The 115343-nt window shown below is 43.4% G+C and carries 103 protein-coding genes and 2 riboswitches (1 of these 105 running past the window's edge); of the genes, 87 read left to right on the plus strand and 16 right to left on the minus strand.

All coding sequences use genetic code 11. The features are described 5' to 3' along the window. Positions 1-127: 127 nt before the first annotated feature. From RYL27_RS00005 to RYL27_RS00050, 10 genes are all read left to right on the plus strand, one after another. Positions 128-1051: a molybdenum cofactor synthesis domain-containing protein gene (locus tag RYL27_RS00005; RefSeq protein WP_314964167.1), complete on the plus strand. Its 924-nt coding sequence runs from the start codon at positions 128-130 to the stop codon at positions 1049-1051. Between the two features lie 165 nt (positions 1052-1216). Next, positions 1217-2143 carry a molybdate ABC transporter substrate-binding protein gene (gene modA / locus RYL27_RS00010; RefSeq protein ID WP_314964170.1) on the plus strand — a complete coding sequence of 309 codons (927 nt, stop codon included), beginning with the start codon at positions 1217-1219 and terminating at the stop codon, positions 2141-2143. Between the two features lie 2 nt (positions 2144-2145). Then, positions 2146-2832 (plus strand): molybdate ABC transporter permease subunit, encoded by a 687-nt coding sequence (gene modB / locus RYL27_RS00015; protein ID WP_304073701.1) that lies wholly within the window; start codon positions 2146-2148, stop codon positions 2830-2832. A 21-nt stretch (positions 2833-2853) separates the two neighbouring features. Then, positions 2854-4017: a sulfate/molybdate ABC transporter ATP-binding protein gene (locus RYL27_RS00020; protein ID WP_314964173.1), complete on the plus strand. Its 1164-nt coding sequence runs from the start codon at positions 2854-2856 to the stop codon at positions 4015-4017. Between the two features lie 93 nt (positions 4018-4110). Beyond that, entirely contained in the window at positions 4111-4599 is a 489-nt protein-coding gene (gene moaC / locus RYL27_RS00025; RefSeq protein ID WP_007157502.1) for a cyclic pyranopterin monophosphate synthase MoaC, read from the plus strand. Further along, a complete protein-coding gene (locus RYL27_RS00030) occupies positions 4596-5795 on the plus strand; it encodes a cysteine desulfurase family protein (RefSeq protein WP_314964176.1) in 1200 nt (399 codons plus the stop codon). Before moaC ends, RYL27_RS00030 begins: the two co-directional genes overlap by 4 nt. A gap of 196 nt (positions 5796-5991) precedes the next feature. Further along, positions 5992-6324 carry an ArsR/SmtB family transcription factor gene (locus RYL27_RS00035; protein ID WP_304072585.1) on the plus strand — a complete coding sequence of 111 codons (333 nt, stop codon included), beginning with the start codon at positions 5992-5994 and terminating at the stop codon, positions 6322-6324. Between the two features lie 103 nt (positions 6325-6427). After that, positions 6428-6646, plus strand: a complete 219-nt coding sequence (locus RYL27_RS00040) for a heavy metal-associated domain-containing protein (protein WP_304072586.1) — start codon at positions 6428-6430, stop codon at positions 6644-6646. Positions 6647-6810: 164 nt separating this feature from the next. After that, positions 6811-8847 (plus strand): heavy metal translocating P-type ATPase, encoded by a 2037-nt coding sequence (locus tag RYL27_RS00045; protein WP_314964179.1) that lies wholly within the window; start codon positions 6811-6813, stop codon positions 8845-8847. Positions 8848-8871: 24 nt separating this feature from the next. Further along, complete coding sequence (locus tag RYL27_RS00050; protein ID WP_314964182.1) at positions 8872-9495, plus strand: hypothetical protein; 624 nt, start codon at positions 8872-8874, stop codon at positions 9493-9495. 287 nt (positions 9496-9782) lie between these two features. Here RYL27_RS00050 and RYL27_RS00055 read toward each other — a convergent pair whose 3' ends face one another. Beyond that, positions 9783-10667: a LysR family transcriptional regulator gene (locus tag RYL27_RS00055; protein WP_314833262.1), complete on the minus strand. Its 885-nt coding sequence runs from the start codon at positions 10665-10667 to the stop codon at positions 9783-9785. 466 nt (positions 10668-11133) lie between these two features. On the opposite strand from RYL27_RS00055, the gene RYL27_RS00060 reads away from it, so the two are divergent. Then, positions 11134-12543, plus strand: coding sequence for a uracil-xanthine permease family protein (locus RYL27_RS00060; protein ID WP_314964185.1), 1410 nt, complete (start codon positions 11134-11136; stop codon positions 12541-12543). Positions 12544-12967: 424 nt separating this feature from the next. Here RYL27_RS00060 and RYL27_RS00065 read toward each other — a convergent pair whose 3' ends face one another. Beyond that, positions 12968-13621 carry a helix-turn-helix transcriptional regulator gene (locus RYL27_RS00065; protein WP_314964188.1) on the minus strand — a complete coding sequence of 218 codons (654 nt, stop codon included), beginning with the start codon at positions 13619-13621 and terminating at the stop codon, positions 12968-12970. Positions 13622-14232: 611 nt separating this feature from the next. On the opposite strand from RYL27_RS00065, the gene RYL27_RS00070 reads away from it, so the two are divergent. Together RYL27_RS00070 and RYL27_RS00075 are read left to right on the plus strand one after the other, a co-directional pair. Beyond that, positions 14233-15915: a tryptophanase gene (locus RYL27_RS00070; protein ID WP_314964191.1), complete on the plus strand. Its 1683-nt coding sequence runs from the start codon at positions 14233-14235 to the stop codon at positions 15913-15915. Between the two features lie 126 nt (positions 15916-16041). Next, on the plus strand, positions 16042-17388 hold the full coding sequence (locus RYL27_RS00075) for a sodium-dependent transporter (protein ID WP_314964194.1): 1347 nt from the start codon (positions 16042-16044) through the stop codon (positions 17386-17388). Positions 17389-17496: 108 nt separating this feature from the next. Here the strand turns inward: RYL27_RS00075 and RYL27_RS00080 are convergent, their stop codons facing one another. Both RYL27_RS00080 and RYL27_RS00085 read right to left on the minus strand, forming a co-directional pair. Continuing rightward, on the minus strand, positions 17497-18141 hold the full coding sequence (locus RYL27_RS00080) for an NAD(P)-binding protein (RefSeq protein ID WP_314964197.1): 645 nt from the start codon (positions 18139-18141) through the stop codon (positions 17497-17499). Beyond that, positions 18138-18380: a hypothetical protein gene (locus tag RYL27_RS00085; RefSeq protein ID WP_007157491.1), complete on the minus strand. Its 243-nt coding sequence runs from the start codon at positions 18378-18380 to the stop codon at positions 18138-18140. Before RYL27_RS00085 ends, RYL27_RS00080 begins: the two co-directional genes overlap by 4 nt. Positions 18381-18664: 284 nt before the next feature. Between RYL27_RS00085 and RYL27_RS00090 the strand changes: the two genes are divergently transcribed. From RYL27_RS00090 to RYL27_RS00150, 13 genes are all read left to right on the plus strand, one after another. Beyond that, entirely contained in the window at positions 18665-19387 is a 723-nt protein-coding gene (locus tag RYL27_RS00090) for a Maf family protein (RefSeq protein ID WP_314964202.1), read from the plus strand. Between the two features lie 207 nt (positions 19388-19594). Next, positions 19595-20971: a sodium-dependent transporter gene (locus tag RYL27_RS00095; RefSeq protein WP_314964205.1), complete on the plus strand. Its 1377-nt coding sequence runs from the start codon at positions 19595-19597 to the stop codon at positions 20969-20971. A gap of 63 nt (positions 20972-21034) precedes the next feature. Continuing rightward, a riboswitch (FMN riboswitch) is annotated at positions 21035-21152 on the plus strand. Between the two features lie 177 nt (positions 21153-21329). Then, entirely contained in the window at positions 21330-21962 is a 633-nt protein-coding gene (locus tag RYL27_RS00100) for a Gx transporter family protein (RefSeq protein WP_243155924.1), read from the plus strand. Positions 21963-22120: 158 nt separating this feature from the next. Further along, complete coding sequence (locus RYL27_RS00105; RefSeq protein ID WP_314964208.1) at positions 22121-23137, plus strand: extracellular solute-binding protein; 1017 nt, start codon at positions 22121-22123, stop codon at positions 23135-23137. A gap of 2 nt (positions 23138-23139) precedes the next feature. Next, positions 23140-24666, plus strand: a complete 1527-nt coding sequence (locus RYL27_RS00110; protein WP_314964211.1) for an ABC transporter permease — start codon at positions 23140-23142, stop codon at positions 24664-24666. Then, positions 24663-25268, plus strand: coding sequence for an ATP-binding cassette domain-containing protein (locus RYL27_RS00115; RefSeq protein ID WP_314964214.1), 606 nt, complete (start codon positions 24663-24665; stop codon positions 25266-25268). Before RYL27_RS00110 ends, RYL27_RS00115 begins: the two co-directional genes overlap by 4 nt. Continuing rightward, the gene (locus RYL27_RS00120; RefSeq protein ID WP_314964216.1) at positions 25265-26302 is read left to right on the plus strand and encodes a ligand-binding sensor domain-containing protein; all 1038 of its coding nucleotides are present in this window, start codon (positions 25265-25267) and stop codon (positions 26300-26302) included. The genes RYL27_RS00115 and RYL27_RS00120 overlap by 4 nt, the downstream gene beginning before the upstream one ends. Positions 26303-26311: 9 nt before the next feature. Continuing rightward, the gene (locus tag RYL27_RS00125; protein ID WP_314964219.1) at positions 26312-29677 is read left to right on the plus strand and encodes a hypothetical protein; all 3366 of its coding nucleotides are present in this window, start codon (positions 26312-26314) and stop codon (positions 29675-29677) included. A 6-nt stretch (positions 29678-29683) separates the two neighbouring features. Continuing rightward, complete coding sequence (locus RYL27_RS00130; protein ID WP_314344457.1) at positions 29684-30193, plus strand: hypothetical protein; 510 nt, start codon at positions 29684-29686, stop codon at positions 30191-30193. Between the two features lie 76 nt (positions 30194-30269). After that, positions 30270-30785, plus strand: coding sequence for a hypothetical protein (locus RYL27_RS00135; RefSeq protein ID WP_314964222.1), 516 nt, complete (start codon positions 30270-30272; stop codon positions 30783-30785). 77 nt (positions 30786-30862) lie between these two features. Further along, positions 30863-31366, plus strand: a complete 504-nt coding sequence (locus RYL27_RS00140) for a hypothetical protein (RefSeq protein ID WP_314964225.1) — start codon at positions 30863-30865, stop codon at positions 31364-31366. A 118-nt stretch (positions 31367-31484) separates the two neighbouring features. Further along, complete coding sequence (locus tag RYL27_RS00145; protein ID WP_314964227.1) at positions 31485-33014, plus strand: polysaccharide deacetylase family protein; 1530 nt, start codon at positions 31485-31487, stop codon at positions 33012-33014. Positions 33015-33037: 23 nt separating this feature from the next. Next, complete coding sequence (locus tag RYL27_RS00150; RefSeq protein ID WP_007157484.1) at positions 33038-33340, plus strand: YerC/YecD family TrpR-related protein; 303 nt, start codon at positions 33038-33040, stop codon at positions 33338-33340. A gap of 194 nt (positions 33341-33534) precedes the next feature. Here RYL27_RS00150 and RYL27_RS00155 read toward each other — a convergent pair whose 3' ends face one another. Further along, entirely contained in the window at positions 33535-34206 is a 672-nt protein-coding gene (locus RYL27_RS00155; protein ID WP_314964408.1) for a DUF1836 domain-containing protein, read from the minus strand. On the opposite strand from RYL27_RS00155, the gene RYL27_RS00160 reads away from it, so the two are divergent. Further along, positions 34205-36625, plus strand: a complete 2421-nt coding sequence (locus RYL27_RS00160) for an ATP-dependent helicase (RefSeq protein ID WP_314964230.1) — start codon at positions 34205-34207, stop codon at positions 36623-36625. The genes RYL27_RS00155 and RYL27_RS00160 overlap by 2 nt on opposite strands. 163 nt (positions 36626-36788) lie before the next feature. On the opposite strand, the gene RYL27_RS00165 is transcribed toward RYL27_RS00160, so the two are convergent. Then, the gene (locus RYL27_RS00165; RefSeq protein WP_314964233.1) at positions 36789-37298 is read right to left on the minus strand and encodes a GNAT family N-acetyltransferase; all 510 of its coding nucleotides are present in this window, start codon (positions 37296-37298) and stop codon (positions 36789-36791) included. A gap of 174 nt (positions 37299-37472) precedes the next feature. On the opposite strand from RYL27_RS00165, the gene RYL27_RS00170 reads away from it, so the two are divergent. The 26 genes from RYL27_RS00170 to RYL27_RS00295 all read left to right on the plus strand — a co-directional run bounded on the left by RYL27_RS00170 (position 37473) and on the right by RYL27_RS00295 (position 68260). Continuing rightward, on the plus strand, positions 37473-39269 hold the full coding sequence (locus tag RYL27_RS00170; protein WP_314964234.1) for an N-acetylmuramoyl-L-alanine amidase family protein: 1797 nt from the start codon (positions 37473-37475) through the stop codon (positions 39267-39269). 330 nt (positions 39270-39599) lie between these two features. Next, on the plus strand, positions 39600-40472 hold the full coding sequence (locus RYL27_RS00175; protein ID WP_314964236.1) for a PfkB family carbohydrate kinase: 873 nt from the start codon (positions 39600-39602) through the stop codon (positions 40470-40472). A 16-nt stretch (positions 40473-40488) separates the two neighbouring features. After that, on the plus strand, positions 40489-41463 hold the full coding sequence (locus tag RYL27_RS00180; protein WP_314964239.1) for a ComEC/Rec2 family competence protein: 975 nt from the start codon (positions 40489-40491) through the stop codon (positions 41461-41463). A 105-nt stretch (positions 41464-41568) separates the two neighbouring features. Continuing rightward, positions 41569-42537: a tripartite tricarboxylate transporter substrate binding protein gene (locus RYL27_RS00185; protein WP_314964241.1), complete on the plus strand. Its 969-nt coding sequence runs from the start codon at positions 41569-41571 to the stop codon at positions 42535-42537. A 15-nt stretch (positions 42538-42552) separates the two neighbouring features. Further along, a complete protein-coding gene (locus RYL27_RS00190; RefSeq protein ID WP_314964245.1) occupies positions 42553-43032 on the plus strand; it encodes a tripartite tricarboxylate transporter TctB family protein in 480 nt (159 codons plus the stop codon). Positions 43033-43044: 12 nt separating this feature from the next. After that, a complete protein-coding gene (locus RYL27_RS00195) occupies positions 43045-44550 on the plus strand; it encodes a tripartite tricarboxylate transporter permease (RefSeq protein ID WP_314964249.1) in 1506 nt (501 codons plus the stop codon). Next, complete coding sequence (locus tag RYL27_RS00200) at positions 44537-45550, plus strand: Vps62-related protein (RefSeq protein ID WP_314964252.1); 1014 nt, start codon at positions 44537-44539, stop codon at positions 45548-45550. Before RYL27_RS00195 ends, RYL27_RS00200 begins: the two co-directional genes overlap by 14 nt. A 131-nt stretch (positions 45551-45681) precedes the next feature. Continuing rightward, positions 45682-47088 carry a cation:proton antiporter gene (locus RYL27_RS00205; protein ID WP_314964255.1) on the plus strand — a complete coding sequence of 469 codons (1407 nt, stop codon included), beginning with the start codon at positions 45682-45684 and terminating at the stop codon, positions 47086-47088. Positions 47089-47155: 67 nt separating this feature from the next. Continuing rightward, positions 47156-48184, plus strand: coding sequence for a DNA-binding protein (locus RYL27_RS00210; RefSeq protein ID WP_304070830.1), 1029 nt, complete (start codon positions 47156-47158; stop codon positions 48182-48184). Next, a complete protein-coding gene (locus RYL27_RS00215; protein ID WP_304070829.1) occupies positions 48184-48639 on the plus strand; it encodes a type II toxin-antitoxin system death-on-curing family toxin in 456 nt (151 codons plus the stop codon). Before RYL27_RS00210 ends, RYL27_RS00215 begins: the two co-directional genes overlap by 1 nt. Before the next feature lie 32 nt (positions 48640-48671). Further along, positions 48672-49397: an MgtC/SapB family protein gene (locus tag RYL27_RS00220; protein ID WP_314964259.1), complete on the plus strand. Its 726-nt coding sequence runs from the start codon at positions 48672-48674 to the stop codon at positions 49395-49397. 80 nt (positions 49398-49477) lie between these two features. Beyond that, positions 49478-50857 (plus strand): ATP-binding protein, encoded by a 1380-nt coding sequence (locus RYL27_RS00225; RefSeq protein WP_314964262.1) that lies wholly within the window; start codon positions 49478-49480, stop codon positions 50855-50857. A 123-nt stretch (positions 50858-50980) separates the two neighbouring features. Next, a complete protein-coding gene (locus RYL27_RS00230) occupies positions 50981-51631 on the plus strand; it encodes a GntR family transcriptional regulator (RefSeq protein WP_314964264.1) in 651 nt (216 codons plus the stop codon). A 102-nt stretch (positions 51632-51733) separates the two neighbouring features. Further along, entirely contained in the window at positions 51734-53494 is a 1761-nt protein-coding gene (locus RYL27_RS00235) for a glycerophosphodiester phosphodiesterase (protein ID WP_314964266.1), read from the plus strand. An 859-nt stretch (positions 53495-54353) separates the two neighbouring features. Next, the gene (locus RYL27_RS00240) at positions 54354-55652 is read left to right on the plus strand and encodes an L-cysteine desulfidase family protein (protein WP_314964411.1); all 1299 of its coding nucleotides are present in this window, start codon (positions 54354-54356) and stop codon (positions 55650-55652) included. 206 nt (positions 55653-55858) lie between these two features. After that, entirely contained in the window at positions 55859-57079 is a 1221-nt protein-coding gene (locus RYL27_RS00245) for a dicarboxylate/amino acid:cation symporter (protein ID WP_314964268.1), read from the plus strand. A gap of 384 nt (positions 57080-57463) precedes the next feature. Next, positions 57464-58678, plus strand: coding sequence for an ATP-binding protein (locus tag RYL27_RS00250; protein WP_314964270.1), 1215 nt, complete (start codon positions 57464-57466; stop codon positions 58676-58678). Between the two features lie 111 nt (positions 58679-58789). After that, positions 58790-60253, plus strand: a complete 1464-nt coding sequence (gene guaB / locus RYL27_RS00255; protein WP_314964273.1) for an IMP dehydrogenase — start codon at positions 58790-58792, stop codon at positions 60251-60253. A gap of 322 nt (positions 60254-60575) precedes the next feature. Then, entirely contained in the window at positions 60576-61073 is a 498-nt protein-coding gene (locus RYL27_RS00260) for a QueT transporter family protein (RefSeq protein ID WP_314330439.1), read from the plus strand. A 124-nt stretch (positions 61074-61197) separates the two neighbouring features. Further along, the gene (gene murC / locus RYL27_RS00265; protein ID WP_314964277.1) at positions 61198-62598 is read left to right on the plus strand and encodes a UDP-N-acetylmuramate--L-alanine ligase; all 1401 of its coding nucleotides are present in this window, start codon (positions 61198-61200) and stop codon (positions 62596-62598) included. Positions 62599-62696: 98 nt separating this feature from the next. Then, positions 62697-62879, plus strand: a complete 183-nt coding sequence (locus tag RYL27_RS00270; protein ID WP_314667722.1) for a hypothetical protein — start codon at positions 62697-62699, stop codon at positions 62877-62879. 82 nt (positions 62880-62961) lie between these two features. Further along, the gene (locus RYL27_RS00275) at positions 62962-63807 is read left to right on the plus strand and encodes a DnaD domain-containing protein (protein ID WP_314964281.1); all 846 of its coding nucleotides are present in this window, start codon (positions 62962-62964) and stop codon (positions 63805-63807) included. 14 nt (positions 63808-63821) lie between these two features. Next, positions 63822-64778, plus strand: coding sequence for an ATP-binding protein (locus tag RYL27_RS00280; RefSeq protein WP_314964284.1), 957 nt, complete (start codon positions 63822-63824; stop codon positions 64776-64778). 327 nt (positions 64779-65105) lie between these two features. Continuing rightward, positions 65106-66332 carry a ribose-phosphate pyrophosphokinase gene (locus RYL27_RS00285; RefSeq protein WP_314834009.1) on the plus strand — a complete coding sequence of 409 codons (1227 nt, stop codon included), beginning with the start codon at positions 65106-65108 and terminating at the stop codon, positions 66330-66332. After that, positions 66322-67422 (plus strand): acyltransferase family protein, encoded by a 1101-nt coding sequence (locus RYL27_RS00290; protein ID WP_314964286.1) that lies wholly within the window; start codon positions 66322-66324, stop codon positions 67420-67422. The genes RYL27_RS00285 and RYL27_RS00290 overlap by 11 nt, the downstream gene beginning before the upstream one ends. Before the next feature lie 157 nt (positions 67423-67579). Next, positions 67580-67674, plus strand: a riboswitch (TPP riboswitch). A gap of 34 nt (positions 67675-67708) precedes the next feature. Then, the gene (locus RYL27_RS00295) at positions 67709-68260 is read left to right on the plus strand and encodes an energy-coupled thiamine transporter ThiT (protein ID WP_183684733.1); all 552 of its coding nucleotides are present in this window, start codon (positions 67709-67711) and stop codon (positions 68258-68260) included. Positions 68261-68494: 234 nt separating this feature from the next. Here RYL27_RS00295 and RYL27_RS00300 read toward each other — a convergent pair whose 3' ends face one another. Both RYL27_RS00300 and RYL27_RS00305 read right to left on the minus strand, forming a co-directional pair. After that, complete coding sequence (locus RYL27_RS00300; RefSeq protein WP_314964289.1) at positions 68495-69712, minus strand: cell wall-binding protein; 1218 nt, start codon at positions 69710-69712, stop codon at positions 68495-68497. Between the two features lie 138 nt (positions 69713-69850). Beyond that, positions 69851-70774 carry a class I SAM-dependent methyltransferase gene (locus tag RYL27_RS00305; protein ID WP_314964292.1) on the minus strand — a complete coding sequence of 308 codons (924 nt, stop codon included), beginning with the start codon at positions 70772-70774 and terminating at the stop codon, positions 69851-69853. A gap of 173 nt (positions 70775-70947) precedes the next feature. On the opposite strand from RYL27_RS00305, the gene RYL27_RS00310 reads away from it, so the two are divergent. The 8 genes from RYL27_RS00310 to RYL27_RS00345 all read left to right on the plus strand — a co-directional run bounded on the left by RYL27_RS00310 (position 70948) and on the right by RYL27_RS00345 (position 81756). Further along, positions 70948-71568, plus strand: coding sequence for an RluA family pseudouridine synthase (locus tag RYL27_RS00310; RefSeq protein ID WP_314964295.1), 621 nt, complete (start codon positions 70948-70950; stop codon positions 71566-71568). A gap of 171 nt (positions 71569-71739) precedes the next feature. Then, a complete protein-coding gene (locus tag RYL27_RS00315; RefSeq protein WP_314964297.1) occupies positions 71740-72267 on the plus strand; it encodes an RNHCP domain-containing protein in 528 nt (175 codons plus the stop codon). A 189-nt stretch (positions 72268-72456) separates the two neighbouring features. Next, positions 72457-73923 carry a 6-phosphofructokinase gene (locus RYL27_RS00320; protein WP_314964300.1) on the plus strand — a complete coding sequence of 489 codons (1467 nt, stop codon included), beginning with the start codon at positions 72457-72459 and terminating at the stop codon, positions 73921-73923. A gap of 20 nt (positions 73924-73943) precedes the next feature. Then, the gene (locus tag RYL27_RS00325; RefSeq protein ID WP_314964304.1) at positions 73944-74951 is read left to right on the plus strand and encodes an aldo/keto reductase; all 1008 of its coding nucleotides are present in this window, start codon (positions 73944-73946) and stop codon (positions 74949-74951) included. A 193-nt stretch (positions 74952-75144) separates the two neighbouring features. Then, a complete protein-coding gene (gene cls, locus RYL27_RS00330) occupies positions 75145-76701 on the plus strand; it encodes a cardiolipin synthase (RefSeq protein WP_314964306.1) in 1557 nt (518 codons plus the stop codon). Between the two features lie 124 nt (positions 76702-76825). Next, the gene (locus tag RYL27_RS00335) at positions 76826-78547 is read left to right on the plus strand and encodes a zinc ribbon domain-containing protein (protein ID WP_314964309.1); all 1722 of its coding nucleotides are present in this window, start codon (positions 76826-76828) and stop codon (positions 78545-78547) included. After that, a complete protein-coding gene (locus RYL27_RS00340; RefSeq protein WP_314964312.1) occupies positions 78544-79176 on the plus strand; it encodes an ABC transporter ATP-binding protein in 633 nt (210 codons plus the stop codon). Before RYL27_RS00335 ends, RYL27_RS00340 begins: the two co-directional genes overlap by 4 nt. Positions 79177-79287: 111 nt before the next feature. Further along, complete coding sequence (locus tag RYL27_RS00345) at positions 79288-81756, plus strand: ABC transporter permease (protein WP_314964314.1); 2469 nt, start codon at positions 79288-79290, stop codon at positions 81754-81756. Between the two features lie 261 nt (positions 81757-82017). Here the strand turns inward: RYL27_RS00345 and RYL27_RS00350 are convergent, their stop codons facing one another. Both RYL27_RS00350 and RYL27_RS00355 read right to left on the minus strand, forming a co-directional pair. Next, complete coding sequence (locus RYL27_RS00350) at positions 82018-82791, minus strand: type III pantothenate kinase (protein ID WP_314964317.1); 774 nt, start codon at positions 82789-82791, stop codon at positions 82018-82020. Between the two features lie 9 nt (positions 82792-82800). Beyond that, positions 82801-83406 carry an ECF transporter S component gene (locus tag RYL27_RS00355; protein WP_314964321.1) on the minus strand — a complete coding sequence of 202 codons (606 nt, stop codon included), beginning with the start codon at positions 83404-83406 and terminating at the stop codon, positions 82801-82803. Positions 83407-83782: 376 nt separating this feature from the next. Between RYL27_RS00355 and RYL27_RS00360 the strand changes: the two genes are divergently transcribed. The 9 genes from RYL27_RS00360 (at position 83783) to RYL27_RS00400 (ending at position 94364) form a co-directional block, all read left to right on the plus strand. Then, a complete protein-coding gene (locus tag RYL27_RS00360) occupies positions 83783-84100 on the plus strand; it encodes a hypothetical protein (protein WP_314329617.1) in 318 nt (105 codons plus the stop codon). Then, positions 84100-85725 (plus strand): response regulator, encoded by a 1626-nt coding sequence (locus tag RYL27_RS00365; protein ID WP_314667686.1) that lies wholly within the window; start codon positions 84100-84102, stop codon positions 85723-85725. The genes RYL27_RS00360 and RYL27_RS00365 overlap by 1 nt, the downstream gene beginning before the upstream one ends. A gap of 32 nt (positions 85726-85757) precedes the next feature. Beyond that, positions 85758-87704 (plus strand): sensor histidine kinase, encoded by a 1947-nt coding sequence (locus RYL27_RS00370; protein ID WP_314964326.1) that lies wholly within the window; start codon positions 85758-85760, stop codon positions 87702-87704. Then, positions 87701-88672: a substrate-binding domain-containing protein gene (locus RYL27_RS00375; protein ID WP_314964329.1), complete on the plus strand. Its 972-nt coding sequence runs from the start codon at positions 87701-87703 to the stop codon at positions 88670-88672. Before RYL27_RS00370 ends, RYL27_RS00375 begins: the two co-directional genes overlap by 4 nt. A gap of 131 nt (positions 88673-88803) precedes the next feature. After that, positions 88804-90153, plus strand: coding sequence for a galactose ABC transporter substrate-binding protein (locus RYL27_RS00380; protein ID WP_314964332.1), 1350 nt, complete (start codon positions 88804-88806; stop codon positions 90151-90153). Then, positions 90154-91857: a BCCT family transporter gene (locus RYL27_RS00385; protein ID WP_314964335.1), complete on the plus strand. Its 1704-nt coding sequence runs from the start codon at positions 90154-90156 to the stop codon at positions 91855-91857. It abuts the gene before it with no gap. Then, a complete protein-coding gene (locus RYL27_RS00390) occupies positions 91858-92577 on the plus strand; it encodes a YesL family protein (RefSeq protein WP_308579821.1) in 720 nt (239 codons plus the stop codon). Positions 92578-92789: 212 nt separating this feature from the next. After that, entirely contained in the window at positions 92790-93629 is an 840-nt protein-coding gene (locus RYL27_RS00395; RefSeq protein WP_314964337.1) for a DUF6553 family protein, read from the plus strand. A gap of 75 nt (positions 93630-93704) precedes the next feature. Then, the gene (locus RYL27_RS00400; protein WP_314667670.1) at positions 93705-94364 is read left to right on the plus strand and encodes an HAD family hydrolase; all 660 of its coding nucleotides are present in this window, start codon (positions 93705-93707) and stop codon (positions 94362-94364) included. A 60-nt stretch (positions 94365-94424) separates the two neighbouring features. Here RYL27_RS00400 and RYL27_RS00405 read toward each other — a convergent pair whose 3' ends face one another. The 3 genes from RYL27_RS00405 to RYL27_RS00415 all read right to left on the minus strand — a co-directional run bounded on the left by RYL27_RS00405 (position 94425) and on the right by RYL27_RS00415 (position 98315). Beyond that, positions 94425-95201 carry a phosphate ABC transporter ATP-binding protein gene (locus tag RYL27_RS00405; protein WP_314345808.1) on the minus strand — a complete coding sequence of 259 codons (777 nt, stop codon included), beginning with the start codon at positions 95199-95201 and terminating at the stop codon, positions 94425-94427. Between the two features lie 88 nt (positions 95202-95289). After that, on the minus strand, positions 95290-97176 hold the full coding sequence (pstC, locus tag RYL27_RS00410) for a phosphate ABC transporter permease subunit PstC (protein ID WP_314964341.1): 1887 nt from the start codon (positions 97174-97176) through the stop codon (positions 95290-95292). A 134-nt stretch (positions 97177-97310) separates the two neighbouring features. Further along, positions 97311-98315 carry a phosphate ABC transporter substrate-binding protein gene (locus tag RYL27_RS00415; protein WP_314964414.1) on the minus strand — a complete coding sequence of 335 codons (1005 nt, stop codon included), beginning with the start codon at positions 98313-98315 and terminating at the stop codon, positions 97311-97313. Positions 98316-98584: 269 nt separating this feature from the next. Between RYL27_RS00415 and RYL27_RS00420 the strand changes: the two genes are divergently transcribed. From RYL27_RS00420 to rpiB, 9 genes are all read left to right on the plus strand, one after another. Further along, complete coding sequence (locus tag RYL27_RS00420; protein WP_314964344.1) at positions 98585-99442, plus strand: KilA-N domain-containing protein; 858 nt, start codon at positions 98585-98587, stop codon at positions 99440-99442. A gap of 228 nt (positions 99443-99670) precedes the next feature. After that, complete coding sequence (locus RYL27_RS00425) at positions 99671-100864, plus strand: TlpA family protein disulfide reductase (RefSeq protein ID WP_007157421.1); 1194 nt, start codon at positions 99671-99673, stop codon at positions 100862-100864. Positions 100865-100953: 89 nt separating this feature from the next. Further along, positions 100954-101106 (plus strand): CD1871A family CXXC motif-containing protein, encoded by a 153-nt coding sequence (locus tag RYL27_RS00430; RefSeq protein ID WP_304073219.1) that lies wholly within the window; start codon positions 100954-100956, stop codon positions 101104-101106. After that, positions 101099-102022, plus strand: coding sequence for a 4Fe-4S binding protein (locus RYL27_RS00435; RefSeq protein WP_314964352.1), 924 nt, complete (start codon positions 101099-101101; stop codon positions 102020-102022). The genes RYL27_RS00430 and RYL27_RS00435 overlap by 8 nt, the downstream gene beginning before the upstream one ends. A 16-nt stretch (positions 102023-102038) precedes the next feature. Beyond that, the gene (locus RYL27_RS00440; RefSeq protein WP_314964355.1) at positions 102039-102176 is read left to right on the plus strand and encodes a hypothetical protein; all 138 of its coding nucleotides are present in this window, start codon (positions 102039-102041) and stop codon (positions 102174-102176) included. A gap of 37 nt (positions 102177-102213) precedes the next feature. Beyond that, positions 102214-102759, plus strand: a complete 546-nt coding sequence (locus RYL27_RS00445) for a hypothetical protein (RefSeq protein ID WP_314964358.1) — start codon at positions 102214-102216, stop codon at positions 102757-102759. Positions 102760-103030: 271 nt separating this feature from the next. After that, the gene (locus RYL27_RS00450; protein WP_314964361.1) at positions 103031-104323 is read left to right on the plus strand and encodes a UDP-N-acetylglucosamine 1-carboxyvinyltransferase; all 1293 of its coding nucleotides are present in this window, start codon (positions 103031-103033) and stop codon (positions 104321-104323) included. 207 nt (positions 104324-104530) lie between these two features. Beyond that, positions 104531-105757 carry a glycoside hydrolase family 10 protein gene (locus tag RYL27_RS00455; protein ID WP_314964364.1) on the plus strand — a complete coding sequence of 409 codons (1227 nt, stop codon included), beginning with the start codon at positions 104531-104533 and terminating at the stop codon, positions 105755-105757. 100 nt (positions 105758-105857) lie between these two features. Next, entirely contained in the window at positions 105858-106322 is a 465-nt protein-coding gene (rpiB, locus tag RYL27_RS00460; protein ID WP_314964367.1) for a ribose 5-phosphate isomerase B, read from the plus strand. A 286-nt stretch (positions 106323-106608) separates the two neighbouring features. On the opposite strand, the gene RYL27_RS00465 is transcribed toward rpiB, so the two are convergent. The 3 genes from RYL27_RS00465 to RYL27_RS00475 form a co-directional block, all read right to left on the minus strand. Continuing rightward, positions 106609-107142, minus strand: coding sequence for a hypothetical protein (locus RYL27_RS00465; RefSeq protein ID WP_314964370.1), 534 nt, complete (start codon positions 107140-107142; stop codon positions 106609-106611). A gap of 98 nt (positions 107143-107240) precedes the next feature. After that, positions 107241-108038, minus strand: coding sequence for a phosphatase (locus RYL27_RS00470; RefSeq protein WP_314964372.1), 798 nt, complete (start codon positions 108036-108038; stop codon positions 107241-107243). Between the two features lie 24 nt (positions 108039-108062). Beyond that, positions 108063-108821 (minus strand): exodeoxyribonuclease III, encoded by a 759-nt coding sequence (locus tag RYL27_RS00475; protein WP_314964375.1) that lies wholly within the window; start codon positions 108819-108821, stop codon positions 108063-108065. A 251-nt stretch (positions 108822-109072) separates the two neighbouring features. Between RYL27_RS00475 and RYL27_RS00480 the strand changes: the two genes are divergently transcribed. The 8 genes from RYL27_RS00480 to atpA all read left to right on the plus strand — a co-directional run. After that, the gene (locus RYL27_RS00480) at positions 109073-109300 is read left to right on the plus strand and encodes a hypothetical protein (RefSeq protein WP_243155918.1); all 228 of its coding nucleotides are present in this window, start codon (positions 109073-109075) and stop codon (positions 109298-109300) included. Positions 109301-109305: 5 nt separating this feature from the next. Next, a complete protein-coding gene (gene lepB / locus RYL27_RS00485; RefSeq protein ID WP_314329651.1) occupies positions 109306-109878 on the plus strand; it encodes a signal peptidase I in 573 nt (190 codons plus the stop codon). A gap of 383 nt (positions 109879-110261) precedes the next feature. Beyond that, positions 110262-110447: a hypothetical protein gene (locus tag RYL27_RS00490; protein ID WP_007157407.1), complete on the plus strand. Its 186-nt coding sequence runs from the start codon at positions 110262-110264 to the stop codon at positions 110445-110447. A gap of 266 nt (positions 110448-110713) precedes the next feature. Continuing rightward, positions 110714-112057 (plus strand): SH3 domain-containing protein, encoded by a 1344-nt coding sequence (locus tag RYL27_RS00495; protein WP_314964380.1) that lies wholly within the window; start codon positions 110714-110716, stop codon positions 112055-112057. A gap of 381 nt (positions 112058-112438) precedes the next feature. After that, positions 112439-113125, plus strand: coding sequence for a F0F1 ATP synthase subunit A (locus RYL27_RS00500; RefSeq protein WP_040648864.1), 687 nt, complete (start codon positions 112439-112441; stop codon positions 113123-113125). A gap of 60 nt (positions 113126-113185) precedes the next feature. Beyond that, complete coding sequence (gene atpE / locus RYL27_RS00505) at positions 113186-113401, plus strand: ATP synthase F0 subunit C (protein WP_007157401.1); 216 nt, start codon at positions 113186-113188, stop codon at positions 113399-113401. 34 nt (positions 113402-113435) lie between these two features. Next, entirely contained in the window at positions 113436-113924 is a 489-nt protein-coding gene (locus tag RYL27_RS00510; protein ID WP_007157400.1) for an ATP synthase F0 subunit B, read from the plus strand. A gap of 5 nt (positions 113925-113929) precedes the next feature. Further along, positions 113930-115343 carry the 5' portion of a F0F1 ATP synthase subunit alpha gene (atpA, locus tag RYL27_RS00515; protein ID WP_183684649.1) on the plus strand. It continues 608 nt past the right edge of the window, so only the first 1414 of its 2022 coding nucleotides appear in the window; it begins with the start codon at positions 113930-113932; the stop codon falls past the right edge of the window.

Raw genomic sequence — 115343 nt, forward strand, 5'->3', positions numbered from 1 at the left:
GAGATTTTACTGGAAAAGATTCAGGAAAGTATCTGGGCAAAGCCGGAAAGCCATTGCTTTGAAAAGCTTTCCGAGGTGACGGAAAAGCGGGAAATGGGAAGAATCGGCGGCTAGAATCGAGGAGTTTATGGGAAAAGTATTAGCCATTTGCTTGAGCGAGCAAAAGGGAACGGAAAAATCAGAGGTAGAGGAAGCTCTTCTGGTGGAGGACTTCGGCCTTCAGGGGGATGCCCATGCCGGAAAATGGCATAGACAGGTGAGCCTTTTGGCCTTTGAGAAAATAGATGATTTTCGGAAGAAGGGAGCCCAGGTGGACTTTGGAGCCTTCGGAGAAAATCTGGTGATAGAGGGATTTGACCTGTCCAAGTATCCGGTGGGCAGTGAAATTCATATAGGAGACTGCATTTTAGAGCTTAGCCAAATCGGAAAGGCCTGTCACAGCCACTGCGCCATCTTTCACCGTATGGGAGACTGTATTATGCCAAGAGAAGGCATTTTCTCCGTGGTGAAAAAGGGAGGAAAAATCCGGGTGGGGGATCCGGTGGAAATTCTCCCCGGGAAAAAGGACAGACCCTTTACTGCGGCGGTGATTACCCTGTCGGACAGAGCCTCTCAAGGGGTATATGAGGATCAGTCCGGCCCCGTAATTGCAGAATTTTTGAAACATCAGGGCATGATTGTGGAGGAACAGCTTCTTCTTCCCGACGGAAGACCGGAGCTGGAGAAAGAAATCAAGAGACTGGCGGATCAGCGACAGATTTCTTTGATTCTGACCACCGGGGGCACCGGATTTTCCGAAAGGGACTGTACTCCGGAAGCTACCAAGGCGGTATGTGAAAGAGAAGTACCGGGGATTCCGGAAGCTTTACGCGCTTATAGCCTGTCCATCACCAAGAAGGCTATGTTCAGTCGTCAGACTGCAGGCATTCGGAAGAAATCTCTGGTGATTAATCTTCCCGGCAGTCCCAAGGCCTGCAAGGAGAATCTGGACTACCTTTTCCCGGATTTATTCCACGGTTTGGGAATCCTTCGGGGAACGGATACGGATTAAGTACGCTACTTTTCCTGAAATTTTCTGAGAGTGGGTATAGATTAGGCCTGTTGCTTTCTTGAAGTTCTCTGAGAATGGATATAGATGAAGCTCACTACTTTTCCTGAAGTCTCCGGAGTAAGACCGGAGGGATTGGGGAGAGAAAACATAAAAAAGGAGAAAAGTATGAAGAAAAAAGTATTATTTGCTTTGGCCCTTGCAGCAGCATTGGCTATGACAGCCTGCGGAGGAGCAAAGAAGACTGAAACTACCGCTGCGGCAACAACAGAGAAGGCCTCTGAGAAAGCCAGTGAAAAGGCTTCCGAAAAGGCTACCGAGGCTGCAAAAGAGGATGGAGAGAAGACCGAAGTACAGGTTTTCGTAGCAGCTTCTTTAAAGAATGTGATGGAAGACCTGGGGCAGCAGTACGAGAAGGAGCATCCCGAGGTGAAGCTGGTATTTAACGCGGATTCCTCCGGAAAGCTTTTAAGCCAGATTCAGGAAGGCTATGCCTGCGACATTTTCTTCTCCGCTGCACAGAAGCAGATGGATACTTTGGAGGGAGAAGGAAACCTTGTAGAGGGAAGCAGAAAAAATGTAGTCAACAACCAGCTTTGCGTAGTTACTTTAAAGGACAGCGGAACCAAGGTTACCGGTTTAGAGAATTTGAAGGATGCGAAGTCCATCGCCTTGGCAGACGGTACCGTTCCTGTAGGAAAGTACACAAGACAGGCTCTTGTTGCTTTAAAAATTCTTCCCGAGACGGAGGATGTGTCCAAGATTAGTACTCAGGAAGTATCTGAAGCTTTAGGCGGTGTAGAAATTTCTGAGCAGTCCAACGTTTCCAAGGTTTTGGCGGCAGTGGTAGAGGGATCCTCCGAAGTAGGAACCACCTATTATTCCGATACCTACGGTTATGAGGACAAGCTTCAGATTCTGGAGAAGGTGCCTTACGATTTGACCGGAAATGTCATCTATCCTATTGCGCAGATTAAGAATGAAGAAGCAAGTCAGGAAGAGCAGGATGCAGCAAAAGATTTCATTGCTTTCGTCACTTCCGACAATGCAAAGACCACCTTCCAGAAGTATTATTTCGATACTGACGTAAAATAATGATGAATGAATTATTAGCAGGACTCCGGTCGTTAGACTGGAGTCCCTTATGGATATCCCTAAAGACAGCCTGCATCACTACAGTGATTTGCTTCTTTCTGGGGATTTTTTTAGCCCAAAAGGTAGGAAAATGGAAGGAGCCCTGGCAATCCATTGTAGACAGTGTTCTGACTCTTCCCATGGTCTTGCCCCCTACGGTGGCAGGCTATTTTTTGCTTTTGCTTTTCAGCAAAAGACGGCCGGTGGGCATTTTTTTATTTTCTCACTTCGGCATTAAAGTGGTTCAGTCCTTTTTGGGCTGTGTTCTTGCGGCTACGGTAATTTCTCTGCCTTTAATGTATAGGAATGCCAAAGCAAGCTTTGCCTTGGTTCCCAAGGATTTGGTGCAGGCGGGAAGAACCTTGGGACTGTCGGAAACGAAGATTTTTTGGAAGATTATTCTGCCCCTTTCCGGTCCGGGAATCCTATCGGGCGCGGTGTTAAGCTTTGCCAGAGCTCTGGGAGAGTATGGCGCCACATCCATGCTGGCGGGAAACATCCCCGGAAAAACCGCCACCATTTCCCAAAGAATTGCCCTTGTGATGCAGGACCAGGACTATGTGACTGCGGGAGTATGGGTAGGGGTGGTGATGCTGATTTCGTTGTTTTGCATGACGGCGTTACAGCTACTAAGCAAAAGCCGAAAATAGAAAGTTTTGAAAGGAGTTGTAATGGAGAAAGCAGAACAATCGTCTTTTTGTAAGCTGTCCTTTCAGCTTCCTTTGGATAGCTTTCTTTTGGATATTCATTTTTCTTCTAATAAAAAGCGGATTGGAATTTTGGGGGCTTCGGGTTCGGGTAAGAGTATGTGCTTAAAGAGCATTGCCGGGATTGTGACTCCCAAGCAGGGGGAGATTCTGCTAGGGGATTCCTGCCTTTTTTCTTCTTCGAAAAAAATCAATCTGCCACCTCAAAAGAGAAGAATCGGTTATCTTTTTCAGTCCTATGCCCTTTTTCCCCATTTGACGGTGTGGGAAAATATTGCCATCGCCATGGAAGGACAGGATAAGGAAAATCTTCTATCAAACTTTTGGAAGAGGGGAAAGAGCGGAGATAGAGAGATTTCGGCAAATTCTTCGGCGCTTAGGGAGCAAAGGGAGAGCAGGTCGGAGCGGATTTTCCGTCTGCTTCAGAAAATGGAGCTTTCAGGACTGGAAAAGCGTTTTCCCGCAGAGCTTTCCGGAGGGCAGCAACAAAGGGTGGCCTTAGCCCGCATCTTTGCCAATGAGCCGGAAATGATTCTTCTGGATGAGCCCTTTTCTGCGCTGGATTTATATTTGCGGGATAAGATGCAGGAAGAGCTGATGCTGCATCTGGAGGATTTTCCGGGGCAGGCCATCATGGTTTCCCACTCCCGGGATGAGATTTATCGTTTTGCAGAGGAAGTGATTATGCTGCAAGGGGGGAAGGTAATCGGGCAGGGAGAGACCAAGGAAGTTTTTAGACAGCCCAAGAATCGTCAGGCGGCTATCTTGACCGGCTGTAAAAATATTGCTAAAGCAAAAAAGATAGGAAAGCATAGCATTTTCATAGAAGACTGGGGGCTGGAGCTTACGATGAAGCGGGAAATTCCGGAAAAGCTTTCTGCCGTTGGCTATCGTGCTCATGATTTTATTCCGCTTTTTTCCGGGGGAGAGGAGAATTCTGTGTCGGTGAAACTGCTTTCCAAGGCGGAGCTTCCCTTTGAGCAAAACTTTTATTTTAAGCCGGAAAAGGGTGAGGGCGAAATTTGCTTTTTGGTGCAAAGAGACGGCCCCTATGGTAAAATGCAGGAGATTCCCAAGGCTTTACAGCTTCGGGAAGAGAAAGTACTTTTCTTGACGGAGGAAAACTAAGGTATAGAAAACTTGCTTTTTTAGCAGAGTAAACGAATTCAAGAAATGTACGAATTTGCAAAAAGCGAAGATATGCAATAGATTGGGAGAAGTATGGGAGAGTTTAGTCATTTTGACGATCAGGGAAATGCCAGAATGGTGGATGTTTCCGGAAAAGCGGATACAGAAAGAACCGCAGTGGCCAGGGGAAGCATTTTCCTCAGTAAAGAAGCCATGGAGGCGGTACTGGGAAGAAAGGTCAAAAAGGGAGATGTGTTCACCGTGGCCCAGGTAGCCGGAATCATGGGGGCAAAAAAATGCTCGGAGCTGATTCCCCTTTGCCATATTTTGCCCTTACAATCCGCAAAGATTTCTTTTCAGGTTTCGGAGGAAGAGGGAAGGATTACGGTGGAGTGTCTTTGTAAAACTGCCGGAAAAACAGGGGTGGAAATGGAGGCTCTCACCGGTGTTTCCGTGACCTTGCTAACGATTTACGATATGTGTAAGGCCATTGACAAAAGGATGCATATGGAGGGGATTCACCTTGTGGAAAAGCAGGGGGGAAAGAGCGGTGCCTTCTATTACGAAGAGGAGAAAGAATGATTTATCTGGATCATGCAGCCACAACAGCGGTATCAAAGAGTGTCAGGGAAGCTATGCTTCCCTATTTTTCTGAGGATTACGGAAATCCCTCCTCCCTCTACCTTTTTGCCCAGAAGGCGAAAAAGGCGGTGGAGGACAGCAGGAGAAGTCTTGCCGGTCTTTTGGGCATTAATCCAAGGGAAATCTACTTTACCTCCGGAGGGACGGAAAGCGATAACTGGGCGATTCTTTCAGCCTTTTATTCCGCCATGGAAAAAAAGAGCGGTCTATCCGACTCCGATGCAGCAGGTCAGAAGCAAAGACAGCCTCACATTATTTGCTCGGCAATAGAGCATCATGCTGTTTTGGAAAGCTGCAAGTTTGCGGAAAGTCTGGGAGCAAGAGTCAGCCGTATTCCGGTGGATCGGGAGGGATTTTTGGATCTGGAAGCCTTGGAGCAGGCGATTACAGAGGATACGGTTTTGATTTCCGTCATGGCGGCCAACAATGAAATGGGAACGATTCAGGATTTGCGGGCTATCGGAGAAATTGCGAAAAAGCATGGGGTGCTCTTTCATACGGATGCGGTGCAGGCCTTTGGGCAGATTCCATTGTCCTTTTCGGAAATGGGGATAGACCTGCTTTCCGCCAGTGCCCACAAGCTTCATGGCCCCAAGGGGATTGGACTTTTGGTGATTCGAAAGGGCGTTCGTCTTCCGGCCTTCCTTCATGGGGGAGCTCAGGAGCGGGGCTTTCGTGCCGGCACGGAAAATGTTCCCGCTATCGTAGGCTTTGCCAGAGCGGCAGAGGAGGCCTTTGCCGGCATGGGGGAAAGAGAGAAAAGAAAACGGGAGCTTCAGAAGCTGTTCTTTAGAAGGCTTTTGGAAGAGGTACCCGGAATGCAGATAACCGGGGTGAATCCACTGGAAGCATCCGAGGAAAATAGACTTTCCGGCAATGTGCACATTTGCATAGAGGGAATAGAGGCGGAGAGTCTCTTGCTGCTTTTGGATCAAAAGGGTATTTGTGCCAGTGCCGGTTCTGCCTGTGCCAGCGGTTCCGTGGAGCCAAGCCATGTACTTTTGGCTATGGGAAAAAGCCATGTGGAGGCCTATTCCGGACTGCGTTTAAGCTTTGAAGAGGACTTAAAGGAAGAGGAACTGGAGTTTACCGTGGAGGCGATTCGAGAAGGGGTAGAGCGCTTAAGACGGGAATAAAAAAAGAGAAAAAATTTCTTGACAACAGATTTATATATGATAATATATTCACATGTAAATCTATTGTTGCTTTTTGAATGGTTTTTTACAGTTGCCATTCATTATGCAAGAGAAGAGGGACTTTACAAAAATTTTTACCATAAAGCTCGTAAAGCTCGTAAAGCTCGTAAAGCCCGTAATCTCAGAAAGGAGAGGAATGAGTCAAGTGATTGCCTTGGAACATCAAAGAGCAGATAGTCATGCAACGATTTCCGAGGATAGCTTATGTGATTTAGCGGAAGTGTTTAAGGTCTTTGGAGATTCCACCAGAATCAAGATTCTCTACGATTTGTTTGAAGGAGAGAAAAATGTTACGGAGATTTGTCAGGACTTGGAAATGAATCAGTCCGCCATTTCTCATCAGTTAAAGATTCTTCGTACCGCCCGCTTGGTTAGCGGAAAAAGAGTGGGGAAAAGCATTCTCTACTCCTTGGCGGATGAGCATGTCAAGACCATCATTGCCATGGGCATTGAGCATATCGAAGAATAAAAGAAGTGATGAGAAATCAATGAGAAATCAATGAGAAATCATAAGAACAGAAACTATTTACTATAGGAAACAATAAAAATCAATATAGAAAAGAGGAGAAAAAATGAAGAAGAAGTTTGAATGTGAAATTGATTGTGCAAATTGTGCGGCTAAGATACAGGAAGCTATCGGAAAGATTCCGGGAGTACAGTCTGTAAAGCTAAACTTCATGATGCAGAAGTTTACCTTGGAGGCGGAGGATGATCGCTTTGAGGAGATTTTGCAGGAAGCCATCCGTATAGGAAAGACCATTGAGCCGGACTTCACCGTGAAGGGCGTGTAGGAGAATAAAGTCCAAAGCTTGCAGTACTATGAGTAGAGTATTGAAGCGGATTATCAGAGTAAGTACCGGAAAAGCAATAGTTTAGAGTAAAGTATAGAGTAGAAAAAATATAGTAAAGAAGAGCAAAGCATAGAGTAGAAAAAATATAGTAAAGGGGAAATACCATGTCAGAGAAACTTATTCGGGAAAGAAACAAGCTTCTTCTTTCCGTCATCTTATTCTTAATCTTATTGATTGTGGAAAAGACGGGGATTCTTCCCTTCCTTCCGGAGCATTCTCTTTGGTATCTTCCGCTTTATCTTATTCCTTATTTTCTCAGCGGTCTTTCCGTGGTAAAGGAATGTTTTCTGGGAATCAAAAACAGGCGTCCCTTTGATGAAGCCTTATTGATGACTGTGGCCACCTTAGGCGCCTTCCTTTCCGGAGAATTTGCGGAAGCGGTGGCGGTAATGGTCTTCTATCAGATGGGAGAGCTTTTCCAAAGCTATGCGGTAGGAAAAAGCAGAAAGTCCATTAAGGAGCTGATGGATATTGTACCGGAGCTGGCCCACATTGAAAGGGAAGACGGCACCGTAGATACCGTGGATCCGGATGAGGTAGAAGTAGGGGATATGCTTTTGGTAAAGCCGGGAGAAAGAGTGCCGGTGGACGGCATTGTCCGTCAAGGAGAAAGCATGGTAAATACGGCAGCCCTTACCGGAGAGTCCGTCCCCAGAGAGGTATTCCCCGGAGAAAAGATTATTTCCGGCTGTATCAATGGAGAGGGCATGCTTCGTGTAGAGGCTTTGAAGGCCTTTGAGGATTCCACTGTTTCCAAGATTTTGGAGCTGGTGGAGGAGGCCTCCGAGAAGAAATCCAAGGCGGAGAACTTTATCACAAAGTTTGCCCGGATTTATACCCCGATCGTAGTATATTCGGCATTGGCATTGGCTATACTGCCAAGCCTTGGCCTGTTCTTGGGAACAAAAATAGGCCTGGTGTCTCCGGAGTTTTTCGCAGCCCATCCTCCCCTTACCTGGTTATATCGTGCCTGTACCTTTTTAGTAGTGTCCTGTCCCTGCGCCTTGGTGATTTCCGTGCCCCTGTCCTTCTTCGGAGGAATCGGTGCGGCTTCCCGAGAGGGTGTACTGGTAAAGGGCTCCAACTATCTGGAGCTGGTATCCAAATTAAAGGTTGTAGTGTCCGATAAAACAGGAACCCTAACCAAGGGGAATTTCGCCGTGCAGGAGATTGAGCCTTGGGAGGGAATTTCCAAGGATGAGCTTCTTCGCACTGCCGCTATGGCGGAAAATGGTTCCACCCACCCCATCGGGCTTTCCATTCTCAGCGCCTACAAAAAATGGATGGAAGATTCTTCGAAGGCTAATGCTTCTCCGGAAGATGTCGTAGTAGAAAATGATCCGATGAAGCATTCTTCCGGAAAGGAAAGCAACAGTCTTCCTTTCCCGGAAAATACGGAAAATCGCAGCGGTGCAGGCTTGATTTCCATTGTGGAAGGGTGCAAAATTTTAGTGGGAAAGGCCAAGCTTTTAGAGGAAGAAGGCATTTCCGTACCACAGCAGGATGAGGGAGCTGCCACCATTTGCCTGGTAGCAAAGGACGGTCAGTATCTTGGAAGAATCTTGATTGCGGATGAGGTGAAGGAAAGCAGTAAGGAAGCAGTTTCGAAAATGAAGCAGCAGGGCATTGAAAGTGTGGTTATGCTTACCGGAGACAGTACTCCTGTAGCGGAGGCGGTAGGCCGGGAGCTGAATTTGGACAGCGTTTACGGAGAGCTGCTTCCCGCCCAGAAGGTGGAGAAGGTGGAGGAAATCCTTAGTTCTTTAAGTGGAGAGGGAGAGAAGCGCAGTGGCTACCTTGCCTTTATCGGAGACGGTATCAATGATGCACCGGTGCTTTCCCGGGCGGATGTGGGCATTGCCATGGGCGCTATGGGATCGGATGCAGCCATTGAAGCGGCGGATGTAGTCATTATGGATGACGACTTAAGTAGAATTCCCACCCTCATTGCCATCGGAAAGAAGACCATGACGATTGCCATGCAAAACATTGTTTTTGCCCTTGCAGTAAAGTTTTTGGTGCTGATTTTAAGTGCCGTAGGAATTGCCAATATGTGGGCGGCAGTGTTTGGCGATGTGGGGGTAACCGTCATTTGCATCATCAACGCCATGCGCTTGATGCAAAACCCGAAATCTATATAAAAGGGAAGGAGAAGTCCTGAGAAAATGGAGAAGAAACTGGATTTTTTTTATATCGGTGAGTCCTATGGGGGAAACCAGGATTGGTGTTTTGACCATATGATGCAGCTGGGGGGCTGTGGCGCCATTACCGCCTGTGACAGTTCGATTTATCTTGCCCTGCACCATGGAAAAAAATCTTTATATTCCGGAAATTTGGAAAAATTAGATCAGGACGAGTACCTTTATTTTACCGAAGAAATGAAGAAATACCTGCATCCCCGTTGGTCCGGCATTGATAAGCCGGAATTATATGTGGAGGGATACCAAAATTTCCTTAAGGATCATCAGGAGGAAAATCTGATGATGACCATAGTTTCCGGAGAGGAAAATGTAGCGAAGGCGAAAGATTGTATTGTGGAGCAGATTGATAAGAATCTTCCCGTGCCGATTTTGGTCTTAAACCATCAGAATCAGGACTTGGATGATTATATCTGGCACTGGTTTTTACTGATTGGCTACCGATATCAGGGGGAAGACCCGCTGGCAGAGGGAAATGATTTTCAGGTACAGACCGTCACCTACTCGGAGGCGGCATGGGTTTCTCTGGAGGCGCTTTGGGATACGGGCTATAAGACCAAAGGCGGTTTGATAAAGTACCACTTACTATAAAACAAATGGGGCTGGAAAAATAGAGAAAGCCTTCCTTTCAGTATAGGGTTAAAATTCGGGCACGCTCCCGCTAACTTCGCCTACGTATATGAGTTAACCGTAGCTGATATTTTTCAAAAATTGGCTTTGATACTGGATTATATGCATAAATATAAACCACCCTACATCTTTGATTTACAAATCTGTAGGGCGGTTCATTCTTTTTTAGAAGTGAATGGAAAAAATAGTAAAGCGAATCTTCCTGTCAGGAAGAGCTTACTGTTTTATATTCGCTTCTTTTTCTTCTTTTATAGCATCGATAATTCACCCAAAGCGATGAAGTTCTTCATTTCCTCCGTAATCCACTTGTCCTTATGGTAGAAGAGCTGACGATACATCTGCATCTCAAAGTCCTGCACCTTCAGAAGCCGTAGGCTTCCGTTGTTCAGACTTTCCTCCACGGCATATCTGGGGAGGAAGGAAAGTGCCTGGTTTTCTTTAATCAGCTCGATAATCACATCCGGATTTCTGGTTTCAAAGAAGGGGCGTATACCCAAATGTCGGGAGGCCAATTCCTGCTCCAATGCATAACGGTAATTGGAATCCTTCTCCGTGAGGAAGAAGGGCTGGTTTAAAAGCTCAGCCAAAAGATATTCTTCCTTTTCCGGAAGTTTGGCGTCTTTGGAAGCCACAAAAACTACAGCCTCCGGTTCCTCTAAAGTCTTCTCCCAGTTTTGTCCGTAAACCTTCTGGTCGATGTAATAGGCCAGATCAATCTGGTTATGATCCAGCATCTCGTTCAGCTCCTTCGGTGTTCCGGAGCGGATTTCCAAAGCCACGGTAGGGTAGTGTTTATAGAAATAACTGACTACCTTCGGCAGTTTAAAACTGAGCAGGGATTCCAAGGTGCCGATACGCAACCTATGATCCTTTACTACGGCATTTCCCAACATCGCATGGACATCATCCACTTTTCGAAGGATTTCATTGGCATACATCAGAAACTTCCTTCCGGGAGGGGTTAATTCAACGTGCCTTCCCACCCGGTCAAAAAAGCGGGTGTTGAATTCCAGCTCCAGTTGGCGAATCTGAATAGTTACTGCCGCCTGGGTGTAGCCCAGGGCTTCTGCCGCCTTGGAAAAGCTTTGTAATTCAACGATTTTTATAAAAGAATGCAGCTGTCTTATTTCCATGATGTCTATCCTCCACGCATTATCTTCTCAGTATATAACCAATATTCAATTTTTTGTTGAAAACGACCTATAAAATTTATTTCCGTTTCTTGCAAAATATCTTATAATAAAAAATTTTCCTATTGACTTATGTTTATTTTATCACAAAAGGAAGAAGGGGGAAAGGAACGCTTTTCTGAAGATTCTGAAAATTCTACGCATTTTCAAGACGTATTCCATCACGGCATCTCGAGAGCAGACGAAACAAAGCCGAAAACCTGCCGGAAACAAGAAGGAAAATAAGTAGGAAAATAAGTAGAAAAATAAGTAGAAAAATAAGTAGGGAAAGAATAGTCTTCCTTCGAAATGTACGGGAAAATAATTTTGACATAGTCCGAGTCTGAGAGTATGATAGGGAACGGCGTAAATGTACGAAGAAAATTGAATAGACTGAGATTCCCTGAGAATAGCTACAAAGGAGGCTAATGTGGAGAAAATCAAAAATATCGGAGAAGAAGCTATTTACGATGCCAGAGTCTTGGGAAAAGGAAGGTTTGTGGTCTTGGGATTACAACATCTTTTTGCCATGTTCGGAGCAACGGTGCTGGTACCCCTATTGACGGGCTTGTCCATTTCCACCACCCTGCTTTTTGCAGGACTGGGTACACTCTTGTTTCACTTCCTTTCAAAGAATAAGGTGCCCGCGTTCCTAGGCTCTTCCTTCGCCTTTCTGGCGGGGTATATGAGTATAGCACCCAACAAGGAGCCGGAGCTTCTGCTCTACGCCTGCTTCGGAGTAGCCTGCGCAGGACTGATGTATCTGGTGCTGGCCTTCCTCTTTCAGGCCTTTGGAGCCAACCGGGTTATGCGATATTTTCCGCCGGTGGTCACGGGACCGATTATCATAGCCATCGGATTAAACCTGTCCAAGTCTGCAGTGGAAAACTGCTCCACCAACTGGGGACTGGCTCTTCTGGCTATCTGCGTAGTCATCTTTTGCAACATTTTCGGAAAAGGAATGGTGAAAATCATTCCCATCCTGCTGGGGGTTCTGATATCCTACAGCTTTGCGGCAGTTTTAGGCTTTGTGCCCTTTGACAGTATTAATGAAGCGCCGATTTTCGGCTTTCCGATAGACTATCACAGAACGGTTTTCTCCCTATTTACAGAGGGTAAGCTGGATCCGGCTCTACTTCTGAGCAGCAGCTTGACCATTATCCCCATTTCCTTTGCAACAATGATGGAGCATATCGGCGATATCTCCGCCATTTCCTCTACGGTAGGCATTAACTATCTGGAGGATCCGGGCTTACACAGAACCCTTTTGGGAGATGGCTTGGCCACAACGCTTGCTTCCCTCTTCGGTGCTCCTGCCAATACAACCTACGGAGAAAATACCGGTGTGCTGAGCTTAACCAAGGTGTATGACCCCAGAGTCATTCGTCTGGCTGCCTGCTTTGCGGTACTCCTTAGCTTCTGCCCGAAGTTTTCCGCGGTGATTGAAGCAATGCCTCAGGCGATTATCGGCGGAATTTCCCTGGTGCTATACGGCATGATTTCTGCGGTGGGTGTTCGAAATGTGGTGGAGACCAAGGTGGATTTTTCCAAGAGTAGAAATATCATCGTGGCGGCTATGATTCTGGTATTGTCCATCGGAATCAACTACTCCTCCGAGGGAGCTCTGCATTTTCAGCTCTTCGGTATCCAGATTGCCTTTTCCGGCATTGCTACAGGCTCTTTGGTGGGAATTTTGTTAAATGCCATTCTTCCGGATAAGGACTATGAATTCGCAGAGAACAAGCCCAACGATACAGGTGTGGATTTACAGATATCACAGGGTAAAAGCTTACTGTTTGAGATTGCGACAAAATACGGTGACAAGGAAAAGAAGGATTAAAGACTAAAAAGGACTGTGAAAAAATCAAAATGATAAAGAAATTTTTGGCAATATAGGTCTGGATACGGGGTAGTCTGAGCCCGATATTTGCGAAATCCGGTGAATTGAAGAACTGTAAAAATCAATAAATGAAGCGAATAATGCAGTATAGGTCTGTAAGAGGGGTAATCTGAGCCCGCCGGTACTTACTGAAAGCGAGCAAAGCGAAGCTTGAAGTTAGTACCGCTGCGAAGGCGAGGTTAGCGAGAGCGTGCCCCGATTACAGACCTATACTGCATTAGAGCGCATCTTTATAAAGTTTTTCGATACATAGAATTAAGCTAGCGAGAGCATGCTCCGTTTCAGGCCTATATTGCTTAGAAAGTTATTTTGATTTTTTTACAGTCCCTTTTTGTATTTATGCTAATCTTAAAAACATATCAAATTATTTTTCCTTTTTTACAAGTTCCAAATACCGATACATACTGGCGGGGGAGCAGGATAGCCTGTTCCCTACAGTTTTTACAGAGCCCTTCATAGAGAAGATGCCTTTTTGATAAAGCTGTCGTATGATATCAAGCTTTTCTGAATGACTTAGATAACTGAAAGGAAGGGACTTGTTTATTCTATTCAATATTTCGTCTATAGTATTTGAAATATTTTCCGAAAAGATTGTTTGCTCATCATTTCCCTTTATTTCTATGGAAATATTTTTGGATACATAATTATCCGGATGACATAGAGAAAAAATTAGATTTGATAGTTCTTTGTATCGATTATCATCGAAGTTTATGTTTAGCCCACCTACGACTTTGCAGCTTTCATCTTTTATAAAAAAAGAAGAGGATCTCAAAATCTTGCCATTGGAGGAAAGCGCTCTATAATTTGATAGCCATGTTTCCTTGGCGGACTCTTCTCTTTGTAAAATACTTTTCATAGTTGGACTGAGCAGATCTCCACTTTTTCTGCCGCTGATATTTCCGTTAAGGATATATAGGATTTGCTTTAGATCATATACTATAATTTCGTAATCAGGTCCCAGTACTGTACCTAAAAAATCAGAAAGATCAATATATTTTTTTATATCCAATTCATTCATAATCGCTCCAAATTCTATTTGTATGCTTTCAGCACACAAAAAATTTTATAAAAACAGTTCTTATTTATTATAGCAAAACTTCATGCTCCTAAAATCGGTTTTTAAGCAAAATCACCAAAATGACAAATTTGGGGTATAGAGATAGATGGAAAAGAAATGAGAAAAAATTCTCAACAAAATTCTCAAATATTATTTGATGCAAAGACATATAGGAAAACAAAGGCTTTTTTTTATACATTTACGCAGAAACCTAGCGTAAAGGCAAAGAAAAATCCCACAAAATTTATCAAATCACTATTTTGTTATTTCTGAAGTTTTGTTTCAAAAGCTGATATTTGTACAAAATAAACATAAATGCACTAAAATATCACTAAAAATAGCCTTTAATTAAACAATATTGACAAGTGGTTAAAAGGGTGATAAATTATTCTCATATCAATATGCTTATAATAATATATTTGAATATATAAATTTTGGTTATTAAGCACATAGCGGCATATTGGCTAAAGCAGTATTTCTATCTTGCTTCAAGGGATTGTAATACCGTCCGCCAGTCGTTTCTTACGATGACCGGGGTATCAAAATATATTTTTATATATGGAGGTATTAAAATGGAGTACGAGAAAATGTTAGGTGTAGAGGCACCAAAGTCATGGACACACGTAGTGAGAGAAGTTCCTACAGTTACCCAGGAGCAGAGAAGAAAAGCTCTGGAAATGACGCATTACAATGAGTTTGCTTTTCCGGCAGGTCTTTTATACATTGACTGTCTTTCCGATTCGGGTACTACATCCATGACAGACACACAGTGGTCAGCGATGTTCCTTGCAGATGAATCTTACGGAAGAAACAAAGGATATTATGTTCTTTTGGATGCATTTAGAGATGTATGGGAAAGAGGAGACGATCAGAAGAGACTCATCAATTACATCAAAGAAGGTGTAGACAAGGATGATGTTGAAAAAATGATGAATGAAGTGTATCTGGTGGACTATGAGGGCGGATTTATCAATGGTGGTAAGTACCAGCTGTCAAGACCTAATACATTTATCGTTCCTCAGGGACGTTGTGCAGAGGCACTTTTGTTTGATGTATTAAAACCATTATTTGCAAAGAGATGGCCGGGTAAAGTTTTCACCATTCCTTCCAATGCTCACTTTGATACCACAGAAGGTAATATCAAGCAAATGGGCAATGTACCCAGAAACCTTTTCCATAAGGAAATCTTATTTGAGGTACCAAAGAGCGGAAAATATGAGAAGAATCCTTTTAAGGGAGATATGGACATTGATAAGCTCAACCAGCTTATTGAGGCTGTAGGCGTAGAGAATGTTCCGCTGATTTATTCTACAGTGACCAATAACTCTGTATGCGGACAGGCTGTTTCCATGAAGAATATCAGAGAGGTTTCCAAGATTGCACACAAGTACAATATTCCATTTGTTATGGACGGTGCAAGATGGGCAGAGAACTGTTACTTCATTAAGATGAATGAAGAGGGCTATGGGGACAAGTCTATCTGTGAAATTGCAAAAGAGATGTTCTCCTACTTTGATGTGGTTTCCGCATCCCTTAAGAAAAACGGACATGCCAATATGGGTGGTGTTTTGGCCTTCCGTGACAAGGGACTTTTCTGGCAGAAGTTCTCAGAGTTCAATGAGGACGGCAGCGTAAAGACAGATATCGGACACCTTTTGAAGGTTCGCCAGATTTCCGCTTATGGAAATGATTCTTATGGCGGAATGTCCGGACATGATATTATGGCGCTTTGCCAGGGTATGTATGAAGAGGCAAGATTTGACTATCAGGACGAAAGAGTAAGACAGTGTCAGTATCTGGCAGACGGTCTTACAGCAAACGGTGTTCCTGTAGTACAGCCTGCAGGAGGACACGGAATTTATATTGATGTTGATAAGTTCTTTAACTATAAGAGAGGTCATGAGAGCTTTGCAGGACAGGCACTTTCTCTGGAGATGATTCACCGTTACGGTATCCGTTGTTCAGAGCTTGGAGATTTCTCTATGGAATATGATCTGAAAACTCCTGAGCAACAGAAGGAAGTATGTAATGTTGTCCGTCTGGCGATTAACAGAAGTCAGTTTAGCAAGCAGCACATGGACTATATTATTGCAGCACTGACACAACTTTATAAAGACAGAGATACAGTTCCCAATCTAAAGATTACCTTTGGTCATACATTACCAATGAGACATTTCCATGCATGGGCAGAGCCCTACGCTCCATCTAAGGAAGAAATGTGTGATGAAGGAAATTACAAATATTGGGAAAAATAAATGAGATATCGTAGGATATGCCGGCGATACTCGTAAAAAAATAAAATATCTTGGCGTCCGGTCTTGTAGAGACCGGACTGCTATCCACAAGAGAGACTTACATTTTTATCAAGATGGAGGAAGCTTATGGGTTCAGATAATACCGCTGTAAAGCAGGATGGATTTAACTCACAAATAGGTTTTATTATAGCCTGTGTAGGTTCAGCCGTTGGTATGGGAAACCTGTGGAGATTTCCGGTGCTTGTGTCAGCCTGGGGAGGCATGACTTTTTTGATTCCCTACTTCTTATTTGTTATCTTGATCGGTAGCACGGGAGTGGTGGAGGAAATCGCCTTAGGAAGGAGCACAGGGAAAGGTCCTATAGGTGCATTCGGCGCTGCTATGGCACATGCCGGAAAAAGCAGAAAACTTGGTGAGAGTATAGGAATTATACCGACAATAGGTTCTTTGGCTCTTGCTATAGGCTATTCCTGTGTAGTAGGCTGGATTTTTAAATATGTTGTCATGGCATTTACAGGTAAGCTCTTTGGAATGGGCACCAATATGGATGTCATAGGAGGAACTTTTGGATCCACCGCTACGGCTTTCGGAAATAATATGTGGATCATTATAGCGCTTATTGTAAATTTCGCCATTATGGCATTTGGAGTTGCGGATGGTATAGAAAAAGCAAACAAGTTTATGATGCCGCTGCTTTTCGTAATGATGGTTGGACTGGCTATTTACATAGGAATTCAACCGGGGGCAGTAAACGGATACAAGTATATCTTTACTGTAAATCCGGAGGGATTAAAGGATGTAAGACTTTGGATATTTGCATTCGGACAGGCGTTTTTTTCCCTTTCTATTGCAGGTAACGGCACAGTGATTTACGGCTCCTATCTCAGTAAGAAAGAAGATGTACCTTTCTCTGCAATGAATATCGCCATATTTGATACTCTTGCAGCACTTCTTGCAGCATTGGTGATTATCCCTGCTATGGCCACATCCGGTGCAGAGCTTAGTGAAGGTGGCCCGGGACTCATGTTCATTTACCTTGTAAATATCATGAATCAGATGCCCGGTGGTATGCTTGTAGGAATTATATTCTTCGTATGTGTTACCTTTGCAGGACTCAGTTCCCTTGTGAATCTGTATGAGGCGCCTGTAGCTACATTGCAGCAGCAGTTTAGACTGAGTAGAATACAGTCAGTAGGAATAATTGGTGTACTCGGCGTCGTTGTTGCAGTATTGATACAGGGAATTGTAGGAAGTTGGATGGATGCGGTGTCTATCTATATTTGCCCTATTGGTGCGGTACTTGCTTCAGTAATGTTGTTCTTCATATTTGGAAAGCAGTATACAATGGAAGCGGTAAATACAGGTGCAAAGAAGCCTAAAGGAGATACCTGGTTCTTTTTGGGTAAGTATGTTTATACAGGACTTGCATTGCTTGCACTTATAGCAGGTGCATTTTACGGTGGAATCGGATAATCAAGCTATAATAGAAAAAGCATGAAAGTATTTTCATAACAAAAAAGGGGCTGTAAAAATCAAAATAGTTTTCTATTTCTTATTTTGATTTTTTTACAGCCCCTTGTTTTAAAATCCCTGTTTATGCTTTTCTTTTAAAAGCATTTCTCCTACCATTCTACCCACAGCTCCACCGGATTGCACTGCTTCGGCAATGCTTTGGGAGGGGGCAAGACTTTGTCCTGTCAGGAAAAGTCGGGGAGAGGCTGTTTTCTTTTCTTCTTCTTTTATAAGAGCGGAAACAGCGGCATTTTCCTCCGGACTAAGTGCTCCTACAGCCAAAACTAAGGCTTTACCGATAAAGAAGCAAGAGCCTTCTTTTGTTTTAGCCTTTAAGAGATAGCGGTAAGCAGAAGCTTCGTCTTGGGAATGCACTATCGAAAGAGCCTCCCTTGAAAGAACATAAATTTCCTCTACTTCCACACCCTCTTGATGAGCGACTCCATAATTTTCCAGAAAAAGAGAAAAATGCGCTAGAAGCTCTTTAGGCTGAACGGTCTTTGTAAAGAGCCCGCTTATCTCTTCCGTGCTTTTTCCTAAACGCCCTCCAAGGCTTTCTTCTTTTTCCAATAAAAGACTGTTTTCAATCCCAAGATCCGCTGCGGCGGAGATTGCGGCTAAGCCGGAACAGCCTCCTCCCACCACCAGTAAATCAGAAAAAAAAGACTCTTCCGGCTTGGGAAGAGTCAAGTTTTTGGAAGAGCAGAGAATCAATTGTGAGCATCTCCCATCATGAATTCAACAACCTTCTTCATGTCCTCCGGCTCATGGACAATCAGTTCCAGCTCTTTAATGTAAGCCTTGTCCAACATCTGGGACATCATCAGCATTTGGGAGAGCTTGGACTTTAAGTTGATACGGTCTCCTTCCGGAGAAACCAATTCTACCTTTCCGTGTAAGTCATTCAATAGCTTAAATAAGCCCTCTACGTTGTTTACGTTTTCGATTTTCATAGAATTCCCTTTCTCTAAGACATGTACTGCGCGTAGTGCGATGAGTTCACCTTAGTATAAAGCGGAGGAAAATGCAAGAAGAAATCTTTTGGAGAAAAGAGGAAATTTCTTTGCTGTTTTCTCCGCTTATTTTCCCGGAAAACATCGTATTTCACAAAAAAGAGAAAGAAAATCATTTTTATGGCAAATTGTAAAAAAATTACTGTGAAAACAGAAAAAAATCGTTAAAATAGAAAGGCGACTGCAAAAACAGAGGGGCAATTGCAAAAAAGAAAGGAAGAAAAATGGGAGACGCTACAAATAAAGACGAGGACTTCTTGGAAAAGCTGGGGCTTTCCAAAGAAGAGGTAGACCTTTTGGAACATAAATTAAAAGAGCGGGAGGAAAGAAGGAAGGAAGCAGAAAAAAAGGAAAAGCCCATCACGGTGCTATTTCCCAAGGTGGTTTTGGCTTCCGCATCTCCAAGAAGACAGGAGCTGATTCAGCTTCTGGGACTTAAGGCGGAGATTCATCCCAGCGGAATAGCGGAGGATGTAACGGAGGAGGATCCCAGTCTTTTGGTGCAGAAGCTGGCCTTTCAGAAGGCGGAGGACGTGGCAAAGCAGTATCCGAAGGACTATCTTGTGATTGGGGCGGACACAGTGGTATTTTTCGAGGATCGGATTTTGGGAAAACCGAAAAGTGAGGAGGATGCCTACAGGATGCTTTCCGCCCTTTCCGGAAGAGCCCATCAGGTCTATACCGGGGTCAGCCTTCATTTTCAGGGGAAGAAAATGGGTTTTTACGAAAAGACCGAGGTGCAGTTCGCAAGACTTACGGAGCGGGAAATTTGGGATTATATCGAAAGCAAAGAGCCTATGGATAAGGCGGGAGCTTACGGGATTCAGGGGCGTTTTGCCCCCTTTGTAAAGGGCATTGCAGGGGACTATTACAATGTGATGGGCCTGCCCCTTGCCAGACTCTATCAGGCCTTGAAGTTTTTGGGAGCGGAAGGAGAGGCATTGTAAGGAAAAATTTTGCTGTAGCTTCTGAGTGGAGCTTCTGTGTGTGGGAGTTGCCCCCTCTTACTTATCGCTTTTGTGAACAGGGGCATGGTCCTTGCCTGGTGTGGCATGGAAAATTGTTTTGAAAAAATGTGATTTTTCCAGAAGTTATGGAGAAGGCTTCTAAGAAAATAGAAAAGAAATGTTATAGCAGTAGAAAGGATCTAGAAAATGAGTAGTGAAAAGCAAAAACGAAGTAAGTTCAGCTCCCGCCTGGGCTTTGTCTTATCCGCTGCAGGCTCTGCGGTGGGCTTGGGAAATATTTGGAGATTCCCTTATTTGGCGGCGAAATACGGAGGGGGAATCTTCCTTTTGGTTTACCTTCTTCTGATGCTTACCTTTGGTTACACCATGATAATTGCGGAAAGTGCCATTGGTAGAATGACCAGAAAGAGCCCCGTGGGAGCCTATGCCCACTTTGGAAAGGACTGGATGTTCAAGGCAGGAGGCTGGATTAATGCCATTATCCCCATCCTGATTGTACCCTATTATTCCGTCATCGGCGGTTGGGTATGCAAATATCTCTTCGGCTATATCCAGGGAGAAACGGAAGCCATGGCCACGGCCGAGTACTTTACGGCATTTATCGGAAATGGGGTAAAGACGGAGTTTTGGTTTTTGATTTTCACCTTGCTGGTACTTTGGGTTATCTTTATGGGAGTGGAAAATGGCATCGAAAAGGTGTCCACCTTTATGATGCCGATTCTGGTGATTCTGGCAATTCTGCTTTCTATTTATGCCATAACCAGAAAGGGCGCCTTTGCCGGAGTAAAATACTTCTTAGTTCCCAATATCAAGAACTTTTCCTGGATGACGGTGGTTTCCGCCATGGGACAGATGTTCTACTCTCTCTCCATTGCCATGGGAATCCTGATTACCTTCGGCTCCTATATGAAATCTGACCTTTCTATTGAAGAATCCACCAGCCATGTGGAGATTTTTGACACGGCCATTGCGGTTTTGGCAGGAATGATGATTATTCCTGCGGTTTTCGCCTTTTCCAACGGAGACCCCTCCGTATTAAAGGCAGGCCCTTCCCTGATGTTTATTACTATGCCGAAAATCTTTGCCAGCATGGGCTTTGGCCGAGTAGTGGGGATTCTCTTTTTTGCCTTAGTTTTCTTTGCGGCACTGACCTCCGCTATCGCTTTAGCGGAAAGTGCGGTTTCCACCTTCCAGGATGAACTGAAGTGGAGTAGAAGAAGATCCACAGTGGTTTTACTGCTGATTATGGTGGCTTTAGGAACCCTCAGTGCTTTAAGCTATGGGCCTTTATCTTTTGTAACCATTTTGAAAAATATGCCCTTCCTGGATTTCTTTGACTTCCTGACCAACTCCGTGATGATGCCCATCGCGGCTATGGCTACCTGTCTTTTGGTGGTCAGAGTAATCGGTGTAGAGGGCATTGCGGCGGAAGTTATGCGAAAGGATGCTCCCTTTAAAAGAAAGGCGGTATTTAATTTTATGATCAAATACCTTTGCCCCTTCTTTGTGGCGATTATTCTGTTCAGTTCCGTAGCCGGTGTACTGGGATGGATTAAGTTCTAAAAGCGTAAAAAATATTCCTTGCAAAGTTTTAGGCAGAGGAGTATTCTTAGTATCGTAAAAATGAATGTTCTTCAGGGCGGGGTGTAAGTCCCCACTGGCGGTACAGTCCGCGACCTGCGAAAGCAGTTGAACCGGTGAAACTCCGGTACCAACAGTATAGTCTGGATGGAAGAAGACGAGCGTTGTGCTTTCTGCCCTGTACTTTTTGTACAGGGCTTTTTCTATTTTCAAAGGTGCTTTCCAAGAGGATTCCTTTGAAAATACAAAAAAGAAGGAAAATGCCCGGTCCTAAAGCCTTTCGAAAAGAACCACCGGAAGAATGCAGTTTGCAGAAAATGCAAAGAAAGAGAGGACAGCAATGAAAGCAGAAAGTCAGGGAAGAATGGTGAGCAGTGTGAAGAAGAGTAGTGTAGGATTTTTGGCGGTAACAGGAATATTATCCGCGATAGCGTATATTTTGATGTGGATTGAGTTTCCTATTCCTTTTTTAATGCCTCCCTTTATCAAGTTTGATTTTTCGGATTTTCCTGCCTTAATTGCAGCCTTTGCTCTAGGCCCTGTTTCCGGCATTTTGGTGGAGCTTATCAAAAATATTCTTCACAGCTTTAGCTCCGGGTCCTTCGGCGTGGGAGAACTTTCCAACTTTATCCTTGGGGCAAGCTTTGCAGGTACCGCAGGATTTATTTATCAGAGAAATAAGACGAAGAAGGGTGCAATTATTGCCTCCGTTGTTGGTGCAGTGGTTATGGCGGCTATTTCCTACCCCTCCAACCTTTTGGTGGTTTATCCCTTCTACTACAACTTTATGCCGAAAGAGGTAGTGCTTTCTGCTTATGAGTTGATTCTTCCCTCCATCGGCAGCATTGAAAAGGCTTTGCTTATCTTTAACGTGCCCTTTACCTTTGTGAAAGGCATGATTGATGTAGTTCTTTGCCTTCTACTGTATAAAGGAGTATCTCCTTTCCTGCATAAGTTAAATGGAGAGGGATAATACATAAGACTTTCTTTCTTTGGAACTTCATACAACTTGACAGTTTTGAATATATGAAATAATCTATTTTTACTTAATTAGTGATATAAAAGCTCACTTTTTAAAGAAATGTTAGAAAATGCATTCAAACTGTCAAGTGATAGAAAAAGGAGTTTCAAATGATTTGGAAGAAAAGCTTTATTTTAATTTCAATTTCAATCTTTTTGGCGAGTTTAACTGCCTGTGGGGCAGCACAAACTAAATCAAAAGAGGTGGTTGTCTATACAGCAATCGATCAGGTGTTTAGTGAAAAAATCATAAATGATTTTGAAAAAGAAACAGGAATTAAAGTCAAGGTAGTTTATGATACAGAAGCAAATAAAACAACCGGATTAGTGAATAGGATTATTGCTGAAAAGCATAATCCTATTTGTGATGTTTTTTGGAATAATGAATTTGTTCAAACTATTACCCTGGAAAATCAAGGCGTGCTTGATGCGTATACCTCCCCCTCGGCAGCAGACATTCCACAGTATTATAAATCCAGCAGTTCTATGTGGACTGCGGTTGGAGGAAGAGCCAGAGTCTTTTTAGTAAATAATGATTTGCTTTCTAAAGAGGATTTTCCTACTTCGATTGAAGATTTTACTAGTGGAAAATATTCAGGAAAGCAGCTAGCGATTGCTTATCCGATGTTTGGAACAACGAAAACTATGGCGGCAGCCTTGTATGCACAATGGGGAAACGAAAAAGCAAAAAAATTTTTTACAGATATTATTAATTTAGGCGTGAATGTGGTTGATGGAAATTCAGTGACAAAAGATATGGCGGCGAAAGGTCAGGTTGCTATTGGTTTTACAGATTCAGATGATGCCAGAGAAGCTATAGAAGATGGTGCTCATGTATCTATGATTTATCCTGATCAAGGAGATAACCAAATGGGAACCCTTGTAACACCAAGTACAGTTGCATTGATAAAAGGAGCACCCAACAAAGAAAATGCAAAAATATTTATTGATTACATTTTAAAAGAAAAAACAGAAAGAAAATTAGTGGAAGACGGTTTTTATGACCTGTCCATCAGAGATGCAAAAGAGAATGGCATAAAAGGGATGACATTAAGCTTGGAGGAAATATATCATTCTATGGAAGTCTCTGCTAAAGATATGGAAGAACTCTTTGCTACAGCAAAATAAGTATGAAAAATCCATTTACCAATAAAGAAAAGTATATAGGTTTGCTGATATATATCATATTTATTGTTTTGCCAATTATTGGAACTTTAGCTCAAGAGATAGGTCTATTCGACTTTTCGTTTGGAACGCGACAATTTTTACTCTTAAAAAATAGTCTGAAGTTAGCTGTCGCAGTGACTATCATTAATTTAGTACTTGGGTTTCTTGCGGCATTGTATATTAGCAATTCAAAGCATTTAAAGGGATGGAATCGTTATTTCTTTGTGATAACGATTCCCATACCCTTTTATATTTATGCTTTGAGTTGGATTTATATTCTTCAGATTCTTAGCATATTCCAACCCAGTATAATACAATACTCCATTAGCGGATTTTGGGCATGCGTCTTTGTTGAGGTGATGGCGTATCTTCCTATTACTGTACTGTTTTTATTACTTGGCATAGAAAATCTGGATACGGATAAACTTAGAATGGCTGTTATTTACAGAAATGATAATTTCGCTGTCTGGAAAGTAATCTTACAGTCTCTTTGCCCATATGGGCTTGCGGTAGCCGGACTGATATGTACCTTTTCAATGACAGAGTTTTCTGTTCCTTCTATGTTTCAATATAATACATATGTTTTGGATATTTTTTCTGTGTATAGTAGAACAGGAAGTGCTATAAAGGCATATGCACAATGCATTCCTTTGTTTATAGTACTGGTCGTCCCGGTTCATTGGCTGGTTAGCAATTTAAGAAGTTTTAGCAGCAAAAAAAATATTAGGACAAAGTACTGCTTGAAAATTACCGGTTGGACTAAATTATTAAGTTTTTGTGCGTTTTTTATACTTGTTATACAAGTGGCCTTTCCAATCATAACTTTAGGGACTACAATGGGAGGGATTAATAACTTTTTTGCATCGTTTGCTTTAATTACTGAAGAATTTAAGACATCTTTTTGGATGTCTGTTTTTAGCGCTGTAATATGTGTCTTGATTTCCTATTATCCTGCGAAATTTTTAAGCGAAGAGCGTTTCGGTTTGGCAGGTTTTATTTTTTATGCCATAGCAATCCCGGGTACAATCCAGGCTATGGGATTATTAAAGCTAGTAAATTCTTTTGGATGGACAGGACTTGAACATAGTACTTTAATGACGTCTCTTGGCTGTGCCTTAAAGTCTGCACCTATTATAGTTTTATTACTATATGCTTCTATGCTAAGGGTGGACAAAAAAGCCTTAGAAATAGCGGAAATTTTATCCATACGGTACATAGATTACTTTAGAATAAAGTTTGATATGTTATTGTCAAGTATACTTTTGGGTATGGTGTTATCTTTTTTCTTTGCTTTTGCAGAGGAAGGCATCCCATTAATTTTAATGGCACCGGGTAAAGAGACGGTTACGGTGAAAATTTACAATTATTTACACTATGGTGCATCAGAATATGTATCCGCATTTTCCATAATTGTGGTATTATTTATTATAGCCATAGAAATAATATTATTTTGTTTTGTTAAAATATTTAAGAGGAGTAGAATAAAATGATAGAAGTACAGGAAATACAAAAAGAATTTAATGGTATTAAAGTCTTAGAGGGTATTTCCTTTCGTGTGGATGATAATAATGGCTTATTTATTATTGGGAGCAGTGGGTGCGGAAAATCAACTTTGCTAAGAATAATAGCTGGATTTGATTATGAATACAGTGGTGAAATTAGTATTAACGGAAAGAAAATTGACAAAAAGCTCAGTCCTAATCAAAGAGATATCGGAATAGTTTTTCAAGATCCTACTTTATGGAACCACATGACAGTGAAACAAAATGTGTCATATGGAATGATGGAGAAAAGAGAGGAAAGAATATTAGAAGTTGTTAACGGACTTCAAATAGAACATTTACTGCATAAGTATCCTGAGGAAATATCAGGTGGACAAGCTATGAGAGTTTCTTTAGCAAGAGCATTATTGTCTGATAAGGGAAATTTATTATTGGATGAACCATTATCCAATGTAGATGTTCAAACCAAGCAAATCATAATGGACTATTTAAGGAAGAATTACTGTAATTGTAAATGTATCATATATGTTACGCATGATCGTGGTGAAGTTAAAGAATTGCCATTTAGACTATTAGATATCGGAAAATGAAAAAACTTAACATAATTGTAAATATCATATTTGCCTTAATGGTAGCAAGTATCCTGAGTTATGGCATAAAAAAAGAAAAAAAGAGAGAATATAAAGCTTCTTCCTATCATTTCCAAATTCTGGAGGATAAATCAGAGATATCAGCTCTTTATAGTGATGGGATACATGTTTATGTTGGAACGAATGAGGGTCTAAAGGTCTATGATCCCATTACAAAAACAATAGTATCAGAAATTAAAAGCATCAAGATGATTTATACAGCCAGTATTGTAGGTGATGGGGAAGGAGGAGTTTGGATTGGGCATGAAGAGGGATTAACACATCTTCAAAGCAATGGTAGTAAAACTAACTTTCAATATCCACAGATTCCTAAGGGAAGAGTGAATACAATAGCGTTGAAAAATCATGAAATATACTGTGGGACATACAATGGTGCTGCTAAATTGGTGGAGAGGAGGGGAAATTGGGAGGTAGAAGATGTTCTAAATAAGAAAAGCGGATTACTTTCTGATTCAGTAAATGTTATTTTGCCAACGGAACAGGGTATTCTTTTTGGCTCATATTTAGATTCACAGGGAGGAATAACATATATTTCTGATGATGGTGATATCAGTTATTTGGGAAAAAATACCGGACTTACCCATCCGTATGTTACTTCCATAGTAAAAGACACAGATGGAAAGATTTGGATTGGAACAGGGTATATGAAAGAAGGTGGTCTTGTCCAAGTAACTTTGAATGATGAGAAGCCTCAAATTATAAATAAGTATTCAGTTGAAGATGGATTACCGGGAGAAAAAGTTCGATATCTCTTCGTAGATGATTATTCTTTATGGGTGACAACTGAATATGATGGAGTGCTTATTAAAAGAAGAAATTATAATTTTGATTGGATGGATAGTAAGAATATATATTTATCCAAGGAAACAGGTCTTTCTGATAATGAAATTAAATGCATTATTAAAGTGAATAAAGAATATTGGTTGGGTGGCAAGTACGGATTAACAATTGTTCCGGAAGACATAATGAAGTAGGTGGTAAAAATGAGAGGGAAAAGACCTGTAATTTTACATACAATGTCTCTAAATGAATATATTATGGTTTTTAAGTATATTATGGCGGAGACTAAGCATATACGTAGCATGGGATTTGTAAATACCCCTTTGTTGTTTGAAACTCTGGATAATACTCGACTAGAGTCTTTAACACGTGAGGCATTAGAACATAAAACATTGATTAATACGGAAAAAGGTATAGCAATCAATGATATCGTCATTACATTTATTCAGAACTGGATAAAAAGCAAGGATATTATTGCCTTGAAAAAGCCGTCTTTTGCAGAAAGTAAGGGGATATTCTTTACAAATGTTGAGGGCGTATATTTGGCAATCAAGCAAGACGCTGAAAAAGATGAAGCACTGTTGATTGCAGATTCCAATATTAAAACAGTTTATAATCAGTTGAGAGAGGAAATTGAAAAACGTGATTTAGGAACGTTAAATAAATTAACTTTTTCAGATAAAGTTTCGGATAAATATAGTGGAGAGGTTCCTCTTAAAGTGACTCCTGTTTCAAGGGTCTTTTTGCAGTGTTTTGACAATAATTCCGGAAAAAAATATGAAGTTGATGAACTGATTCATATCGGAAAAAAACAGTTAGAAATTATACAGGTAGATGATGCTCATAAAGTTCTCGATTTTAGAAGAGGACGAAATAAAACGCTTGGCAAGACTATTATTAAATATATTGAGAAAAATTGCTGTTCTGATTTAGATAATTATGCTAGAGCTAAAGACTTGGAAAAAGAGGATCCGGAGTACTATACCAGACTTAGTTTTAAAAGATTAACACAAGATCAAAAATTCCCCAAGGAGCTTTTTGGATTTATAAAATTAATAATATTAAATATTATTAAAGGCTTTATGAATTGGAAAAACCTCTTAAAAACACTTGCAATCACAGCATTTATGTCTTTAGCAGTTTTTCTCTGGAATATATTTGCGCTCTGCTATTTAAATGATACTTTTTATATAAAGATACAATCAATTTTTGGGAAATCGACCCCTTATTTATTGGCCGGGAGAGCGGATGCCTCTGGGGTAATTGGGCTTCCTAGGTTTGTAGATACGATAAATACAGTAACGATTACTGCCGTTCTTTATTACCTTCTAGCTATTGCAGTTCGGACATTTATTGCTGATATAGTATCCGGAAAGCTGAAGTCTAATTTCTCTTATTTCTTATCTTTTAGGAGAGACATTAAAAGGTGTGAGAAGGCTACCAGTAATAAGATAGACTTTTACATATGGCAAGAGCTGGCTCTCGCTGTTCTGTTAAATTTATTTATTTTTAATCCCTATGCGGTCTTTTTGCTGTCTGTGATGCTTCTCATTTCATGTATGAAGTATGAAAATGGGGGAATAGCCCCCTTGTTGATGATGCTTAATGCCAGCTTTCGCTATCAAAAAGTAGCTCAAGGGCAGCAGAAGCCTCCTATATTTGGAGGGTTTCAATTAAGGCTTTTAGGATTAAGTATTGGTTTATTCCTATGTTCTGCTCTAAACCTTTGTTTGTGGTTTACTGTAGATTTTAATTTTGAAATCAGGCTGATACTATCTGCGATTCTTATTATCTTATCATTTATTAAGATTGGTATTATAAAAGTTAATAAGTCGATTACCACTGTAGTTTTAGTTTGCTGTACTGCTTTTATCATTATTGCCGTACTGGCAAGGTATGGAGAAATATCTGTACTTGCGGACGACGGCGGATGGACTGAATCAGGATCGTCTATTATAGGACTTATACAAAATCTTGGTTGGCCTACAGTGGTGGCATATTCCCTTGTTTTAGCAGTGGCTGTAGGCATTGGGTGCGCAACCGCTGGATTAGGAACAGCAGCTATAGCGGTGGCATCCGGAACGATGTTTGGCATCTCAGCTCTCTACACGACATTTTCAGAAGAAGGAAGAGAAGAAGCTTATGATTTTATCTGGGGAGGATTTAGCCCTTATGGTGGAGATAATAAGAATGCGGGATATTTAAGATTTACGTTGTCTTTCGTACCGGGGCTGGGTACTGCACTTAATTATACAACCGGAGTAAGAGATAGTCTTTATGCGGCAGAGATGGGGGACTGGGAAACTTTTTTATTTGGCTTGGTTACTCTTGTCCCAAGATTGGGAGAAGTAGAAAGTGATGCACCAATGGAGCAATATCCGGATTATGTTTATAATGCGGAAGACTATCATTATGTGGATGAGTTTCAAAATCTATTGGATAGCGATTTAGATAAAATTGTAGATTCTGTCGGAGAAGATAAGCTGAGTGAAGATTATTTAATGACTATAAATCAGTCTATTAAGGATTTAAGCCAAAGAAATGTCTTTACAGCTGATGACGAAGCATCTAATGCTCTGCTAGAAGTAGGAGAGAATGCAGGCTATTCCAGAGGGGTAATAGAAAAGTATATTGAAAAGTTAGAAGTTGATATAGATTATGAAAAGACTGAGAGGGCAAGAAAGATGTGGGGAGATGGCTGGGATACCTTATCTCCTGAGAATCAAGACGTTCTAAAAGATGTTTGTACAAATAGGATGAATGCGGCAGAAAGTCTAGTAAAGAAAAAGTTAAATGGAATCAAGACTATCGTTGAATTTAAGAATAGATATGATAATGGTATATTTGATTCTACCTATAGTTTAGATGATATCTTAAAATTAAAAATGGAAAAGGCTGCTAGCCCAAAGCTATATTCAGGAATAAGTAATAGCTCTTATCTACTACGTGCTGATGAGTTTATTTCAGATCAAGCCGTTGTGCAATACATTAAGGATCTTTGCCCCAACAATAGTAATATTTCAAATTGTAATAATTTACAAGAAATTGCAAATGAACTAGCTTCACATCCTGTAGAAGTCGAGCTTGTACATTTTCAAAATGCAGCAAAAGATGCTAATAATATTTATTTTCATAATGGTAATTTTGGAAATCCAAATAATAGTCTAGTATCAGGGGGAGGAGTTTTTTCTGTTCCAGAAAGTAGTCTGGAGCATTACGCAACACAATACAGTAATATATGTTCTTATGAAAATGGAACTTTTTCAATATCTGATTTTGAAAAATTCGGCCAAGAAGTATTATCCGGAGCTAAATTTAAGCAAAATGAGGGCGTTTATATGATTAAAACTCTAGTTCCTTTAAAGGATGGCTATGTATCTATGCCTTCAGTTAATAGTCCAAGTGCATACATGGACCAGTTTGTTTCGGGAGGAAGACTGTTGAGTGGTGAAATTGAAGTGACACAACGACCATTACCGGATATAATTAGTAATGCAATAGCAACAGGAGCAAATGAGTTATCCGGCATAAAAGAAGGGGTCAGTTATAAAATAATTGATTTAAGGTGAATTTTTATGGGAGCATATGATGATTTAGTGGAAGAAGCAGTATTCTTCGTGAAACAAATTCATAAAGAATATTGTGCGGGTAAAGAAATCGCCTATGTAGTGATATTAAGTGGACTTGGAGATTATCGTGTAGCAGTCAATCCTGATGAGGATCATAATGAACAGGCTGTTGTAGACGCTATTCATCAGTATTATGCTGAAACGGGAGACCAAAGAGTGATTGATGGCTATCAGATGGGGATATTCACGCTAATTCGCGTTGCAGGAAATGTTAGAACATTGGGTGATTTACTTGGTCTGCTATTTTATGAACTGAAGAAGGAGCGTAATGGGGAGGCCAGCTTTACTGTTGATATTGAAGAAATTTTCCGAAAAACGAACAGTATGATTGCGGAAAGATATGATACTTATAAGAAAGAGAGTCCAAGGTTTGAGGATTGGTTTTCTAGACAGCAGACCTTTGCGATGGAACATTATGGCTTAGTTTTGCAAGGAAAGCCGGAGCAATCGAGCTAGGACAGTATGTGTTTCTACTTTCTGTCAGATTTGCAGATTATTCAGAAAAAGAAGTATTAACTACAAGGTGAATTCTATGAGTAAAACAAGATACGATGAACTGGTACGCAGTGCAAAATTTGGTGTGAAATTAATTCACAAAGAATATTGTGCCGGTAAAGAAATCGCGTATGTAGTGATATTAAGTGGACTTGGAGATTATCGTGTAGCGGTCAATCCTGATGAGATGCACAACGATCAGGCAGTTATAGATGCTATTCATCAGTACTATGCTGAAACGGACGATCAAAGAGTGATTGATGGGTATAAGATGGGGATATTCACTCTCATTCGTGTTGCGGGAAATATTAGAACTCTAGATAGCATACTTAATATTCTTTTCTATCAACTTGAGAAAGAACAAGAGGGAAATGCCAGCTTTATTCTTGATACGGAAGAAATTGTCCAAAAGTTGAATAGTATGATTTCAGAAAGATATGATACTTATAAGAATGAGAGTCCAAGGTTTGAGGGTTGGTTTTCTAGAATGCAAACCTATGCATTGGAAAAACATAGTTTGGTTTTGCAAGGAAAGCCGGAGCAATCGAGCTAGGACAGTGTGTGTTTCTACTTTCTGTTAGATTTGCAGATTATTCAGAAAAAGAAGTATTAACTACAAGGTGATTATCTATGAGTTCAACAAGATACGATAGACTGGTACGCGAAGCAAAATTCGGTGTGAAATTAATTCACAGAGAATATTGCTCCGGAAAAGAGATAGCTTATGTAATTATTCTAACCGGCTTAGGAGATTATTTTGTGGGAATCAGTCCGGAAGAAGGCCACAATAATCAGGCAGTTATTGATGCTATTCACCAGTATTACGCAGAAACGGAAGATGCAAGGGTGATTGAAGGATATCAGGCCGGAATTTATGAGCTAATAGAAGTATCAGGACATATGAAAATGTTTAGTAATTTATTGAGGATTATCTTCTATGAGCTTTATAAAGAACATAGAGGAGAGGCTAGTTTTACTCTGAATATGGAAGAGATTTTTAGACAGCTAAATAGTATGATTTTAGAAAGATATCATAATTTCGAGAAGGAGGATCCATTTTTTGAACCATGGTTTTCCAGATATCAACAATCTGCATTGGACGATTATGGCTTAGTTTTGCAAGGAAAGTCGTAATCTTAGAATTATAAACTCGGTCTTTCTTCCTTCTGTACTTCCTGAAGTCCTCGCCATTTCCCCCTTGCGTTCAAGGCAATATTTTGTACAATAAGAGGGAGACAGAGAGAGGTGTCGGATGAACAGAGAAGAATTTGATGACGAGTATTACCAGCAGAAAATGATGGAACACCGCATTCGGATGGAGAAGCGGAGAGAAAAAAGAAAGAAGGAGAAGCGCCTGCATATCCTGCTCTTTTTTCTTCTGCTTCTTTTGTTGTTCCTGGCTTTTATCGGGGTACGTTATGCCCTGCCCTATGTGCAACAGCAGGGAGGCATTTCCTTTGGGAAAAAGGTCTCTGAAAGTACGATTGCCAAGAATCGCCCGGTTGTAAAGCTTGGGGAAGGGGAAACGGAAGAGAAGGGCGATGTAGTAGAGGCAAGTGAAACTCCGGCTCTTTCGGAAAAGGATGAGGCCTTAAAGACGGCGGAGCTTCAGGCGAAGCAGTATGACTATGACAGTGCCATCGCCACCTTAAATGCTTTGAACCTGTCTTCCGATACGGAGATTTCCTCGAAGATTTCTCAGTATGAAGAGGAGAAGGGCAAGCTGGTTCCCGCCAATATGGATGATATCACCCACATTTTCTTCCATATCCTGATTGTGGACCCGACCAGAGCCCTTACGGATACCCATCAGGGAAAGCAGTTCAATTCCGTAATGACCACCATTCCGGAGTTTGAGGAAATTATCAAGGAAATGTACGATCGAGGTTATGTGATGGTGCATATGCATGATTTGGCGGAAATGCAGGAACAGCCGGATGGAACGAAGAAAATGGTGAAGAAGCAGATTATGCTTCCGGAGGGCAAGAAGCCCTTCGTCATGTCCCAGGACGATGTGAATTATTACGTTTACATGGAAGGTCACGGCTTTGCGGACAAGATGGTTTTGGATGAAAATGGAAAGCCTAAAAACCAGTATACCGATAAGGACGGAAATGTTACCATTGGGGATTATGACCTGGTGCCGATTTTGGATAAGTTCGTGGAGGAGCATCCGGATTTTGCCTACCATGGCCATAAGGCGGTGATTGCTTTTACCGGCTATAACGGCGTTCTTGGCTATAGAACCGATGAGACCTTTGATCCTAATTCTCCTGCCTTAGACCCGAAGAACAGGGCAAACCCAAATATCGAAGAAGATAAGGAAACCGTTAAGAAGATTACCAGGGCCATGAAGGAAGACGGCTATGAATTTGCCTCCCACTCCTGGGGACATATCAATTTCGGTACCAGAGATTTGGCTTCCATTTCCAAGGATACGGATCGTTGGGAGAGAAACGTGGAGCCTCTTCTGCCGGATCCCTGTGAGATTCTGCTTTACCCCTTTGGAGATGATATTGGGGACTGGCATCCCTATCAGAAGGGAAAAGAAGACGGAAAATATGATTTGCTGGAGGCGGCAGGCTTCCATTACTTCTGTAACGTAGATTCCGCAAAGGTTTGGATGCAGTACGGAGATGATTTTGTCCGGCAGGGAAGAAGAAATCTGGACGGGTATCGCCTGTATGAATCCTACAGCGGCGCAGCGGATAGACTTTCCGACTTGATTGACGTGAAGAAGGTCTTTGATACCAGAAGACCTACCCCTGTAACCTGGGAATAAAGAAGCATTTGGAGAGGAAGAAAATGAACCGGAAACTAGACACCGAAGAGGTACGACATTTATTTGAGGGAATGCAGCAGCTGGAAACCACGGAAGAGTATTTTCGTTTTTTCGAGGACCTCTGTACCATCAATGAGCTTTTGGCCATGGCCCAGCGTTATGAAGTGGCCAAGCTCTTGCAGGAAGGCAAAACCTATATCGATATAGCGAAGGCCACCGGAGCCTCCACCGCAACCATTTCCAGAGTCAACCGCTCTCTACATTATGGAGAAGACGGCTACGCGGTAGCCTTTGAGAGGATAGCCAAAAAGGAAGAGGAAAAATAAAAGGAACAGATTTATACAATAAAAAAGCTTCTCAACGATATAGCATGGAACCGGGGCACGCTCTCGCTAGCCTCGCCACGCAGCGGCTCTAAGCTTTCAAAAAACAAAAGCTAAGAACCGGCGGGCTCAGACTACCCCGTATTCCAATGCTATATCGCTGAGAAGCTAGCCTTGTTTGATGATTACTGTTCCTTTTATTTCTTTTTCCTCTTCCTTTTCTTTTGGCTTTCCTCCATGCGGTCTACGATCTTCTCCATTAATTGTTTCTTGAGGTAGACATCAAAGGCCAAGAGACTTAGGAAGGAAAAGCTTTGGAGCTGTTCCCGCTCCGATTCCTCCAAGTTGGCAAAGGCGGGATCTTGTTCCGAAAAGGAGCTGTTGGCGGTTTGAAACTTTTTCTCTAAATCCTCCACTAAGCTTTGCATTTCTCCATTGGCAAAGGAGAAGATTTCTTCGTAAATATCGGTGAGCCTGGGTTTACTGTGGAGAGAAAAATAATTTTCCGCTAAGGGATCCACCACGGTACGGATGTCGGAAAGACTCAACATACTCTTATAATAGTAGATTAAAAGCAGAATCAGCATGTGATTCTTGTTGTAGCGCTTTCCAACAGGAGGAGGCAGAATCTTATTTTTGGCATAATTATTAATCATGGTTTTGGTAAGCGCTTTGTCCTCCGAATGACGCTTCATGGAGGCCAGATGTTCCTCCATAAATCCGGTTACCTGATCCATGTATAGGTCCAGGGAGGGCAGGCTACCCGCATGCACATGATGTAAACTTTTAAGATATTCGGTTAATTCATTGAGATATTGTTCGTCCATAAAAGCAAGTATAGCATAGCAAGGAAAAGAAAGGAAAGCCATGGAGCTGAAAAATATATTAAACAAAGAACAGTATGAGGCCGCCACCCTTGGAGAGGGGCCTCTCTTGATTTTGGCGGGGGCAGGCTCGGGAAAAACCAGAGTGCTGACCCACAGAATCGCCTACCTGATTTTGGAAAAGGGGGTATCTCCCTATCAAATTCTGGCGATTACCTTTACCAATAAGGCGGCCCAGGAAATGCGGGACAGGGTGAATCAGCTTCTGCCGGAGCGGCAGGGAGAAATCTGGGTTTCCACCTTCCACAGCATGTGTCTTCGGATTTTAAGAAGAGAAATCGGAAATCTGGGCTATGACTCCGACTTTTCCATCTATGACACGGATGATCAGAAAACCGTGATGCGTCAGGTCTTTAAGGAATTGCAGATAGATAGCAAGATGCTGAAGGAAAGGTTGGTGCTTTCCGCCCTGTCCCAGGTGAAGAATCAGGGGCGAACCGTTTCCGACTATCTTTTGGAGGATCCGGAGGATTTTCTGGATGGGAAGATTCGTGCCTGCATCCGACTGTACGAAGAAAAGCTAAAGAAAAACAATGCCTTGGACTTTGATGACCTTTTGTTACGCTGTAAGGAGCTTTTTGAGAAGTTTCCGGCAGTTTTAGAGAAGTATCAGGAGCGTTTTCGTTATATTTTGGTGGACGAGTATCAGGATACCAATGATGTGCAGTTCCATTTGGTTTATCTCCTTGCTAAGAAGTATCAAAATATCTGCGTGGTGGGAGATGACGACCAGAGTATTTACCGTTTCCGGGGTGCCAATGTGGAAAATATCCTCTCCTTTGAATCTCATTTTCCAAACTGCAAGGTGGTAAAGCTGGAACAAAACTACCGCTCCACCGCTCCTATTCTGGACTTGGCCAATGTGGTCATTGCGGAAAATCAGCACAGAAAGCAAAAGAAGCTTTGGACTGCGGAGAAGGAGGGCTTGAAGGTCAGCTTTCAGGAATATGAAAGTGCCAAGGAGGAGGCGGCGGCTGTTATCCGAGGCATTCGGGATGCCGGCTGGAGCTATAAGGATCAGGCGGTACTGTACCGCACCAATGCCCAGTCCCGTTTACTGGAGGAACAGTGTATTCATTGGAATATTCCCTACCAGATTGTGGGGGGCGTGAACTTCTACCAGAGAAAGGAAATCAAGGACATCCTTTCCTATATGAAGATTTTGGTGAATAAAAAGGATGATGTGGCACTTCGGAGAATCATCAATGTGCCAAAGAGGGGCATTGGCGAGGCCAGCCTTTTAAAATTGCAGCAGTATGGAGAAAGCCTTGGAGGATTTTCTTTGGTGGAATCTCTCCCCTTTGCCAAGGCGGCAGGACTTTCCGGAAAAGCTTTAAGCATGGTGGGAAGCTTTCTGGAAATGCTGGAGGGCTGGGAGGATGTGGAATTAAGCGCCCTTATTGACCGCATTTTACAGGACACGGAATACGAAAAAGACCTTCAGGCAGAGGGGGCCATAGAGGCGGAAAGCCGTATGGAAAATATTCAGGAGTTACAGGGAAAGCTCCAATCCTATATTGAGGAAAATGGAGATGAGGGCAGTCTTTCCGCCTTCTTGGAAGAGGTTTCCCTGCTTTCCGACTTGGATAGAAGTGACTTGACGGAGGACAAGATTACTCTTATGACCTTACATGGGGCGAAGGGCTTGGAGTTCCCGGTGGTTTATCTGGTGGGCTTAAATGAAGGCCTCTTTCCCAGCTCCCAGTCCATGTTTACCCCCGAAGAGCGGGAGGAAGAACGAAGACTCTTTTATGTGGGTATTACCAGAGCGGAGAAGGAATTGTATTTAACCGCAGGAAGAGACAGGGTGGTGCATGGGCAGTATCAATCCATGCTGGTGAGCAGCTTTGTGGATGATGTGCCGGAAGAGTATCTGGAAAAGAAGTATCTTTACCGGAAAAAGCCCAGTGAGGAAGATCTGTTTTTTGAAAAAAGCAGTCGTTCCGGCTATGGATCCTATTTGCAGCAGGCCAATCAGTCTATCAAAGCCTATATGGGACAGTCAGATTCCTATGGCTCATCCGGTTCCTATGGCACTTCCGGTTCCTACGGCTCATCCGGTTCCTATGGTACTTCCGGTTCCTACGGATCTGCCGGTGCCTACGGTTCATCAGGGCGTTCATCCTCTACTCTATATGGCAGCGCCGGTTATTCTGCTTCCTCCAAAAAGCCTTTGGATCTTCAAGCCTATCAGCAGGCCGGCATTATTCAAAAGGGCATTTCCGGCATGAGCTCCGGAAGCCTTGATTATCAGGTGGGAGACCGGGTCAGTCATATGAAATTCGGTGAAGGGGAAGTACTGGCTATAGAAGAGGATAAGAAGGACAAGCTGGTGACGGTGCTTTTTGATACCGCAGGGCAGAAGAAGATGCTGGCAGGCTTTGCCAAGTTAAAAAAACTGTAGTTTAGCAAAAAGAGGCTGTAAAAATCAAAATATAAATAGTCTTTATGTAGTATAGGTCTGAAATAGGAGTAATCTGAGTTTATGCCCCATTTCAGCCCTATATTGCATAGGAGACCTTTTTGATTTTAACAGCCTCTTTTTTCTTGTCTAAAATTTTATCTTATTACGCAAGGATATAAACCATATCCTCCCAGCTCTCTCCACCCCAGGTGGAGGGAGATTTACCCAAGTGCTCATAGCCAAAACCGCTGTAGAAAGGAACAAAGTGGGTATGGCAGGTGAGAAAAATCTTCTCCGTACCCCGCTCTTCCTCCATGTCGATATAGCGGTTCATAATCTGGCTGGCGAGCCCTTTTCCTTGATATTCCGGCCGAACCTCCAGACCTAAAAGAAAGCAATGCTTTGCTCCCTTCTCATGTAAAGAGGCATTTCGGAAGAATTCATCCAAAAAGACTTCAGAACCGGAGTGAATACCGCTCATATAACCGGCAATCTTTTTATTCACTTGATCAAAGGCAATCAAAAAATCTTCCGGTATTTTCTCAACACGGTCTTTGACCTCTTCATAGCTACAGGCTTCATTTTCCGAAAAACATATCTTTTCTATCGCTGCTAATTCTCGGATATCCTCTTCAGTAGCCGCCCGAAAAAGATACCGCTCCTGATTATACATAAGACTCCTTTCAAAAATGATAAATTTTATTATTTTATATCATAGCAGAGATTCATAGGAAAGGCAAATAAGATAATAAGACTTATAAAAAATGAAACATTACTATTGAAAAATTATATTTTATTCATTAAGCTTATAATAATATTTATGCAAAATAACAAAGGAGTGAATCAAATGGAGACGAGGTTTGGAAAACTTATGGGGAGGCTACTGTTTCTTTGCACATTACTATGCTTATGGGGGAGTAGCATAGCTTATGCGGAAGAAAAAGTGCAAAGCGGTTTTATTCTGGAGGATGAAGAAGGAAATCCTGTTACGGATGCTCTTTCTTTTATCTTAGAGGATAGCAAAGGTGGTGTAGAGGAGCATCAATCGACGTTTGGATACTTGGTGGTGGAGATTGACCTGAATAAAGTCTATACCCTGTATCTTAAAGATAACAAGGAATATAGTTTACCCCCTATAAAATTTGTGAGTCAGGGAGAAGATCCTATTGACCCGGAAACAGGTAAGAGTATAGAAAAGCTAAGCTTAAGAACAAGAACAGCAACGGAAGAGCTGCCGGATAAAAGGCCGGAAGAAAAAGTGTCGGAAGGGGAAGGATTGGACAGTATCATCATTCACACCTTTAAGGATGATGAGCTTTTAGCAAATTCTCCCTTTAGACTTTTCCGATTTGAGGGTCATATTCCTACAGTAGTTTTTGGCGGAACAACAGATGAACAGGGAGAATACAGTTTTCGTGATTTTCGGGCAAATAGCGAATATATCATTATGATGGAGAACCCTAAACTGAAGTTTGATAAAGATAGCGTGAACTTCCAAACAAATGAGAGCGGAAAAATAGTTAAAATTAATGGAAAAACGGTTCAGACTGCGCAGGATGGAGAGATTACTTTTAGGGGCTATGAGAAGAATTCCGATAAATTAGCTACAACAGAAGTGGAATTTTATGTTGTGGATAAAAAAACACAGACTCCTGTACAGGATGTGGAATTAACGGCCAATACTCTGGTGCCCAGATTAAGCTCTTATCAGAATGCAAAGTCTGATAAAACCGGTAGAGTTGTATTTCATCTGGAAGGACAGGAAGGCGGTAAAATCTATTCGGTTTGTGTCTCAAAAAACGCACAGTTTTTGTGGAGATTTGAGCCGGAGCAAATCACCATTCATGTAGATGAAAAGGGAGAACTCACTACAGAGGGAGATATTTATCCGATTTTTTATGTTACAAAGGAAGACAGAAGACATTTAAGGGATGATTTGGAAGGAAAAATTACTGAGGCAAAGAAATATCTGGCAGAAAATACATTTTCAAAAGAAGACGCCAAGAAAAAGCTGGAGCAGGCAATAGCGGCAGCCAGAGAAGAGTTAGATAAACCGGAAACCATTCCATTTTATGTGGAGGGCTTCATAAAGTCTATTGATGCAGCCAGAGCGAATCTGGAACAATACGTAGTCAAAGAAGAAAAAAAGGAAGAGCCGGATAAGACTTCGGAAGTAAAGAAAGAAAAAAAGGAAGAGCCGGATAAAACCGCGGAAGTAAAGAAAGAAGAGCAAAAAGACAAAAACAAAGAAGAGCCAGATGGAAAACTGCAGAATCAGCTGATTTCCGGACAGGAAGAAAACGTAACGAAAAAAAGAAACTCCGGACGTAGAGCCTATAGAACTTCTTCTTACACAACAGTTCAAATGAAGCCGATTACGCAAAAGCTCTTACTCAGTGCCGGTAATTGGGTTTTGGATAGTAAGGGTTGGTGGTACAAAAGAACCGATGGAACTTATCCGAAGGCAGAATGGCTTGAAGACAAAGGAAAATGGTATTTCTTTGATCAGGAAGGCTATATGAAGAAGGGATGGGTTTTCTGGAAGGAAAAATGGTATTATTTTGGCGAAAATGGAGACATGCTTGTGAACACCACTACTCCAGATGGGTATAAAGTGGATAAGGAAGGGGTGTATATTGCGTAGGAGCTCCATTTAAAGTTGAGGATATACTAAGCCAGCACTTCGCAATGAGCTATGAGTTCAGGATAAGATATTGTTATTTAATAGTCGTAGAGAGCCACTCGATTTTCGGGTGGTTTTTTTTAGTGAGCAATGGGGGTGGATGGAAAGCGATTTAAGGCTCTTGTCGTTATTTATTGCATATAAAAATTTATTGCTTTTTACTCAAATATAGAAGAATGAGATAATTGATTTATTGATATTTACAAAACATAAAATAAAGAATACAATAATAAAATAAAAAAATACAATAAATATGCTCAAAAAACAACAAAACTAGAAAAAGGTGATAAAATGTTGGATACATTCATTGTGGGACAGGTATCTGAGGATATTAATGTAGATTACGATGGGAAAACAATTAGGGAACTTGGCGGAGCGGTAGTTTACTCCGGATTTGCAGCAGGAAATCTTGGCCATAAAGTCGGGGTTCTCCCAAAGTCCAACAATCCGATGCAGATAGAAGAGCTTTTTGCCAAAGCCGGCAACGTGAAGGTTTTTCCTGCATATTCAAAAACTAATACCTCAATCGAGAATCGTTATCATACGGCAGATAAGGAAAAAAGAACATCTATTGCGTTATCCAGAATCGAACCTTACCAAGTTTCTGATATGCCGGATGTTGACACAAAAATAGTACATATTGCCGGGCTTATGTATGGAGATATTCCGGAAGATATTATCGATTACTTTTATGGAAAAACAAAAGTTGCTATTGATGTACAAGGAATACTTCGTCACATGACTGAAAAGGATGTATTTTTTAAAGATTGGGAGAAGAAACTGGAATATCTTCCGAAAATTGATTTTCTAAAGACCGATGCCATGGAAGCGGAGGTATTGACCGGAACAGCAGACAGGGAGAAGGCTGCCAAGATACTATCGGACTTTGGGGCTAAAGAAATTATGATTACTCATAACACAGAGGTTCTGGTATATCGGGAAGGGGAGATAGTGAAAAAGCCTCTAAAGCCCAGAAACTTGTCCGGAAGAAGTGGAAGAGGAGACACCTGTTTTAGTGCCTATATTACGGAACGACTCCATCAATCTATGGAGGAAGCAGCACTTCTGGCGGCGGCCACAGTGAGTTTAAAGATGGAAAAGCCGGGACCCTTCTGCTATGACAGACAGGCGGTACAAGATTATATTGCGGAATTTTATAGCTGATTTAAAGGGAGAAAATATGGAACTGCACGCGGTCAATGTGGGCTATGGAGATGCTTTTTTCTTTGAATGGAATGGACATAGTCTTTTACTGGATACAGGAAGCGGCTTGGATGGTGAGTATTGTGAACATCCGGAAAGAGTAGACATTGTGTCCTTTTTAATAGAGCAGAAAGTCAGCCGAATTGACACGCTAATTATTAGCCATATCCATGAAGACCATGTTGGAAAGCTGAAGGAAGTGTTGGAACATTTTTCAGTGGAAAAACTGTGGATTCCAAAGGGCTTTATGACTTTTCAAAAGGATGTCCCCAGGGTGGATATAGAATTTTCCAAAAACAGCAGTAAATATTTTTATAAATCCTTGCAAGATTTTGGAGAAGCCTTGGTCTATTGCAAAGAAAAAGGAATTCCGATAGACACTTTGGCGCAAGGGGATTCTATAGAATTGGGTGGATTAAGGATAGAAGTCTTAGGTGCAAAGGATTCTATATTGGAAGAATTTTTGTCTTTGTATGCTCAGTTAAAAGAATGTAGAGAAGATTCTCAAAAAGAAGGAATCATAGAAAAGATGGATGCCATGTCCAACCATACCTGTATGCTGTTGAAAATCCGATATAAGGCCTTATCAGGATTATTCTGCGGAGACAATACTCCAAAGCATTGGGATGAAGCGATTCAAGAGAAGCTTTCCGATATTACTTGGATAAAAATTCCTCACCACGGACAAGTGGATTCTCTTTCGGAACATTTTATGCGAAAGATGCCATTGGAATTTTGCTTGACTACGGCTTCTTCAGACAGAAGATACAATAGTGCGAATCCGGAAGTGTATAAAGCTTTGCGGCAGTGGGCGAAGGAAGACCAGAGGAAATTAAAAGTGTTATTCACAGACCCCTCTACCGAGTATTCCACTTTTTCAGAGGTGAAGTATGGAAACCGAAGCATTTGCTTTTCTATTGGAGAAGAACTTCGGTACCAGTATGAAAAATAATAGAACTCTATATACAAGAAACATAGAAATTTGACTTTATCCTTGGATGTCAGGAAGCAAGGGTAAAGCAAAAATATAAAGGCTGGATTGTAAAGGAGGTACGAAATGTTGAAAAAAATTTTAGTGGGCTTGTTGGCGATAAGCTTATCCCTATCCTTGTTTTCCTGTAAAAAGAAGGAAGATAAGTTTCCGGCAAAGCAGGTGACCATCATTATGCCTTGGTCAGTTGGCGGAGGACCGGATACCATTGCCAGAAAAGTTGCTTCCTATGGGGAAAAGTATCTAGGAGTTCCGGTGATTGTAGAAAACCATACCGGAGGTTCCGGAACTGTAGCAATGAGTGATTTTATGGCAACGGAAGCGGATGGATACACCATGGTACTTTGTAATGGACCTCTGTTTTCTTTAACCCCCAATTTTATTCAGGGAACAAATTATAAACTGGAAGATATTAGTCCTTTAATTGGTATGAGACAGGTAGAATTTGTTGTTTTAAGTAATCCGAAGAATTCCGGTATTAAGACTTTAGAGGATTTAAAGGCGTATGGAAAATCCGGAAAGACAGTGAAGTATGCAACCACCGGCGGTCCCGGAAATGATAGCTACACTATGATTAGTGTTCTTTTTAAGAAACTGGATATTCCTGCGGAAGCCGTTCCCTTTGACGGAGGGCAGGAAGCCATCAATGCCCTTGCAGGCGGACATGTGGATATCGCAATCGGTTCTCCCCCTGTTTATCGTGAGTATGTAAAGAGTGGAGAATTTGCTTGTTTGGGAACCTTTATTCCGGACGGTATTGAAGTAGAGGGAATAGGGGAAATTCCTTCCTTCAAGTCCATGGGTGTGGATGCAGAGTTTGTTGGAATGGACTACTTTGCAGTAAAGAGTGATGTGGATGCAGAAAAGAAACAGATTCTTACTGATTTCATTAAGAAGGTTTATGCAGATCAGGAATTCCAGACCTTTATGAGTGATATGGGAATGAAGGCTTGGGAAGCTGATGATAAAGAAATTTTAGATGCAATTAATAAGCAAACGGAAGACATGAAACAGTATGTTGAATTATTGCAATAAAAGAGGATGATGAAGATGAATTTCGGGAAGATAAAATACAATAATGAGATTTTGTCAGGGGCTCTGTTTATGATTGCTTCTGCAATCCTATGGCTTTTAATACCGCAGCAGATTCAAAGCTTGGAAAAGGGGATGGTTACCGCCAGTACTGTACCCAGAATAGCCATTGGCGGTCTGTTTATCTGCGCCTTATTGCTCTTTGTGCAAGGACTCAGACTTCCGAAAAAAACCATTGTTTTAGAGAAAGATATGGTTTCTTCCCCGAAATTCAAGAAAGAATTTAAGTCTGTGATTTTTGCTTTGATTTTACTGGCTTATGGTCTGCTGTTTAACGTTATCGGATATATCGTGGATACTGCCCTACTGGTCGTTGCTATACTGCTGTTTTACAGAAGCAAGAAATGGTGGTTTTATGGCATTGGGATTGCTACGGTGTTGCTGATTTATCTGGTATTTTCACAGGTGCTTAATGTGAATTTACCCACTTTGTTTTAAGGAGGGATAAGCATGGAGTGGCTTAGTGCAGGCTTTGGACTCTTGTTTCAATGGCAAAATTTACTCATTATCCCTTTGGGGCTTATTTTAGGCATTGTAGTAGGAGCGATTCCGGGGCTTACTTCGGACTTGGGAATCATTCTTTGTATCCCTCTAACGTATGGGATGGATCCTACAACCGCCATTTTAATGCTGCTGGCAATTTATTGCGGAGGAACCTATGGTGGTTCTATTACAGCGATTCTGATTAATACCCCGGGAACCTCTGCCAACGCCGCAACACTTTTTGATGGCTATCCTATGACAGAAAGAGGGCATGCGTTTAAGGCACTGAAAATGGCACTTTATGCTTCTACAATCGGAGGCCTGATTAGTGCCTTTGTGTTACTGATTGCTGCTCCTCAGATTGCCAAGATTACATTGCTTTTCGGACCGGCGGAGTATTTTGCATTGGCAATATTCGGTCTTTCGGTTATAGCCGGAGTATCCAATAAGAATATTTTAAAGGGCTTGATTGGGGCTTGTATCGGAATCTTTGTTTCCACCATTGGCATGGATAAAATCAGTGGAACCACAAGATTTACCTTTGGCAATGTAAAATTGACTGCCGGTATTGATTTGATTATTGTTTTAATCGGTCTTTTTGCGATTTCGGAAATTATGATGAAATCACAGTACGATCCGGAAACAGATCAAAGAATAGCGGAAAAATTTGATAAGGATGTTATCACAAAGGAAGAATACAAAAGATGTAGAAAGCCTATTGGAATTGGATCTTTAGTGGGATGTATCATCGGAGCCACCCCGGGAACCGGCGGCGGTTTGGCAGCCTTTATTGCCTATAATCAGGTAAAACAAATGTCTAAGCACCCGGAAACCTTTGGAAAAGGAGAAATTGAGGGTGTGGCAGCATCCGAATCAGCCAATAACGGTGCCTGTGGTGCAACCATGATTCCGATGCTGACCTTGGGCGTGCCGGGAGACGGAGCTACAGCCATTTTGATGGGAGCTTTTATGATTCATGGCATGGTGCCGGGACCAACACTTTTTAAAGAAAGCGGCAGTATCCTTTATGCTATTATGTTCGGTCTCATTGTAGTCAATATTTTTATGTATATCATTGGTACAGCCTTGATTCCTTTCTATGCCAATATCACAAAGTTACCCTATGAGCTTTTATCCTGTATTGTCCTGAGTATGTGTATGGCAGGAGCATTTTCCACAAATAACCGCTCCTATGATGTAATGGTGATTATTGTCTTCGGAATTTTAGCCTACTTCTTAAGGAAAATGGATTTTCAACTGGTTCCGATTTTACTGGGGGTAGTTTTAGGGCCTCTGGCAGAGGTAAATTTCAGAAGAGCCCTAGTGCTTTCTGATGGAACCATGAAGATTTTTGTACAAAGACCGATTTCTCTGGCATTTCTGGTGATTGCAGTTCTTTCTGTCAGCATTTTCATGTTTCGGGAATTTCGAGCAGGAAGGAAAGAGGAGAAAAATAATTATGAAAAAGAATAACTTACTGATTGTATTTTCTTGCTTTTTATTATGGATGTTTGTAGGGCAACTAGCTTCTTTTGCCTCAGATAAAGATAGAGATTTAGATGGATTAGATGATCAACTAGAGGAAGATTTGGCTGTAAAATTTGCACCGAGCTATTATTTTCATCCGGAAGAAAAATATTTTTCTGATTCTGTTGATAAATATTTGCAGAATACACAACTTAGGTTTCACTATCGAGGACTACCAGACGATCAAATTTATGACCAAGGTACGATTATCCAGAAACATCTGGTAAATATTGAACATTACAATAAAGATTGGTTAGGGAACTATACTGATGAAGTTATTTCTTCGTCTCAAGCTAGAGATGTATATAATGCTGGTGGCTATTTTTTGGAAGTCCCTGATGATTATTTTGATAAAGAGCAAGTTTATGAAGGTAATAGTGCAGGAGATAGTAGCAAGATTTATGCACATGTGTATTTAGATAGCGAAGCTCATATTCGAATTCAATATTGGGTATTTTTCCCTTATAATGAGGCTCCATCGGTTGGTGGAGTAAAATTGAATCATGAGGGTGACTGGGAACATATTACAATTCAGTTGGACGAAGATAATCATATTAGTAATGTTTATTTTGCTTCACATAACAATGAGGGAAAAGCTTATGTAAAAGAAGATCTATTTTTTTCCAATGGAGAAACTATGGAAAAATCCAGTTATAGCGAAAATAATGATATGACGCATGTGATTGTATATTTGGCTCGAGGAACTCATGCTAGTTTCCCTACATCCGGAACACAGTACAGAGCTTGGTATTTGCCCAATGATTATACGGGAGAGGGACAAGTTCTATACGGAAAAGATAAGGTGCTAAATGTTGGAGAAGTTGAAGCTCCGTTAAACGAACAATATTTCGTTCAATATGCAGGTTTATGGGGAGAAATAGGGAATACAAGAATTTCAACCGGTCCTAAATCACCCTCTTTTCAAGATAGTTGGATGACGCAGTAATCGTTTAGTAAGTATTGATTTTTTGGGAAGTGTTAAACCGGGGTTACTTTGTCAATGTTTAGCACTTCCCTTTCTAATATTTAATTTTTACGATATTATAGTACTTATTTTCCAGGAAGGAGGACAATCCCATGGAAGGACAATCCATTATGCAAATATTTCAGGGGGGCTCCTCTGTGTCCGGGGTGATTATCCCCATAGCTTTAATGCTATTTTCCGGCTTTGCCTTAACAAGAGTCACCAAGCGCCTGAAGCTTCCCAATGTAACCGCCTACATTTTGGCGGGAATCCTGATTGGACCCTATTGCTTGAATCTGGTGAATCCGGACATTATTGAAGGCACAAGCTTTATTGCGGATATTGCTCTAGCCTTTATTGCCTTTGGTACCGGAGAATTTTTTACCTTTTCTACGCTAAAGCAGAATGGGATTAAGGTTTGTATTATTACGCTTTTTGAAGCGACTCTGGCTTCTTTCTTCGTTTTTGTGCTTTGCCTTTTTATTTTAAAATTGAATTTAAGCCTGTCCTTGGTTTTGGGAGCCTTGGCGGCAACCACAGCCTCCGCTTCCACGATTATGACCATAAGGCAGTTTAATGCCAAGGGGGACTTTGTGAACACCCTTTTGCAGGTGGTGGCATTGGACAATGTCTTTGGTCTTGTGTCCTACAGCATGGCGATTTCCGTGGCGGTGGCTTTGCAATCCGGCTCCTTTAAGCTGAGCAGTATTCTTATGCCCATTGCTTTAAATCTGGCGGTACTTCTTCTGGGAGGACTTTTTGGGCTTTTTCTAAAGCTTTTGATGCCGAAGCAGCGTTCTACGGACAATCGTTTGATTATTACCATTGCGGTGCTTTTCAGCTTTTGCGGTATCTGTGCTCTTTTGGATGTCTCCCCTCTTCTGGGTTGTATGTCCATGGGTATGATTTACATCAATATCACGGAAGACGACAAGATTTTCAAGCAATTAAATTACTTTAATCCTCCTATTTTACTTCTGTTTTTTGTGCGTTCCGGTATGAACTTTAAGCTGGATGTGCTCTTACATTCGGAGGGAATAGGGGAAAATGTTCCTCTTCTTTTGGTGGGAATCAGCTATTTTTTGGTACGTATTTTGGGAAAATATCTAGGGGCTATTTTGGGGCCAACTTTGGTGGGAGAAAAGAAGGAAGTTCGGAAATATTTAGGATTGGCATTGGTGCCTCAGGCAGGAGTAGCCATCGGTCTTTCCGCCTTGGGGGCAAGAATCCTGGGAGGAGAGTTGGGAAGAGCCTTGGAAACGGTAATTCTTGCCTCCAGCATTCTCTACGAACTTATAGGACCGGGGTGTGCTAAACTGGGACTCTATCTTTCCCATTCCTATGCGGTAAGTCTGGAGGATTTAACGGAATCCGTCACCATAGAACCGGAAAAGAAGAAAAATGAAGTGGAGCTTTTGATTGAGCGAATCCAGGCCATTCAGAAGGAACTTCCTTCTCATGCTAAGAGACTGGCGGAAGAGGAAGAAGCCTTTACCGAGGCGGCGGAGGAGCAGTACTAGCTTGAAGCGTCTACTTAAGGGTTTATATAAGATAAAAAATAGATAGTTCATTTACGTAGGAGGAAACATGGCGAAAGACTTAACTACTTGCCAAGTGGATAGACAGAATATATTGAATAATGAATTGGCTATTACGGAGTTACAAAAACAAACCGGAATACAAGGAGTTGTTTTTGAAGAACGTCTTAGGTTTACTAAGGCCATGGTAGCTACATATTTTGATGTTGATGAAAGAACAATAGAAAGGTATGTAAGTGACAATATTGATGAAATTTCCTCGAACGGATATGAGATTGTCAAAGGAGCCAGGCTGAAAGCATTTATAAAATGTATAGCTGAACAGGATGTTCCCGACATTAATGTCGGGAACATCAGTAGTCGAACTTCCCAGATTGCTTTATTTGATTTTAGAGCATTTTTAAATGTGGCAATGCTACTAGTTGAAAGTAAAAATGCAAAAGTACTTAGACAAATTATACTTGATATTGTTATAGATCTTGTCAATCAGAGGACAGGTGGCTCAACTAAGTATATTAACAAAAGAGATCAAGATTTTATCACAGCATTTTTGCAAGAAGAGAATTACAGACGAGAGTTTACAGATGCCTTGAAAGACTACGTTGACATGGGGAATAGCAAATACGCTATATATACCGATAAAATATATCAAAGTATTTTTAAAGAAAAGGCACAAGAATATAAACGGATTCTGAATTTATCCAGGAAAGATAGTGTACGTGAGACAATGTATTCAGAAGTACTGGATTTAATTGCTTCGTATGAGTGTGGATTAGCGGCAATGATAAAGAGCCAATCAGAACAACTTGGACATAAATTGAATAATTGGGAGATGGCAGACTTATTTAGTTCCTTTGAAAATTTGCCGTTATGGAAGCCGTTAATCATTAGGGCAAGAACAAAAATGGCAAGTAGGGACATGGCTCTTAGAGATGCATTTCATTACCAACTGGAAGAATACATTAAGCCGTTGGATGCAGAGGAATATGAAAAGTTTTTAGGTTCATCCGGAGATGAATTAGAAAAGTTGATGAAGGAAAATCAAGACGTTCTAATAAGATTAAAGGAGCGTAGCTGATGGATAACATTAACTATATTTCAATAGAAGAAGCCAAATCTATCCATCGGGCGACAATAGAAAATAGTGGGGGCGGAGATTATGGAGAGCTGGATATAGGAACATTAGAGAGCGTTCTTGTCCACATTCAGAATGACGACTATTACCCAACCTTTCTTGACAAATTGGAACATCTATTTTTTTGTGCGTGTAAGTTTCATTGTTTTACGGATGGCAATAAACGTATAGCAATTACACTTACTGCGATGTTTTTGCTGAAAAATGGATATATGGCAGTATCGAATGTGTACTTTAGAGAAATGGAAAATATCAGCTATCATGTAGCAGCGGGACATATTGATGAAGCTCTTCTTAGAAGAATCTTGGAAGCCATATTATTGGGAAGATATGATACTGATGAAGAGCTAAAACTTGATATTTTCAATGCAATTTCGATTGTAGATGAGTTTTATTAGCATTGATTACAGAAGAACAGGAGGAAAAAGCCATGTCAGAATGGATTATACAAGAAGTATTTCAGACATTGACAATAGAAAATAACATAAGCCTTTCTTCCGCCTTGCTTAGAATCTTACTTGCGGTTCTTCTGGCTTCCATCATTGGCTGTGAGCGAGCCAACAAAAGGCATTCCGCAGGTCTTCGTACCTTTATTTTGGCCTCTTTATCCAGCTGTTTGGCCATGATTTTGGATCTGCTGTTTATGAACGAGGGAAATCTTCGTTTTCCTATGCTCTCCGCCTTTGCCATGATTAGTATTTCCATCATCAGCTGTAAGGCGATTCTCTTTAGCTCCAGAAATCAGATTAAGGGTTTAACCACTGCCATTGCTCTGTGGTCCTGCGTTTTGATCGGGCTCAGTGCGGGAGCGGGACTTTATTTTGTCAGCGTGGTGGCTTGTTTTGTGCTGTACTGGATTCTGTCTTACCTGCCGGGCTTGGAAATGTATTTGAAAAACCGCTCCAACCACTTTGAAATTCATTTGGAGTTAAAGAGCAGACAGTATTTGCAGGACTTTGTTACCACTATCCGGAGGCTGGGACTTCGGATTGATGACATTGAGTTAAATACCGCCTACCACGGCTCCGGCCTTAGCGTGTATTCCGTAACTTTTACCATAGACAGCAAGGAACTGAAGAAGTTCAAAACCCATAAGGAGATTATCGAAGCCCTGTCCACCATTGACTACATTTATCATATTGAGGAAATGCGGTAGTTTAATTCCTGCCTTTACATCTTAGAACAGATATGATAATTTTTATTCGGAAGTAACCGAATCGGAGGTAACCGAATAAAATGAAATTTATTGGAAGAGAGAAAGAAGTACAGAAAATCAAAGGCTTGTATCAGTCATATGGCATGGAAGTTCTTCTGTTATACGGACGAAGACGAATCGGAAAGAGCGAGTTGATGAAACATTCCATGCAGTTCTTTGAGGGGAAGAGGGTTTATTACGAGTGTAAACAGACTTCTGAAATGAACAATGTAGAAAGCTTGGCGACTTTACTTTCGGAAGAGTTTGGCTATCCGAAGATTTCCTTTTCGGGCCTCGAGGAAGTGCTGGATTTTCTTTTTAAAAAGGCAACGGAGGAGAATATTCTTTTGATTTTGGATGAATATTCTTATCTTAGTGATGTGCTGAAGGGCATGGACAGTGTTTTGCAGGCACTGATTGATAAATATCGAAACCGGAGTAAATTGAAATTGGCCTTGTGCGGTTCCTTTGTGGATACCATGCAGAAACTGATAGAAAAAGAGAATCCCTTATTTGGCCGTTTTGATTTGGTTTTAAAGCTGAAGCCCATGGATTACTATGATTCGGCACAGTTTTATTCCCATTTTTCCGACGAGGATAAGGTGAGGCTTTATAGTGTTTTTGGCGGAATTCCCTATTATAATCGTTTGATTCGGGAAGACAGGTCCGTAACGGAGAATATTATAGAGTTGATTGCTTCTCCCGGTGCAAGACTGGAAAATGAGGTACTCATGTACCTTAAGTCGGAAATTGCGAAAATTGTGAATGCCAATGAAGTCTTTGAGGCTATGGCAAAGGGATTTTCCCGCTTTAACGATATCCTGTCTCAGTCCCATGTTTCCAGTGGCCCCAGCTTAGTGGATGTGTTGGACAAGCTGATTCGTATGGAGCTGGTGGAGAAGGCAGCGCCCATTAATGATGAAAATAACCGAAAGAAGTCCGGATATTATATCAGTGACCCCATGTCCTTGTTTTATTATCGATATATTTTCCGATACAGCTCCCAGCTAAACGTGATGAATTCGGATATTTTTTATCAGCGATATATTCAGGAGGACTTTGAAAATGCCTATGTGCCGAAGCGTTTTGAGACAATAGGAAAACAATATTTGATTAGGCAGAATCGGGCAGGACTTATGGAGGAGCCCTTTGAGAAAATAGGCAGGTACTACTACGATATTCCGAAAGAACGACGCAACGGGGAGTTCGACATTGTCACCTACGATCCCAAGGGCTATATTTTTTATGAAGTAAAGTTTCAAGATAAGCCTCTTAGCAAGGCGGAAATAGAAAAGGAGATAGCGCAGGTAAAGGAATGCGGCCTGCAATGCTATCGTTACGGTTTCCTTTCCAAAAGCGGATTTGAAGCAATTTCTCGGGATGATTTGCTTTTGATTTCCTTAGAAAGTCTGTATGTATAGTTTTCTATGGCAAGTTTTAAGATAAAAATATTTTCTTCTCATCAGAGAAAATCACTTCGGAGGCTTTTTTAGCCTCCTTTTTTACGCTATACTAGGACAGTTCAAAGAAATGAAGGGAGAACTATGGAAAAAAGTCTGAAAGACCAAGTATATGAATCTATTCTGGAGGATATCTTCCAGGGCAATGTTTCTCCGGGAGATATTTTGAATGAGAAGACACTACTGGAAAAATATCACTGTAGCAAGTCTCCGGTTCGAGAGGCGCTGATGGCACTTTGTGCGGACGGCATTTTAAAAAATATCCCCCGCTACGGCTATGAGGTGGTGCGCCTCAGTAAGGAAGATATCTACGATATGCTGGCTTTCCGCTTTGTCTTGGAGCGGGGAGTGCTTTTGGAGTGCGGAGCGGAGCTTAGGGAGGAAGATTTTCGGGACTTGGAGCAGATCAACAGTCAGTGCAGTGAAAATAATACGGACGCCATGACTCACTGGAAGCATAACATGGAATTTCACCTTCGTTTGATTGCCTGTGCCCACAATGACTATATTACGGAGCAGCTGGAAAAATGCATGACCAGACTGAAGCGAGCCTACTCCCAGTACTATTGGAAGAAGGACAAGGAAATTCTTTTTTCCATGGATACGGAGCACCATGTGGACATTGTGTCGGCGCTACGAAATAAGGATGTGGAGAAGGCCATTCGCTATTTGGAGGAGGATATTCAGGACTTCGGAGAGTACTCCGCCTATCGATTAAAGCTTCATTTTTCTTAAATCGATATCGGAAAGAAATTTGCGCTTTCTTTAACGAAAAGGAGATATATTGTAAAAATATTCATTTAAAGCATTTACTAAGCAAATTTTAGAAAGGAACTTATGGAAAAAAAAGAGGGCATGTGGAAACAGGTTTTTGGGACTTTGACATTTTGCAATCGCCATAAGTTCCTCTTTTTGTCTACCGCCATTTTTTTGCAGATTGCGACCTTTGTAGGGAAGGAGCTTTTGCAAATGCTTTTCCGTCTGGCTTTGGTGCTGGTGGACTTGCCCAATGTGGATCAGTACAATATTCGCTATTTCTTTACCAGCCCCAGAAGCCTCTTCATGGTTTTGCTTTTTGCTTTTCTTCTGGCCTTCTTTTTTTATGTGGAGGTCTTCACCCTGGTACAGGTGATTTTGGCGGCCAAGGAAGGGGTTCGGATTTCTTATCGAAAAATTCTTCGCACCTCTCTAATCCGACTGCGGGATTTCAGCTATGGCAATGTGCTGTTATTTCTTCTCTATATTCTCTGCACCGTACCGGTGGCGAGCTTTATTTTAAGCTCTTCCTTAACAGATTCCTTCCATATCCCGGATTTTATAACGGAAGAGATGGGAAAGACTGTGGGAGGGCATATTGCTCTTTTTCTACTGTTCCTCTTTTTCATGTACTTAAATATGCGTCTGGTTTATACTGTGCCTTTAATGGGCTTAAAGGCGCAGAAGTTTAACAAATCGGTACGGGAAAGCTTTGCCTATACGAAAAAAGGTGGAATCAAATTGTTTCTGACCCTATTTTTGTATGAGTTTTTGCTGAGTTTGTTGGCCGCTCTTTTACTCTATCTGGCGGCTTTTCTCTTTACTCGCCTGGATCCAAAGGGAGAACTGGGAATCTTTCATTTTCTTTTCTTCCTGCTCTTTCGTTTTACCCGCTTTTTCTTTGGAATTTTGTCAAAAATCGGCTTTCTTTCCCTCTTGGTAAATACCCTTCCGGTGGAAGGCTCAGAGGGGGAAAATGCTTTTCTTGCCGAGGAACAAAAGTATAGCAAAACCACCGTTTTCCTCCTACTGGCTTTATTTGTTTTTCACAGCACCATAGCGCTTATGGATTATATGGGACGGGAGGTTAATACGGATGCGAAAATCATTGCCCATAGAGGGCTGGTTTCTACCGGAGTAGAAAATACCATAGAGTCTTTAGAGGGGGCAAAGGCAGCAGGGGCGGATATGGTGGAGCTGGATATTCAGCTGACCAAGGATCGGGAATTTGTGGTAATGCATGATGTGGATCTTTCCCGACTTACCGGAATAGAAAAAAAGGTCTACGACTGTACCCTTTCGGAGCTCACCGCTATGACGGTGCATCAGGGGGAGTTTAGCGGAAAAATTCCAAGCCTTCGGGAATTTGTACAGCGGGCAAAGGCGCTGAATATGCCCCTTCTGATAGAGATTAAGCCTCATGGGAAGGAACCGGAGAATTTTTCGGAAATTCTTCTGGAGAAGCTGGAAGAATACGGGGTGGAGAAGACGAATCCCCTGATGTCTTTAGACATTTCCCTGATGGAGGGGATAGAAGAGACTGCTCCGGAATGGAAGACCGGGGTGGTGATTCCGGTGCAATTCGGAGATTTTGCCACGGAAAATGTGGACTTTTATGCGATTGAAGATTCCTCCTATAACGGCTACCTGATGGGAGAGGTGCAGGATATGGGGAAGGAAATTTATGTTTGGACCATCAATGAAGAAGACAAAATCATCAAATACCTGCAAAGTCCGGTGGACGGCATGATTACGGACGATCCTGAGGATGTGTTTAAGCTTCGAAAGGATATGCTGGAGGATAGAAGCTATTACGGTATGTATGAACGCATGGCGGGGTAGGGGGCGCTGATGCAGTATAGGCATGAAAACGAGCACGCTTCCGCTATGCTTGCCCTGCAGCGGTACTAAGCGAAAAACTACAGTACCTTAGTTTTTCGCAAGTACCGGCGGGCTCAGATTGCTCTCTTTCATGCCTATACTGCATCATTCGCTTCGGTTATTAGATTTCTACAGTTCTTCACTTTGCAGGGGCTCTGTAGATACCGGCGGGCTCAGATTGCTCTCTTTCATGCCTATACTGCATCATTCGCTTCAGCTATTTGATTTCTATAGCCCTTCGCTTCGCAGGGGCTCTGTAGGTACTGACGGGCTCAGATTGCCCCCTATTACAGACCTATACTTCATCATTCGCTTTGGTTATTAGATTTCTACAGTCCTTCGCTTCGCAGGGGCTCCATAGGTTCCGGCGGGCTTAGATTGCTCTCTTTCATGCCTATACTGCATCATTCGCTTCAGCTATTTGATTTCTATAGTTCTTCGCTTCGCCGGAGCTCTGTGAGTACCGGCGGGCTTAGATTGCCCCCTATTACAGGCCTATGTTGCATCAGAGCGGCTTTCTCATATTGAATATGGTTCTCACTGGTGATGTTTGTGAGGGCGTACTTCTATGCACTTATATATTGCATAAAAATCTTGTAATATTTATAGAATCACTATACAAATCATATAAAAATTATGTTAAAAAATCGTCAAAATCCGCCTAGTGCTTTTTAATCGCATTACTGATATGATTAGGGTAAATCTAAATAAGAATTGGAAGATTTCGGGGTTTTACTTTGAAAGACTATCTTCACGCTTACTATGGGAGGGGATGTTTAGTTAAAAAGTCCTGTCAGACATATTTTAGGAGGTGCTATTGGTGGAAGAGAGCTTGATGAACAATTATACGGAGATTTTACAGAATGAGCTGGTGCCGGCCATGGGCTGTACGGAACCTATTGCCATTGCCTATGCCGCAGCGGCAGCAAGGAAGCTTCTGGGAGAAGAGGTTAAGGAGATAAAGCTTTGCTGCTCCGGGAACATTATTAAGAATGTAAAGGCGGTTACCGTCCCCAATTCCGGCGGCCAGAAGGGTATGCAGGTAGCGGCCATCTTAGGCGTACTTGGCGGTGACTCCGATTTAAAGCTGGAGGTTCTGTCTACCGTTACGGATGAGGATCGGGAACAGTGCAGAAAGCTGGTGGATACCGGTTTTTGCAAGGTCAGCTTTCAGGAGGAAGGCCCTAAGCTTTATATTGCGGTGGAACTTCAGTCCGAGCATCACAAGGTAAAGCTGGAGATTGCCAACCAGCACAGTAACATCATTTACATGGAAAAGGACGGAGAAGTTCTCTACAAAGAAGGAGAAGAGGATAAGCAGGATGTGATTTCCACAGGAGGAGACCGGAGTCTGATGTCTCTTCAGGGTATTTTGGACTATGCCAATGCAGTGGATTTATCCTTGGTAAGACCGTCTTTACAGAGACAGGTGGAGATGAACCTGGCGATTTCCCAAGAGGGCTTGGACAATCCCTGGGGGGCCAGTGTGGGAAAGACGATTTTGGAGACCTGGGGCTCCGATGTACGGGCTTGTGCATGCGCCAGAGCGGCAGCAGGATCTGATGCCAGAATGAGCGGCTGTCCCCTTCCGGTGGTGATTAACTCCGGCTCCGGCAATCAGGGTATTACCGTAAGTATGCCGGTTGTGGAATATGCGAAAGCCCTTTCCATTTCCGAAGAGAAGATGTACAGAGCCTTGATTGTCAGCAATCTGGTGTCCGTTTACATTAAGCACTATATCGGTGCTCTCTCCGCCTTCTGCGGAGCGGTTAGTGCCTCCTGCGGTGCAGGTGCCGGTATTACCTACCTTTGCGGAGGAAATTATCAGAAGATCGGCCGTACCATCAGCAATACCTTAGGCAATGTGGGGGGCATTGTCTGTGACGGTGCCAAGCCCAGCTGTGCGGCGAAGATTGCTTCCTCCGTCCATGCCGCTATTTTGGCTCACCACATGAGTATGAAGGATCAGGGCTTCCATGGGGGAGAAGGCATTGTGGAAGAGGATGTGGAGAAGACCATCAGAAATATGGGCTATATCGGAAAAGTAGGTATGCAATCCACCGACAGAGAGATTTTGAAGGTAATGACCGCTCAGGTAGATGTGAATTCCTGTGTGTAGGAATTATTGGCGTCCTGACCAAGGGGACGGAACTGCGTAAACCGGCAAAGCTTAAGAAATAGACCGAAATATGTCTCGAGACATGGCTTAAGAAATAGACCGAAATATGCTCGAGGCATGGCTTAAGAAATAGCCGAAGAAAAAGACTGAGAAATGTCTTGAGATTGGGCTTGAAAATTTACAACAAAATAAGAAGGAGAAAAAGTATGGAAAAACAAGGATTTATTCATAGTCTGCCCTTTAAGCTTTTGGTGGCATTGGCTGTGGGCATTTGCTTAGGACTGGCTTTAAGCGGAATGGATAATGGTGTATCCCATGCCATTTTGAACATTGTGGTAACTGTAAAGTATATCGCGGCACAGTTTATCAGCTTCTGTGTACCGCTGATTATCATCGGATTTATTGCTCCCTCCATCACAAGACTGGGAAACAATGCTTCTCGTATGCTGATAGTCGCTTTATTCATTGCCTATGTATCCTCTATCGGAGCGGCATTTTTTGCCACATTTTCCGGATACACCATCTTACCCCACTTAAACATCAACCCGGATGTGGATGGTTTAAAGGAGCTTCCTGAGGTAGTCTTCCAGCTGTCCATTCCTCAGATTATGCCGGTAATGTCTGCTCTTTTCTTCTCCGTATTGGTGGGACTTGCGGCAGCTTGGAACAATTCCAAGATTATTACCCAGGCATTGGAAGAGTTCCAGAACATCGTTTTATCCATCGTAACCAAGTTCGTTATTCCGGTACTGCCTCTTTTAATCGGTACCACCTTCTGCACCTTGGCTTACGAAGGAACCATTACCAAGCAGTTACCCATCTTCTTAATCATTATCATTATCGTAATGATCGGACATTACATTTGGCTGACTCTTCTTTACTCTCTTGCAGGAGCTTATGCGAAGAAGAACCCGATGAATGTTTTAAAGCATTATGGTCCTGCATATATGACAGCAGTAGGAACCATGTCCTCCGCAGCAACCCTTTCCGTAGCTTTGGAGTGTGCAAAAAAGTCCGAGCCTACTATCCGGGAAGATATGGTGGACTTCGGAATCCCTCTTTTTGCCAACATTCACCTTTGCGGTTCCGTTATGACCGAGACCTTCTTCGTTATGGCGGTATCCAAGATGCTTTACAATGAGTTCCCTTCCGTAGAGAAAATGATTCTCTTCTGCCTCTTACTGGGCGTATTCGCAATCGGCGCTCCCGGTGTTCCCGGTGGAACCGTTATGGCCTCCTTGGGACTGATCACCGGTGTCCTTGGCTTTGATGAGACAGGAACTGCTTTGATGCTGACCATCTTCGCATTACAGGATTCCTTCGGAACCGCTTGTAACGTAACCGGAGACGGTGCATTGGCATTGATTCTTACCGGATATGCGGAGAAGCACGGGATTCACCCACAGAAGTTAGAGTCTGTACTGTAATGGCTTGTACTTTGGATGTATGTTTAGGCGAGAAAAAGTATCTAAAGAATCCTATAAACCATGATAGAAGATAAAAAATCTATCTATGGATAAGTGGAAAATGCTGGAACCTATCATTAATAGCGAAAGCTAAGTGTATGGAAAAGAGACAGTTTAGGCTGTCTCTTTTTGCTATACAGAGATAAACTTTTATAAATAATATAGTTTTTTAGTATAGAGAAGTAAAAAATATATAATATATGGAAGTTTTTCTGTATGCTTGTGATATAATACGAAATGATAGAACAAAGTAAAATGATAGAACAATCCAAGTTGAGAGAATAGCATAGAGATAGTTTAGAAAAAGTATGGGTAAATAAAGCAAACAAAGGAGTTAAGGATAGTATGGAAAAACAAAATAGAATTGAGCGTCCTCAATATTTACAGGAGCTGGGCAAATATCGAGATACTCCTTTGGTAAAGATTTTGGTAGGAATTCGGCGATGCGGAAAAACCACCATTTTGGAAATGTTAAAGGAAGAGCTGATTCGGAGCGGAATTTCGGAGGATCATATCATTAGCCTGCGTTATACCTCGGAAGAGTTGGAAGAGGGAATGAACAGTAAGGAAATGTATCAGGGGATAAAGCGGAAAATGCAGGACCAAGACCGCTATTATCTTCTGCTGGATGAGGTGCAGGAAGTGACAGGCTGGGAAAAGGCGATAAACAGTCTTTTAGAGGACGCAAACACCGACATTTATGTGACGGGCTCCAATTCCAAGCTGATGTCCGGAGAGATTTCCGACTATTTAACGGGGCGATATATTTCCATTCCGGTTTACACCCTGTCCTTTTCCGAGTATTTACGTTTTAAGGAAGGAGATTCCCGCTCTAAAAAGGAGCTCTTGCAGGACTATATTCGTATGGGGGGCTTTCCCATCGTGGCCCGCAGCAATTTTGAGGAACGCTCCGCCTATCAGATTGTGGAAGGAATCTATAATTCCGTCATTAACAGTGACATTACCAGGCGGTACAAGATTGTAAACCTGGATTTGTTTCAGCGTGTGGTTAAATTTGTGGTGGAAAATGTAGGAAAAACCTTTTCCGCCAATGCCATCGCCAAGTTTCTGAAAAGTGAGGGGCGTTCCCTTTCCATTGAATCCATATACAACTACTTAAGCTATCTGGAAAAAGCCTTCGTGATTTATCGTTGCCCCCGATATGATTTACAGGGGAAGTCTGTCCTGAAAACACAGGAGAAATTCTATCTGGCAGACTCTTCCTTAAAGTATTGCATGATGGGCTTTAATCCCAAGTCCGTTGCTCCCATGCTGGAAAACCTTGTGTACTTTGAGTTGAAAAGAAGAGGCTATGAGGTTTATATCGGGAAAAATGAGACGAAGGAGATTGATTTTGTGGCGGTTCGACGGGATGAGCGAATCTATGTACAGGTCTGCCGGAATCTTCCGGAGGAATCGGATCGGGAGCTGGCTAATCTTTTGGAAATCAAGGACCATTACCCGAAGTACGTGGTGACACTGGATGACTTGGCAGGGGGAAATGTGAATGGGGTAAAGCTTGTGCACATGGTGGATTTTCTCTTGAGTCAGGAGTACTAATTTTCTGCTCAGACAGGAATATTAAGAATATTGTTTTTCAAAATTGCCTATGCTATAGTACTGAAAAATATTTTTCTGTGGATTCATTTGGCTAAAGAAAAGAGGCGAAATATGGCAAAAATCATTGGAGAAGGCATTACATTTGATGATGTACTTCTGGTTCCACATTATTCAGACCTTGTGCCGAATGAGGTGGATTTAAGCACGTATTTAACGAAGACGATTCGTTTGAACATTCCTTTTATTTCTGCGGGAATGGATACCGTTACAGAGCATCAGATGGCCATCGGCATGGCAAGATGCGGAGGAATCGGCATTATCCATAAGAATATGTCGATTTCTGCCCAGGCGGAAGAGGTAGACATGGTGAAGCGTTCGGAAAATGGTGTCATCACCGATCCCTTTTCTCTTACCAAGGATCATAGCCTGAAGGATGCCAATGATTTGATGGCGAAGTTTAAGATTTCCGGTGTGCCGATTACGGAAGGAAAGAAGCTTATCGGCATTATTACCAACCGTGATCTTGTTTTTGAAGAGGACTTTGATCGTCCAATTTCCGCCTGCATGACCTCTGAGAATCTGGTTACCGCAAAGGAAGGGACAACTTTGGAGGAGGCCAAGTCTATTTTGGCTCGGGCAAAGGTGGAAAAGCTCCCCATTGTGGATGATGAGGGGAATTTAAAGGGCTTAATTACCATCAAAGACATTGAGAAACAAATCAAATATCCCAATGCGGCAAAGGATAAGCAGGGCAGACTGCTTTGCGGTGCGGCTCTGGGCATTACCACGGATGTATTGGATCGGGCGGCAGAACTTTTAAAGGCTCATGTTGACGTGGTTGTTCTGGATTCCGCCCATGGACATTCTCAAAATGTTATTTCCTGTATTCGTTTGCTGAAGGACAAGTATCCCGACCTTCCCCTTATCGCCGGAAATGTTGCCACCAAAGAGGCTACGAAAGCGCTGATTGAGGCGGGAGCGGACTGTGTTAAGATTGGAATCGGGCCCGGCTCCATCTGTACCACAAGAGTGGTTGCCGGAATCGGTGTACCGCAGATTTCCGCTATTATGGATGCTTATTCCGTAGCCAGGGAATACGGCATTCCTATTATTGCAGACGGTGGAATCCAGTATTCCGGAGATGTGACGAAGGCATTGGCTGCCGGCGGATCCACTGTAATGATGGGCTCCGTATTTGCAGGCTGTGATGAAGCTCCCGGTGAGTTTGAGCTTTATCAGGGAAGAAAATATAAGGTGTATCGCGGCATGGGCTCTATTGGTGCCATGAAGGAGAAGAACGGCTCTTCCGATCGTTATTTCCAGGCAGGAGCCAAGAAGCTGGTGCCGGAGGGAGTGGAAGGAAGAGTGGCTTACAAGGGAAAGGTGGAAGATACCATCTTCCAGTTTATCGGCGGCCTTCGTGCCGGCATGGGCTACTGCGGAGCAAAGGACATTCCCACCTTGCAGGAAACTTCCGAGTTTGTGAAGATTTCTCCTGCATCCTTAAAGGAATCTCATCCCCATGACATTCATATCACAAAAGAAGCACCGAACTACTCTTCGGATTCTATATAGGTGAAATTTTTTGAAAAAGACTTCTGTATAAAGTGAGATTCTTTGGAAAGTGAACTCGATTTCAGCCGAATTCATTTGAGCCGAATTCTATTGGAGAGAGCTTTTCTTTAAGAGAGTCTATTTAAATAGGGGCTGTAAAAAAACAAAATAAGAAATAGAAAACTATTTTGATTTTTTACAGCTCCTATTTTTGTACTTTTTTCCTATCACGAAAATAAAAACTATGAAGAACGCCGATTCTGTGCTAAAATCTCACGGATTGTAACTATTCACCCGTGTGTTCGAGACCTTCCACACGCTAAAAAAAACTAAAGGAGAATTTATGCATTTTCAAGATCAAAAAACCAAGATGATGACTCAGGCGGCGCTGATTGCCGCTGTGTATGTGGCTTTAGTGCTGATTTTTAAGCCCATCAGCTTCGGGGCGATTCAGTTCCGTATTGCGGAAGCCCTTTGTATTTTGCCATTTTTCAGCTTTGCGGCTGTTCCGGGCTTGGCAGTGGGCTGTCTTTTAGGAAACTTCTTTTCCGGTGCGGCAATGCCGGATGTTATCTTCGGAACCCTGGCTACCCTGATTGCGGCAATTTTAAGCTATCAGCTTCGGAACAAGAATAAGTTCCTGGTATGCGTTCCGCCTATTCTGGCTAATGCCATCATTGTGCCCTTCGTTTTACAGTATGCTTACGGGGTACCGGACAGCTATCCCTTCCTCTTTGCTACCGTGGGACTGGGAGAGGTCATTGCGGTAGGCGTTTTGGGAAATGCATTGCTTTTGGCTTTAGAAGGTCGAAAGGAAGTGCTTTTCGGCGCAGGCGTTTAACAGAAAAGCCGGTATTTTGCCGGAGGAAAAGCTTCTCCTTGGCAAGATAGAGAAGTTATGGTATAGGACGGAAGTAGAGAGCTCGACAACTAAGCAGTAGTAAGGAAATGCTTTAGGAGGAAATATGTACGATATTCATTTTGACAAACCACTTTGGGTGCACTTTATCGGAATAGGGGGTATCTCCATGAGCGGCCTGGCGGAAATTCTGCTGGATCGTCATTTTACCGTAACCGGATCGGATGCCAAAACTTCTCCTCTGACAGAGCATCTGGAAAGCTTGGGAATCAAGGTCTTTGTTCCCCAAAGCCGTCAAAATATTCAGGATGGGGTGGAGCTTTGTGTGTATACCGCCGCCATTTCCGAGGACAATGAGGAGTTTCAGGAGGTAAAGCGCAGAGGCATCCCCATGATGACTCGTGCAGATCTTTTGGGACGCATTATGCAAAATTATGCTACGGCGATCAATGTGGCCGGTACCCACGGAAAAACCACCACCACCTCCATGATCGGTGAGATTCTTATGGAGGCGGCAAAGGATCCTACTATTACGGTGGGGGGGATGATGAAGGATATCGGGGGAAATCTTCGGGTAGGACAATCCGACATTTTCCTGGCAGAGGCCTGTGAGTACACCAACTCCTTCCACTCCTTCTTCCCCAGCATTGCGGTGATTTTAAATGTGGAAGCGGACCATCTGGACTTTTTCAAGGATATTAATGAGATTCGGGATTCCTTCAAGACCTTTATCGAAAGATTGCCGGAGGATGGCCTTGTGGTCATCAACAAGGATATTCCTCATTATGAGTATTTCGTAGAGGATTTGGGCGGACGGAAGGTAATTACCTTCGGTCATGGGGACGCGGATTATACGGCGAATTTTATTTCTTATGACCATTATGCAAGACCCAGCTTTACCCTCTTTGAGCACGGAGAGGATAGAGGCAAGGTGACACTTTCCGTTACCGGAGAGCACAATATCTACAATTCCCTGTCTGCTATTGCGGTGGCAAGATATTTGGGGATTTCCTTTGAGGATATCAAGGAGGCTCTGCATCGTTTTTCCGGAACGGATCGTCGTTTCCAGCGAAAGGGAAAGATTAACGGCTTTACCATTATTGATGACTATGCCCACCATCCCCAGGAGATTGCGGCAACCATTGCGGCGGCACAGAAGTATCCTCATAGAAAGCTCTGGATTGTTTTTCAGCCCCATACCTATTCCAGAACGAAGGCCTTAATGGAGGACTTTGCGGGAGCTTTGGCCCAGGCGGATGAAATTATTCTGGCGGACATTTATGCGGCCAGAGAAAAAAATACCGTAGGCATCAGTTCGGATGATTTGCGAAAGCTGATGCTTTCTCAGAACACCAACGTGTACTATATTCCGGATTTTCCTTCCATTGAGAAGTTTATTTTGGAGCATGTGAAGGAGGGAGATCTCTTGATCACCATGGGTGCGGGAAATATCGTAGACGTGGGAGAGGATTTGCTTTCTCTGGAAGGTGCGGAAAGAGAAGAATAGGATTTTTTGAAGAAGGTTTTTCACTGTGGAAGAAAATGAATTTTTTCTTTTCCCAAACGGTGGAAACCTTCTTTTTTATCTCCTGAAAACAGGAGGGATTGAGGGAAAGAAAATTATTTTCTTCTTTCCTGATTTTCCGGAAATCCACCAAAGAATTGTGGATAAGCGGAGTGAAAATCCTTCAAAAAAGGATAGACAAAGCCAGTAAAATCAAGCTTTTAAAGAAAATGAAAAAAGAAACCCACATTATCCACATTGCTGTGGATAAGTCCTGTGGATAAACTTGTGGAGTAGTCTTCTTGAACTGAAAAAGCTCCTATGTTATGATTTGCTCACCGACGACTTAGGGGAGAAAGGGAAGCGATGGAGATACAGTTTCAAGAGGGAATCCAGGCGGAGATTACTTGTGTTCCGAATGCATTTATAGACGAATATGTAGCCGAAGCCAATGGAGATTATGTGAAGGTGTATCTGTATTTGCTTCGCCACCAAAAAGAAAAGCTGAAGGGCAAGGAAATTGGTGAGGCCCTTTGCTTAACCGATCAGGACGTGAAAAGAGCCATCCTTTTTTGGGAGAAAAAGGGGGTTTTAAAAGAAGGAACGGCCAGAGCTTTGGAGAGGGAATTGCAGTCGGAAGAGGCGGCTCTTCTTTCCGAGGAAAAGCTGTCTCAGAAAGAGAGGCTGAGCCGTATGGATAGGACTTCTTTTTTTGATGAGAAAAAACAGGAAATGGACGGGAAAAAGCGGGAAATTGATGAGGAAGAATTTGGCGGCATCTTATTTGTAGCCAAGCATTTGATGCCTGTGGTAACCCCTTCCCATGTCCAGCTTTTTGAATATATGTATCAGTCTTTGGAAATGGATGCGGAGCTGATTGAATTTTTCTTAGACTACTGTTGCAGCCTGCAAAAGACCAACTGTCGCTATATGCAGAAGGTGGCGGTGGACTGGCACGAATTGGGCATTCGAGATGTACGGGCTGCCAGAGAGCATGTGAAGAACTTTGATATGGCGAAGGGCATGAAGCCTGGAAGCGGAGAAGGTAAATCCGGCGGAAATACATTTTCTTCGAAAGGAAAGAGCGGAAGCTCCTCCGGAGAGAAGAAGAGCAATCGTTTCCTGAACTTCAGTCAGGAAGAGGTAGACTATGATTCTTTGGCTAAGCAGAAGGCCTTAGAACGACTTGGACAGTTTCATACCGCTAAGTAGAGAAGAGGCAAAGCATGGCACTGAGTAACGGACAGGTTCAGGAGATACAAAGGATTCTTTCAGAAAGACAGCTGGAAGCCCATAGAAGATATTTGGAGAAAAGAGAAGAGATATTCCGGAAGCTTCCGGAACTGGAAGAGCTGGAGGAGAAGGTTAGAACCTTCTCTTTATCCGTTGCCGGAGAAATGCAGCAGGGCAATCGGGAAGGACTTCTTCGATTAAAGGAAGAAATCGGAAAGCTTCATCAGGAAAAGGAAGCGCTTTTGAAAACTGCGGGCTATAGGATAGAGGATTTAGAGGAAGAAGAGCATTTTTGTCCCCTTTGTCAGGATACCGGCTATGTGGACGGGAAGAAATGCCAATGCTTTTTAAAGCTGCAGGGAGAGCTTTTATACCGACAATCCCGTATGGGGGCGGTGCTGGAGCGGGAAAACTTCTCCAAGTTCCAGCTGGAGCGCTTTGACAATAAAGAAAAGCTGGGCCAATGCGGAAACAAAACCCTGCGGGAATATATTAAGGAGATTCGGGACTACCTTATAGACTACTGTGAAGAATATCCGAAAAATAACCGCAGCATCCTCTTTACCGGCAGTACCGGAACCGGAAAAACCTATTTTCTCCATTCCATAGCTAAAGCCCTTTTGGATAGGGGAGTCAGCGTTTTGTATTTTACGGCAACAGGGCTTTTTGAGTATTTTTCCAAAAGAATGCGAGAAGAAGATACGGAAGACTATATCGAAGAGGTAGATGTTATCCTGATTGACGACTTGGGAACAGAGTTTTCCAACAGCTTCACCACCTCCCGCTTTTTCGCTCTACTCAACCAACGGATATTAGACCGAAAAACCATGCTGATATCTACAAATTTGAATTTTAAAGAATTACGAGAGACCTATTCCGACAGAGTGGTGTCCCGCTTCATGTCCGACTACGAAATCATCCCCTTATATGGGAAAGATCAGAGACTGTAAGAAGAAAGAAATCAAACTTGCAGGACACTGCAAGTTTGAAACTGCTGTGCACTACCTGAGCCGCTCTCGAAATATCTATTTCGGAGACGGCACAGGTAGCGTACAGTAGAGAATGCGAAGCATTCCGCTATTCTCTGCCGGGGCGCTTATTAAAATAAGAGTAAGTTAAGGAAAGAAAAATGCGAAGCATTTTCCTTTCCGTCACCCCTCCCCAAAAATCTCTTCGACAAAAGTTTTTTCCTAAAAGCAAAAAAGAGCATAGACTTTTTCTTTGCTTTCCTGTATTTTTAATCCGTAAGTGTCTATATGTTTGGAAGGAGAATAGTCATGGCTGATTCCAGAACTTCACAGTTCATTGAGCGTATTCCGGTAGGACCTTTGGCTTTGATGCCGTTAAAGTCCATTGAGCCCCTGGGAAAGAAGGTAAACGATTACTTGGTTACCTGGAGAACCAAGAGAGAAAGTGAGCATAAGGAAACTCTTGCCTTTTCAGGGTACCAGAAATCGGATTACATTGTTCCAACAAGAATTTCCCGATTCGGAACAGGAGAGGCAAAGGGAGAAATCCTGGAGTCCGTACGAGGAGTGGACATTTACTTGATGGTGGATGTGATGAACTACTCCATGACTTATTCCATTTTCGGCCATGTGAACCACATGTCTCCGGACGACCACTATGCGGATTTAAAGAGACTGATTGCGGCAACCACAGGAAAGGCTAAGCGAATCAACGTTATTATGCCTTTTATGTATGAGTCCAGACAGCATAAGAGATCCGGAAGAGAGTCTTTAGACTGTGCAATGATGCTGCAGGAGCTTCATGAAATGGGTGTAGAGAATTTCTTAACCTTCGATGCTCACGATCCCAGAGTCATGAATGCCATTCCCAGAGACTCCTTTGACAATGTTTCCTGTACCTACCAGTTCGTTAAGGCTCTTCTGATGAACGTAAATGATTTGGACATTGATAAGGATCACATGATGATTATCTCCCCGGATGAGGGCGGAATGAATCGTGCCATTTATTATGCCAATGTCTTAGGCTTAGACATGGGTATGTTCTATAAGAGAAGAGACTACACCCAGGTGGTAAACGGACGTAATCCTATCGTGGCTCATGAGTTCTTGGGAACGGATGTGGAAGGAAAGGACGTTATCATCATTGATGATATGATTTCCTCCGGAGAGTCTTTAATCGATACAGCCAAGGCATTAAAGGACAGAAAGGCAAAGCGCGTTTATGCTTGCTGTACCTTCGGTTTATTTACCAACGGTCTTAACAAGTTCGATGAAGCCTATGCAGCCGGAATTTTGGCAGGGGTTTTGACTACAGACCTGATTTATCAGCCGGAAGAGCTGTTAAAGAGAGAATGGTATATCAATGTAAGCATGGCGAAGTACATTGCCCTTCTTATTGACAATATGAACCATGATATTTCCATTTCCTCTATCCTGGATCCGGTGGGCAGAATTACGAAGAGAGTTGCCGAGTACAAGGAAGCCAGAGCTTCCCAGACAGAACAGTTTAGCTTAGAGTTGGAAGATGATATGTAAAGAAAAGAGAGGCTTGGAAACAAGCCTTCTTTCTGTATTTCCCCAATATAGTTTTTTATTATCCCTTTTGGTGGTTTTTGTTCATAGCACCCATTTTTCCGTGGAAGAGTTGCAGAGAGTAGCAAGGCTACCCTTTTTTGAGAGCTCTTTTTTGGAAAAATGGGAGTTTTTCTTTTCGGAATTCTTAGGCCAGGTAGCGGTTCCCGGATTTTTCTTTGTCAGCGGCTATCTTTTTTTCCGGAATTTACAGAGCCTTTCCCAATGGAAAGAGAAGCTGGGAAAACGCTTTTTTTCCTATGTCCTCCCCTATCTTTTCTGGAATACCGGAATGACTGTTCTGTATCTTTTGTTCCAAAAGGCGGACTTTAGTATCCACGGAATTCTTGAGGGTATTTTTCTCTATCGGTATCAGCCGGTGTTTTGGTATTTTTTTCAGCTGATTCTGCTGACCTATGCCTGTCCATTCTTTGCCCTAGGCCTTTTTTTGCTACGAAAATGCTTTTCTTCGAAGGTGGGTAACCTGCTCTTTGGCATTTTTCCCCTCTTCTTTCTTGGCTTGGTGTATTTTCGCCTGGATATTCCCTACCTCAATGAAGATGCGGCTTTTTACTATAGCTTTGGTGCTTATTTGGCATTGCTTGGTTTTGGCTTTTCCGGGGAGGGGAAGAGTTTATCTTATGAAAATACGAAGAAGAAATCTGCATTTTCCCCGTCTCTCCTCCTGCTCTCAGCACTTCTTTGCTATAGCTATACAATCTTGGGAAAGACCATCGGGCTTTTGCTTTTGGCTACGGTTTTTTACCGTATCAGTACGGCAGTTTTCTTGCTTCTTCTTTGCCAAAGGGGCTTTTTTGCCTTTGGAAAAAAGTATGCGGACCATAATTTTTATCTGTATGCAGTGCATTATCTTTTTTTGCGACTTTGGTTTATGCTGCAAAAGCATTTTTTTCCGGAAGCGGGAGAGGCTTTGCTCTTTTGCTTTTATAGTTTGAGCCCAATTTACTGTCTGCTTTTATCCCAAGCTACAGCTTATCTTCTTCAAAAGTATGCGAATCCTTTATGGAGATTTTTAAATGGAGGAAGAGCTTAGTAGTATTTCGAGAGCCGAAATATTTAAAGAATAGAGCTGTTATGGCTCTATAGGAAAGGGATGCTTTGGATCTATAGGAAAAAGAAGCTTTTAGAATTTTTTATGAAATAGCAAAAATCCTTTAACTTGACGAACCATCCTATTCGGACTAAACTGATACTGTTGCTAGGGGCGCTGTATGCTGAGAGGTGAAAACCAACCCTTTAACCTGACCTGGATAATGCCAGCGTAGGGAAGCTATAGTGAGCCCTCCATTGTCCTTTGGACAGCATAGGAGGATTTTTTTATGCATAATAATACTAAGAAGATTGCTTTGTCCGGAGTTTGCGTAGCTATGTCTTTGGTACTGGGAATGATTAATCTTTTTTCATTGCCTATGGGAGGATCTGTTACCGCCTGCTCTATGCTTTTTGCCACATTGCCGGGATTTTTCTTCGGCGGCACCTACGGATTCCTGTCCGGTTTGGCCTATGGAGCTCTGAGCTTTATTTTGAAGCCCTATTTCTATAGTCCTGCCCAGTTTATTACGGATTATGTTTTAGCCTTTACCGCCTTAGGCTTATCCGGTTTATTTTCCCAAAAGAAACATGGCCTTTTTATCGGCTATATTGTGGCTTGTCTGGGACGCTTTTTCTTCGCCTTCTTATCCGGCGTACTGTTCTTTGCTTCTTATGCCCCGGAAGGCATGAATCCCATTTGGTATTCCTTCAGCTATAATATCAGCTATATTTCCGTGGAAATGGTTCTTACCCTTGGGGTACTTTTGGTTCCCGCGGTACACAAAGGCCTGTACCGGATGAAGGGACAGCTGCTTTCCGAAGGAGCTTATGCCCGATAGGTTACCACTTTAAACCGCAACTAAAAAGGAACTGTAAAAAATCAAAAAGATTTTCTAAGCAATATAGGTCTGAAATTGGGGCACGCTCTCGCTAGCTTCGCCACGAAGCGGATACTAAGCGAAAAACTGCATTTCTCTTGTTTTTCGCAAGTACCGTCGGGCTTAGACTACCCTGCATTCAGACCTATATTGCCGAAAATCTTTTATATTTTGATTTTTTTCAGTTCCTTTTTTTTAATCTAAATCGGTAACCTTCGGGGATTGAAGCTCTACGCTGTCCAGTCCCTCATCCAAGGTAATCACACCGCTGGCATTGACAGACCACTTATTGCCGTTTCCATCACGGTATTTGGTCTTATTCTTCATGACTTTGCCGGATTCGTTCACCACGTAGCTTCTGTTCTGTCCGGGAAGGGTGACCTTCTGATAACGGGAGCCCTGGTCCGCCTTTTGGAGACGGCCGTTAAAATACAGGTAATCCTGCTTGATGCCGGTGACCCCTCGACCGTTTTGATCGAAGAAACAGGTGATGTTGTTTCCGTCTCCGTCCACCAGATTCATTCTTCCGGTTTTCACGGAACAGTCAGCCTTGTTGGCTCCGCAATAGTAGTAGCCTTCCGGTGCATTGGAAGCGGTGCGTCCCTTCTGGACGCCGTAAACCGGATTGCCCTTTTCGTTGAAAAGGTAGCGCTTATCGTTGATTCTCTGGACTTCGTACACTCCTTCGTTACCGGCTGCGGGATGGCCGTTATTTTTAAAATAGAACCATTCCACATCTCCGGTGGAAAGCTTACTGCTGTTTCCTTCAGGACCTACGGTGGAGTACCAGGTACCGCTTAAACGCTGTCCCATCTTGAATTTATTATCGTTTTTCTCTGCGAAAAATACATAGCCTGCAATTTCCGGATTGGCATCATTTACCTCTGCCCAACCGGTAACCATGATACCGTTTTCATCGAAACCGTAGGAGGCATTGTCCAAGGTTTTTACCGCAACATGACCATCCTTGGAACGAAGCTTTTCTCCGGTGCTTTGATTAAAATAGAACCAGTAGTTTCCATTATTTCCCTTTCGGTTTTCGTCAGCGGTAACGCCGGAGGGAAGGGGAAGCTGTTTCCAGCCGGTAATCATCTTTCCGGTGCCGGGGTCGCAGTAATAATTATCATCATTTACCCAACCGGTCTGCATAATGCCGTTTCCGTCAAAATAGTAGAAGGCATCCTGCAATTTCAGCCAGCCGTCCTGCTTCAGGCTTCCGTCTCCTGTGGCATAGTACCAAAGTGTCTGGCCATTCTGATTGATTTTAATCCAGGAGTTTTGCACCACGGAACCGTTATCATTTTGATAAACCTGCTGTCCTCTGCTGTTTACATTCCAGCCTGCTGCAAAAGCGGTGCCGGAAAAAAGGCTGATTCCTGCAAGCACCAGGAAGGGTAGGGTTCTCTTCTTCATTTTGTCCTCCAAATCTCTATAGGCAATCCTTAAAGGATGGTAAAAATATATTATTTCAGCTTCTCTTTATAATACTATCCTTTTCCCATAGGAAAAACAACGAATTTTTCCTAACGAAAAGGACAAAAAGCTTACGGTTTAAGAACGTTCTTCCCCTTGAAACCATCTGGCGGAACAACCGCAGGGCAGTACCTGATTGCTTTCTGCAATGGGCAGGCCCACTTCCTGAGAATCCACGATGCCGCCACGGCTTTTTTGAATCAAATCCTTCAGCATATAGGCCATAACCCCCGGCTGTAATCCGGTGGTGTAGGAATTTAAGAGGAAAAAGAGGGCGTCTTTTTTCAAAATCTTTTCGCTCAGCTGTAAAAAGGGATAGATGCTGTCTTCGATTTTCCAGATTTCTCCCTTGGGACCTCTGCCGTAGGAAGGGGGATCCATGATGATGCCATCGTACTGATTGCCTCTTCGGATTTCCCGCTCCACAAATTTCACACAGTCATCCACCAGATAGCGGATGGGGGCGGAAGCAAGACCGGAAAGCTCGGCATTTTCCTTGGCCCATTGCACCATGCCTTTGGAGGCATCCACATGGGTCAGCTCCGCACCGGCCTTTGCTGCGGCCAAGGTAGCGCCTCCGGTATAGGCAAAAAGATTTAAAATCTTGATGGGTGTTTTATCTCCCTTTTCCAGCCTTCTCTTTTTTTCTTCCGCAATCTTTTCGGAAAACCAATCCCAGTTGGCTGCCTGCTCCGGAAAAAGTCCGGTGTGCTTAAAAGCAAAGGGCTTTAAATGGAAGGCAAGGCTCTGCTCCGGATTTCCGTTCAGCCCATAGGAAATCTTCCACTGCTTGGGCAGGTCGAAAAATTCCCAGTCTCCTCCCCCGGCCTTGGAACGGTGGTAGTGGCCGTTACATTTTTTCCATAGAGGATTTTTCTTCGGATTTTGCCAAATGACCTGGGGGTCCGGTCTACGCAAAATATACTTTCCCCAACGCTCTAATTTTTCTCCGGAAGAGCTGTCCAAAACGGCATAATCCACCCAATTCTTTGCTAGAAACATTTTTCCTCCTTAAAAGCCCGACAAACTGGCATTTATCCTAGCATTCTTTTAGGAAAATGACAAGAAATGCGGGAAAAAGAAAAGAATCCCAAGGCCGCCCTTTTCGGATAGAAAATTTATGTTAAAATAGGGGACGGTACAGACCGGATAGGGAAAATTCCCGAGGAGGAAGCTTGATTATCGAAGAAACAAAAGACTACCTTGTGTTTTATAAGGAAGCAGGACTGGATAGCGAAAAGGATGCTCCAAAGGACTGCCTTCCCGTTCATCGCCTGGATAAGGTGGCTTCCGGTCTTTTATTGTATGGGAAAAATAAGGAGGCTGCGGCGGCTCTGTCCAAGCAGCTGACAGAGAAAAAAATCAAAAAACGTTATCATATCGTGGTACCCAAGGGAGAAGAGGGAAAAGCTTTACCGGAGGAGGGATGCTTTCAGGACTATCTCTATAAGGACAACAAAAAACAGAAGTGTTTTCCGGTGAAAAGCCTTAGAAAGGGCGTAAAGGAAGCGATTCTCCGCTATAAGATTTTGGAGGAAAATGGGGAGTGGATGCTTCTGGATGTGGAGCTGGAAACCGGACGCTTTCATCAAATCCGTGCCCAGTTTGCAAGTCGGGGTTTTCCTCTTTACGGAGACGGAAAATACGGTTCCCGGCAGAAAGGGACAGTGGGTTTACACTGCTATCAACTCTCTTTTTTGGATTTAAAAACGGGAGAGGAAAGAGGGTATGAGATAAAAAATCCTGAGGGAGAGCCCTGGAGTATTTTTGAAAATGTTATGGCGTCTAAAAGCTAATACTATAAGAAAAACCAACACAGAGACATTCCCTGAAATACAAAAGCTATGAAGGGGAAAACGAAAAGAAATTAGCTAAGAAAAAAATAGCTAAGAAAAGAAAATAGCTAAGAAGAGAAAAATAGAAAAGAAGAGAAAAACAGAAAAGAAGAGAAAAAGAAAGTAGGAGTCATGCAAAACGGAGATATGCCATTAAAGAAGAAAAAGAAGCCGGCGGCTTCCCGAAGAAATCCGGGGGAAGAACAGAGGAAGGAGGCAGTAGAGCAGAGGGATACCGAGTCACGGAAGGAAATCGGCTTGGGGAAGGATGGGAAGTCAAGCTCCATCGATTATCGTTTCACTCCTTGTCTGGAAAGCTTTCGTTGTGCCCACTGCGGAAAGGAAATTCATCCTGAGGGAGCAGGTTCTCAGCATAGAAATCATTGTCCCCACTGCCTGTACAGTCTCCATGTGGATGAGGAGCCGGGAGATCGGAAAGCCGGCTGTCGTGGGCAAATGGAGCCCATCGGCGTAATCTCCAAGGGAGACGGGGATTGGAGCATTCTACACCTTTGTAAGTCCTGCGGAAAGCTCTCTTTAAACCGGGCTTTGGCGGATGATAACCCTCTGCTTTTGATGCAGCTTGCGGTGAAGCCCTTGTCTTCTCCCCCCTTTCCCATGTCCTTCCTGTCTCACTTTTTGGAAGAAAAGGGAAAGTAGGGCAAATGTCGGTAAAGCGTAGCATAGAGCAAGGAAGTAAAGAGAAGTAGCATAAAGAGAAGTGTAGTAAAGAGTAGTGCAGTAAAGAGTAGTGCAGTAAAGAGTAGTAGCATAAAGAGTAGTATAGTAAAGCGTGGTATAGCCCAAAGCGGTATAGCGAGATGAGGCTTAAAGTAGAATAGGAGTAGTATGAAAAAGAATCTTTTGGTGGCCCAGTCCGGCGGACCTACTGCGGTAATCAATGCCAGTCTTTCCGGGGTAATCTGGAAGGCTATGCAGGAGGAAAAGATCGATAAAATCTATGGGGCACAGCATGGCATTGCCGGCGTGTTTTCAGAGGAATTTGTGGAGCTGAAAGCCTGCGCTGAAAAGCAGATGGAAGAGCATTTTCCGAAAAAAGAGGAAGAGAGCATTCTTCTTTCTCCCTTTGGAGACTTTCTCTTGGGAAAAGGAAGCACAAGGCAGGAGGCGGCGTATTTTTCCAGACTGGCCCAGACCCCTGCGGCGGCACTGGGCTCCTGCCGCTTAAAACTGAAAAATCCACAGGAAGACCCAAGAGAGTTTCAGGAGCTCTTATCCGTTTTTAAGGCGTGGAATATAGGCTATTTTCTCTATATCGGGGGAAATGATTCCATGGATACCGCCTGGAAGCTGTCCGCCTACTGCAAGGAACAGGGGGAGGACATCGTGGTGGTGGGGGTACCCAAAACCATAGATAACGACTTGGAAGGAATCGACCATTGTCCGGGCTTCGGTTCCTCCGCCAAGTATATTGCAGCCTCTCTTTTGGAGCTGGAGCGGGAGTGTCTGGTATATGACACCAAATATGTGATGATTGTGGAAATGATGGGAAGAAATGCAGGCTGGCTTACCGCCGCTGCGGCTCTTTCCGCAGAAAAAGGCAGTATTCCCTACCTCATTTATCTGGAGGAGCAGAGCTTTTCCAAAGAACAGTTCCGAAAGGATGTGGAAAAGGCTCTGGAAAAGTCTGACCAGGTAATGGTGGCGGTTTCGGAGGGCATTAAGGACAGTAACGGAAAATTCCTCTATACCTACGGTCGGGAGGAAGGGAACAAAGATGCCTTTGGACACAGCATTGCCGGAGGAGCAGGAGCGGTGTTGGAGCAGATGATTTTAGAAAAAATGTCGGTGAAAACCAGAAGCATTGAGTTTAATCTATTACAGCGCTGTGCCGGACATTTGCTTTCGAAAACCGATGTGGAAGAGTCCTTCTTACTGGGAGCACAGGCTGTGGAGTTGGCTGTTTTGGGAGAAAACGGGAAAATGTCTTCTCTTCGGAGAAAGCCATCCGGAGAGAACTCTTTTGTAGAGCCATCCGGAGAGAACTCTTTTGTAGAGCCATCCGGAGAGAACTCTTTTGAAAAGTCTTCCGGAAAGAAGGATTCGGAGAATTCCAATGCCGGGGAATCCGGCAAAGCGGTAAACGGATATGCTGTAGAATATTCTGCAGTTCCTCTTTCTGCAGTGGCCAATCGGGAGAAGAAGATTCCTTTATCTTGGATTGGAAGGGACGGACACAGTCTGGAAGAGGAGGCCTTGGCCTATCTTCGTCCCCTAATTCAGGGAGAATACAGCTGTGATTTCGTAGACGGCCTTCCCCAATATATTTCTTTTTTTGAGAAGTCCGGAAAATAAATTGCCTCGGGAGGTATGAGATGGATATTAGAAAAGCTTATGTAGCCAATAAAAATCGTTATGATAGCATGGAATATCGAAAGGCGGGGGAATCCGGTTTGTATCTTCCGGCGATTTCTCTGGGGCTTTGGCATAACTTCGGGGAACGGAATTCTCAGGAGCAGATGCAGGATATTCTTAGGGAGGCCTTCGACTTAGGCATCACCCATTTTGATTTAGCCAACAATTACGGTCCCCCCTACGGAGAGGCGGAGCGAAATTTCGGGATTCTGTACCAAAGAGATTTTCGCCCTTATCGGGAGGAGCTCTTAATCAGTACCAAGGCGGGCTATGATATGTGGGAAGGACCCTATGGAAATGGTGGCTCCCGAAAGTATTTGCTGACAAGCTGTGATGCTTCCTTAAAGCGTATGAAGCTGGATTATGTGGATATTTTCTACCACCATCGCATGGATCCGGATACCCCTTTGATGGAAACTATGTTGGCATTGCTGCAGATTGTGCAGTCCGGCAAGGCCATTTATGCGGGAATCTCCAACTATGACGGAGACAGCATGAAGAAGGCTGTGGAGATTGCGAAGGAAATACGGCTTCCCTTGGTAATTAACCAAAACCGTTATTCCATCTTGGATAGAAAGGTGGAGGAAAATGGCTTAAAGGCTGCCGCTAAAGAAGAAGGCATGGGGCTTATTTGCTTCAGTCCCTTGGCCCAGGGGCTCCTTTCCAATCGCTATGTGGAGGGCATTCCCGAGGATTCCCGTATGATGAAGGATGGAAGATATTTGCATAGAGAAGACTTTACCGAGGAAAAACGGCAGATGCTTGCAAAGCTTTTAAAGATTGCCGGGGAAAGAGGACAGAGTCTTTCGGAAATGGCATTATCCTGGGTGTTGCGGGACAAGTCCACCACCTCCGTTTTGGTGGGAGTCAGCAAGAAGGAACAGCTTTGGGAAAATGTGAAAGCGCTGGAAAACACCTGCTTTACGGCGGAAGAGGAAGAGGCTATTCGGATGGCTACAGCTCTGTAATCGGAGAAAATCGGGAGAAAAAGGGCACGAAAAACGAAAAAATTGTGCAGTTCGAAGAAGAAAAGAGAGAAAGCTGGACTTTCCTCTTTTTTTTTATTAGAATTTAAAGTTCAGGAGAAGAAACGAAGGAACGGCGAAAAACTCAGGGTTGTTTTGAAAAAATATTGATTTTCTGGAAATAAGGAGAATAAAAATGCCCAAACGGGGAAAGGTCCTCCACAAAGAGGACAGAAAAAATAGTGTCGGTCGCCTGCTTTTCGTAATACTGGCAGTGATTTTACAAATTATATGGTTTTGGTTCTTTCTGTACTATTTGACGGAAAGTTACCTTTGGGCGTCCATTTTTGCCAGAGTCGTTTCTATTGTCATGGTTTTGGGGGTATTTGCCAAGCGAACCAATGCCTCTATTAAGATGACCTGGATTTTTATGATTATGGCTTTTCCGATTTTGGGAATGCTCTTGTATTTTTTGGTATACGGCTCAGGCTTTACAAAAACCATGCGGAAGAGAATCGAAGCGGCGGATGCCATGCTCTTCCCTTATCTGGATCAGTCTCATTTGATTTCGGATCAGCTGAAAAAGGAAAACAAATCCGTGGGAAATCAGTTTGCTTATCTGGAGCGAGGCGGAAAGTTTCCGGTGTATCGCAACACGGAGCTTGTATTTTATAAGGAAGCTTCTTTGGGCTTGGAGGCTCAGTTGGAAGCTCTTTCCCAGGCAAAGAAGTTTATTTTCATGGAATACCATGCCATAGAGGACCGGCAGTCCTTTGGAGAAATCAAGGAGATTCTTCGCAAGAAAGCGGAGGAAGGAGTGGAGGTTCGCCTCTTCTATGATGATGTAGGCTCCATCGGCTTCATTGATCCGAAGTTTGTGCAGGAACTGGAAGAGTGGGGCATTCAGTGTCGTATCTTTAACCCCATTGTCCCCATGGTGAATCTTTTCATGAATAACCGAGACCATAGAAAGATTACCGTTGTGGACGGCCAGATAGGTTTTACCGGAGGCTATAATCTGGCGGATGAATATTTTAATATTCATTCTCCCTACGGCTATTGGAAGGATACGGGCATTCGACTGCGGGGAGAGGCGGTAGGTACTTTAACCCTGCTTTTCCTGGAGATGTGGCATGCCATGGACGATAGTCCTGTGCGGGGACTTTACAATTATTTGCCGAGACACTGGGATCGTTATACCGGTCAGGGCTATTGCGCGCCCTATGCCTATGCGCCCACTGACGGCCTTCCCTTGGGGGAGGACGTCTATCTGAATATGATTCAGTCCGCCACGGAAAGCATTTACATAACAACTCCCTATCTGATTATTACCGATGAGATGAGCAGGGCTTTGTGTCTTGCGGCAAAGCGAGGGGTAGATGTGCGGATTGTCCTTCCGGGAATTCCGGACAAGGCCTTTGTTTATGCCATCAGCCGGTCTTACTATCCTCGACTCCTACGGGCAGGAGTCAGAATTTATGAATATACTCCGGGCTTTATGCATTCCAAGCAGATTTTGGTGGATCATGTGATGGCGGCGGTGGGAACCTTTAATTTGGATTATCGTTCCTTCTACCATCATTTTGAAAATGGAGTTCTGCTGTACGAAAGTCCCTGTATCTTCGATATTGCGGACGATTTTCATGAGCTTTTCCGTACTTCTACGGAAGTCAGTCCGGATAAGGGACATAATCGTAGCCTTTTCACCAGAATGAAACAGGGGGCTTTGAGACTGATTGCGCCCTTACTATGATTTTAGAATGCAAGCTTTCAGACTACTCCCTTAAAAATTTAATATATTTTAAAAGATTTATTTCCATAAATATGTTAAAATAAGTCTGTTCAATCGACAATTGAAGACAAAGGGAGGAAACAGAATGAAAAATTGTCCGAATTGTGGACAGGAAGTCCAAGACGAGGAGAAGTTTTGTGAGCACTGCGGAGAAAAGCTGGAAGGCGCAGAAACTGTAAGCGCTGAGGCGAGTGCTACCGGTGCTGAGGCAAGCGCTGCAGCAGAAAGTAGTGAGGCTGGAGCGGCTGCTGAAAATGCAGTAAGTGCTGCAACAGCTACAGAAGCGGCTCCTGCTGAGCCCCAGGCAAGCTATTCCTATGCACAGACTATAGAGGAGGCTCCTGCGGGAAAGAAGGGCATGAAGCTTTTAATCCCTGTTGTTGCCGTAATTATTCTTCTTTGCGCAGGCTTTTTTGCCTTTGGAAAGAAGTTATTTTCCGGTGGTTTAGCTTTAAGCACAGAGCAGAAGTTTCTTCATTATCAGGAGAAGTATCTCCAGGATAAGTTGGATGCCATGGTGGCTTTAGGCTTTATTAACGAGGATTTAAAGCAGTCTTCCGATATGACCCTTACCGGAGAAATTGAAGGCAGTGACGAAATGAATAAGTATCTGAAGGATTCTCAGATCCAGTTAAAGTATGACATGGATGCGGAGAAGAATTCCTTCATCATGAATTTAAGTGCCAAGATCATGGGTACAGATTTACTGGAAGGCTTTGCGGATTATCGTGACGGCAAGATCGGTTTTGCGATTCCTGTAGCGGACGAGCATTACTATCGGGGAGACTTAAAGACCATTATGAAGAATCTCACCGAGCAGGATATTGTGGCTCCGGATTTAAAGAAGTCTGCAGAGAACAGAAAGCGTCTGGCGGAAATTTCCAAGAAGTACGGAGATCTCCTTGTCGGCAGCATGAATAAGGATAACTTAACGGTAGAAAAGAAGGAATTCGACTTAGAGAATCTGAAGGAGAAGTATACCGGAGAGGTTTATGTATTTAAGCCCACAGAGGAAGATTTAAAGAATTTCTACGAGAAGCTGGCAGATACGGTAGAAAAGGACAGCGATTTAGAGTCTCTTTTAGAGGATGTTTATGCTACCAGCACCTGGGACAGCGCTTTAGGCATGGGAGATGCAGAAACTCCAAAGGATCAGCTTAGTGAGCTGGCAAAGGAGATTCGTGATAATGCTGCGGATACCGCTAAGGAGATGGCGGACAATGAATTCCAGTGGCAGATTGCGGTTGTTGACGGAGATTTAAGACAGGTTCTGCTTTCCACAAAGGACGATTCCTTCTCTCTGGAGATTGCCAAGAAGGGCAAGGAAGTTACCGAGCAGATCAATGTTGTAAGCTCCAGCTCCGAGAATATGTACGTAAAGAACAGCTACAGCTTAAAGGATAAGATGCTGGAGGGAAGCATTTCCGGCGGAAACGGTGTTCTGGATGTTAAGGCTTTGGAGTATAAGATTGATACCACTAAGCATTCCGCTTTAATGCCATACGGAACCTATATTGTAGAAGATCCTACAGGAATGGGAGCAAAGCTGACCCTTACTGTTGCTGACGGAGAGAAGGGCAGCAGCGATCACGAGATTGTGGTAGAAGGCTTACAGAACTACTATATGCCCTTTAGCAGTGCGAAGATTAACCTGAACACTACAAAGACCGGTACAGCTACCCTTCCGAAGGAAGCGGAAGTGGATATTTCCAACTACAGCCAGGAGGATTTTGATAAGCTGAGCGAGACCATTGGAAATGGCTTGGCGAAGGTTGCAGCTACTTTACAGGGAGAACTTGCAGGATGATGAATGAGAGCCTTTGTGTCGTAAACAACTTAGGCCTTCGGTATCATAGAGGAGAGAGCGTCATATTACAGGGGCTCTCTCTTTCCCTATTCAAAGGAGAAATCATAGGGATTCGAGGAGAAAACGGTGCCGGAAAAAGCAGCCTTTTAAAGGCAATTGCCGGTCTGCTTCCCTATCAGGAGGGAGAAATCCGGATGCCTAAGGAGGTTCGAAATGGCCTTTCCTATCTGCCCCAGGACCTGTCCCTCTATGACAGTCTGACGGCTTTGGAAAATTTGATTTTTTACGGAAAAATTCAGGGAATACCGGGGAGGCTTTTAAAAACCAGAGGGAACTGGCTTCTGGCGGAGCTGGGACTTTCTCAAAAAAGCCGAGAAAAGCTGTCCGCCCTGTCCGGGGGAATGAAGCGCCGGGTGCATTTGGCATCGGCTCTCATGCTTCGTCCAAGCATTTTGCTTTTGGATGAGCCCACCGTGGGCTGTGATGAGGAATCCTATCACAGGATTCGAGATCTCCTTTTGAAAATGAAGCAGCAGGGCACAGGAATGCTGCTTATCAGCCACGGAAGAGGAGAGCTGGAGGATCTGGCGGATAGGATTTTGACTCTGGAACAGGGAAAGCTCTCATAGAGAAACTAAATTTCTTAAGCTATTAAGGAAATACTTTGTGCTTAAAGAGAAATAGCGGAAGATTATAAAAGATATAGGTGAAGAGCAAAAGAAGTAAGGGAGAGAAGAAGCATGAAAGGATTTTTTGCGGCCATTTGGAAAGACGGAAAGTTATTTCTCCGAAAAGGAGGACTATTTATCTTGCTCTTTCCTCTGCTCCTGTTTCCCCTTTTTGCCTTTTTCTTTCAAGGACAAAGCAGTCAAATGCAGGCCTTTCCGGTGATGGTAATTGATGAAGATCAAACCATTATGTCTAAAACCCTGATTCGGGAAATGGAGAAGGTGGAGCTGTTTTCTACCGTTATCAAGGAAGAGGGAGAAATCGGACAGGAAGGCAGGGAAAAGGCCTTCCAAGAGGGAGTAGTAGGCATTTTACGGATTCCCAAGGATTTCTTTTATACCGCCTATCGCTTTGAGGGAGAACCGGTGGATTTAAGCTTAAATGCCAATCGCCCTACGGAAAGCCTCCTGTTTCAAAGCATTTTCACCTCCATTATGGAAATTATGGAGAAGGAACAGGAAATCAGTAAAGGGGTTTTTCATGCCCTGTATGGAGAAAACCTGTCCAAACAAGAGGAAGAAAGCCTCTATGAGCATGCTTCGGAAAGATTGCTTACGGCTGTTTTAAAGCGACAGCTTGTCTTTGACGAGGAGGGGCAGAGCAGTCAAGTGGAGAAGGCTCTTTCCCTTCGCATCTTTTCCTTTATTTTTTTCTTCCTTTTGGCCTTTTGTGCTATGTCTTCCGTTTTTTCGGTGCCGGAAGAGGAAAAGAAGGGCATTCCCCAACGATTTGCCCTGATGGGAGGAAGAGGCTTTTTCCTTTCTAAGCTCTTCTTTTTATTTCTTTCCGCCCTGCCCCTTTTGCTCCTCTGCTTATTTGCTCTGCAAAAATCCTTAGACCTTCCTATGGAACAACTGATACCGATTGCTTTCATCCTCTGTGTTGAGCTTTTAAGTTTCTTCTTTTTCTTCTACCAATTGTTCCGAATTATGGGAGAGGAAAGTACCGCAAAATTACTGTCCTTTTCCCTACTATTTTTGGGAATTCTTTATACCGGAAAGCTGTTCGGAGAGAGCAATGCACCGGAGTTTGTGAAGCGTCTTTCTCCCATTACCGTGAATCGAATGGTCTTGGAGGGTGTCCGGAGAGGGCTTTCCTTCTCTACCTTACTGTCTACCGCCCTGCCCCTGCTTTGCTGGGATGCGCTGGCCCTTGCCTTAGAAATATTTTCAGGAATACTTTCTAAGCTTAAAACGTTTTCTAAGCGAAAAACATTTTCCCGAAATCTTCAGAGAGAATCCAAGAGACAAGACGGACAAGACGGTCAAGATGGACAATACGGACAAGATAGACCGGTCGGACTAGATAGACAAGACGAACAATATGGACAATATAGACACGGCGGACAAGACAAATCATACGAAAAGTCTGCCCTTCCTTTTCCCTGCTCTCTGCTTTCTCTTCGTTTTTCCCTCCTCTTAGGGGGCGGCAGGGGATTCCTTTTGCTTGTGCTTTTCCTTCTTTCTCTTTTTGCCTATTCCCGGGTCGGAGGGAAAGAGAAGCTTTCTCTTATGCTGGTTCGGGAAGATCAGGGCACCTGGAGTGAAGAATTGATTCAGGAGTTACAACAGGAAAAAGGACTTCAAGTGGAAGTCGTGGAAAATCAGGAAGCGGAAAAGGCTCTTTTGGAGGGCAGTGTAGAGGGGGTACTTTGGATTAAAGAGGGCTTTACCGGAGATACGGAGGGAAGAGGAAGCTTACATTACGAAAGCAGTGCGGATTCGCTGGCGGAAATGGGGATTCGGGAAATTGTAGCCGCGCTCAGCAGCACCCTTCGCATGGAGAAGGGCGCTCTTGCCTATGGGGAAAGCCTTTTAGGAAGAAGCCTTAACGAAACGGAAAAAGAAGCTATTGAACAGTCCATTGTAAAGAGTAAGAGAACAGAGCCTTTATATCAGATTCAGGAAATGAAAGGAGAAAGAGGCAGAAGCCTGTTCCAGCCCAAGCGGGAGGCCGTATTAGGCTTTGTTTTGTACTTCTTCCTATTTTCCTTGGGAACGGCATTGGGAAGAGAAGAAGAGAAAAAGGTCTTCCAAAGAAGTAGAACCTATCCCGCCGGAAGACTACGGTATCATCTTAGCGGAATTCTTCTTTTCGGCCTTTTGAGCCTGGGATTTTTCCTTGTGCTGGAGGGCAGAACTATTTTGGGAATAGAAAAAGAAGGAGGCCTTCGCCTTGCAGAACTCTACAAGGATTTGCTCCTTCCGTTACTTTGTACCCTGGGATTTTCCTTCTTCCTATACAGCTTTGCCAGAAGACTGTCCTACTCCGTTTTTGGAGCGGAAATGGCAGGAGGCCTGTCCTTAAGCCTCGGCCTGTTATTCAGCTTCCTGGGCGGAAGCTTTATAGACTTTTCCTCCATAAGCAATATCCCAAGCTTTATCCCCTACCTCTCCCCAATAGGCATTTATCAAATGGGAATGGAAGGGCAGCTCCTCCCCATGGGGATGCTGGTATTATTCAGTGTCTTACTGTTGTAAAAGGGGCTGTAAAAGTGAAGAACTGCACTCGTTATAGGAAATCACTCTGATGTAGTGTGGGTCTATAATAGGGGCAATCTGAGCCCGTCAGTACTTACTGAAAGCGAGCAAGCGAAGCTTGAAGTTAGTACTGTTACGAAGGCGAAGTTAGCGGGAGCGTGCCCCAATTATAGACCCATACTGCATTAGAGCGCATCTTTATAATAAAACAGTCCTTCAATACACAGGATTAAGCTAGCGAGAGCGTGCCCTGTTTCAGCCCTATTTCCCCTGCTCCAGCTGCCAAATCTTCCATAGCCCCTTCAGCAGCAGGTTGTCATCTACGATCATCTTATGTTTGCAATAAGGACAAATCAGGTGGGCTAGGCCTCCTGTGGCAATTACGCTACCCTCCTCCTGCAGTTCTTCCTGAAAATGCTCCACGATACCGTCTAAGGAGCCCGCGGTGCCGTAAATGATGCCTGCCCGCATAGCCTCTACCGTATCGGTGGAAATCAAGGTCTTGGCAGGTGCCACATCGATACTGGGAAGCAAAGAGGTTTCCTTGGCCAGGGCATTCATGGAGATGCCCACCCCGGGAAGAATTACACCTCCCATAAAGACGCCCTCTTTGTTCACTACCGTAATGGTGGTGGCGGTGCCCATATCGATAATAATGGCAGGGAGGGGATAGTTATTTTTTGCCCCCACGGCAGAGATAATCAAATCCGGAGCGACACCGCTGGGATCCGCCATGGCAAAGCTCATATTCATGGGACTACTGCTGTTGACCACCACACATTTTCCCTTGCAGAGAAGCTCCATAGCCTTCTGATAAGAGGTGGTGAGTTCCGGCACAACGGAGGAAAGGATGGAACCCTCCAAGCCCTGCAAATCAATCTCTAAAAGCTGACAGATTTGGGCAATATCTGCGGCATATTCATAGCTGGTTTTTCTCCGGCTACTCTCCATACGGAAAATTTTCTGAATTTCTCCCTCTTCCGTAATGGTTCCGAAAACAGTATGGGTATTCCCGCAATCGATGGCTAAAATCATTTTCTCTCCTTATACGGCAAGCTCTTGCTTTACAAAGCGAAGGTTTCGTAAGATACGGGCTAAAACGGGAACAAGCACCAGATTCACCAAGAATTCCGTGGTGAAATTGATTCCCAGAATACTGAAAAGAAGAAAGTCTACTACTTTATCCTGCCCATTGGCCCAAAGCACCAGGGTATCTTGGAAGAAGAGAAGAAGTCCCAAGATGAAAATGCCGGTATTCACCACAGGAGCGATTCCTGCGGCTAAAAATAGGGACAGAGTAGCATTCTTTTTGGCAAGACTTCTGGCCACCAGTCCGGAAAGATAGCCGGCCGCGGTACTTTTAATCATACAAAGAGCCAGGGTAATGACGGGCTTTTGGGAGAAGAGCATAAAGCCCCCCGCGTCATTTCCGGAAATTACGGAAATGCAAACCAAAAAGCCGAAGAGTCCACCCAAAAAGGCGGCACTTAGTGGACCGTAAAGGACAGCTCCCAAAATAATGGGAACCAAAGTTAAGGTTATGTTAAAGGGGCCCAGCTTAAGACTTCCCAGCAATAACTGTAGGGCCAAAACCAAAGCGGCAAGAATAGCCGTTCCAACAAGGTTTCGCACAAAATTTTGATTTTTCATGAAAGCTCCTTTCCATATAATAAAAACCGGGGAAATTATGGCATGAATAGCGAAAAATTTCAAGAAAATTAAAAGTCTCCGGGGCTATGTATTGCAATACAAGCATGGATTTTGTAAAATAAGAAAGAACTTTGTTAAATGAATTAATTATTTAATACTTTTGAGAAAGAACTATTTTTTAAGTTTTTACAGAATATTTCTAATATTTCCAAGATTGCCCCGCGAAAGATTTTCTTACAATGCGTTCTCCGCACTGGTGAAAAACAGGAGGATAGGCTATATTGGGGATAAGAGAAGAAGATATAGTGCCCAATTCTACGCTTTTTTCTGCCGGAGTTGGAAAAGAAATAGCAATTAAAGGAGAAGAAAAGCAGGAATGTTGGAAAGAATAGGACAGGAAATGGGCTTGCCCCTTTTGTTTACTGCGATTTTATTGTATTACGCCGTCAAACTGTTGGTTTTTAAAGATGTGGAGAGTATTCGTCCCAAGGGACGTCCTCCTGTACGGGATCGGGAAGCTTATAGTAAAGAGGCGGGAGTTTTGATTCTGATATTCGCAGGTATTTCTCTGTTGTCTTCCATATTGATGATTGTTCATCCTCTTTTAGGTATCGGACTGATTGTTTTGGGCACCCTGGTGATGGCTGTACGATTTAGAACCTTAGAAGAGAAATATGTTGGAGACAAACACTAATGAAAAAATATTCCGTGTTATTAGTAGATGATGAAGAGGATGTAGTGGAGGCCATAGTCCAAAAGATTGACTGGGACCGCCTCGGCTATTCTCTGGCCGGTTATGCCAAGAACGGTTTGGAAGCTTTGGAAATAGCGGAAGAAAAGCAAATCGATGTGGTATTGACCGATATCAAGATGCCCTATATGGACGGATTAACTCTTTCTCATCGTCTGAAGGAGTTGTATCCCTCTATTAAGATTATCATTTTTTCCGGCTTTGACGAGTTCGAGTATGCCAAGGAAGCCATCCGTTTGGAGGCTGAGGAATATATGTTAAAGCCTGTGGACGCGGGAGAACTGTCCAGAGTATTCCAGAAGGTGCATGAGGCTCTGGATCAGGAATTTGATGAAAAGCAAAGCATTCATCGCTTGAAAAACTATTATTTAGAGAGCCTTCCTATTTTGCAGGAAAGCTTATATACCTCTTTAATCGAGGGAACCCTGCCCCAGCAGGATCTGGAAAGCACACTGTTGGATTATCAGATTTCCCTTCCCGGAAAATATTTTGCGGTGGTTATCCTGCATAACAGCCTGAGCCTGTCTCCGGAGGGAATTAATCCTCTGTTGATTACCATGTCCATTCGAAAGCTGGCGGAGGAACGACTGCAAAAGCACTGGCGTCCTTGCTTTTTTACCTATTTGGGAAATACGCTTTTCATTGCCCAGATGGATAAGGAATCGGACAGCCTAAAGCTTACGGATGATTGTGAAATCCTCTGTCGAATGGCCAGACATATTTGTAAGGCGACGGTGACAGCCGGAATCGGAAAAACCGTATCCAATTTAATGGATCTGCCTCTTTCCTATCTTGGTGCCAGAGATGCGGTGGCATACCGAGTGCTTTACGGTAGAGGAAAAGCCATTGCCATCAGTGAAATCGGCTTAGAAGGAAAAGAAGAACATAAGGTCAATAAAGAAATCATTGATGAGGAACGGCTTTTGGATATTTATCGAAGCATCCGGATGTCCTCGGAAGAGGAGCTGGACAAATGCATTGACCTCTATATCGAGAACAGTCGTTTGGATTCGCCTTCTTTGCAGGAATACCATTTCTTCTTAATGGATTTGGTGACCAATATGCATAAGTTCCTTTTGGCCAATCAGGTGGATACCGGATTGATTTTTCCGAAGGAAGAGGATGTGTACCAGAAGGTACAACAGTTCAGTCTGGCAGAACTTTCTCAGTGGATGAAGGAGATTTGCAAGAAAATGCAGATTATCATTCAGGAGATGCGAAGCGATAAGACCAAGTCCTTTGTTAAGAAGGCGGTGGAGCATGTGCACAGCCATTACATGGATAAGGACTTGACGGTGGAGGCTCTTTCTCAGGAGCTCCATGTATCGGCTGCTTATTTTTCCACAGTCTTTAAACGGGAAACCGGAAAAAGCTTTATCAACTACCTTACGGATTATCGTATGGAAAAGGCTCTCCGCCTTTTGATGGAAGAGGAGGAGAAGACCTATATTATTGCCGAGGCGGTAGGGTACTCGGATCCGAATTACTTCAGCTATGCCTTTAAGAAGAAGTTCGGGATGTCTCCGTCAAAATATAAATCCAACAGTAAGGGGAAAGAAGGACTGTAGAATCCTTCTAAGTATAGGGGAGGTGGATTTCCTTGGAGAAAAAACGTCTCAAAAAAAATCTATTGTCTGATGTTTTTTTGCAAAAGGGAGTCTCCGTCCCCTTTTCTATTACTTCACCCCTTCGTTCCTTTCATAATATGCTCTTAATGAGCTTTATGATTTTCTCCATCTTTCTGATTCTTTTTCTGTCTATCGTACTTTATACGCAGTTTTCTATACGTTTCCGTATTAATCAGGAGAATCAATCGGAGCAGCTTTTAAAGCAGGGAAGTATTCAATTGGAGGAATACCTTCTTAGCATGCGCAGAATTTCCGATGCCCTTTATTACAATGTGGTTAAGGGCACGGATGTGGATTATACCAAGCTGAATCAGGAAATGAATCTTCTGTATGAAGCCCATAGGGACAGTCTGGTTTCCGTTGCCCTTTTTTCCGCCCAGGGAAAATACATTGCGGCGGTACCCATTTCCGCAGAGAAGAAAAATCGAAAGGTAACGGAACAGGATTGGTATCGGGAAGCGGTACAGCAGGTGGAAAACCTGCATTTTTCTCTGCCCCATGTGCAGAACCTTTTTGACGACCCTTCCTACCGTACCCGCTGGGTCATTTCTTTGAGTCGGGTGGTGGAACTTAACTTTGACGGCAGAAGCGACAGCGGTGTGCTTCTGGTAGACATGGATTACAACATGATTGAGCGAATGATGGAAAAGCTGAATCAGGTTAACGGAAAACGGTATTTTTATCTTTGCGATAAGAGGGGAAAACTGATTTATCATCCCAAGATTCGAGAAATCTACCGAGGCCACGCCAAGGAGGATACGGAGCTTGCCGTTGCTCAGGAGGACGGTATCCATCGTCTGAAAAGTGACGGGAAGGAAAAAACCATTGTAGTGGACACCATCGGTTATACCGGTTGGAAGCTGGTGTCCGTTTTGGAAGAAGGAAGCAATGTTTTTGCTACCGGAGGAATGCTATATTACGTTTTCATTGTCATTTCCGTAACCCTCCTGATTGCCCTTGTCATGAATCAGGTCATTTCTCTGAGGCTTTCCTATCCCATCCGTAAGTTAAATGAAGATTTAGGCAATATGGGAGTGAAGCGCCCCACCATGGAGGAAATTTCCTCCTATGGAAGTACGGAAATTGTCCATCTGGGAGAAAGCCTTTTGCAATCCCTGCAAAGAATCGATGAACTGACGGAAGAGAGAATCCGGCAGCAGGAGGAAAAAAGACAGAGTGAGATGGATGCTTTGCAATCCCAGATTAACCCCCATTTTCTCTACAATACCTTGGAATCCGTGGTGTGGATGATTGAAAGCGGAAAACGGGAAGATGCGGTGTTTATGGTGACTCAGCTGGCCAGCTTTTTCCGAATTTCCCTCTCCGCAGGAAAGAACATTATCCCTCTTTCCCAGGAGATTCAGCATGCGAAAAACTACATGAATATTCAAAAAATCCGTTTTAAGAATAAGTTTACGGTGGATTTTGATGTGGAGGAAGAGGTGCTGTCCTGCCTTACCGTAAAACTGATTTTACAGCCAATCCTGGAAAATGCCATCTACCACGGCATGGAGGGAATGGATGAGGATGGAGAAATCCTGGTTAGCGGAAGAATTCTGGAAGAAGAGGACGGTAGACGTTCCGTATTGCTTTCCGTGAAGGACAACGGCTTCGGTATGACGGAGGATAAGGCCAGAGCCCTGCTGGAAAAGACGGAAAGCGATTATTCCAGCTTCTCCAGTCAGAAAAAGCGAGGCTCCGGTGTAGGAGTGATTAATGTGCATCGCCGCATCCAGCTTCGTTTCGGTTCTATTTACGGTCTGAGAGTGATTAGCGCCCCGGATGAGGGAACGGATGTGCAGGTGCTTTTACCGGCTATTTCCTTTACAGAAGAAAACCAAAAGAGTCTGGAGCATGGAAACATGCACCATAGCACAGAACATTTTCATAGCGGCGCACAAGAGGGGGAGAAGGCATGAAAGAAAACAGCATATTTACCACCGGCCTTTTTGTGGTAGCCCTGCTTCTCCTGTTTTTGTCCGTGGGAAGGCTTTTAGGGGATAATGATCCGGAGCGTTTTAAGATTTCCGTAGTGGTGGACCATAGCAATTCCGATGTATGGTCCGGCTTTAAAATGGGACTCACCGCCGCAGGACGAGCCTACAACATGGAATACAACTTTGTTTCCACCGATCGCCTGGTTTCCATTCAGCAGGAAAATATCAGTATGCAAAGGGAGATTCAAAGCGGAGCGGACGGTATTATCGCGGAGCTAAGAGCTACGGAGGGAACAGGAAGCCTTTTAAATGCATTGGGAAAAAATGCGGAGATTATGCTGGTGGATTCCGAGAAGGAAATGACGGAACCCGGCTTAAACATTTCTTCTATCAATGTGGAAGAGGAAGTACTGGGGAAGGCCCTGGCGGAACAGGTTTTACATTCCACACTGCACAAGGAGAAAAAACGCATCGGTATTCTGGCAGGAAACCAGAATAAGGGCAATATGCAAAGAAGACTGCATAGCCTTATTTCGGTATTGGAGGCCGGGGGACAGGAAATCGCCTGGGTGCTTCCGGATACGGGAAAAATCCAGGAGGATATGGTAAAGGCCAATCATAAGAGAAGTGTGGATTTGATTGTGGCTTTGGAAAATGACAGTCTGGAAATGGCATCCCGCTATTTAAAGGAAACCGGCAGACGTTACGTGGAGCTTTACGGCGTGGGAAATTCCCGGGAAGTGGTTTATGCCTTGGATACGGGAATTATCCGTTGTCTGGCTGTGATTGATCAATACACCATGGCCTATTATGCTATGGAGGACCTGTGGTATAAGCTTTCTAAAAAGCGAAATACAACAGAGGATAGGGTAGTGAATTTTTATATGGTTACCGGGGAAAATATGTACAGTGAGGAAATAGAACGAATTCTCTTCCCCACCGGGGACTAAAAGAAATATCCAAGGAAATATCCAAGGGAATATCTGAAGAAATATCCAAGGAAATATCTAAAGCGGCAAGGCATAAAAATGGAGAAGGAGTGCCCCTGAAGGAAAACTTTCTGTAGGGGTAGAAGAAAAGCATGAAATTGGCGGACAAAGCGGATTACAGCAGGAAAGAAAAAGAACAGTTGACAATCTTGGGAAGATTTCAAGGGAACAGCTTAAGGAAAGGCATGGCGGTTTGCCTTTCCCTGTCTTTATGTTTGCTTCCCCTTCTTTCCGCCTGTCAAAGGAAGGAAGAAAGAAGGGAAAAGAAAAAGCTTCAAATCGGCGTTACGATTTATGACAACTACGATACCTTTCTGTCCGGATATATGACGGCCTTTGAGAAGGAAATCAGTAAGAAAAGAGCGGAAGGGGTAGAAATAGGCCTGTTTCGCTACAATGCGGCCGGAAGTCAGGCTTTGCAAAACGAACAGGTGGAGGAAATGCTGGAGAAGGACTGTGACGTTCTTTGTGTGAATCTGGTGGACAGAACCGCTCCTTCGGAAATTATCGATATGGCGAAAAAGAAGAATGTTCCCATCATTTTCTTTAACAGAGAATTGGTGGATGAAGACTTGGCCCAATGGAATCAGTTGTATTACATCGGGGCGGATGCCAAGCAATCCGGCATTTTGCAGGGAGAAATGGCGGCTGAAGATATTCTTTCCGAGGAACCGGAAAAACCTACGCCGGAGGTGCCTCTTGCCTCACCGGAAGATGAGGAGGAAGCTTCCGAAAAGAGCCAAGATAAGGCCGGAAATGCCGAGGAAATTCAAGACTTTGTTCTGCAAAAAAGTCGGGAGGATTTGGATATCCTGGAACGAGAGGTTTCTGCGGAAGACACGCAGACAAGCACAGAGGAAGGCACGGAGAAGAAAGCGCTGATTCTGTCCCCCCGAGTGGATAAAAACGGTGACGGAGTGATTCAATATTTGATGTTTGAGGGAGAAGCCGGCCATCAGGATGCCATTGTCCGGACAGAGTATTCTGTAAACACTTTGATGCAGCAGGGGATTCCCATGGAAAAGCTGTCCTATGCCATTGCCAACTGGAGCCGGGCAGAAGCCCAGAGTAAGATGATGCAATTCTATCCGGAGTTTCAGGATCGGATTGAATTGATTCTTTCCAACAATGACGATATGGCCTTGGGGGTATTGGATGCCTATGACAAAATCGGCTTGCCTAAGGATAAAAGACCCTTTATTTATGGAATAGACGGCACTGTCGTGGGATTAGAGGCGGTAAAAAAGGGAAATTTGATGGGAACGGTGTATAATGATGAACAAGGTCAGGCCAAGGCCTTGTTTCAGCTGGCCTATCGTCTCGGTACCGGAAAAAAAGGTCTGGAAGACGAAGGAGAAAATAAAAAGATTATTCGCTTACCTTATCAAAAAGTACGAAGAGAAGACAGTCAGCGCTTGTTAGAGGAGAAGGAGAAGAAGTAAATGGAGGAAGCAATCAAGGAAGAAATCGAAAAAGGAACAAAGGAAGAATTCATAGAGGAAGCTGATAAAGAAACCGGGGAAGAAAGCAAAAATAAAATAAGTGAAGTGGCTTCGGGGAAGCAGTCCGGAAGAGAAAATGCGAAGAATTCCTTAGACTACGGGATTAGCGGAATTCCCCTATGTATTCTGCTTCTTCTGTGCTTTGCTTTTTTTCTGTTTCCGGAGCATTCCAATCAGATATTATCCTCCATTCGAGGCTTTTTGGGGCGGGAGTTTTCCGTTTACTACCTGGGAATAGGCCTTTTTATTTTCTTGCTCTCCTTTTATATCGCCTTTTCACCCTTAGGCAATATTGTTCTGGGAGAGCCTGACGAAAAGCCGAAATACTCCTTTTTTACCTGGGGAAGTATGATGTTTACCGCAGGACTTGCAGCGGATATTCTCTTTTATTCCTTCGGAGAATGGATTCTTTATGCCAATGATCCCTATGTCCAATCCCTGGGAAAGCTATCGGATTGGAGCAGTATTTACACCCTTTTCCACTGGGGTCCCATTCCCTGGGGATTTTATCTGGTGCTGGCGGCGGCCTTCGGCTTTATGCTTCATGTACGGAAAAGAAGCAGGCAAAAATATTCGGAAGCCTGCAGAGCAATTTTAGGAAAGCACACCGACGGTCTGGCGGGAAGAGGGATTGATTTACTGGCGGTTTTTGCCCTCCTTGCGGGAACAGCCACCACCTTTTCGGTAGCCACTCCTCTGATGTCGGAAATCATTAAAAAGCTCCTCCCCAACGGGCTGTCCACCAGAGAGCTTACCTTAATCATATTGATTGCCACCTGTGTGGTTTATACCTTTGCGGTATTGAAGGGTATGGACGGGGTTTCCTTCTTGGCAAAGCTCTGCACCTGGCTGTTTTATGCCCTGCTTTTATACATTTTCTTCGGAAGCGGTGTAGGCTCCTTTATTGTAAAAAATGGAATGAATGCTCTGGGAAAGATGGTAGAGCACTTTTTCTCCATGGCTACCTATACGGATCCTTTAGGAGAAAATCATTTTCCGGAAAACTGGACGATTTTCTACTGGGCCTATTGGATGGTGTGGTGCGTGGCTTCCCCCTTCTTTATCGGAAGCATCAGCCGGGGAAGAACCATACGACAAACCATTATGGGGGGATACATTTTCGGAATCGGCAGTACCTATGTAAGCTTTATTGTTTTGGGGAATTTCACCCTGTCCCTGGAGGTTTTCCATAAATTACCGGTGTTACAGCTCTATCAGGAGAACGGTTCCCTCTACCTTACGGTGGTGAAAATGTTGGAAACCCTGCCTCTTCCGGGACTGGTATTCATCCTGCTTCTTTTAACCATGATTGCCTTTTACGCCACATCCTTTGATTCCATCGCATTGGTGGCGGCGCAGTATAGCTATAAGAGCCTTCCGGAGGGACAGGAGCCATCCCGAAAGGTACAGGGATTCTGGGCGATTTTATTGATTTTACTGCCTTTGGCACTAGTCTTTTCCGAAAGTTCTATGGTAAACTTGCAGTCTGTCTCCATCATTGCGGCATTTCCCATCGGACTGGTGATTTTACTGATCAGTCTAAGCTTTTTAAAGGATGCGAAGGCTTATCTTTTGGAATTGGAAGAGCAGGGCAAGGGGGAGAAAAGGGAAATAGATAAAGGAGTTAGGAAGGAAGAGCAGTAGATGTTTCAAGGCTTTTTTAATTATGATAATGATGTTTGGCGGTTTGTAGGCCGATTGGCGGATATGATGGTTTTGAATCTTTTATGGATTCTGTTTTCTCTGCCCATTGTAACTCTGGGGGCGTCTACAACGGCTTTATATTACTGTACCATTAAGATTGTGCACGAGGAGGATCGGGGCAATTTCAGGATGTTTATGCATTCCTTTAAACAGAATTTAAAGGAGGGCATCATTCTCTGGATGATTTTACTGCCGATTTTGGTGATTCTTCTCTTGGATCATCGCTTTTTTTCCATGATATTTGCCAATAACACGGCATTACGCTTCCTTTTCCGGGGGATTACGGATGCACTGCTTTTGCTGTGGCTTTTTGTGTTTCTCTACGTCTGGCCCCTGCTTTCCCGCTTTGATAATACCTGGCAAAGAACCTTGATTCATGCCTTACTCATGTCCATCCGCCATCTTCCCTATACCCTTGGCATGATTGCTGCGGATGTATTGCTGGTTGTGGGAAGCTATTTTTTGATTTTATTTATGCCAATGTTTACGCCGGTATTTTTTGTTTTAGGCTACCCTCTGATTGCCTGGATGAATTCCGCCTTTTTTAAGCGGATTTTCCGACTCTATGAAAAGAAGGTGGAAGTGAGAGATCCCTTTGAAGAGAGAGCTTACGGAAAGAGGGGAAAAGAAACAGAATCTGATAAAGAAGCGGAAAAATAAGAAGGACTTCTCTTATTTCTCCTATAAAAGGGAGGAGGCCGGAGCGTCCTTACGGAAGCTCCGGCCGAGTATTATGAAAAAAATCTTATTTAGTGGATAACGAGCACTTCGTTATCTGTAATGCAGTATAGAAGTCAAGAGTGAATAAACTATGTTTATGCTGTAAACATTGTGCTAACAAAATATGAACGAAGCATGAATGAGGAGAAGAAATGTTATTACAAAGTGAAGTGAAGGAAGAAAGGAACCCTTTTTCGGATTGGCCCAAAAGATTTTACGAGGAAAGGGATGTGGTCAAGCGCTTTGCCCTGGTGATTGAAAAAATCAAAAGGACAGAGGATATGGAGGAAAAGCTTGTAGAAGGAAAACGCCTGGAAACCCTTCGCTTTCGTTATCCTATTTTGCAAAAGGAGAATTTGGACAAGTTTGTAGAAACACAAAGGGGAAAGCCTTTGCAGATTAAAGACAACTTTATGGCAGCCTGGATGGAAATCTTAATTTCCGGACGAACCGGTATTTCCTTTTGGAATAAAAAGAAAATGCAGAAATGGGTGTCTCAGCAGTTGGACAACTTTCATTTGCCGGAAAAGAAGACCGGGGAAGAACGGAAGAGAGAGGATATTCCCTTAAGTGATGCGGCTATCGTAAATCTTACTCTGCAAAATCTGGATATTCCGGAGATACCGGAGGGACAAAGCCTGGAAAGCACCATGCTGGCCTTTGCCAAAAGTCCGGAGACCTTGGCTTTGGAACAGATGTTGCTTAAACTGGAATGGAAGGCCTTTGCCAAGTTTTGGATGGAAACCTGTATCAAGGACAAGAGCTATTCCTCCACGGTTTTCGGCCTCGTGAGAATGAAGGATGAGACTTTAGCCCGGAAGCTGGCTCAGGAAATCGGGGATGTCTGTGTCTTTATCCCAAGAGCCCTGGGGCTTGAGGAGCGGGCGGTACCCCTTAGAAATGCGGTGGTGAAGGCCTATGAGGAAATGATTTATCAGGGCAGAAGCTACTGGGATGAATTGATGGCGGAGAATAAAGCCTGGCAAAAGTAGGGGCAGAAGATGGCGGAGAATAATGCTTAGCAAAACTGGGAACAGAAGATGCCGGGGAATTAAAGGAGAAAAGCAATGATCAAGAAGGCTGTAATATTCGATGCGGATGGAACACTATGGGATAGTGTGGATCTGGTGGCAAAGGCTTTTAGCATAAAATTACAGGATTTTCCGGAGACGAAGGGAATCAGGATTTCTCGAGAGGATCTTCTGCCTTTAATGGGAAAAACCATGGATCAGTTTGCAAAAAGCCTGATTCCGCAGGTAGAAGGGAAGAGGGGAGAAGAGATTCTTGCCCACTGCATGCAATTTGAAAATTTATATTTGAGTGAGAATAAGGTACAATTCTATCCCCATCTTGAAGAGTGTATTGCTGCATTGAAAGCGGCAGAGATTGGACGCTATATCGTTTCCAATTGCCAGCTGGGTTATATTGATGCAGTTTTGTATGGAGAGAAGTTCAGCCTGGGAAAGACCGGGGACTTTTTGGATATGGAATGTTACGGAAGCAACGGAAAGAAGAAGGCGGAGAATATCCGGATTTTGATGGAGAGAAACCACTTAAAACCGGAGGATTGCGTGTATCTTGGAGACACCGCCTTAGACTTTAGCTCTGCAACAGAGGCAGGAATTGCTTTTATCCATGCTTCCTATGGCTTTGGACAGGTGGAGGGAGCGGAGAGAAGCATATCCGACCTATCGGAGCTGATTCACGTATTACCATTTTCCCTCTAAATTACGTTCTATTATGCCCCTTCTAAACTACGTTCTATCAAGTTCCCTCTAAAGCATGCCCTACCATTCTCCCTCTAAAAATTCTTTGGTTTCGGGCCGCTCAGGATGATTGAAAAACTCCTCCTTTGTGCCACTTTCCCACAGCTCTCCCTCGTGGAAGAAGAGGATTTGGTCGCCGATACGCTTCGCTTCCGAGAGGTTGTGAGTCACGATAATAATGCTGTATCTGTTTTTCAGTTCCTGTAGGAGCTCTTCTATTTTCAGGGTGGAAAGTCGGTCTAAAGAAGAACAGGGCTCATCCAGAAGGAGGATTTTCGGCTCTATGCAAAGGGCACGGGCAATACAGAGCCTTTGGGCCTGCCCTCCGGAAAGGCTTAGAGCGGAGCGATGGAGTTCTCCGGAAATTTCCTCCCAAAGTCCTACGTCTTTAAGCTTTTGCAGGATTAATTCCTTCTGCTCGGCTTTGTTTTTGATACCGTAATACTCTAAGGCATAGCTCATATTTTTATAAATGGAAAAAGGAAAAGGACTGGGGTTTTGAAAGACCATGGCAATCTGCTCCAGTCGCTTTTCTTTTTGCTTTATCAGATTTTCCCCGGAAAGAAAGATTTCCCCTTCCATAGAGGCCTCTTTATTTTCCAAAAGAAGACCGTTCAGGCTCTTTAGAAGAGTAGACTTCCCGCAGCCGGAGCTTCCCAGGAAAACCGTGATGCTTTTCTCTGGAATTTGAAAATGAAGATTCCGGAGGATTTGTCTTTTATCATAGGAAAGGCTCAGATTTTTCACTTCCAAAATGGGACTTGTAAATAAAAGGGGATTTGTAGGTTCAGTAGACATTTTATTCTCCTAAGATGTTATTTGATACCTGTGTATACTTCTTTTAAAATTAATTTTTTAAACCGGGAAAAGCTATGCCAATAGTTCTTTATTTTTGCCATTTCCTATGGCAGTAAGCGGTCAGAAGGCTGGCTATTCCGTTTCCAATCAGTAAAAGGAAGAGCATCACCAAAGCGGTTCCGTAGGCTCTGGATAAGGAGGAACCACCTTGTACCAGCAGCAGATAAAGATGCAGGGGAAGCGCCATGGCAGGGGATAGTAAGGAGGTAGGACTTTTCGCAAAGGCGACTCCTCCGGTAAATAAAATCGGCGGTGTGGCACCTAGAGCAAAGCAAAAGGCCAGAAGCATGGTGGAAAGAAGCTCCGGCAAAGTATAGGGAAGCACAAGCTTTCTCAAGGTATAGCCCTTTGAGCAGCCCAGACTTTCGGAAGACTGGAGGTAGCTTTTCGGCACTTCTTCAAATATCTTTTCCATACGGATTTCCATGAAGGGGAAAATCATAATGGCCAAAGCGATGGCGCCGGAGAGTACCGAGCGCCCCAGCTTCAGTTGGTATACAAATAAGCTGTAGGAGAAGAGTCCCAACACAATGGAAGGAACGCCGGAGAGCAGGTGAATAAAGAAGTGTAGGCTCTCTTTTTTTCTGCCTTCCTTTGCATAAAAGACCATGAAAAGGGCGGTAAAAAGGCTGGGCAGTCCTGAAAGCACCAAAGCCGTAAGGGAAAAGGCCAGAGAACCGGTGATAGCGGGAAAGATTCCGCCCTCTTCTCCCAAGACCATTCCCTTTGGCGTGTCCAAAAGGAAGCTTGGAGAGATGACTTTGTATCCCTTGTAAAAGATATAAAGAAAGAAAAACAGCAGTGCGGAAAAAATCAGCAGGAAGGAAAGGAAACTGTACAGGAAGAGGAGGACAGCGGAAAAAGACCGGGATGCCTGTACTCGCTTCCCGGTAGCAAGGAGATGTGGCGTTGCTTCTTCCCTATTTTCCGAGGAATGCACAGAAGGAGACTTCGAAGTGATTGGTTCAGGATTAGCTGTTCGAGATGTAAATTTCGAAGTAATCGGATCAGGACTACCTGCTCGAGATGTAAATTTCAAAGTGCGCGGTCTTTCTCCCATTTTCACCAGCAAATGAATCAGCGCGACCAGCAGTAAAAGCACCAGCCCGGAGGCAAAGAGGGCGTGGTAGTGGAGAGAATGATACTCCGCACTGCCCATTTCCAGCGCAATGAGTGAAGCAATGGTTTCGCCCTTGGAAAGGAGCTTCGGGAAAAGATTGGCATTGCCTACCACCATCATCACCGCCATGGTCTCTCCTAAGGCTCTTCCGCTACCAAGCAGGAAGGCCATAAAAATGCTTCGAAGGGAAGAGGGTAGAATTAGTCTCAGGATAATGTAGGCGGGAGAAAGTCCCAGAGCCCTTGCCTCTAAAAAGTATTTCGCCTTTAATTTCACCATACTGTCCGTGATGGAATCCACCATAAAGGGGAAAATCAAAATGGAAAGCAGGACAGCAGCCAGTAAGACACAGGAGCCTGTACTCACACCCATTTTCAAAAAGAGAGGTTTTCCTACCGTTAAACCGATAAAGCCGTAAACCACGGAAGGAATGCCGGAAAGCAAGTCCAAAAGAGGGTAGAGGATGCGTCTTCCCCTCTCCCAAAAGTAAAAAGCAAAAAAGATGCTGCAACCCAGAGACAAAAGAGTGGAGAACAATAGGGCCAGGAAGGAAACGAAAATAGAGCCCATCAGAAAGTGGAAAATGCCGAAGGAGGCCGTTCCGGTGAATGCCATGGGGTTCCATTTGGAACTGAACAAAAAAGAGGGCAGAGAAACACTTTCAAAGAGGGGCAGGGATTCCTTTGCCAGAAAAAGAAAGAAAAAACTCAGAATACCGATGGAGAGAAACAAAAAAGCGTAAACGAAAAAAAGAAAGAGAGAGTTTTCCAGTTTTCTGCTTTTAAGATTCCGCATTTTTTCTTTCCTTTCTAAACCATAGTTTCCGCCTTCTATGCAGTATAGCTTTGAAAAGGGGGATCTGAGCGCCCCGATTTCAAAGCTATAATGGAAAGCTTTTTGTAATTTTACAGCTCTGTTTTTACGAATTCTTACTTGGTGAAAGCAGGAATGTAACCGTTTGCCACAACCGCATCATACCCTGTCTCGGAGAAAACGTAATCAATAAAGGCCTGTTCATTTTTTGTGATTGTCTTTCCGGTAACGAACATAACCGGTCTTTGAATCTTGTAGTCACCGCTTAAGATCTTCTCTTCGGAAGCTTCTACACCGTCAACCTTGATTTCTTTCAAAACAGTGCTTTCTTTGTTTGCTTTGTTAAATGCACCGAATCCTACATAGCCGATACCGTTCGGATCGTTTGCTACATTTGTTGCCAGCTCTGTCATGGAAGCGGACTGGGTAGCGGCAGGGGTGATTTCCTTGTCGCCCATCACGGCCTTCTGGAAAACTTCATAAGCGCCGCCGGAAAGGTCACGGATGTACACATGAATCTCGTCATCGGAGAGAGAGGAATCCACCTGACTCCATTTGGTATATTCTCCGTCGAAAATCTTCTGTAAGGTTGCCGTATCCAGATTTTCCAGCTTATCCGCATTGGGATTCTTGCTGCTGACCGATACGGTTAAAGCATCCTTTGCCACTTCAAAGCTCTTATAATCCTTGCCAAGGCTCTCTACTTCTTTATCCTTAATGTCTCTAGCCAGCATACCGAAGTCGGCGGTGCCGTCAACAGCAGCCTTTACTCCAACGCCGGATCCGCCCGGAGCCACATAGATGGAGATGTTTTCCTTCGGGAAAGAAGCATCTACCTTGTCCCAGGTCTCATACTTCTCGGTAAAGGAAGAAGCTAAAGAGGACATAATGGGGTACAAAGAGGTGGAACCACAGAATAAAATCTGTGCCTTAAAATCGGAACTGTCGGAAGAAGCTCCTTCTGCCTTGCTTTCTCCCTCTTTTGCAGTAGTGCTTTCTGCCGCAGTTTCCTTGTCACTTGCTGCCGCAGTGGTGGAAGCCGTGCTTCCCTTTGCACCGCAGGCTACCAGAGAAGAAGCCAGAAGAAGGCCGCCGAGTAATAAAGATAGTTGTTTTTTCATCATTTTCCTCCCATGGAATTAAAAGAATCCATATTCTAAGCATGAATCTAAGGATTTCAAGCCAAAGAATATGTCGTAGAAACAGTAGTATTATGGATAAGATTAGGGAGTAGGTCAAGGGCTGAAAGATGGATAAGATTGAGGACTAGGTCAGGTGCAGAAAAGCTTGATAAAAAAGAGGAATATTATGAAACGACAGACTCGGAATAATGGAATAATATTTGGCAATATGATACTATGGAGCCATCTTTAGCAAAGGAGGAATTCACATGTCTAAGGTGAAAAAAGACACAATCGAAGCAAAAGGTTTTGCTATTCAAATTTATACTGAAGACTTTAAAAACGACTATATAAGTCTAACGGATATTGCTAAGTATAAAAATACTGATGATCCGAGGTTTGTTATTCAGAACTGGATGAGAAACAGAAATACGTTGGAATTTATTGGGCTATGGGAAGTTCTGAACAATGAAAATTTTAACCGTGTGCAATTCGACACGTTTAGAAATGAGGCAGGACTGAATAGATTTACAATGACACCACAAAAATGGATTGATTCTACAAATGCTATTGGCATAATTTCAAAGTCCGGAAGATATGGCGGAACATATGCACATTATGATCTTGCGATGGAGTTCGCTTCATGGATTTCACCAGAATTTAAGCTTTACATTATCCAAGACTATAAAAGGCTTAAGTCAGATGAAAATTCTAAGCTATCATTAGGTTGGAATCTTAATCGAGAAATTTCTAAGATTAACTATAAAATTCATACAGATGCAATCAAAGAATATCTCTTAAAGGATCTTACCAACGAGCAGTTATCTTATAAATACGCAAGTGAAGCGGATATGCTAAATGTTGCCTTATTTAACAAAAGAGCAAAACAGTGGCGTGAAGAGAATCCGGACCTAAAAGGAAATATGAGAGACTATGCGAGTTTAAATGAATTATTGGTACTTGCCAATATGGAAAGCTACAATGCAATTCTTATCGGAAAAGGCATGGATCAAAAAGAAAGAATGATAGAGCTAAGGAAGCTTGCAAGAACTCAGCTGATATCAATTGAAAAGTTGAACAATACAGGAATTAAGAGTTTAGAGAATAAGGTCAAAGAAATAGATTAGAAATCTATAAAAATTCTGGTAAATCCATGCTTATACTTTAGAGCAATGAGAATATACAATATACTCCTGCTCGTCTTCCATTTCATATTCATTTTATATCCCTTGTAGCATACTCATAGAAACGGCATCTTCAAAATTCATATTTTCAGAAAAAGTTTTTTCTTTTTTAAGTTTTTTCCTGTGGCACGAAAGGGTATACTGATAAAGTAGCTTTGAGGAGGAAATATTATGAGAAAAAATCAATTCACAGGAGCTTGTCTTGTAACGACACTCTGTTTAGGACTTGGACTTGCAGGCTGTCAGAATAAAGCAGCTACAGAGCAGAAGTCTTCCATGGCAGTTAGTGAAAATGCAGATGCCCAGAGTCTTGCGGTAAGTCCGGAAGATGCCGGTGTGTCCGTAAATATGGACAGTAATGGAGACAGCTTTAAGCCGGCAGACTATACTTTGCCGGTAAAGGATGAGTATAACTATGAATATCTGGGCTTAAAATTCAAGCTTTCCGAGAAGATTAGGGAAGCTATGAAGGCAAAAGACATCGTGATGTTGGACGATCAAAGCCCCATAGATCAGGAGCTTAAGTACGGATTGTTGAGCTTTAGCAAACTTACAGAAGAGCAGAAAAATACGGAAGTTGCTAAGATGGGAGACGGCTACGAAAAGTGGCAGGAAAGTCTGGAAAGAATCGGCACCATCGGCATGTTTGAAAAGAGTCTTTCCGAGGAAGAAATCGGGAAGATTACAAAGTGCGACAGCCATACGAAGCTGGGAGAGTCCAAAGACGGAAAATACAGCTATTATCTTAGTGTAAATAGCACAGCGGATGCAGAGACGATAGAGGAATTGAAACAGACGACCGTAGAGATTACGGAGAAAAAAGAACGTCCGGAAAACGGCTTTGTTTTGTCCGAAAAGTCTGACTTGGAAAATACCATGGCTTTTTCCACCGATTCCCAAAATGTAGCTACTGACTTAAGCAATCTTCAGACGATGGATATTGACGGAAAAGAATTCAGCGGAAAGGATTTTTCCGACTATGATCTCACCATGGTCAATGTTTTTGCCACCTGGTGCAGTCCCTGTGTGCAGGAAATTCCGGATCTTGCGGAAATTCAGAAGGAAATGAAGGACAAGGGTGTCAATATCGTTGGGGTGGTAACGGACACGGTGGACCAGACCGGAGAAAATCAGGAGGCTTTGGAGAAGGCGAAGCTGATTCGGGAAAGAAGCAAGGCAGAGTATCCCTTCCTGATTCCGGATAAGAGCAATTTTAACGGCAGACTCAGCGGGATTCAGGCCTTTCCGGAGACTTTCTTCGTGGATAAGAAGGGACAGATTGTGGGAGAGACCTATTCCGGTTCCCATAATAAAAAGGCTTGGTTGGAAATCATTGAAAAGGAATTGGCGAAAGTAAAGCGGTAAAATACGAATTCTTAAAGGAACTTTAAAAGCTATAGAAGCTATGCGAAAAGCCATGGTTTTGACAAGTTGTATTAAAGAAATGGTGAAATATGAAACAGAAAATTTTAAAGTCCCGGTTGACATCCCTGATTCTCCTTTGCATGGGTATTGCCATGATTTACGTTGGCGTTCATCGGGGAGAGGCACTGGTGGTAATGAATAAAGCAATCAAAGTATGTATGGAGTGTATCGGCATTGGATAAGTTAAAAGAATTCATCAACGGAAAATCAAAAAAAGATAAATATAAAGCAAGAAACAATGTACGACATATCTTCCAATCCTTTTGGTTCTTGGTGACCAACTCCTTCTTTGAGGGATTTAAAACAGGAAAAATCTATAGTGGAGAATTAAAGAAGCTTTGCGTTCCCGGAATGAATTGCTACTCCTGTCCGGGAGCCAAGGGCTCCTGCCCCATCGGTGCCCTCCAGGCGGTCATTGGCAGCCCGAATTACAAGTTCAGCTACTATGTGGTGGGCTTTCTCTTTTTCGTGGGAGCGCTGATAGGAAGAGGCGTTTGCGGATACCTCTGCCCCTTTGGGCTGGTGCAGGATTTACTGCATAAGATTCCCTTTGTGAAGAAGATAGAGACCTTTAAGTGGGACAAGCCTTTACGAAAAGCAAAATATCTTATCTTACTTATCTTCGTCATTCTCCTTCCTCTGTTTTTGGTGGATATTATAGGACAGGGAGCACCTTATTTTTGTAAACTGATTTGTCCTGTGGGAATGCTGGAGGGAGGGATTCCTCTGGTGTGGATGAACACCAGTATGCGGGGAGCCGTAGGCTTTCTTTATGCATGGAAGGGCTTGATTTTGCTTCTTACCATCCTCCTTTCCATAATCATTTACCGCCCCTTCTGTAAGTATATCTGTCCCTTGGGCGCGATTTATTCTCTCTTTAATTCCGTGTCCTTTTTCCGTTATACTTTGAATCATCAGAAGTGTATTCACTGCGGAAGATGTAAGGCGGTTTGCGAGATGCAATGTGATCCGGTACAAAACTGCAATGATTTGGAGTGTATCCGTTGCGGAAAATGTAAGAATGCCTGCCCGGTGGATGCCATTGCCTGCGGGGTCACAAATGTGGATGTGCCCGAAGAAGTAAAGGCGAAGGCCTAAGGATGAAAATCAATCCATGGATTTGGAAAGGATAGCCGAAGAAAATCAATCCAAGGATTCGAAAAGGATAGCTGAAGGAAATCAATCCATGGATTCGGAAAGGATAGCTGAAGAAAATCAATCCATGGATTTGGAAAAGGATAGCCGAGGGTAATCAACCCATGGATTCGAAAAGAGATAGTGGGGGCAATATGTTTATTTTAGAATTAAATCAGGAAGGCGTTGGGACGGAAATTGGCTTATTCCAAACGATTGAAGAGGGAAGAGCCTTTATTTCCCAAGTGGAAGGCTATCAATGCAAGGAAGAAGAGGGATTTGTCTTTGAAACTTTAGACGCCCGGAAGCTTCCGGAGTATTTGGAGCTTCAGTACAACGGACATCTTGTTCCTCTTACGAAATTTATGTTTACCGAAGAAGGGGAGATAGATATTTTCTGGAAAGAGCTTCCGAACTTAAGTGCCCCGGGAAAGGGTATGGTGGAGGGTTCCACCAGAGTAGATGCCTATCTTATTCCCAATGATGAGGTGAAGGACTATATTGCAAGACGGGAAAGTCAGTACCGAAAAGCCAAAGCATTTTTGGAGGCAAAGGGCTATGAGGCGGAGAGAGCCTACTTCGGTTCGGAAGACGGGGAAGCAGTGCTCTACAGGAAAAAAGGGAGTGAAGACTGGCATTTTCTTACCCACATGGACCCCGATTTTAATGAGGAAGAGGATTTTCAAAGCCTCTTAGACTAGGAAGAAATTTTCGGAAACTTAAAAATCCTGTTTGTATACAAACTAAGTTCTGTCCCTACCTATTCTTGAAAAGCATCAGCATTTTCATTGTCTTAAAATAAAGTGAAAATGTTGCTTTTTGCCAAAATCCACGATTGAAAATGAGCTTTGTGGAACTGCGTATATTTCTTGCACTTTTCCCCTTTAAGCTTTATAATCAAGAAACGCTCTATGATTAGGAGCTTTTTTTGTGGGAAAATTTAGAGCGAGACGAAAAAATTTGAGGTTTAAAATGAATGAAGTATTCGTCATGAAAGGGGGCAATCCCCTTCGTGGAGAGGTAGTCATCAGCGGGGCAAAGAATGCAGCACTGGGTATTGTAGCAGGAGCCCTTCTTACCGACGAAGAAGTAATTATAGAGAATCTTCCCGATGTTCGAGATATAAATGTTATGCTGGAGGCCTTGAGGGCCATCGGAGCGAAGGTGCGCCGCATAGAAAGTCATGTGGTCTCTATTCAGGCGGATCAGTTGTCTATGAAAAGCGTAGATGACGATGCGATTCGTCGTATTCGTGCGTCTTATTATTTTATCGGGGCGCTTCTAGGAAAATACCATCAGGCAAAGGTGGCTTTACCCGGAGGCTGTGCCATCGGGGAAAGACCCATTGACCAGCATATTAAAGGCTTTACCGCCTTGGGAGCCGAGGTGGAAATCTCGGACGGCTATTTTGTAGCTAAGGCGGAGGAGCTTGTAGGACAGCATATCTATCTGGATGTGGTGTCCGTGGGGGCAACCATTAACCTGATGCTGGCTGCGGTTTTAGCAGATGGACAGACGATTATCGAAAATGTGGCCAAGGAGCCTCATATTGTAGACGTAGCCAATTTCTTAAACAGCATGGGGGCCAACATTCGCGGAGCCGGAACGGATACCATTCGTATTCGCGGGGTGGAGCGTTTGCACGGTACCACTTACGGGGTAATTCCGGATCAGATTGAAGCCGGTACCTTTATGTGTGCAGCAGCCGTTACCCGAGGAAATATTTTAATTAAAAATATCATTCCCAAGCACATGGAATCCATTGCCGCCAAGCTTCGGGATATGGGAAATACCGTCTATGAAGGCGACGAGGAAATTCAGGTCATCGGAGGAGAAAAGCAGAGGGGCACTAAGATTAAGACCCTTCCCTACCCGGGCTTTCCTACGGATATGCAACCCCAGATTGCCGTTACTCTGGCATTGGCAGAGGGCAAATCCACCGTTACCGAGTCGATTTTTGAAAATCGTTTCTTATATGTAGAGGAATTAAAGAAAATGGGGGCGGATATCACTGTAGAAGATAGAGTGGCCACCATTTTGGGAAAAGAAAAATTACAGGGAGCAACCCTACATGCCTTGGATTTACGTGCCGGCGCCGCTCTGGTTCTGGCAGGCCTTGCCGCAGAGGGAGTCACTGTGCTGGAAGACATAGGATATATCCGAAGAGGCTACGAGTTCTTCGAAAAGAAGCTGATGAACTTAGGCGCCAAAATCATTTTAGCGAAAACGGAAGAAGAAGTGGAAGCCTTCCGAAGAGAAGCATAATCACAGGAGTCGGTAAAGACATAGAAACAGTCACGCTTTCTAGCATTAATAGCATTGGATGCGGGCACGCTCTCGCTAAGCTCGCCTCCCGGGAGAAGAGAGACGATGGAGAGAAATTTTACAAACAGAATACCGCTCGTGCCACTAGCTATACTCGGTAAGAATAAAAATACTAGGAATAGCCCGGGAGGAAGCCTGCTACAAAGCTTGGCTTTTCTGGTTTTTATGCTTTTTCTTTCTCTGAGCCTTTTTACAGAGCATTCCGCCTATGCTTCAAATCTTACAGGGCCCGGCGTGAAAAGCCTTTCCTCTCAGAAAGAGTTAAGGGCGGTTTGGTTTTCTTATTTGGACTGGATCAATATGCCCAAGGAAGAACAGGCCTTTCGGGCAGAGGCGGCCAAGGTCATGGACAATCTGCAGAAGAACGGTTTTCAGACCATTTTCCTCCATGTACACAGCCATTCCGACAGCTATGGGAAGAAAATGACGGTTTTTCCCTATTCTAAATTTATGCCGGGAAATGGCAGCTTTGACCCCTTGGAGATTATGATTTCCGAGGCAAAGAAAAAGGGTATTTCTGTCCATGCCTGGTTCAATCCTTACCGTGTCAGCAGCTCCATGTCCAAGTGGGAAAATATTCCGGAGGACAGTTTGGTGAAAAAGTGGAGCAGAACTTCCGGAGAAGAAAGAAATGTGCTTCTCCATGAGGGGCAGTATTATATTAACCCCTCCAGGGCGGCAGGAAGAGAGGCACTACTGGCTTCCATTAAAGAGCTTTTGGATAACTACGCTGTAGACGGTATTCATTTTGACGATTATTTCTATCCCAGAGTTTCCTTGACAGAAGAGGGCAAACGCTTTGATGAGCCGGAGTATGAGGAGGCGAAAAGACAGGGAGAGACAGGGAGCTTAACAGAATATCGGAGAAATCAGGTCTCTTTATTGTTAAAGCAGGTGCATAGCCTGTGTAAAGAAAGAGGCGTGGTCTTCGGCGTAAGCCCGGTGCCAAACCTGCAAAGTCTGCGTTCTTCGGTGGCGTATTTCCTGGATGTGGACAAAATTATGGCCTCCAAGGACTATATTGATTACATCATGCCCCAGATGTATCACGGCTTTAGGGCGAAAAACGGAAAAGGGCAGGAAGCTCCCCATGCTTATATGCGAAGCCTTGGAGACTGGGTGAACTTGACAAATTCCACTGGAAATCAGGTGGAACTCATGCTAGGCTTAGGACTGTACCGAGCAGGAAGCACCGTTTGGGACGGAAATCCTGTATCGGAGTGGTTTACGGAAAGTGATATTTTAAAAAGACAGGTGGAAGAAGCCAGAAAGACAGGCATTGTAAAAGGCTATGCAGTCTTTGCTTATCAGAATCTTTTAGAGGAAAGAGCCCAAAGAGAACTTGGTAATCTGAGAAGCGTATTTCAAAACTAGTGTCTATTAAATTAGACTGCAACACTTGTGGAAGAGTAAAGCCATAGTTAAGTGACAGATTCCGGAATAGGTGTTCCGTGTCAAAAGGGGAGGAATGAAAATGAAGATTGCAATGGGAAACGATCATGCCGCTGTAGAGATGAAAATGGAGCTTAAGGCCTATCTGGAGGAGCAGGGAATCGAGATTATCAATGTAGGAACAGATACTCCGGAACGCTATGATTATCCCTTGGCAGGCTATCAGGTAGCCAAGCTTGTTCAGGAGGGAAAGGCAGACTTCGGCATCGCCATTTGCGGAACGGGAGTGGGCATTTCCTTGGCAGCCAATAAAGTTCCCGGCATTCGAGCATTCCCCTGCTCAGAGCCCTATTCCGCAGCTATGGGCAGAAGACACAACAATGCCAATGTACTTTGTCTTGGTGCCAGAGTAGTAGGCATCGAGCTTGCAAAGATGATTGTGGACAGCTTCCTTTTGGCAGAATTTGAAGGGGGAAGGCACGCAGAAAGAGTAGCCCTGATTTCCGAAATCGAAGAGGATGCAGAAGGATTCCAAAAGAGGATGTAGGATATATAGCTTTTCCAGCAGTATAGGTCTGAAATACGGGGTAATCTGAGCCCGTGGGTTCTTGGCTTTTGTCTTGTAAAAGCTTAGAACCCCTAAGGCTAGACTTTTCTTCAGAAAAGCCTAGCCTGGACAAAGCCAACTTCCGAAGGACGTTGCTTTGCGAAGCAAAGTGAGCAGTGGTTAACCTAAACCACTGCTCAGCAGGGCGAAGTTAGCGAGAGCGTGCCCCGGTTTAAGACCTATACTGCAGGAAAAAGAAGCTAAATATACTCCTACATCCTCTTTTTTATACTTTTTGATCGATTCCTTCAATTTGCACCTGTTCTTGCAGATACTCCTGAATGATTTTAGGATCAAAGGATTGACGAGGGCTCCAGTTTGCATCAACAGACTTTATTTTCTGTTCAATTTTGGAAACTTCATCCTTTCCGATTTGATCTATCGTGTACATGATGGCTCTTCTTTCCGGGCCGCTTTGTGACTTAGCATAATCTCTAAACTTTTTACTATAGCTTTCAGCGTCGGCAGAATTCACAAATCCCTGATTCTTTAAGAAGGCATCACGGATTTCTTTTCTTGCCAAGGCTTCAATATCCTTACTTACAGGAATAATATACTCTTTTCCTGCACCGGGATAATCCGGACTCATCCAAGGGTCACCTCCTGCGGCAATAAGATTACGGAAGTGTCTCTCTTCTTGGCTTAAACTTCTCCATTCTTTTTCCTCAGGAGATAGATTTTGGTTTTTTTGGGACTGAGGATCAAAATCCTGTTTTGCTATGGCGTATTTTGCCATGTTGCTAACGGTCATACTCATCATAGTACCTCTTCCTTTATTTTCTATGAGTAATATCGACCATAATATATATATATATATATATATATATATTAACTTGAAACAGCGGTGCAAAACTCGCCTTATCCCAGTCCTGCCTTCTTCATATGCTGTAAAAAGCTCTCCTTATCTCTGGTCATAATCAGCTCTTCCGGAAAATGAATCCTCTCCAGTAGAGACTCCACCTTTGAAAATTCTCCAATTCGTAAAGCGATATGAGCATCACTGGAAACGGAGATGGGTACTCCCAGTTCCGCACAGCGGACTGCAATGGCTTCGCAACGCTTTTTGGTTTCGCTTCCTTCATCCATGGAATGCTCATTAATCTCAATCAGCACATGCTGTTCCTTTGCGGCAAGAAGCACCGGATCGATTTCGAAGGGAAGTCCGGAACGACCGATATGCCCCAGAATCAAAATCTTAGGATGCTTCATGGCTTCCAGATAAAGCTTGGTGCAGGCCGAAGCACTTTCTCCCTTGGCAAAGCTGTTTCGGTGGACAGAGGCGATACAATAGTCCATTTTCTTACAGACACGCTCGTAGAGAGACATTTTCTTTCCGTCATTATAAAAATCCCCATCAATATTTTTCCAAATGGGAATATCAAAACCGAAAAGATTTCCTTCCATATCCACAATATCCACTTCACAGCCTTGCAAAACCCGAACACCATGAATCTCCTTGGGCCAGGTATGGCTTACCATCAAATACTGGTAGTGACGGACATTTTCATAATCCGGATAAAGCATGGCGGAAAAATGGTCTGTAGAGCCAAGAAGCTCTAAGCCTGCCTCTTCAGCGGCAGCAACATTTTCCAAAATGGTGGAATAGGCATGACGGGAATAAAGGGTATGGGTATGAACATCACATTTTAACTTCATAGGATATTTTTCCCCTCCTTTCCATTATAAATCCAAAGTAATTTCTACAGGGCAGTGGTCGGAGCCCAGTACGTCCTGATGAATAGTGGCAGAGAGGAGCTTTTTCTCCAGCTTTTTGGAAACTACAAAATAGTCGATTCTCCAACCTACATTTCTTTCTCTCGCCTTAGTACGGTAGCTCCACCAACTGTATTCCTCCTCCTTGTCCGGATAGAAATAGCGGAAGGAGTCAAGATAGCCTGAGTCTAAAACCCGGGAAAACTTTGCCCTCTCCTCGTCGGAAAAGCCCGCACTCATGTGGTTAGTGTCCGGATTTTTCAGGTCGATTTCCTCATGGGCAACATTTAAGTCACCGCAATAAATTACCGGCTTTTTCTTTTCCAAAGATAAGATGTAATTCAGGAAGGCATCCTCAAACTCCATTCTGTAGGGAAGACGCTTCAGCTCCCCCTGAGAGTTGGGTACATAGACGGTAATCAGATAAAACTCGGGAAATTCCAGCGTAATCACACGACCCTCCTGGTCATGTTCTTCGATACCGATACCGTACTGTACGGACAGAGGCTCTTCCTTTGTGAAAATGGCGGTACCGGAGTAGCCCTTCTTCACCGCATAATTCCAGTATTGAAAATAACCCGGCAGCTCCAAGTCAATCTGTCCCTCCTGCAATTTGGTTTCCTGCAAACAAAAGATGTCCGCATCCAAACGCTTAAAATCCTCCATAAAATTTTTTCCCATAACAGCTCTAAGCCCATTTACATTCCAGGAAATCAGTTTTTTCATAAATATCCTTTCTACTCAATTCATTATTCTAAAGAAAATTATTTTTCGTTTAGCCCTTGCGTGAGCCCTCAGCGCAGAACGCAAGCTAGTATTCTTTTTTTGGCATGAGAATAGTGTAACAGACATTGCAAAGCCTGCAAGGGCTTTCGGGAAATTTCCGGAAGACAAGTTCTTAAAATTTTAAGAACTTTTTGCAAATGCAGGAGGAAAAGGCTATACTGTTTTCAAATCCCAAAGGAAAGGAAAGTAGTATGGCATCACAGAATTTAGAAGAAGTAGCGCAGTACCTGAAGAAGATGAAATTCCGAAAGGCCTTTTTCGGCTTTAAGCCTGCCTCCGTATGGAAGAAATTAGAGGACTTGGATGGGGAATATCGCTCCGCCATTCAGGTAATGGAAATCGGTTATCAGGCAAGAATTCAGGAAAGAGACGAAAAAATCGCCGCTTTGGAAGAAGAGCTGGCAAAGCTAAAGGGATAGAGGATATGGCAAAGAAGAAAAAAGAAGTAGAGAAAAAAGCAGTCCTTCCCTTGGATGTGATTCGAAAAAAGCGGGCTTATTACCGACAGCTGGGAGATATTCGTTCCTTCTTCTCTCATCTGCTTTTGATGGGTGCTTTGATTTATGTGATGTTTTTCGTCATTTTCGGGATTGCCCCGGTGAAAAATGACGATATGAAGCCAAAGCTCAGTGCAGGAGACCTGATGCTTTACTACCGTCTGGAAAATAAATTTTTCCCCTCCGATGTTCTGGTATATCATAAGGACGGAAAGCAGTTTGTGGGAAGAATCATCGGTATGCCGGGAGACGAGATTGAAATTCCGGATGAAGGCGGTCTGAAAATCAACGGCAATATGCAGGTAGAGGACGGTATTTTCTATTCCACCCAGCCCTATGACACGGAAGCGGTGAAATATCCCATTAAGCTGAAGGAGGGAGAATACTTTATGATGTCGGACATGCGTTCCGGAGCGAAGGATAGCCGACTCTTCGGCCCGGTTACGAAAGCGGAAATTAAAGGCAAGGTCATTACTATTTTGAGAAGATCTTCCTTATAATGCACGATAGCAAGAAGAAATTTAGAGAGCTGTTTCGTTTTTTCGAAAGGCTCTCTTTTTTGTTTTTTTAGAAGAGTATTTGAATCGTCAGTACTTACTGAGAGCTTGCGAAGAGAAGGCCTACCGAAAACAAATAGTAAAGCGAATGAAGCCCTATAGGTCTTCAGAGCGGCTTCTTTGAATTTTTCAGTCTTTCTCTTCGCAAAAAATGTACTTAGAAAAAAACAAAACAGCGCCTTGCAAAAACTTATTTTTTATGAAAATATTGCGATATACATATTGTAAATTAATAAAATAGAGTAGAACAGGAATCGCAGGAAGGAGCTTCCGGCGGTGCAGAGAGACAGGGATGTTTTTCATGCCACATTCCTAAGGAGGACGAAATGAAGTTGCAGTATGTGGGAAATAGTTTTTCAGAGGGTTTGACAGATGGAAAAATTTATGAGGGAAAGGATGTCAATATCTTTTGCGTTGCTGTGATGGATGATACGGGAATGGAACGGATTTATTCCAGACTGGCTCCCGGACCTTTTGCCGGTAAGTCAGAGGGCAGATGGGATATTATATAAAAAGACTTTGAAGAGAAAAAACGAAAAATAGAGTAGAGGGAGGATAAGGTAAACAGCTTATCCTCTTTTTACGTTTCTCCAAAGCTTTTCGCTTGCTTACCCTGAAAATAGAGCCTGTCTCCGCCGCTTTTAGGGTAAATCTTACGATTTAAGGAAAGAAGTATCAAAAACCGCGAATTCTTTGTGAAAAATGATATTCTTCCTTGAAGAAAGCTGTCTTTCTAGGTATACTACAGAAGAAAATTGCAGGAGGCAAGGAGGGAAATATGGCGGAGCGTGAAAACAGTGTTTGGGGAAAGATTCGCGTACAATTAGGGGATGTGCAGAACTACCTCTTGAACGGACAATATAAAGAAGCGGTAATTATGGACAAGGAGATTTTGGCCAGCCTGGTACGGATGCAGATCGATCAGGCTTTGATGGTCTCCAGTAATTTAGAGAGCGATATTAATCAGCTTTTTGAAGGCGGTATTATTTCTGCCAAGTCCAGAGATACCTATCACGGAATTCGAGCATTTGGAGAACTTGCAGAGCTTGGCAATGAATCCACTGCCCAGGATGCCAATGACTCCTTCTCCATGTTAAGAGATGCCTTATCGGAGTATGTGGAAGAGGGACCGGGAAGAAATGAAGGAATACAGGGAGAGGATTCTCTTGCCGCTACATCTTCTTCCGCAGCCTATAGAGATGAGCTGGGAGAGGAGAATATGATTTCCAGTTCCAGCTTAAGAAGAGAAACAGCAAGACAGGCAGGACTGGCTTCCCGTATTGATGCGGAGAATTACGGAGCGGAGGCGCCCAGACTTACCACCGAAGGATATTCCTCCAGAATTCGAGAAATCGAAAGGGAAGAGCGGGAAGAAGAACTGGGAGCAGGAATCCCCGTTCGAAGAAGCACAGCCGGAAAGGGAAGAACCGGAGCAGGAACCGATAGAGCAAGACGTTTGCAAAAGAGCGTAGGCTCAAGCAGTTCTGTGAAGAGAAGAAGCGGAAGAACTGCCGGAACAGCCGGCAGAAGACAGAGAAGTACTGCAAACAGAAATCCGGGAACAGAATGGGATTTGTACAGCATTTTACGAATTGCCCTTCCGGTGGCAATTGCTATTATTGTGATTATTCTGGTAAAGGTGCTTTTCTTCTCCGCAAAGAAGCATAGCGTAGTGGAAACTACAGCGGCGGTAACAGAGACCTCTGCAACAGTGGAAAGCACGGAGGAAACTACCGTGGAGGAGACAACGGCTACTCAGAAGCGTTATTTCACCACCACAGGAGTAAGAATCAGAACAAAGCCCAGCACAACAGATTCAGAAGTACTCACCGTATTGGACGAAGGAACGGAACTGCAATACAAGGCGGATTATAATGATGAGTGGTTAGAAATCACCTATAACGGACAGGATGCCTATATTTCCAAGCAGTATGTACGTACCGAGGAAGTAAGTACTACCCAAAGTGCTACAGGAAACAATACCACAGCTACTACGGCAGCCAATTCTTCCGGTACTAGCACAAACTCCGCAACAAAATCCACTACGGAGAGCCGGGCAGCGGCAGCCACCACGGCGCAGCAGGCCAAGGGCGGATCCACAACCCTGACAGTATCTCCATAAGAGGGTGAAGACTTTTTCGCAAAGCTATATCATAAGAAGAAAAATAATTTTAAAGGGACTGCAAGAAATCAAAATTAAAGAAATTTTCGGCAGTCCCTTTAAAATGCTTCGAAATAATATGGTATTTCTACATGAATATCTAATTCCGATAGAAAAAAACTTTGCGTATTGTATCCATTATGAAAGGAAAAACTGAAAATAACTTGCACTTTGCTTGTGGGAAATGTAAAATTAGCTTTCGTGAATCCGAAATTGCTGGAGAAAAACAACAAAAAAATAGTGTAGAAAATATTTTTAGCTTAATTTTGGAAAATACTTGCAATCACGGAGAGAGTGCCTATAATCTCAAAGGTACTTGAGAGTGAAGAAAGGGGGAAAACCATGGAAAAGCTTGCAGCATCCCTGCTGGAAGAGCTGAATGTGGAGACTGTCTTTACGATTCCGATTTTTGGAGGAATTCCGGTTTCCGAGTCGGTTGTGGTGACTTGGATCATCATGGCGGTGATGATATTTGGCGCTTACCTGTTGGGTAGAGATTGCAAGGTTCGTACACCGGGGACGAGACAGCAGGTCGCAGAATTGATTGTGACTAAGCTGGACAAGTTCATGGAAGGCAATCTGGGAGAAGAGGGCAAGCAATACGGTACGTATCTGGCTGTGGTATTGATTTTTATCGGTATAGCCAACCTCTTCGGTGTTTTCGGCTTTAAGCCGCCCACAAAGGATTTTAATGTTCCTGTGGCGCTGTCCCTGATGAGCATTATTCTTGTGGAAGTAGCAGGAATACGTGCCTTCGGTACCGGAGGCTGGGTAAAGCGCTTCGCACAACCCATTCCCATTATGACGCCGATTAATATCCTGGAGGTCTTTATCAGACCATTATCCTTGTGTATGCGTCTCTTTGGAAATGTATTAGGAGCCTTCGTTATTATGGAACTGGTGGAACTGGTGGTTCCGGTAGGAGTTCCGGCAATCCTGTCCTTGTACTTTGACCTCTTTGACGGTCTGGTACAGGCGTATGTTTTTGTCTTTTTAACATCGCTTTATATTGCGGAAGCGGTAGAGTAGAGTGGAGTAGTGTAGGTCGCAGTAAAAATGGTCGCTTAGCGACAGAATGGAGAGAAAATTATGGTAGCATTAGGAGCAGCAATTGCAGCATTGGCATGTCTTGGAGCAGGATTAGGCATCGGTTTGGCAACAGGAAAGGCAACAGAGGCGGTAGCAAGACAGCCGGAAGCAAGTTCTAAGATTATGACGATTCTCTTGCTTGGTTGTGCACTGGCAGAGGCAACAGCCATCTATGGTTTCGTTATCGGACTTATGATTATCCTCTTCTTAAAGTAAGGAGCAGTGTTTTGGAATCGAAGGAGGGAAAACGATGCTTAGTCTCAATCTAAGTAGTATTATTTTTACAGTCATTAATTTATTGGTGCTGGTTTATTTTGTGCATCGCTTTCTGTTTAAACCGGTTCGTGCCGCTTTGAAGGCAAGACAGGACGAACTGGACACTTCTTATCGAGAAGCGGAAGAGGCCAATACAAAGGCCAGAGATTTGAAACAACAGTATGAAGACAGCATGGCAAAGATTGATACGGAACGGCAGGAAAAGTTAGAGGCCGTTCGTTTGCAGGCGTCTTCTGAATACGATGAAATCATCGGAAATGCCAGGGAGAAGGCAGACAAGATTATTGCGGAAGCCAAGATAGAGGCGCAGAGACAGGCTGAACAGAAGCAACACGAGATGGAAGAAGAGGTGGCTATGCTTGTGGCAAAGGCTGCCTATAAGATTGCAGCCAGCAAGGATTCCGTGGAAAACAATCAAAAGCTGTATGATACCTTCCTAGAAGATGCGGAGAAGAAGGAGTAAGGACTATGCTGCAAAAAGTGGTAGAGTATGCAAAACAGCTTTTCAGAATGCGCGTTCCGAAAAGCGTTATAGAGGAGACCAGTCGGATTTTTGAAGTTTTACCGGAGACGGCAGGACAGCTTTCCGACGCCACAATACCTTTGGAAAAGAGAATGTCTATCATCGATAGCATTTTCCCTACAGAAGTTAGGGATACCTTGAAGGTACTGTGCAATGACGGCCTTCTCAGTGCATGGGGTGAGGTGGCAGAGGAGTATGAAAAAATCTCCAATGAAGAATCCACCAAATTAAAAGTACATCTTCGGTATGTAACCAAGCCGGAGGAAGAACAATTAAAGAGAATTCGGGAATTTGTTTATAACAAATATCATTCCCGGAACATTGAAGTCGTATTGGAAGAGGATGAGAGTCTGGGAGGCGGATTTGTCCTGGAGGTTGGTCACGACCAGTATGATTGGAGTACAAAGGGTAGACGAGAGCAGTTTTTGGAGGAAATGCAGAATAAGCGCTTCTCCAACAGCCAGCAGGATATTATCAGCATTTTACAAAGCTCCGTAGAGGACTTTGATTTAAAGGCGGAGAAGAAAGAAATCGGTTTTGTCAGCTCCGTAGGTGACGGTATCGTTATCATCAACGGATTGGATCATGCCATGTACGGAGAAATCGTTGTCTTTGACAACGGTGTTCGGGGTATGGTACAGAACATTGAAAGAAACCGAATCGGTGTTATCCTCTTCGGTGATGAAGAAGGAATCATCGAGGGAAGCAGAGTAGTACGAAGCAACAAAATGGCGGGAATCCCTGTGGGAGACGCTTATCTTGGCCGTGTGGTAGATGCTTTGGGAGCTCCCATTGACGGAGAAGGGGCTATCAACACCAAGGAATACCGTCCTATTGAAGAGCCGGCACCCGGAATCATTGACAGAAAGTCCGTTAATGTTCCCTTACAGACCGGAATTCTGGCAATTGACTCCATGTTCCCCATCGGTAGAGGACAGCGTGAGTTGATTATCGGAGACCGTCAGACCGGAAAGACCTCCATTGCCATAGATACCATCTTGAACCAGAAGGGAAAGGATTGTATCTGTATTTATGTTGCTATCGGACAGAAGGAATCCACCATTGCTTCTTTGGTGGAGAATCTAAAGAAAAATGAAGCCATGAGCTATACCTGTGTGGTAGCGGCAACAGCGGCGGATCCGGCACCGATTCAGTACATTGCCCCCTATGCGGCAACCTCTTTGGCAGAGTACTTTATGTACCAGGGAAGAGACGTACTGATTGTTTATGATGACCTTTCCAAGCATGCGGTAGCTTATCGTGCCCTGTCTCTTCTTTTGGGAAGAGCTCCCGGACGTGAGGCATATCCCGGAGACGTTTTCTATCTCCATTCCCGTTTGCTGGAGCGTTCCTGCCGTT

It is taken from the genome of Oribacterium sinus (assembly GCF_963537195.1).
Taxonomy (GTDB): Bacteria; Bacillota; Clostridia; order Lachnospirales; family Lachnospiraceae; genus Oribacterium; species Oribacterium sinus_A.

Bases quoted from the DNA above. Each gene is read 5' to 3' on its own strand.
- RYL27_RS00005 (WP_314964167.1), top strand. From the start codon at position 128: ATGGGAAAAGTATTAGCCATTTGCTTGAGCGAGCAAAAGGGAACGGAA.
- modA (WP_314964170.1), top strand. From the start codon at position 1,217: ATGAAGAAAAAAGTATTATTTGCTTTGGCCCTTGCAGCAGCATTGGCT.
- modB (WP_304073701.1), top strand. From the start codon at position 2,146: ATGAATGAATTATTAGCAGGACTCCGGTCGTTAGACTGGAGTCCCTTA.
- RYL27_RS00020 (WP_314964173.1), top strand. From the start codon at position 2,854: ATGGAGAAAGCAGAACAATCGTCTTTTTGTAAGCTGTCCTTTCAGCTT.
- moaC (WP_007157502.1), top strand. From the start codon at position 4,111: ATGGGAGAGTTTAGTCATTTTGACGATCAGGGAAATGCCAGAATGGTG.
- RYL27_RS00030 (WP_314964176.1), top strand. From the start codon at position 4,596: ATGATTTATCTGGATCATGCAGCCACAACAGCGGTATCAAAGAGTGTC.
- RYL27_RS00035 (WP_304072585.1), top strand. From the start codon at position 5,992: ATGAGTCAAGTGATTGCCTTGGAACATCAAAGAGCAGATAGTCATGCA.
- RYL27_RS00040 (WP_304072586.1), top strand. From the start codon at position 6,428: ATGAAGAAGAAGTTTGAATGTGAAATTGATTGTGCAAATTGTGCGGCT.
- RYL27_RS00045 (WP_314964179.1), top strand. From the start codon at position 6,811: ATGTCAGAGAAACTTATTCGGGAAAGAAACAAGCTTCTTCTTTCCGTC.
- RYL27_RS00050 (WP_314964182.1), top strand. From the start codon at position 8,872: ATGGAGAAGAAACTGGATTTTTTTTATATCGGTGAGTCCTATGGGGGA.
- RYL27_RS00055 (WP_314833262.1), bottom strand. From the start codon at position 10,667: ATGGAAATAAGACAGCTGCATTCTTTTATAAAAATCGTTGAATTACAA.
- RYL27_RS00065 (WP_314964188.1), bottom strand. From the start codon at position 13,621: ATGAATGAATTGGATATAAAAAAATATATTGATCTTTCTGATTTTTTA.
- RYL27_RS00070 (WP_314964191.1), top strand. From the start codon at position 14,233: ATGGAGTACGAGAAAATGTTAGGTGTAGAGGCACCAAAGTCATGGACA.
- RYL27_RS00075 (WP_314964194.1), top strand. From the start codon at position 16,042: ATGGGTTCAGATAATACCGCTGTAAAGCAGGATGGATTTAACTCACAA.
- RYL27_RS00085 (WP_007157491.1), bottom strand. From the start codon at position 18,380: ATGAAAATCGAAAACGTAAACAACGTAGAGGGCTTATTTAAGCTATTG.
- RYL27_RS00090 (WP_314964202.1), top strand. From the start codon at position 18,665: ATGGGAGACGCTACAAATAAAGACGAGGACTTCTTGGAAAAGCTGGGG.
- RYL27_RS00095 (WP_314964205.1), top strand. From the start codon at position 19,595: ATGAGTAGTGAAAAGCAAAAACGAAGTAAGTTCAGCTCCCGCCTGGGC.
- RYL27_RS00100 (WP_243155924.1), top strand. From the start codon at position 21,330: ATGAAAGCAGAAAGTCAGGGAAGAATGGTGAGCAGTGTGAAGAAGAGT.
- RYL27_RS00105 (WP_314964208.1), top strand. From the start codon at position 22,121: ATGATTTGGAAGAAAAGCTTTATTTTAATTTCAATTTCAATCTTTTTG.
- RYL27_RS00110 (WP_314964211.1), top strand. From the start codon at position 23,140: ATGAAAAATCCATTTACCAATAAAGAAAAGTATATAGGTTTGCTGATA.
- RYL27_RS00115 (WP_314964214.1), top strand. From the start codon at position 24,663: ATGATAGAAGTACAGGAAATACAAAAAGAATTTAATGGTATTAAAGTC.
- RYL27_RS00120 (WP_314964216.1), top strand. From the start codon at position 25,265: ATGAAAAAACTTAACATAATTGTAAATATCATATTTGCCTTAATGGTA.
- RYL27_RS00125 (WP_314964219.1), top strand. From the start codon at position 26,312: ATGAGAGGGAAAAGACCTGTAATTTTACATACAATGTCTCTAAATGAA.
- RYL27_RS00130 (WP_314344457.1), top strand. From the start codon at position 29,684: ATGGGAGCATATGATGATTTAGTGGAAGAAGCAGTATTCTTCGTGAAA.
- RYL27_RS00135 (WP_314964222.1), top strand. From the start codon at position 30,270: ATGAGTAAAACAAGATACGATGAACTGGTACGCAGTGCAAAATTTGGT.
- RYL27_RS00140 (WP_314964225.1), top strand. From the start codon at position 30,863: ATGAGTTCAACAAGATACGATAGACTGGTACGCGAAGCAAAATTCGGT.
- RYL27_RS00145 (WP_314964227.1), top strand. From the start codon at position 31,485: ATGAACAGAGAAGAATTTGATGACGAGTATTACCAGCAGAAAATGATG.
- RYL27_RS00150 (WP_007157484.1), top strand. From the start codon at position 33,038: ATGAACCGGAAACTAGACACCGAAGAGGTACGACATTTATTTGAGGGA.
- RYL27_RS00160 (WP_314964230.1), top strand. From the start codon at position 34,205: ATGGAGCTGAAAAATATATTAAACAAAGAACAGTATGAGGCCGCCACC.
- RYL27_RS00155 (WP_314964408.1), bottom strand. From the start codon at position 34,206: ATGGCTTTCCTTTCTTTTCCTTGCTATGCTATACTTGCTTTTATGGAC.
- RYL27_RS00165 (WP_314964233.1), bottom strand. From the start codon at position 37,298: ATGTATAATCAGGAGCGGTATCTTTTTCGGGCGGCTACTGAAGAGGAT.
- RYL27_RS00170 (WP_314964234.1), top strand. From the start codon at position 37,473: ATGGAGACGAGGTTTGGAAAACTTATGGGGAGGCTACTGTTTCTTTGC.
- RYL27_RS00175 (WP_314964236.1), top strand. From the start codon at position 39,600: ATGTTGGATACATTCATTGTGGGACAGGTATCTGAGGATATTAATGTA.
- RYL27_RS00180 (WP_314964239.1), top strand. From the start codon at position 40,489: ATGGAACTGCACGCGGTCAATGTGGGCTATGGAGATGCTTTTTTCTTT.
- RYL27_RS00185 (WP_314964241.1), top strand. From the start codon at position 41,569: ATGTTGAAAAAAATTTTAGTGGGCTTGTTGGCGATAAGCTTATCCCTA.
- RYL27_RS00190 (WP_314964245.1), top strand. From the start codon at position 42,553: ATGAATTTCGGGAAGATAAAATACAATAATGAGATTTTGTCAGGGGCT.
- RYL27_RS00195 (WP_314964249.1), top strand. From the start codon at position 43,045: ATGGAGTGGCTTAGTGCAGGCTTTGGACTCTTGTTTCAATGGCAAAAT.
- RYL27_RS00200 (WP_314964252.1), top strand. From the start codon at position 44,537: ATGAAAAAGAATAACTTACTGATTGTATTTTCTTGCTTTTTATTATGG.
- RYL27_RS00205 (WP_314964255.1), top strand. From the start codon at position 45,682: ATGGAAGGACAATCCATTATGCAAATATTTCAGGGGGGCTCCTCTGTG.
- RYL27_RS00210 (WP_304070830.1), top strand. From the start codon at position 47,156: ATGGCGAAAGACTTAACTACTTGCCAAGTGGATAGACAGAATATATTG.
- RYL27_RS00215 (WP_304070829.1), top strand. From the start codon at position 48,184: ATGGATAACATTAACTATATTTCAATAGAAGAAGCCAAATCTATCCAT.
- RYL27_RS00220 (WP_314964259.1), top strand. From the start codon at position 48,672: ATGTCAGAATGGATTATACAAGAAGTATTTCAGACATTGACAATAGAA.
- RYL27_RS00225 (WP_314964262.1), top strand. From the start codon at position 49,478: ATGAAATTTATTGGAAGAGAGAAAGAAGTACAGAAAATCAAAGGCTTG.
- RYL27_RS00230 (WP_314964264.1), top strand. From the start codon at position 50,981: ATGGAAAAAAGTCTGAAAGACCAAGTATATGAATCTATTCTGGAGGAT.
- RYL27_RS00235 (WP_314964266.1), top strand. From the start codon at position 51,734: ATGGAAAAAAAAGAGGGCATGTGGAAACAGGTTTTTGGGACTTTGACA.
- RYL27_RS00245 (WP_314964268.1), top strand. From the start codon at position 55,859: ATGGAAAAACAAGGATTTATTCATAGTCTGCCCTTTAAGCTTTTGGTG.
- RYL27_RS00250 (WP_314964270.1), top strand. From the start codon at position 57,464: ATGGAAAAACAAAATAGAATTGAGCGTCCTCAATATTTACAGGAGCTG.
- guaB (WP_314964273.1), top strand. From the start codon at position 58,790: ATGGCAAAAATCATTGGAGAAGGCATTACATTTGATGATGTACTTCTG.
- RYL27_RS00260 (WP_314330439.1), top strand. From the start codon at position 60,576: ATGCATTTTCAAGATCAAAAAACCAAGATGATGACTCAGGCGGCGCTG.
- murC (WP_314964277.1), top strand. From the start codon at position 61,198: ATGTACGATATTCATTTTGACAAACCACTTTGGGTGCACTTTATCGGA.
- RYL27_RS00275 (WP_314964281.1), top strand. From the start codon at position 62,962: ATGGAGATACAGTTTCAAGAGGGAATCCAGGCGGAGATTACTTGTGTT.
- RYL27_RS00280 (WP_314964284.1), top strand. From the start codon at position 63,822: ATGGCACTGAGTAACGGACAGGTTCAGGAGATACAAAGGATTCTTTCA.
- RYL27_RS00285 (WP_314834009.1), top strand. From the start codon at position 65,106: ATGGCTGATTCCAGAACTTCACAGTTCATTGAGCGTATTCCGGTAGGA.
- RYL27_RS00290 (WP_314964286.1), top strand. From the start codon at position 66,322: ATGATATGTAAAGAAAAGAGAGGCTTGGAAACAAGCCTTCTTTCTGTA.
- RYL27_RS00295 (WP_183684733.1), top strand. From the start codon at position 67,709: ATGCATAATAATACTAAGAAGATTGCTTTGTCCGGAGTTTGCGTAGCT.
- RYL27_RS00300 (WP_314964289.1), bottom strand. From the start codon at position 69,712: ATGAAGAAGAGAACCCTACCCTTCCTGGTGCTTGCAGGAATCAGCCTT.
- RYL27_RS00305 (WP_314964292.1), bottom strand. From the start codon at position 70,774: ATGTTTCTAGCAAAGAATTGGGTGGATTATGCCGTTTTGGACAGCTCT.
- RYL27_RS00315 (WP_314964297.1), top strand. From the start codon at position 71,740: ATGCAAAACGGAGATATGCCATTAAAGAAGAAAAAGAAGCCGGCGGCT.
- RYL27_RS00320 (WP_314964300.1), top strand. From the start codon at position 72,457: ATGAAAAAGAATCTTTTGGTGGCCCAGTCCGGCGGACCTACTGCGGTA.
- RYL27_RS00325 (WP_314964304.1), top strand. From the start codon at position 73,944: ATGGATATTAGAAAAGCTTATGTAGCCAATAAAAATCGTTATGATAGC.
- cls (WP_314964306.1), top strand. From the start codon at position 75,145: ATGCCCAAACGGGGAAAGGTCCTCCACAAAGAGGACAGAAAAAATAGT.
- RYL27_RS00335 (WP_314964309.1), top strand. From the start codon at position 76,826: ATGAAAAATTGTCCGAATTGTGGACAGGAAGTCCAAGACGAGGAGAAG.
- RYL27_RS00340 (WP_314964312.1), top strand. From the start codon at position 78,544: ATGATGAATGAGAGCCTTTGTGTCGTAAACAACTTAGGCCTTCGGTAT.
- RYL27_RS00345 (WP_314964314.1), top strand. From the start codon at position 79,288: ATGAAAGGATTTTTTGCGGCCATTTGGAAAGACGGAAAGTTATTTCTC.
- RYL27_RS00350 (WP_314964317.1), bottom strand. From the start codon at position 82,791: ATGATTTTAGCCATCGATTGCGGGAATACCCATACTGTTTTCGGAACC.
- RYL27_RS00355 (WP_314964321.1), bottom strand. From the start codon at position 83,406: ATGAAAAATCAAAATTTTGTGCGAAACCTTGTTGGAACGGCTATTCTT.
- RYL27_RS00360 (WP_314329617.1), top strand. From the start codon at position 83,783: ATGTTGGAAAGAATAGGACAGGAAATGGGCTTGCCCCTTTTGTTTACT.
- RYL27_RS00365 (WP_314667686.1), top strand. From the start codon at position 84,100: ATGAAAAAATATTCCGTGTTATTAGTAGATGATGAAGAGGATGTAGTG.
- RYL27_RS00375 (WP_314964329.1), top strand. From the start codon at position 87,701: ATGAAAGAAAACAGCATATTTACCACCGGCCTTTTTGTGGTAGCCCTG.
- RYL27_RS00380 (WP_314964332.1), top strand. From the start codon at position 88,804: ATGAAATTGGCGGACAAAGCGGATTACAGCAGGAAAGAAAAAGAACAG.
- RYL27_RS00385 (WP_314964335.1), top strand. From the start codon at position 90,154: ATGGAGGAAGCAATCAAGGAAGAAATCGAAAAAGGAACAAAGGAAGAA.
- RYL27_RS00390 (WP_308579821.1), top strand. From the start codon at position 91,858: ATGTTTCAAGGCTTTTTTAATTATGATAATGATGTTTGGCGGTTTGTA.
- RYL27_RS00395 (WP_314964337.1), top strand. From the start codon at position 92,790: ATGTTATTACAAAGTGAAGTGAAGGAAGAAAGGAACCCTTTTTCGGAT.
- RYL27_RS00400 (WP_314667670.1), top strand. From the start codon at position 93,705: ATGATCAAGAAGGCTGTAATATTCGATGCGGATGGAACACTATGGGAT.
- RYL27_RS00405 (WP_314345808.1), bottom strand. From the start codon at position 95,201: ATGTCTACTGAACCTACAAATCCCCTTTTATTTACAAGTCCCATTTTG.
- pstC (WP_314964341.1), bottom strand. From the start codon at position 97,176: ATGCGGAATCTTAAAAGCAGAAAACTGGAAAACTCTCTCTTTCTTTTT.
- RYL27_RS00415 (WP_314964414.1), bottom strand. From the start codon at position 98,315: ATGAAAAAACAACTATCTTTATTACTCGGCGGCCTTCTTCTGGCTTCT.
- RYL27_RS00420 (WP_314964344.1), top strand. From the start codon at position 98,585: ATGTCTAAGGTGAAAAAAGACACAATCGAAGCAAAAGGTTTTGCTATT.
- RYL27_RS00425 (WP_007157421.1), top strand. From the start codon at position 99,671: ATGAGAAAAAATCAATTCACAGGAGCTTGTCTTGTAACGACACTCTGT.
- RYL27_RS00430 (WP_304073219.1), top strand. From the start codon at position 100,954: ATGAAACAGAAAATTTTAAAGTCCCGGTTGACATCCCTGATTCTCCTT.
- RYL27_RS00440 (WP_314964355.1), top strand. From the start codon at position 102,039: ATGGATTTGGAAAGGATAGCCGAAGAAAATCAATCCAAGGATTCGAAA.
- RYL27_RS00445 (WP_314964358.1), top strand. From the start codon at position 102,214: ATGTTTATTTTAGAATTAAATCAGGAAGGCGTTGGGACGGAAATTGGC.
- RYL27_RS00450 (WP_314964361.1), top strand. From the start codon at position 103,031: ATGAATGAAGTATTCGTCATGAAAGGGGGCAATCCCCTTCGTGGAGAG.
- rpiB (WP_314964367.1), top strand. From the start codon at position 105,858: ATGAAGATTGCAATGGGAAACGATCATGCCGCTGTAGAGATGAAAATG.
- RYL27_RS00465 (WP_314964370.1), bottom strand. From the start codon at position 107,142: ATGATGAGTATGACCGTTAGCAACATGGCAAAATACGCCATAGCAAAA.
- RYL27_RS00470 (WP_314964372.1), bottom strand. From the start codon at position 108,038: ATGAAGTTAAAATGTGATGTTCATACCCATACCCTTTATTCCCGTCAT.
- RYL27_RS00475 (WP_314964375.1), bottom strand. From the start codon at position 108,821: ATGAAAAAACTGATTTCCTGGAATGTAAATGGGCTTAGAGCTGTTATG.
- RYL27_RS00480 (WP_243155918.1), top strand. From the start codon at position 109,073: ATGGCATCACAGAATTTAGAAGAAGTAGCGCAGTACCTGAAGAAGATG.
- lepB (WP_314329651.1), top strand. From the start codon at position 109,306: ATGGCAAAGAAGAAAAAAGAAGTAGAGAAAAAAGCAGTCCTTCCCTTG.
- RYL27_RS00490 (WP_007157407.1), top strand. From the start codon at position 110,262: ATGAAGTTGCAGTATGTGGGAAATAGTTTTTCAGAGGGTTTGACAGAT.
- RYL27_RS00495 (WP_314964380.1), top strand. From the start codon at position 110,714: ATGGCGGAGCGTGAAAACAGTGTTTGGGGAAAGATTCGCGTACAATTA.
- RYL27_RS00500 (WP_040648864.1), top strand. From the start codon at position 112,439: ATGGAAAAGCTTGCAGCATCCCTGCTGGAAGAGCTGAATGTGGAGACT.
- atpE (WP_007157401.1), top strand. From the start codon at position 113,186: ATGGTAGCATTAGGAGCAGCAATTGCAGCATTGGCATGTCTTGGAGCA.
- RYL27_RS00510 (WP_007157400.1), top strand. From the start codon at position 113,436: ATGCTTAGTCTCAATCTAAGTAGTATTATTTTTACAGTCATTAATTTA.